Consider the following 115,343-nt stretch of genomic DNA (forward strand, 5'->3'; position numbering starts at 1 on the left):
CATGCTCACTTTCGTTGCTGTGGGTGGTGCGTCTCTGCCGCCGGTGGTTCGACCTCGGTGCGCGTCTCGGACCAGTGGACCGGAAGATTGAGTGCCCCGGCGGCGGAGCCGCCGTCGACTCTCAGGATCTCGCCGGTGATCCAATCCGCTTCGGGAGAAGCGAGCCAGAGCACGGCACGTGCGATGTCGTCGGGTCGACCCTTGCGCCCGAGCGGATTGGACGACACCTTTTCCACGTAGTCATCGCTGAGACGATTGAGCTCGCTGTTGACGACGACGAATCCGGGTGCCACGGCGTTGACCCTGATCCCCAGGAGGCCCAATTCGAGGGCGCTGGCTCGTGTGACCATCTCCACTGCCGCCTTCGACGTTGTGTAGGGTGCGGCGCCGGGACGTGCTCGCAGCGCAGCGCCCGAGGAGATGTTGACGACAGACGGGTACCCGGTTGGCAACTTCTCGGCGAGGTGTTGAATTCGATTGGCGAATTCCACAGTCAGCAGCTGCGGCGCTCGCACATTGATCGTCTGCACTGCATCCCAGATCTCGGCGGTGATGTCGAGCAAGGGAACGGCAGGGTACACGCCTGCAGAGTTGACGAGGACATGGACATCACCATGCGAGAAGGCCGACTCGATCACCGAGGCCGGTGCCTCGGGATCGCGCAGGTCGCACGTGATCGGATTGACGACGGAGGCACTTCGGCAGAGGTCATCGGTCAGCGCACTAAGCGCCTTGGCGTCGAAATCGACGATGGTGAGCTGGCTGCCTCGATCGGCGTACTGATGGGCGATCTCCCTGCCGATGCCGCTTGCCGCGCCGGTGACGAGGACATGGGGAGCGAAGTCAGAGGTCATGCGATCTTCTTTCCCTTGGTCTCCGGCATGGTGAGATAGACAGCCAGACCAACCGCGGCCGCGACGGCGCAGTAGATCCACACTTTGTCACCGATTCCGACGTCGTTCATCCACGTGATGATGTAGGGAGCGGTGCCGCCGAAGATGGCGACTGCCAGAGCATAGGGGAGTCCGATACCGGTTGCACGGACCTCCGGAGGGAATTGCTCGGCCATGATCACGGCACAGTTGGCGGAGTAGCCGAGCAGCAGCGTCATGCCGACGATCTCAACGCCGAGGAAGACCCAGAAGTTGTTGTCGAGGAAGTTGAGCAGAGGGAATGCGAGGACGAGGAATCCGCCGGCGAAGGCGGACATCGTCGGTTTGCGGCCGATTTTGTCAGACAGGATGCCGACAAAGGGCAGCATGCAGATGAAGTACCCGATCGAGATGAAGTTGGCGGTCAGAGCCTGGTTGAGCGGGAGACCGGTGGCGACATGGGCGTAGGTCGGCAGGTACGAAACCCAGATGTAATACAGCAGGGTTCCGGCGATGGTGATGCCGAAGACCCGTGCGACAGCGCGGGGGTGCTTGACGAACATCGTGAGGTACGAACGCTTCTGTTTCGGCTCGCTTTCACGAGCGGCCTTTGTCGCTTCGAACGAATCCGACTCGGCAACATTCGTCCGCAGCCACAGACCGAACAGTCCTAGGAGCGCACCGAGCGCGAATGCTAGGCGCCAGCCCCAGGAGTCGAGAGCCTCGGAATCGAGAGCGGAGGTGATGACCGCTCCGATGCCCGCGGCGATGAGGCCGCCGGCTCCCACTGAGACCTGTTGCCAAGACCCGGCGAAGGCCCGGCGTTTGGGAGCTGCAGCTTCGACCATGAAGGCCGAGGAGGCGCCGAACTCGCCGCCAGCAGAGAAGCCTTGGAGCATGCGGGCCAGCACCAGCACGATCGGGGCCGCGATGCCGATCATCGAATAGTCGGGGGTGATTGCGATGAGGAGCGAGGCACCGGCCATCAGACCGATGGTCAGCGCCATGCCCTTCTTGCGACCGTGACGGTCGGCGTAGTTGCCGAGGACCGCGGCACCGATCGGACGCATGATGAAGCCGACGGCGAAGACAGCGAGCGTGGCGAGCAATGCCGCTGCCGGGTCGTCACCAGGGAAGAAGTGAACGGCAAAGACCGATGAGAAAGTCGTGTATATGGCCCAGTCGACCCATTCGACTGTGTTCCCGACAGCACCGGCGAGCAGCGCCTTTCGACCTTTCTTCGACAGCTTCGTGTCGTGGGGCGGATGAGTGTGAGTTGAGTCAAGAGACATGATCTGTTCGTTCCTTTGTGATGCAAACGGGGGCGTCGGCGACTCCGGTATCGGATGAGGCGAGCGTCGCAGCTCGCTGCGTTGAGATGGTGCTGGGGGAAGCAGAGGGATGCGGACTGACGCCGAGTGGAGAACTGCGGCAGGTCGATCAGTTCCCGGCGGGCAGTGCGAACCGGGTAGTCAGATGATCGGCGAGTTGTGCATGTGTACCGAACCAGACATCGTCGAATGTATGGATGTAGGCCAGGAGCCTGTCGACCATGGCGATCCGAGAGCGGTGTCCGCTGATGTGCGGGTGCAGAGTGAGTTCGAAGACTCCTCCGGAGGCGTACGCTGCGTCGAATTCGTCGATCCAAACGCGTTCGACGTCGCGGGGCGAGAGATGAGGGCGCAGACCGCCGAAGCGGTCCATCATGAAGTAGGGCGCATCATCTCTGATCCATTCGACAGGTATTTCGATGATCCCAGTCGGTTCGCCGTCGGCATCGAGCTCGTAGGGCTCGTCATCGGCCATGAGCGAGGAGTCATAGGCGAAGCCGAGCTCTCTGATGACCCTCAACGTGGACTGGGAGAAGTCCCAAGATGGCGTGCGGATTCCTGTCGGCCGAGTGCCGCTGAGCTGTTCGAGCACGTCGGTAGCCCGACCGATGAGGTCGAGTTCTGCGTCGTAGGACAGGGCGGTGTTGCGTTCATGAATCCACCCGTGCACAGCGACCTCATGTCCGCCTGCAACGTATCCCTCAATGTCCTGCGGGTGCAGGAGTGCCGACACTGCAGGAACGTAGAAGCTGGTGGGCACCTCATGCCTGGCGAGCATGTCGAGGATTCTCGGCACAGCGACCCTGCTGCCATACTCGCCTTGGGCGAGAGATCCAGGTGAGGTTTGTCCGTCGCGCAGGTACGGAGTCTCGTGATCGGAGTCGTAGGCGATGAGGACTGCACACCGAGCCTGCTCCGGCCAGCGTTGCTTGACGTCGTCGTGAACGAGGCTGCGGCCAGCTCGCACGCGATTCACTTCTGAGCGCCATTGTTCGTCAGGCCATTGCCACGGCTCGGCACTGGTGGAAGCCGATGCGGGATTCTGTGAGGACATTGCATCTCCTGTCGGTTCGGGTCGTTCTTCGTCGTGACATCACGTCGGGTCGTGGCTTCTCTGCCTCGTCGACGTCGCTGAGTGTGCGTTGAGCTAGGAGCGTGGTCGGAGGTATTCGATTGGGTCGGGCGGCTGTCCGTCCGTCGTGTACTTGCCCTCGATGATCGATGTCCACACGCGCTTGTGGGTCGCGGTTTGGATCGAGAGCTCTGCACTGCGGATTCCGGGCAGTGAGCCGAGGACTTCTGTCGAGTAATGGAACAGCTCGGTGCGATCGCGGACGATGAACTGACCGGCGAGACTGCAGTTGCCCGTCGTCGCGGTGAGGTACTTCGTGGACGGATGCTCCGCCAGCGTGAGAGCGGTTTGCCTGAGATGCTGCGGCTCGACCACCAACCAGAGGTGGAACTCGGTGTTGAAGCCGAGCAATTCGGGTTCGACGAGGATCCGGAAGTCGAGCACGCCGTACTCTTTCAGCTGTTCGATCGTGCGGGCAGCGGTGTTTTCGGACTTGCCGATCGACGCAGCGAGGTCACCGAGTGAAGTCCGCCCGTCGTGCATGAGCATGCCGAGCACTTTGACCTCGGTCTGTGAGAGTTCGAGATGCGGTGCCGGTTCGGTTTTGACCGGCGCGAGGCGCGTCGGCTCGTTCGTTTCGAATGGAGGAGCCCAGTCCTGCCCGGAAGCGAACGCATGCGTGAGGAGGAGACTTTCCGCCGACGCTGAAGTTCCCGCGGTGATCTCGGCGACGAGTCGGCTGTATTCCGCGTCGGGCGGCAGGACCATCTCCGCTGCGATGTCGACCGAACCCAAGAGGGTGTGGAACGAACGTACCTCGATGCGCTCTCTCAGCCTGGGAATGAGCACGTCCATGTCGCCATGTGCGTTCGAGATGCGCATATAGATCGGAGTGCCGAGGCCTAGCCGTACGACATCGGTGGCACCGATGACGCGGATCAGACCCTGGGTGTGCAGGCTCTCATATCGCCGGCGGACGGTGACTGCCGAGACGCCGACCTGCTCTGCGACTCGCGACCAAGGTGCGCGGCCGTCACGATGCAGGGCATCAACGATTGCGCGGTCTATAGGCTCCAAGGCTTCACGGGCGTGTGTGTTCCTGTTCACACAATGATCATATTCGTCATACGAGAGAAGTCAATAGTCGATTTGCTTCAGATTTGACGGGTGATTGGTAATAATTTCCCATCTAAATCGATCCCAGGCTAGATGAGTAGGTCACCATCGTGCTGTTCTGTCGGGAACTGGTCGGGGTGTATCAGTGGCTTCCGACCTAACAGTCATAGGTATGCGAGCCAGCTCAGTCCGGCTCACACTGCATCGGCGTGAGGCTGTCGGCACCTACTCGCGAACGGTCATGTCCATTCCCTCCATGTATCCGCGGGATCCCTCTGATAGTTCGAACGGTCCCAAGGCTTCCGCGAGGGGAAGCCACAAGGCACCCAATTCGGCAGTCTTTCTGCCGCCATAATGCTTGGCGCGGAGGTTCTCGTTGTATCGCATCTGGCTCAGTTCGTCATCGGTGACCGTCCAGATGACCACCTGCGGTGGATCATCATTGACGAACGTCACTCGGTGAGGATCGGCCGAGACCGACCATCCGGTCGCCTCGGCGAGGGCGTTCGCCAACTCAGTGCGATCGATACTCATCGTGACCTCCTTATGGTCAGGGGACTGCCTGCGGACCTTGGGGAATGAAAACACATCGGGCGCCCCGAAAGGGAGCGCCCGATGTGCGTTGTCGACTGCTGTTCGGCAGCCTCACTCGTTGTCGGAGCGAACCTTCTTGCCGCGGTCATGCCAGAACTTCGTTGTGGTCACCTCGTCGGTGCCGTCCCAGGCATCGACTTCGGTGTTGATGCGCCGATAAGTCGGCAGATCGCCGCGTCGGAACACCGGTTCGAATCCAGCCTTGCGCTGTTGCTGGTAATTCTTCAGCAGCGAGAACACCAGCGGCGAGAGCATCAGCAGGGCGAAGAGGTTGATGAGAGCCATGATCGCCATGAAGATATCGGCCGCGGTCCACACCAGGTCGAGGGCCGCGATCGCTCCGATGAACACCGAGACCATGACGATGACCTGATACACGCGCAGCGCGACGCGGTTCGTCGTCAGGTGCTCGATATTCGCTTCGCCGTAGTAGTAGTTGCCGAGGATCGACGAGAACGCGAAGAGGAAGATCGCGAGCGTGAGGAAGTGGATCGCCCACTGTCCGAGCTGACCGCTCAGCGCCGTCTGCGTGAGCTGGATGCCCTCGGCAGAGCTGCCGTACTCCGGATTCGACAGCAGGATGATGAACGCGGTGATCGAGCAGACGAGGATCGTATCGAAGTACACGCCCAGCGCCTGCACGAAGCCCTGCTTGGCCGGGTGCGACGCCGAGGCGGTCGCTGCCGCGTTCGGCACCGAACCGATACCGGCCTCATTGGAGAACAGGCCGCGCTGAACACCGATGAGCATGATCGATCCCAGCGTTCCGCCGGCGATCGAATCCATGCTGAACGCATCGGTGACGATCGTGGCGATCATCGACGGCACGGCACCGATGTTCATCACCACGACGATGATGCCGACGATGAGGTAGAGGCCGGCCATGATCGGCACCAGATAAGCCGAGATGTTCGAGATGCGCTTGGCGCCGCCGGCGAAGATCGCGAAGGCGGCGACGGCGATGATCGCGCCGGCCACGGCAGCGAAGACGCCGTCCGAACTCTCGACTCCGAAGGATGCCCCGACGGCGTCGACGATGGAGTTCGACTGCACCGAGTTGAACACGATGCCGTAGGTGATGGCGACGATGACGGCGAAGACCAGTCCGAGCCACTTCATGTTCAGCCCGTGCTTGATGTAATAAGCGGGACCGCCGCGGAAGTTCGGGCCGTCCTTGAGCTTGTACAGCTGTCCGAGAGCCGATTCGGCGAAGGCCGTGGCGCCGCCGACGATGGCCGTCAGCCACATCCAGAACATCGCACCCGGTCCACCGAGCGAGATCGCCAAAGCGACACCGGCGATGTTCGCCGTTCCCACCCGCGAGGCCGCGGAGATCGAGAAGGCGCGGAACGGCGAGATGTTCCGGTTGCCCTCGGAATCCCGTCCGCCCGGCTCCACCAGGGTGCGGAACATCTCGGGCAGCAGGCGGACCTGCACCGCTCCCGTGCGGATGGTGAAATACAGACCAGTGGGGATGAGAACAGCCACGAGGATGTACGACGATACGGTGCTGACACTGTCGAAAGCACTCTGGAGCATCTCCATCGAACTGCGCCTCCTTCGGCAATTGTGCTGGAGAGGATCGGAGGTGCGGAACGCGAGAACTCCGTCCGTGGTTACTCCCAGTCTGCCACCTCCGGTTCCGCAGCTGTGGCAGTGGCCCCTGCTTGAAGGTCACCGTCGGCCTGCGGCCGAGTCAGCATCGGCCCAGGCGACGGCCAGTGTCGACACCGTCAGGATTCATGTTCCGTCCACTCGCGCATCATCCGGAACTTGCTCGGGCCCCCTAGTCTGGGCGGCCTAGTACTCATCGTTCGGCCACCGCGCAGCAGTTGGATCCGGCGCCCGAACGCCACCCGCAGTCTCCGTGGAGGAGTTCTGAAATGCCCATCACCCTCGCCACCCCCACCTCCGATCACTCGCCCCGCGACCTCAGCGCCGGCGCGGCCGGCACTGTGATCGACCCCGCCCGCGTTCGGGTCCCGCCCCTGGTCATCGCACACCGAGGTGCGTCCGCCGATTGGCCGGAGAACACGATCCCCGCGTTCATCGCCGGCATCGACCAGGGTGCGGACATGATCGAAACCGACGTCCACATGAGCGCCGACGGTGAGCTCGTGATCATGCACGACACCACCGTGGATCGCACCACCGATGCCCGCACCCTGTACCCGAATCGGCAAGACCGCAGCATCGCCGGCATGAACGCCGCCCAGATCGCCACACTCGACGCCGGAAGCTGGAAGGGCGAGGAATTCGCCGGTGTCCGCGTGCCCCGTCTCGCCGAGGTGCTCACCCTCGCCCACGACACTCGCACCGGCCTGCTGCTCGAGGTCAAGCATCCCGAGCTCTATCCCGGAATCGCCGAGGCGGTCCTGTCCGCCCTGCGCACCTTGCCGAACTATCTCGACCGGGCTTTGGCCGCCGGTATGCTCGTCGTCCAGTCCGCGAACTGGGCATTCGTCGAAGAGTTCCACGCGCTCGCCCCGGAGATCCCGGTCGGCGTGCTCGGCCGACCCTGCCCGGACGAGCTCCAGGACTTCGCGGACTGGGTCGACCAGGTCAACCCCGAATTCTGCGCGGCCGACGAGGACTTCCTCACCGCCATCCACGAGCTCGGAATGACCAGCTTGGTGTGGACCGTCGACGATCTCGGCGAGATGGAACGAGCCATCGACGTCGGTGCCGACGGCATCATCACCAACGCTCCCGACCGCCTCGTCGAGGTCGTCGAAGCTCTCTAGAGGAGGCTCTATAGGTCCCGCGTCGGCTCAGTCGTGGGCGGGCTGGCGGATGATGAGGACAGAGAGCAGAACGCTGGAAATGATCGTCCCGCCCATCCCGACCGGTCCGGCGATCGGGCCGAAATAGAGGTCAGCTCCGTCGCCGAACATCCTCGAAGTGGAGACCATGAACGCGGCCATACCGCAGACTACGGCGACTGCAGTCAGAACCTGGGCGATCCTCGGCGGGGGAGAGGATCCCGGTGCTGAGTCGGCGATGCAGTTTCGCGTCAGGGAGTACAAGCTGTAAAGGCCGGCGGTCGATGCTGTGAGACTCGCGCAGGCGGTGAGGAAGGCGATCGAGGCCGGGACGTCGGCGAAACTGCCCACGGACGGTTCGAAGGCGAAGGCCACCGCAATGATGAGAGCAGAGACGATGAGGACGATGGCTGTGACCAGGGAGGCGTGGCGATGGCGTGGGAGCTGTGGAGTCGGTTCGGCCGCCTCCGCGTGGGGATTTGCAAGGCCGGCGGATTCTGGGACTCGACCGAGGATCGTCGCCAGCACACCGGCAACGATGAGCGGAAAGACCGCGATCGTCAGTAGACGCAGTAACCAGAGATTCGTGGCGATCGCCTGCCCGACATTCGAGTCGCCAGCGGAAGCGGAGACGAGCGAAGCCATTCCAGATGGGACGAACAGCAGCACGGTGACCACGCTGAGCACAATGCGCGGATGAAGGGGCAGGCTCCGGATGAGGACGATCCCCGATGCGCCGGCGACGAGCAGGGTGCCGAGCTGGGTCCACGCGCGGACCGGACCCGTCGCGAAGTACACATCATCGGCGCTGATGAGAAGTGCGGCGCTCGCCCACGACAGGCAATGGACGAGAAATGCCAGGACCGTCAGTGAGAAGTCTCCAGGGCTCAGCGGGGCCGGTCGCTCGACAGAGTCTCGGTCGGCGACGGCATCAGCGCCTCGCTGCGCCGCGGTGGTCATGACTCGTTGCTGGGATTGCTGCCGCTGCCGCCGACCTCAGTACTGTCGTTGGCCACATTACTGTCGTCGGATTCGATGGTCTCGTCCGACTGGGCGGTGTCGCCGGGCCGGGCACGGTCACCGGGTCGGGCGACGTCGTGGGCCGGAGCGCAGTTGAGAGTGCGGACCGCGAGCACGAGGCTGCCGAGGACGAGGCCGAACATGCTGATGACCCAGCCCGGGTATCCCATGGCGACGGCCGGAGGGTACCCGACTGCCAGTATGGTCGACTCCCAGCACAGGTGCAGTCCGCAGGCGACGACGACGAACGCCAGAGTGCGAGCCGATCGCGGTGTGGTGCCGGACGAAGACGAGCCGAGGGCCGGTTCATCAGCCGGCAGCGACCGAGACTCGGCGATGACCCGCAGGGCGGCGACGGCGGAGACGAACCCGACCGCTGCGCCCAGCGCATTGAAGGCATCACCGTACTCGAACAGGAACATGGCGTCGACGAACATGGTTCGCAGCAACCAGACGAGGAGCACGATCCCGGTCGCGGCGAACAAGCCGATGGCGGCGGTACGCGAACGGCGGCGGAGGACTGCGGGGGCGGCCGCCTCGGCGACGGGAACAAGTTGGGCCGTGACTGCGGCCAGGGCGAGTGCCACAACGATCGGGAAAGCCACCGCCACGATGAGGCTCACGGTGACCAGGGCTGTGGTGAGCGCGGGATTGTCGGCCAATACGCCGGTGTCGGCGCCGAACGTGTCGATGGTGAAGATCGACTTGAGCGCTTCGACGGCGCAGAGGAACACAGTGATGACGATGAACACGTTGCGGGGGATCGGGCGAAGTCCGCGGGCGATCGTGATCGCGGCGGCGCCGGAGACCGCGATGAGCGCGAGGCGCAGGAGGCTCGGACCGGGTGACGACACGTAGGAGTCTTGAGCCTTGACCTCGAGGAGCCCTGCACCGATCCAGGCGACGAGGAAGACGACGGCGGCAACGATGGTGATGGCCATTCTGCGACTGTCGAGGCCGGTTCTCGGGTCGGGGGCGTCGGTGTTCGGTGCGGTGGTCATGCCCCCATGCTCCCATAAAAACCAGCCTCCTTGTCGGTTCGAGTGAGAAGAACTCGGTCGGCCGACGGGAGATGACCTCGCACGCGATCGCTCGAAGTGAGACGCTGGGAGCATGCCGAACGAACTCGCCGACTCGACCAGCCCGTACCTGCGCGCGCACGCCGACAATCCCGTGGACTGGCGGATGTGGACGAAGGAAACCCTCGCCGAGGCGGCCCGCCGTGACGTCCCCATCCTCATCTCGATCGGCTACTCCACCTGTCATTGGTGTCACGTCATGGCCCACGAATCCTTCGAGGACGAAGCGGTTGCGGCGATGATGAACGACCGGTTCGTGCCCGTGAAGATCGACCGGGAGGAACTGCCGGACATCGACGCCTACTACATGAACGCCCTGCAGGCGATGACCGGTCAGGGCGGATGGCCGATGACAGTATTCGCAACACCTGCCGGCAGTCCCTTCTATGCCGGCACTTACTTCCCGCCCGCGCCGCGGGGCGATCTGCCTGCGTTCACGCAGGTGCTCTCGGCCGTGTCAGCGACCTGGACGGACCGCCGTGACGAGGTCAACCAAATGACGGCCCGGATGGACCGTGGTCTGGCCGAGATGGCCGATGCCGTGACCAGTGCGCTCCCCGCCGAGGCGGCCGCGGAGTCGCTGACCCCCGACGAACTCGATTCCGCCGCCGCAGCGCTGCTCGATTCGTACGATCCGGCCTGGGGTGGGTTCGGCGGTGCCCCGAAGTTCCCGCCGATGATGAACGTCCTCCAGCTCCTCGCGGCGTTCGTGCGCTTGGGCGGGACCGCCTCGGCGGGTGAGCGGGCGGACGACGGTGATTCGGCGCGCCCGGGAACCGGTGGAACCACCTCGGCGAACGGGGGAGAGGCTGGGGAGCACCCGATGGATCGGGTCCGGGCCGAGGGACGACTCGGCTGGCTCGGCGCCGACGGACACCTGACCGGTGAACTCGTCCTCGATTGCCTCATCGCCGTGCGTTCGACACTGGCGCGGATCGCTTCCGGTGGCATGCGCGACCAGGTTCGCGGCGGGATCGCCCGCTACAGCGTCGACCGGCAGTGGTTCGTGCCGCACTTCGAGAAGATGCTCTACGACAACGCCCTCTACCTGCGCGCCGTCATTGGCTGGGCGAAAGTCGAACGCGCCCTGGATTCGGGGGCGAAGTGGCTCGCCCTGGCCGAACGTGAGATCGCCGATACCGCGAACTTCCTGATCAGGGACCTGTCGACCGATGACGGATTCATCGCCGCCCTCGATGCGGATTCGCTCAACTCGGCGGGAGTCTCCGAGGAGGGCGCGGCCTACGTGTTCACTCCCGAAGAATTCGCGGAGGCGGGGCAGGCTGGTCTTCTCGGACTCGTCGATTCGCCGGCAGGGGAAGAGCTGTCCGGCCAGGTGGTCGCGGCGGTGCGGATCATCGACTGGCTCGGCATGGAGGATGTGCCCTTCGATGCGGAGCACCCCGCGCCGTGGGACATCGAGGCGACGAAGCGACAGCGCGAGGCGCTTGAGCAGATGCGCGCTCGCCGATCCCAGCCGGCCCGCGATACGAAGATCATCACCGAATGGAATTCCTTGGCCGTCACCGCCCTCGCCGAGGCGGCCCTGTACTCCGGCGCGGGAGCTGAGGATTCGGGTGGTGCAGATTCGACGGGAAGTGCGGACCCGACTGGTGGTGCGATTACAGGGAACGCCGAATCTGCAGATTCGGCGCGGTGGGCAGAAACCGCCGTGCGATTCTGGACGGCGATGCACGACCGGTTCGAGCAGGCAGGGGCATCCGAGCCGGTGGACGCAGCCGGACCGACTGGATTCGACGTGCGGCGCAGCTTCACCGGCGATGTCGCCGGCCCAGGGCGGGGCGGGCTCGCCGATTGGGCGCAGCTCATCACCGCTGGGATCACGGTCCGACAGCTGCCGGACGGGGCCCCCTCGGTGCGGGTGGACGATCTGGTCGAACTCGGTGCGACGATGCTTGACCTCTTCACCGCCGAGCGGGGCGACGGGGTCCTCGAAGCAGTCGATTCGCTCGGTGACGGGATCATCGACGTGAAGTCGGCGGACCCAGTCGACAACACTGTGCCGTCGGGACGATCGGCGGCTGCCGAGGCAGCGCTGCTGCTCGCCGAGCTCGGCGTCGAGGCTGCGACATCTGCTGGGTTGGAGTCATCCGGTGAGGCGGCGTCCCCGGGTGGGGTCGCCGAGCTGGATACGGGACGGCTGTTGGAGGTTCGGGATCGGCTGCTCGGGGTCTATCGGGCGCTGGCCGGGCAGGCTCCGCGCGGGTGCGGACACGCGCTGTGGCAAGCCGAGCGGGCCCTGTCTCCCGTGCGGGTCGCCACCGTCGACGTTGCGCTGCGGAACATCGCGGCCAGGAATCCGTCGCTCACTCTGCTCACGGCCTCGACCGGGGTTCCGGGACCGGACGGTCGGGAGGTCGAAGTCCCCGCGGGGACGGCGATCGTGTGCCGGGGAACGCAATGCTCCCTGCCGGTCGGCACGGCCGCCGAGCTGGTTGGGCTGCTGGACGGGTAGGACTGTTGGACCGTCCGGGCGCGCACGTCAGCGGTGGTGTTGGGCCGCCTCGGCGGCAGATCGGGAACTGTTCGGGAAATCACCACATTCCATCGGCGACGGAATATTGAGTTGTCCCGGATAGTGATGGTGGAGAGTCACTTCACGGAAATTCAGCGTTCGAGGCTCAAGCTCCGGTAACGGTTGAGTGCGGCGGCGATCTCCTGCCGTCGCGGCCGGGTCAGGTGGCCCGGATGGTCGCGGTGTCCCGTGATTCCGTCGAGGCCCTCAGCGTCGAGCATGTCCACGACCTCGGCCAGCGCCTCGGTCAGGGAGGTGCGTCCGTCGAAGATCTCGGCCAGGTATTCGAGAGCTTCGGCCACTCCCGACGCCTGCTGAGCGTCGACGAGTTGAGCGATGGCGATGAGGTCGATGAAGTCGCGGCCGAATTGGATCCGGTCGGATCCCTTCGCTCGAGCGGTCTTCGTCTTCGACGCCGGTCGCAGCGCCTTCGCCGTCGGCACACGCGGTGCGGCGATGAAAGAGGGGGCGGCGGGGGAGTCCGAACCGGTGTGTGGGTCGCTGCCGGTTGGAGCCGTTTCGAGGTCGGCTGCGGTGACGCCGACGAGCTCATGTGCTTGGTCCGTGACTTCCTTGGGCACATAGGCGTCGAGCGCGATGACGTGGTCGGCGACTTCGAAGAACGCACTCGATCCGCCGGCGACGAGCACCGTGGACACGCCCTGCTCGGTCAGCAGCGGACGCACGCGGTCGACGAATGGGGTGATCGGTTCCCGCTCGGCGGGGATGAGCGCACGCATGCGTTCGTCGCGGATCATGAAGTTCGTCGCCGACGTGTCCTCGTCGATGAGCAGGGTGTTCGCGCCCACCTCGATCGCCTCGACGAGATTGGCCGCCTGCGAGGTCGACCCGCTGGCATTCGTCGTGGAGAAGAATCTCGTGTCAGAGCCCGAGGGTAGGTTGTTGATGAACGCCGAGATGTCGTCGCCGGTGACGGCGCGACCGTCCTCGGCTCGAATGGAGGTGGCAGTTGGGTCGCTGATGACCCATTCGCGCCCGTCGCCAGCGATATGCGGGTAGACGCCGCGTTCGAGCGCGCGCAGAATCGTCGACTTCCCGTGATAGCCGCCGCCGACGATGACGGTGACCCCGCGAGGGATGCCCATGCCGGTGACGGTGCGGCCGCTGGAGAGTTCGACAGTGTGCTCGAGTTCGAGAGGGGAGGTGAAGACAACCGCATCGGAGGACTTCATCGGCAGGTCCGAATCCCCGGACGTCCGCGGGAGAATCGCACCATTTCCGACGAGACCGATGAGTCCTGCTTCGCCGAGGTGGCTGCGCAGTTCCAGCTGATCCCGGTGCAGTCGGACGTGGTCGGCGAGCCCCTGGGCCGATGGGCCGTGAGTGTTCCCTCCTCTGTCTGCTGGGGCGTCCGACCAGCGGTCGAAGAGGAAGAGCCGTTCGGCGAATTCCGGCAGATCACGGGTGAGGATGTCCGCTGCCTGATGGCCGAGGATGCGGCGGCCGCGCGCAGGCAGATTGACGAGCAGTCGTGCCTCGAACCCGGCGTCATCGATGAGGATGTTCGTCCGCTCGAGGATCTCCTGCCCGGGACGGCCGAGGATGAGTGCGCGCTGATCGAGCTTCGCAAGCACCCCGTTGCCGGCCCGGAGCAGATAATCGGCGGCGGCGATGCGGTCGGCGCGATCAGTGGTGAGGTCGAGCGGGAACTTCGCATCGGCACGATCGACGCGGACCCGGACCTTCGACGGAGAGGCGAACGGATCGGCCTGGACCCGGTCGATGAACACGGTGACCGGTCCGAAGGTGTAGCGGCCGCGGATCTGCTTGAGATTGCCGTAGCTGCGACCGTCGAGGTTATGCAGAGTAGAGGCGAGATTCGACTGACGTGAACTCATTTCACTCATGCTACTGGCGGGAGATGAATGCTTACTCAGCGGTTGTGGACTCGACGCCGTAGAACCGGGCCGCGTTCGACCAGAACACGGCGTCCGCCTCGGTGGGGGTGAGCACCTGACGAAGGAGCGTGAAATCAGCATCGGCGAAGGGGCGACGTGCCCGCGTCGACGGCAAGTCCGTCCCCACCATCAGCGCGGTCGGGTCGGTGTCGACGATGCGACGGATCGCCTCGGCGGGATCGAGCTCCACACGGCCGAAACCGGTGGCCTTGACCTTGACTCCGGCCTCGACGAGGCGCAGCAGGGTCGACAGTCCGTCCTCGTGCATGCCCAGATGATCGATGCTCACCGCCGGCAGTGAGGCGATGCGTGCGGCGAGATCCTCATCGATGGTGCGGGCGTCGATATAGAGCTCGGCGTGCCATCCGACGAGGTCATGGGCCCGTCGGGCAAAGCCGTCGAGGGCATCGAGGGTGGCCGAACCGCCGCGGGCGATATTGAATCGCAGAGCCTTGATGCCGGCCTCGTCGAGGCGTCGGATCTGATCATCGCTGGTCTCATCCGGCAGCTGGGTGACGCCGACATAGTTGTCGCCGAGCTGGCGCAGGGCCTCGATGAGGTACCCCTGGTCGAAGCCTTGGAACGAACCGGACACGACGGCGCCTCCTGCGACTTCGACTCCCACATCGGGGAGGCTCTGCAGTCGCACGCGATAGTCGGTGACCGTGAACGGATCGGGCAGATAGCCGTTGTTCTCGATCAGCGGATGGTTCGAATCGATGATGTGCAGGTGCGCGTCGAAGGCACGCTGGAGTTCGCTCATACCGCCAACCTACAACGTCTCCGAACTGCTCATTCAAGGCGTGGCGCGTCTGTCGGTCTGTGTACCGTTCGATGGGCGCGTCCCGCCTTGAACGACGCTGAAAAGGACACCGGGGAGCGGCTCGGGGATTCTCATTCTTCGGTACTGCGGATAACGATCCCATCAAGGGTCTCGAACGCGCGGTCGGCAGACCTGGTCATGTCAGCGCCTCGGTATATTGTGAGGGAGTTCACATTGAGGTGATCGAGCGGCGCTGGTCGACGGTGATCGCGGCTGCTCTCTTTCGAACATTTGGAAGGATGAGGATGTCCGGACGCACTGCCGAGGCCGCTTCGACAGACCCGGTGCAGCAGACCGACGTCGACGAGCTCATCGCTCAATACGACGAAGAGCTGCCGCAGCGGACGCTGACGCGCAGACTCGACCTCGGCGTCGGCATCGTCTGCTTCGTCGTCTCGCTCTTCGTGCTCAACCAGGTGTTCTTCCCTCTGCGGCAGGGCAACCAGTTCTACCTCATGTGGTTCCTCGCCTTCGTGCTGCCGTTGGTCTTCGTCTGCTATCGGCCCGGATTCGGTCGCAAAGCCGAAGCGGCGGACAAGGCCGCGGAAGCGGCCGAGGCGGTTTCGACGGACGGCGCAGGGGGCAAGGGTAGGGCCGGCACCGAGGCGGGGGTCGCCTCGGCGAAATCCTCGACATCGCCGAAGCGGAGACGGGCGAAGAACGACAACCCGTCGATCATCGATTGGGCACTCGTCGTCATCACCTTCCTCACCTGTGCTTATCCGGTGCTGCCGTTCTTCTCCGGCGGATTCAACGAATTCCTCAACCGGCAGGGTTCGCTGACCGGCCTGGACGTCGTCATGGGCGGAGTCCTGCTTCTGCTCATCCTCGAAGCGACCCGCCGAACCACCGGACTCATCCTGCCGATCTTCTGCATCGTCTTCTTCCTCTACAGCTACTACGGCTCCTATATCCCCGTGAACTGGCCGGGCTCGCATGCCGGGCAGAACTTCGACCAGATCGTCAACGCCCTGTACAACGACGCCTCCGGTTTCTACGGAATCCCACTCGACGTGGCCGCGACCTACATCGTGCTGTTCACCATCTACGGAGCCGTGCTCGACAAGACCGGCGCCGCCAGCTTCTTCATCGATCTCAGCTTCTCCCTGTTCAAGAAATCCAAGGCAGCCCCCGGACGCACCGTGGCACTGTCCGGATTCCTCCTCGGCACGGTCTCCGGCTCGGGCACGGCAACGGCCGTCTCGCTCGGCGCGGTCACCTGGCCGGTGCTCAAAAGAGCCGGCTATCCGAAGGAGAACGCCGGCGGTATGCTTGCCGCCTCCGGCATCGGCGCCATCCTGTCCCCGCCGACGCTCGGTGCCGCGGCCTTCATCATCGCCGAGCTGCTCAACGTCTCCTACGGACTCGTCCTTCTGTGGGCAGTCGTGCCCACTCTCCTGTACTACCTCGGCATCTTCCTCGCCATCGAAATCGACTCCCGGAAGATCGAAGTCGACTACACCCCGCCGCCGGGGCTGCGGTCGTGGCCGATCTTCAAAAAGGGCTTCTACCACTTCATCTCCCTGGGCATCATCGTCGTCTTCCTCGCCCTCGGCATGGCACCGTTCAAAGCCGTCGTCTACGCGACGCTCGTCGGCATCGGATTCGGCATCATCGAGATCATCCTCGCTCGCCGAGGCGAACCCGCCACGATCCTCCGCGCCGTCTGGGACGTGTTCTACGGGGCCCTGTCGACGGGCATCCGCTCGGTTCTGCCGGTGACGAGCGTGTGTGCCGCCGCCGGCATCATCGTCTCGACGATCACGAAGACCGGGCTCGGCCAGGTCATCTCCGACATCCTCATCAAGGGAGCGCAGGCATTCTCGGATGATCCGACGGTCATCCTGATCCTCACCTGCATCTTCGCCGCAGTTGCCGTGACGGTGCTCGGTCTGGCAGTGCCGGTGACCGCCTCGTTCATCATCAGCTGGGTCATCGTCGGCCCAGCTCTCATCACCCTCGGAGTCCCCGAGGCGGCCGCGGCGATGTTCATCTTCTACTACGCGGTCCTCTCCGAGGTCTCCCCGCCGACCGCGCTGGCGGCGGTTGCTTCCTCGGCGATCACCGGCGGCCGCGTCATCGCCACCATGTGGCAGGCCTGCAAGTACGCGATCCCCGCATTCCTCGTGCCTTTGGCTTTCACCTTCACACCCGAAGGTGCCGCATTGGTCGCTCAGGGAGGGTTCCTCGGCGCGGTCTGGACCTTCCTTGTCTCGGCCTGCGCAGTCGCTGCCTTGGCCGCGGGTGCAGGCGGATGGATCATCCGCCGCGCCGGCTGGCCCGAGCGGATCCTGTGCTTCCTCGCCGCCGGCGCGCTCCTCTACCTGCAGCCGCTGTCTATGATGGTCGGCTTCGCGGCCCTTGCCCTCGCCGTCGTCATCCACCTCATCCTCCGACGCAAGCCGGCGACCTCCTCGGCGACGGGAACTGCGGTTGGACCGGCCGCCTCGGCGACGGGAACCGTGACAGGAGCGGCCGCCTCGGCGAAGGACGAGGCACCGGCGAATGCGGTCGACCCGAGTACAGCCGAAGCGGACGGATCCGGTGACGGATTTTCCACCGAACCACCCTCGTCCGGAACACCGGCCGGGACCAACTGAGAAAGGGACGAAGTCCATGAAGCGAACAAGGACGTTCACAATCGCCGCTGCGGCCCTGGCCGCAGTGCTGACGATGAGTTCATGCGGTGGCAAGCGCGAAGCCGAGCCCGCCGCAGAAGGCGGAGACGGCTGCACCGCCGCCTCGGGGCAGATCACCATCGCCACCGGCAACTCGACCGGCGTGTACTACGTGCTCGGCGGAGGTCTGGCACAGGTGATCTCCGACAACTCCGACCTCAAGGCCACAGCGTCGGAGACCGGCGCCTCCGTGCAGAACCTCCAACAGCTGTCCAGCGGCGACTTCGACATCGCGTTCTCCCTGGCCGATACCGCTGCCGACGCAGTGTCGGGGGATGCGGACTTCAAGGAGGCCGAGGACATCTCCGCGCTCTCGCGCATCTACGACAACTTCACTCACGTCGTCGTGCGCAAGGATGCCGAAATCGACTCGGTCGAGGACTTCAAGGGCAAGACGATCTCGACCGGTTCGCCGAAGTCCGGCACCGAGGTCATCGCCAACCGTCTCATCGAATCGGCCGGACTCAAGGACGGGGACGTGACCAAACAGCGCCTCGACCTGTCGAAGACCGTCGACGGGATGAAGGACGGAACCATCGACGGCATGGTGTGGTCCGGCGGACTGCCCACGGCAGGAGTCACCGATCTCTTCACCTCGAACGGCAAGGACGTCGAGATCCTCGACATCTCCGACCTCGAGGGGAAGATGAAGGAGATCAACCCCGTCTACGAGGTGGCAGAGATCCCCGGTGACACGTACAAGGGCGTCGACACGGTGAAGACGATCGTCACCCCGAACGTGCTCATGGTCCGCAATGACATGGACGAAGGCACGGCCTGCGCTCTGACGAAGCTCCTCTTCGACAAAAAGGACGACCTGGTCAAGGTGCATGCCGCGGCGAAGGAGATCAACCTCGACACCGCCGAACCGCCGGAGCCGATCAAGCTGCACCCGGGCTCGCAGAAAGCACTGGACGAGCTGAATAAGTAAGTGCGAGTTGCCCAACCGCTCGTTCAAGGCGTGGCGCGTCTGTCGATCTGTGTACAGTCCGATAGGCGCGCTCCGCCTTGAACGACGCTGACGAGGAACGGAGCACCCCGCTACGCACGGCGGGCCGTGCGACCCTCGGGCAGTTTTCGCCGGGGCCGTCGGCCCTCCGTTGTTCTGAGGGCCGACGGGCGGGATCCGGCCCGGAGCCGGACTCAACCTTCCCGCAGGCCGACGGTCGGATCGGGCAGGTAGACCTCTCCGCCCGATGCGAGGAACTCGCGGCTCTTCTGCTGCATTCCCGCCAGGGCCTCCTGCGCCTCGGCGCTGCCGTAGGTATCGCGGATGTCCTGGGAGATGCGCATCGAGCAGAACTTCGGACCGCACATCGAACAGAAGTGCGCGGTCTTCGCCGGTTCCGCCGGCAGCGTCTCGTCGTGGAACGCCTCGGCGGTCTCCGGATCGAGGCCGAGGGCGAACTGGTCCCGCCACCGGAATTCGAATCGAGCCTTCGACAGCGCATCATCGCGGGCCGTCGCCCCCGGGTGGCCCTTCGCGATATCGGCGGCATGCGCGGCGATCTTGTACGTGATCACCCCGGTCTTGACGTCGTCACGGTCGGGCAGCCCGAGATGCTCCTTCGGGGTGACGTAGCAGAGCATCGCCGTGCCGTAGCGGGCGATCTCCGTCGCCCCGATCGCCGAGGTGATGTGGTCGTATCCGGGCGCGATATCCGTAACCAGCGGACCCAAGGTGTAGAACGGCGCACCGTGACAGAGCTCCTGCTGACGTTCGACGTTCTCCCGCACGAGGTGAAGCGGAATGTGCCCGGGCCCTTCGACCATCACCTGGACGTCGTGGGCCCACGCGCGTTCGGTGAGTTCGGCGAGAGTGTCGAGCTCGGCGAACTGGGCGGCATCATTGGCATCGGCGATAGAACCCGGGCGCAGTCCGTCGCCGAGCGAGAAAGCGACATCGTAGCGAGCGAAGATCTCACAGAGTTCATCGAAGTGGGTGTAGAGGAAGTTCTCCTCGTGGTGGGCAAGGCACCAGCCGGCCATGATGGACCCGCCGCGTGAGACCATCCCGGTGACCCGGTCAGCCGTGAGAGGAACGTAGCGCAGCAGCACACCGGCGTGCACGGTCATGTAGTCGACACCCTGCTCGCACTGCTCGATGACGGTGTCGCGATAGATCTCCCAGGTCAGCGCGTTCGCATCGCCGTCGACCTTCTCCAGCGCCTGATAGATCGGGACGGTGCCGATGGGGATCGGCGAATTGCGGATGATCCACTCCCTAGTGGTGTGGATGTCATTGCCGGTCGACAGATCCATGAGGGTGTCGGCACCCCACTTCGCGGCCCACCGCAGCTTCTGCACCTCCTCGGCGATGGAGCTGGTGACCGCGGAATTGCCGATGTTCGCATTGATCTTGACGAGGAACGCCCTGCCGATGATCATCGGCTCGGATTCGGGGTGATTGATGTTGTTCGGAATGATCGCGCGACCGGAGGCGAGCTCGGCGCGCACGAGTTCGACATCGCACTGCTCGCGAAGCGCCACGAACCGCATCTCCGGGGTGATGATGCCCTGCTTTGCGTAGTGCATCTGGGTCACCGTGCGGCCGGACTTGGCCCGACGGGGGACCGGTTTGCGTCCCTTCCACTGCTGCGACGGGGCACCTCGGCGGACGGCGGCACGACCGTCATCGGCGATGCGGTGGCCGCGGGCGTCATACGTCTCAGTGTCGAGGCGGTTCTCGATCCACGGGAATCGCAGAGCGGGCAGTCCCTCTTCCGGAATGCTGCCCGGCCCGACGGTGCGGTAGACGTCGACGGGATCGTTGGCCCGACCGTTCGAGTCCTCGAGCTCGATGCGGGTCACGGGAACGCGGATGTCGTGTTCCTCGTCCTCGACCCATGCCGGCGAATGCGTCGGATACTGCTCGAGGGTGAACTGGTCGTGCGAATCTGCGTCAGACGAAGTCGTGGCAGGGGCAGGTGTTTCAGGGGTGAATGCAGTCATCTGCAGTCCTCACTTCCTACGCCGGTATCAACCGGATCAGGTTCTACGGTCTCGGACGATCCAGTCCGATCTCAGCCCTTGCAGCGGGCTCCCGTGGGGTCGTGCCATTCCTATCACGACTGACGCAGTGAGGACAACCGTGGCTCCTTGAGCGACGGGAATGGGGTCAGCCGCCCTGGAGGAACGCCTTCGCAGCGGCGCCGAGGGCGACGACGTCGGAGACCGCGACCATTTCGCGTGCCGAGTGCATCGAGTACAGAGCCGGGCCCACATCAACGGTCGTCATGCCCAGCCGGGTCGCGGTCAGCGGTCCGATCGTCGACCCGCAGGGCATCGCATTGTTCGACACGAAATCCTGGTACTCGACCCCGGCGGCCGCGCACGCCCGTGACCACACGGCGGTGCCCACCGCATCCGTGGCGTAGCGCTGCTGAGCGTTGAGCTTGAGCAGGGGACCGCCGCCGAGGCGGGGGCGGACATGCGGATCGTGCCGTTCGGGATAGTTCGGATGGGCAGCATGCCCGGCATCGGAGGAGACACACACCGAGGTGGACATCGACGCGAGATAATCGCTGCGCGTCGACTGCGGCAGCAAGGAGGCGACGATGCGCTCGGTGACGTCGGCGAGGAACGGACCGCACGCGCCCGAGCGCGAATTCGACCCGATCTCCTCATGATCGAACGCCGCGAACAGTGGGATGCCGTCGAGCCCGTCGGCATCGAGCTGGGTGAGCGCGGTGACGCCGGCGTGGACGGACAGGAGGTTGTCCAGCCTCGGCGAGGCGAAGAACTCCTCGGCGGCACCGAAGAGGGCCGGCTCCTGAACGGGAATCGTGTAGACATCGTGGCCGACGACGGACTCGGCATCGACCCCGGCAGAGGCGGCGAGCAGTTCGATGATGTCCGCCTCGGCGAGGTCGGCCAGACCGATGACGGGAGCGGTGTGACGCTGCTTGTCCAAGGTCAGACCCTCATTGACCTGCCGGTCGAGGTGGATCGCGAGCTGCGGGATGCGGGCGATCGGCCCGGTGCGGGCGAGCACGATGCTGCCGTCGGCGAGGCCGAGCCGACCCGCGAACGCGAGCTCACGATCGAGCCACGAATTCAGCAGCGGCCCGCCGTAGATCTCCACCCCGACCTGCCGGGTGCCTTCGGCGGTGAACTCGCCGCCGGGTTTGAGTTTGAACGCCGGGGAGTCGGTGTGGGAACCGAACACGCGGAACCGGGGAGCCGCCTCGGTGACGGTGGGATTCATCCACGCGATGAGCGCGCCGTCGCGGATGACGTAGTGCCCGGTTCCGGGCGTCAGCGCCCAGGGAACGGACTCGTCGAGGCGGGAGAAACCGGCCTCTTCCAGGCGTTTCGCCGCGGTGTCCACCGCGTGGTAGGAGCTGGGAGATGCGCTGACGAAGTCGCCGAGGTCGGCCGCTGTCGTCGCGGCCACATCCGGTCTCGGGAGTGATTCATTCATTTCCCCAGCCTATCGTTTGCGGTAGTTTGGAGGTGAAGAAGATCAGGTCTCAGACGCCGGGTTGCCACCGGGTCCGAGAATCAGGCGGGGGCAGCGACCCTGCGACCGCACCAGCGACGGCAAGGAGTGTTCGACGTGAACCAGTTCGTGACGGAGTGGAACACCTGGCGCGACTCACGGAACTCAGCCCTTGCGAAACCGTTCGGCTGGCTCAGTGTCGTCGGACTCCACTGGCTCGACGCCGAATCGACCTGGACCGACGCCCCCGGCACGTTCACCGTCGACGACGGCTGGGTGACCGTATCCCTGAAGACCGGAATCAAGGCCGGCCCCGCAGCCGAGACATTCGACCTGCTCAGCAAGGTCGACAACGGTGAGTCAGCTGCCGGTGGGAACGGGACGAACGGGACGAACGACACGGGTGTGACCAACTCGGGGCCGACCCGTGCGACCAGCCCGGCCGTGCCCAGCGACACCTCGACTCTGCCGAGGGTGATGGACCAGTCCGGTGTGGGCGCGGCTGCGGCAGACGCTGCGGGTGCCGACTCTTCTGCCGGAACGGGCGCCGGATCCGATGCGGGGTCCGATGGCGGATCCGACTGGCACGCAGCAGCGCCCGCCAAGCCACAGGTCCGCGTGGAAGAGAACGGGTTCAGCGCGAAGCTTCCGAACGGCGGCTCGCTCAACTGGTTCACCGTCGGCAACGTCCTCTACGAACTCATCGATCGGGGCGGCCGCCTCGGCGTGCGTGTGCGCAATTCGAAGTCCCCGCTGCTCGGGAAGTTCTTCGAGGTTCCGGTCTTCGACCCGGACCCGGACTTCGTCTTCCTCGCCCGGTTCACCAGGTTCGACCCGTTCAAGACCTACACCATCGAAACCGCCCAAGAGGACCTGCAGCTGCAGACACAGGCGGCGGGAACCGTCACCTTCGAGACCTCGCACGGTGAGGTGAGCCTGCTCGCCACCGGGTGCCCGAAGACCGGACTCCAACTGGACTTCCACGATTCGACGAACGGGAGCACCACCGCCGCGTGGCGGACCATCGACCTCGGAGTGCCGAATCAGGACGGGTCGCTCGTCATCGATTTCAACCGTGCGGTGAACTACCCGTTCGCGTTCACCTCGTTCGCCACCTGCCCGGCCCCGATCGAAGGAAACGTCGTTCCGTTCGACGTCACCGCAGGTGAGCGGCGTCCTCCATTCTTCTACTCGGAGGCCGGGATCAACGTGCCGTTCCTCTTCTACGTGTGGTGGGACGAAGAGAGCGCCGAGGTGACGCGCCCCTGGTATTCGCGTTTCGGCCTCGACATCACCATCCTCAACCCCAACCACGACGACGGGCGGATCTCGCTCGTCGGCTTCGACGGGGTCGCGATGTCCGGCGGGGATCTGTCGCCGCTGGGGCGCAAGGCCCGGTCGCGGCTCATCGATGTCGCCACCGAAGCGCTGACTTCACGGATTCCGGTCATCGGCATCGGCGCGTACTCGGCGTTCGTCATCCAGGCCCAGCGGGAGCTGCGTTCGCAGCAGGGCTACGTCGACGGCATCGAAACCGAATACGAGGCGCCGGCGGACCGTCTGCTCATCGTGATGAACAACGAGCTCGACCCGAAGCAGGCCGGTTTCGACATCGTCCACACCGACGCCAGCGGGCTGATCTATGTGGAGATGCCCTTCAACATCCCGCTCGAGTCCGACCGCACTGAGGTCGAGGACTTCCAGTCGGCGATGGAATCCGGTGCCTCGATCACGAGCTGGCAGGAATTCGACTACCGCATGGTCGCCCTCATCCGCCACCACCGCTGACGGCCGGCTCCCAGCCTCAGTCCCAGCGCCCGTTTCCTCCCAGAACTACCTGACGGCGGCCCAGCAACCTCGCGCGAGGTTGCTGGGCCGCCGTCAGGTAGCAATTACCAGATGGTGACTCGCTGGTCGGGGGCTAAGTACATGCCGTCGCCCTCTGCCACGCCGTAGGTGTCGTGGAAGGCGGTCATGTTCTTCACGACCTGGTTGCAGCGGAACTCCTCCGGCGAATGCGGGTCGATCGACAGCCTGCGCACACGCTCCTCGGTGCGCATCTTCGACCGCCATGCCTTCGCCCATGCCTCGAAGAACGCCTTCGCCTGCTCGGCCGACGGCGCCACCGGCACGCCCGGAGTGCCCGCCCGTTCGCCGAGTTCGAGCTCGAGCGCCTTCCACCCGATCGACAGACCACCGAGGTCGCCGATGTTCTCACCGACCGTCAGCGCCCCGTTGACGTGCTGATTCGGTTCGAGACCTGTCGGGACCAGCTCTTCGTACTGGGCGATGAGTGCGTTCGTGCGCTCCTCGAACAGGGTCCGATCCGATTCGGTCCACCAGTCGACGAGGTTGCCGTCACCGTCGTAGCGCGATCCCTGATCGTCGAACCCGTGACCGATCTCGTGGCCGATGACCGCGCCGATCGCTCCGAAGTTTGCGGCCACCTCACCGGAGGCGTCGAAGAACGGCGGCTGGAGGATGGCCGCCGGGAAGACGATCTCGTTCATCACCGGGTGGTAGTAGGCGTTGACCGTCTGCGGGGTCATCAGCCATTCCGTGCGGTCGATGGGCCCGCCGATCCGCTTCACCTGCCGCACATGCTCGGCCTGCGAGCAGCGACGCACGTTGCCCACCAGGTCGGAGGAGTCGATCGCGGCCGGGTACTCCCGCCACACCTCCGGGTAGCCGACCTTCGGGGTGAACTTCGAGAGCTTGACCAGGGCGCGTTCCTTCGTCTCCTCGCTCATCCAGTCGAGCTCGCGGATCGACTTGTCATAGGCCTTGATGAGCATGCCCACGAGGTGGTCGATCGCGTCCTTGGACGACGGCGGGAACTCAGCTGAGACGTAGAGTTTGCCCACGGCCTCACCGAGGTAGCCCTCGACGAGGCTGACCCCGCGCTTCCAGCGCTCCCGCAGGGCAGGAGTGCCCGAGAGAGTGCGGGAGTTGAAGTCGAAGTTCTCCTCGACGAACTCATCGGAGAGCAGCGAGGCGGTGTCGGAGACTACGACGAAGCGCAGCCACGTCTTGATGGTCTCGATGTCGGTCTCTGCCCACACCTTCGCCATGCCCGTGACGAATGAGGGCTGGGAGACCACGAGGTACTTCAGATCAGACGCATCGGCGGTGAGGATCCCCAGGTAGGAGTCGAAGTCGAACTCGGGTCCGAGGTCGCGCAGCTCGGAGATCGAATACTTGTTGTACGTCTTCTCCGCATCACGGCAGGCCACGCGGTCCCAGTGGTGGCGTGCGAGTTCGGTCTCGAACGTCATCACCTTGGCGGCCACCTCGGCGTCGGAGATTCCGGACTTCTCGCCGAGGCCGGCAAGGGCCGCGATCTTCTGTACGTGGGCGAGGAATTTCGCGCGCACCTCGGCGTGGTCGTCGTTGAAGTAGTAGTCCTCGTCGGGCAGGGAGATGCCGGCCTGGACGAGATAGAGGGCGTAGACGTCGGAGTCCTTCGCATCGGCGGTGACGTACCCACCGAGCAGACCGCCGATACCCTCGGTCTCCAACCGGGCGAGAAGGGCGGCGAGCTCAGACTTGTCCTCGGCGGCGTCGATAGCTGCGAACGTCGAGGTCAGCGGGGCGACTCCTAGTTCGTTGATGCGATCGACATCCATGAACGAGGTGAACAGGTCGGCGACCTTCTGCCCCTCGGAGCCCGGCTCCTGCGGGGCGTCGGACACGGAGGTGATGATGTCGCGGACCTTGGTCTCTGCGGTGTCGAAGAGCTCACGCATGGCTCCGTCGCCGGCCCGGTCATCGGGGATCGTGAACGAGTCGATCCACTCGCCGTTGATGTGCTGGTACAGGTCGTCCTGAGGCCTGATCGAGGTCAGTGAGGTTTCAGAAGTCATGGCCCCACAGTATCGTGATCAGAGCCCCGCACGCCCTGCCCGAGGAGGAGATATGAGTCTGGCATCCGTCGTTTTCGTGTGCACCGGCAACATCTGCCGATCCGTCACCGCCGAACGTGTGCTCTTACATCACCTGGCCGATACCGGCGCCGAGGCGGTCGTCGACTCCGCCGGCATCAGCGACGAGGAGGCCGGCAACCCCATCGACCCACGTCAGGCGCGTGTGCTCGCCGCGGCCGGCTACCGCACCGACGATCACGTCGCTCGGCAGATCACCCCCGAATGGTTGGCCGACCGCGATCTGGCGGTGGCGATGACCGCCCGCCACTATCGTGCCCTGGAGCGGATGATCTCAGGTCTTCCCGCCGAGGCGGCCCCGGAGCTGCGGATGCTACGCGAGTTCGATCCGCGGGTGGCCGGGGTCGAGGGCGACGGTGTTCCGGCGCCGGATGTCGAGGATCCCTGGTACGGCGAATTCAAGGATTTCGAAGAAACTCTTGAGACAATTGAAGTGTCCGTGCCGGGAATCACGGATCGTCTGCGCGCGCTGGCCGCGAAAACTCAGTGATACTAGTAGGCACAAGCTTGCTGACACGACCGACATCGCAGGTACGCCTCGAAGGAGAAACTCTCATGACTCGTCTCATGACACGACAGAACTGGTCCGCTCTCAGGCTGGGCTTCGCCGCCCTGCTGGTGGCCGCGATGAGCGTGTTCGCATTCGCCCCCGCCGCCAGTGCCCATGATCAGCTGGTGTCGTCGAATCCCGAGGACGGTGCCGAACTCGATCAGCAGCCCAAATGGCTCGAGATGACCTTCTCCGGCGACATCCAGGAAGTCGGCTCCGAGGTCAAGGTCGTCGTCGACGGCAAGGATGTCTCCGCAGGTGAGCTGACCGTTGAGGGCAAGAAACTCAGCGTCGCTCTGCCCGATGATCTCAAACCCGGCGACTACAAGGTCACCTGGCGCGTGGTGTCGCAGGACGGCCACCCGATCTCCGGTGACTACTCGTTCGCGATCAAGGATGCCGAAGGCGCCGGCGGTGATGTCAAGGAATCGTCCGGAGAGTCGACGAAGGCCGGACTCGGCGGCGGAGTCGTCGACGAACCCGGCAAGGACACCGAGGATCGCGGCGAGATCGGCGAGTCCACCGGCAGCGACTCCGGAATGTCGACGCCGATGATCGTGCTGCTGTCTGTCGGCGGCCTGGCCATCATCGTCATCGTCGTTCTGCTCATGCGTCGCAAGTCCCAGGGCCTGCCCGGCACCAAGGACAACTGAGCGAGGACCCCCACACAGCACGTCTGACACGAGGCCCCGAACGCGAAGAGCGTTCGGGGCCTCGGTGTATCCGGTCCGTGGTGGAATCGGCGGCGATCTCGTTCAAGCGTCAGCGCGGTTATGGCGAGGTACACCGGCTGATAAGTGTGCTTCGCCTTGAAGGAGAGGCTAGGGAGGCGGTCGGGCCAGCACCTCAGAGTGTGAAACGCAGGAGACGGTCGTCGTCCGGGCCGGGTTCTCCGCGACCGTCGGTGTTGTTCGTCAGCACGAGCAGCGACCCGTCGGGCGCTTCGACCACATCGCGCAGTCGCCCGTGCTCGCCGGTCCACAGCTCTGACGACGACTTCAGGTCGTCGAGCGGAACTTGGTGTAGGCGCTCACCGCGCAGCCCGGCGATGAGGATGCTGTCATCGGTGACGGCCAGTCCGCTGGGGCTCGCTTGGTCGGGGGACCACTGCTGCACCGGGTCGATGAAATCACCGTCCCCGTCACCGGAGCCGCCGTCACTCGCACCGTCACCCTGGGCGATGCCCTCGACCTCGGGCCATCCGTAATTCCCGCCGGCTTCGATGACGTTGAGTTCGTCCCACGTGTCCTGCCCGAATTCCGAGGCGTACATCGTGCCCTCGTCGTCCCACCCGATGCCCTGCGGATTCCGGTGCCCCATGCTGAAGACGAGTGAATCGCCGAAAGGATTGTCATCGGGAACGTCGCCGTCGGGCGTCATGCGCAGAATCTTTCCCGACAGCGCACTCTCGTCCTGTGCGCTGTCGCGATCGCCCGTATCGCCGAGCGTGGCATAGAGCATTCCGTCGGGCCCGAACGCGAGCCGCCCGCCGTTGTGGAAGTTCGCGGTCGGCAGCCCGTCGAGGATCGTCTCCTCCTCACTCAGGGACAGATTCCCGGCCTCGCCGAGGAGGTCGAACCGTACGACCCGGTTCTCCGTCCCAGCGGCGAAGAAGGCGTAGAGACGGTCATCGTCGACCGCGAGACCGTGGAGGCCCGCCTCACCCGAGGCCGAGGCGTCATCGATCCGGCCGACCTCACGAACGTCGCCACCTGCGGAGACTTCGAGGATGCGACCCGAATCGCGTTCGCTGACCAGCATGGTCTGCCCGTGGAAGGCGATCGACCACGGGGATTCGAGGCCGGTCGCGACGACCGCGGGAGAGTCCGCGCCCGGTGTTGACGATGTGGACCCGGTGTCGGATGATCCGGAACCACTGCTCGCCGAGGCGGCCCCCGCCGCTGACTCGTCCCGACCGTCGGTCTCGCCGGAGTGCGAATCGGAGGAGCAGGCGCTGAGGACGACGGCCAGGGACACGGCGGCACCGGTGAGGAGCCGCCGGGTGCGAAAGTGTGCTGAGGTGCTCATGATCTCGCCTTCATCGGGGAGTCCGGTGGCACAAGACTATCCGTCGGCCGCTCAAGAACTGAACCGCTTGCCGCTGAATGGGACCGTCTGCACAGGAATAGAACCGTCTGCTCGGACTGTTGCCTCAAGTGACTGAAATTCTGCGACTGCATCCCGCAACCGCACCGTGCGCCCACCGAAGGAGCCTTCCGCCTTGTCCGTTCCGTTGAACATCCTCGATCTCGTCTCCATCCGGGAAGGAGCCACCGCGCGCGAGGGCATCGCCGAATCGATGGCGAACGCGAAGCTCTCCGACGAACTGGGATACAAACGCCTGTGGTTCGCCGAGCACCACAACACGATGGGCCTGGCCGCCAGCGCCACAGCACTGCTCATCTCTCAGGCCGCCTCGGTGACGGAGAAGATCCGGGTCGGGTCCGGCGGTGTCATGCTGCCCAACCACGCGCCACTCATGGTGGCCGAACAGTATGGAACGCTCGCGAACATCCATGGGCCGCGCATCGACTTGGGCCTCGGGCGCGCACCAGGCACGGACGGGATGACCGCGCAGGCGCTCGCCCGATCCTCGGCCGAACCACAGGACTTCGCACAGAACATCTATGACATGCAGGGCTGGTTCTCCGAGACAGGGCAGGCGCACACGATGCCGATCAAGTCCGCGGTCTCGGCGGGGATGAACGTGCCCATCTGGGTGCTCGGGTCGACGATGAACGGCGCCTCGATCGCCGGTCAGCTGGGCCTCCCGTTCTCCCTGGCCTCGCACTTCGCACCCGACCAGATCGACATCGCGATCAAGACCTACCGCGATTCGTTCACCGCCGATGCGCCGACCGCCCAGATCGACGAACCCTACGTCATGGCCGGGATCAACGTCATGGTCGCCGATACCGACGCCGAGGCGGCCCGCCAGTTCACCTCGGTGCAGCAGATGTTCAACGACATGCGCACCGGCCGCCGCCGCAATCTGCAGCCCCCGGTCGACCCGGCCGAGATCTATGCGCAGGGCGGAACCAGCCCGATGCTGTCCATCAGCGCCGTCGGCTCACCGGATACTGCGACCGCGCAGATGGCCGAGTTCGTCGAACGCACCGGCGCCGACGAACTCATCACCGTCACCTACGCCTACGATCCAGAGGTGCAGCGCCAGTCGCTGAAACTGCTCGCCGACGCCTGGTTCTGAGGCGACGACTGAGCGGACCCCAGGCTGGGGCGCGAGCCGCCGTTCGGCCATTGGCTGTGGACATCGACGGTGTCGGCGAACCCGTCGAACCGCGGTAGATTGGTATCGTGATGATTGCCGTGCGTGAGGCGACTGCCGCCGATGTCCCCGCCGCCGCAGGAGTGCTCTCCAGAGCCTTTGATGAATACTCCTGGACGCGGTGGTCGGTGCCGGCCGACCGCTATCGCGCGCGGCTGGAGGAGCTGCAGGCGATTTATCTCGCCCACGCGGTCGAGTGCGGGCTGGTGATCGTCGAGGAGAAGTACCGGGGCGTGGCGGCCTTCGTGCCCCCGGAAGCTCCCGACCTTAACTCCGAGCGACAGAACCGCGTGAGCGAGCTGCTCGGTGATCGCCTCGAGGTGCTGATGGCCACACACCTGCCGTCGCGGCCCCACGCCGCGTGGGATCTCGCCACCATCGGTGTGGAACCCGACAGCTGGGGGTCGGGCATCGCGTCGGCGATCCTCGCCGAAGGTCTGCGCCGGATGGACACGATCGGCTCCCTGGTGTCGCTGGAGACGTCGGATCCGCGCAATGTCGCTCTCTACGTCCGATTCGGTTTCAGTACCATCGCCGAGACGCAGGTGCCGAACGGTCCGAAGGTCTCGACCATGGTCCGCACGCTTTCGACTGAAGCATAGAGGCACTCCGTCCTCACCGAGGCTCGACCTCACCCCACCAGGCGCACATGCGCCGCCAGTCCGGGTTCGGTGTCGGCGAGCGTGCGGGCGGTGGACAGGACCGTCGACTCCATCGCCGAGGCGGCCCTGGTCGCCCGCACGTCCGCGCGCGTCGCGAGGCTGACCGTCCGCGTCAGCTGCGGATCGGCCAGGGGCGCCGAGTCAAGCAATGGCCGGTCGACGAGGACCATTGCCGGGACGATCGCGACCCCGAGGCCGCGCTCGACGAACCGCAGCGCCGCATCCATCTCCACCCCTTCGACGACGACTCGGGGGCTCAGTCCGGCCGTCTCGAACGCTGCGGAGGTCGCCTCCCTGAGGTCGTAGCCATGATGGAACAGGACCTGGGGACGGTCGGCCACCTCGGCGAGGGTGATCCCATCGGTCTGCGCACGGTCTGAGTTGAGCAGATCGGAACCGGCGGCGGCGATGACGACGAGATCCTCGGCGAGGATCCCGCGCAGGCTGAGCCTCGGCATCTGCGGGGCGAGGTCGAAGGTGCGGGTGATGAGCGCGAGGTCGAGTTCGCCGCCGGCCAGTGACTCGATGAGCTCACGAGAGCCTTTTTCGACGAGCTCGAGTTCGACGCCGGGATGGGCCGTGTGGAACCGGCTGATCGCCTCGGCCACGAGGCTCACGCACAGGGTCGGGGTCGCACCGAGCCGGACGCGACCGCGCCGCAGACCGGCGAGCTCGTCCATGTCGCGGCGGACCGCCTCGGCATCGGCGAGCATGCGTTTCGCCGTCGGCAGCAGGGTCTGGCCGGCGTCAGTGAGTGTGATGTGTCCGTGCGCGCGGTGGAAGAGCTCGGCCCCGAGTTCCTTCTCCAACGTCGAGATCTGTCGGGACAGCGAGGGCTGGGCCAAATGGAGCGTCGCGGCGGCTTTCGTGAAATGGCCGGTGGCGGCCACCTCGGCGAAGCTTCTCAGCTGTTCGAGGTTCATCGTGGGTCTCCGTGCAGGTCAGACATGGCAATAGTCTATCGCTATCGATTTGACTCAAACAATGCATTGGACGTATGGAGTGGGTGGTTCCATAGTGGAATCCATGCACACCACACAGGGCGGACCCCGCCGAAAAGAACACTCCATCTCCACCTCGGTGCTGGTCATCGGAACCGGCGGATCGGGCCTGCGGGCCGCGATCGAGGTCGCCGAAGCCGGCGCCGATGTCCTCGCGGTCGGCAAACGGCCGAAGGAGGACGCGCACACCTCGCTGGCCGCCGGCGGCATCAACGCGGCCCTGGCGACGATGGACCCGGACGACACGTGGCAGCAGCATGCTGCCGATACGATCAAGGAATCCTATGACCTCGCCAACCCCCGGACCGTCGAAATCGTCACCCAGGGAGCAGCCGAAGGCATCGCTGACCTGGAGCGATATGGAATGGACTTCGCGAAGGAGGACGACGGTCGGATCTCTCAGCGCTTCTTCGGCGCCCACACCTGGCGTCGCACCGCTTTCGCCGGCGACTACACGGGGCTGGAAATCCAGCGCACCCTCATTCGTCGCGCCGAAGCCTTAGACATCCCGATCCTCGACCGCGTCTACATCACGAAGCTGCTCGTCGCCGACGGCCGCATCTTCGGCGCCTTCGGCTTCGACGTCATCGACGGCACCGGCTACCGGATCTACGCCGACGCCGTCATCCTCGCCGCCGGCGGACACAACCGGATCTGGAGGCGGACCTCTTCGCGTCGGGATGAGAATACCGGTGACTCCTTCCGTCTGGCCGTCGAGGCCGGTGCCCGGCTGCGCGATGCCGAGCTCGTCCAGTTCCACCCCTCGGGCATCATCGAACCCGAGAACGCCGCCGGCACGCTGGTCTCCGAGGCGGCCCGCGGTGAAGGTGGGATCCTGCGCAACGGTCTGGGGGAGCGGTTCATGGAACGCTACGACCCGCAGCGCATGGAGCTCTCCACCCGTGACCGGGTGGCGCTCGCCGCCTACACGGAGATCGCCGAGGGGCGCGGCACCGAGAACGGCGGCGTGTGGCTCGACGTGTCCCATCTGCCGCGCGAGACCATCATGAACCGGCTGCCCCGAGTGTTCCAGACGCTCATGGAGACCCAGATGCTCGACATCACGGCCTCGCCGATCGAGATCGCGCCGACCGCGCACTACTCGATGGGCGGAGTGTGGGTCGACCCGGTCGATCACAGCACCGACGTCGAAGGTCTGTGGGCCATCGGTGAGGCCTCGTCCGGTCTGCACGGGGCGAACCGGTTGGGCGGGAACTCGCTCATCGAGCTGCTCGTCTTCGGCCGGATCGTCGGGCGGTCCGCTGTCGCGTATTCCGATTCGTTGGAGGTGCAGGTGCGGTCGCATGCCGCGGTCGACGAGGCCCGGGCAGAGATCTCCGATCTGCTGGCCTCCGAAGGCACGGAGAACGTGCGTGCGCTGCAGCGGGAGGTCCGCAACCTCATGACCGAGCACGCCGGAGTCGTTCGCGACGAGGCCGGACTGCTCGCCGGGCTGGAGAAGCTCGCCGGCATCGAAGCGCGGATGGCCGACGTCGGCATCCACCCGGACATCGCCGGATTCGCCGATCTCTCCCACGCCTTCGACCTGCGGTCCTCGGTGCTCGCGGCCCGCGCGACGCTCGAATGTGCGCTGGAGCGGCGAGAGACCCGCGGCTGCCACAACCGCAGCGACTACCCGGACCAGGACCCGAACCTGCAGGTCAACTTGGTCTGGTCGCCGTCGGTCGGAGTAGTCCGCGAGTCGATCCCTGCCGTTTCGGCGGACGTCGCGGCCCTCATGCACACTGGCGAAATCAGCCAAGAAGGCAAACTAGTCGAATAATTGCTACCTGACGGCGGCCCAGCAACCTCGCGCGAGGTTGCTGGGCCGCCGTCAGGTAGCACGGGGGCATCGGGCGGGGAGAGCGGTCAGTCGGCGATGCTGAAGTTGCCGCGGAAGACCCGACCCGGGTCCCGTTCCTCTTTGAGTCGGCGTAGCCGTGTGAGGGACTCCTCGGGCAAAGCGTCGGCGAGGCCCTCGTGTGGATTGAGGAACGTGACGGGTTTGCGTCCACTGGCAGGTAATGCCCGCGCCAGATCGGCCTGCTTATGCTCGATCGACTCCGCGGCCGCCTCGGTGACGGGAAGACCGAACATATAGACGCTGTACGGCTCGTCCAGGGCGCCGTGCGGGTTGTCGGTCGGCTGCGCCAACGCGCCGCCGAGGTGCCTGACCTGCACCGACAGAAGCGGGTCGATGGGCGAATCGAGGAGCGTGTCCAGGGTGTCATCGTCAAGGGACGTGAGCAGCTCGGCGCGGGAGCTGCCGACTCCGGGGTCGGTCGGTTCGGCCGTAATCGCACCCAACTCGGCGACGCTCATCGGCGCCCGGGTATCCGACAGCGGCGTCGGCAGGGTCTCGAGTGGGCGCATAAGCTCACGTGCTTCCTCCCCTCCGCCGAGGTACGTCGAGTCGATGGCGACCATCGGCTCCGAGCCTGGGAAATGGAGGAGTTCCAACCACAGGGTCAGCCCCTCGGGAACGGTGTGAGTCATCGTGCGGAACACCTCGGCGACCTGCCTGGCGTGATCGCCGGACCAGAGCACACGCCCGCCGAAGACATCAGGGGCGGCCTGCAGTCCGACCTCAAGACCGGTCACGATGGCGAGCTCGCTTCCACCTCCGCGCAACGCCCAGAACAGGTCCGGATCATCGGTCGCGGAGACGCGGCGAGCCCGCCCGTCGGCGTCGACGACGTCGAATGCGCGGATGCTGTCGCCGACCCATCCGAAGGATCGGCCGAACCAGCTCAGGCCGCCGCCCAGGGCGACCCCGGCGACGGTTACCACCGGGGAGCTGCCCGGCAGGCCGGTCAGCCCGTGTTCTGCCGCCGCTCTCTGCAGTTCGCCCGATTTCACACCCGCGCCGATCGTCGCTGTGCGCTGTGCGGGGGTGACGTCGATGCGGTCGAGGCGGGTCGTACGCAACAAGATCGTGTCGTCGGCCCGCCCGGTCGCTCCGTGGCCGGTCGGCTGGGTGGCGATCGACAGGCTTCGTTCGCGGGCCCAGTTCACGAGGGTGACGACGTCGGTGACGTCGGCGGCTTCGACGACTGCGAGGACGTTCTGGTCGACGGCCCGGTTCCACGGGCGGTGGACCTCGTCGAATTCCGAGTCGTCGGGAAACCAGGTGCGCCCCTGGACAGTGGCGCGAAGCTCGTCAAGAATGGTGAACGACAGAACAGTCATGATGACTCCTTGGCTGGTGTTGGTGATCAGGCCGACGTGTGCCGGACTCAATGATGAGTCGCAGCTCGGCCCGAAAACGTGACAAGCCGTCGTCGTCAGGATCCCAATGCCATCGGAGACATCACCGCAGACCCTCGCCGAGGTGGCCGACCAGTTCTCCTCGCATCGACCGAAGATGTTCGCCATCGCCCACCGCACCCTCGGTTCCCCGTGGGCTGCCGACGATGCCGTGCAGGAGGCGTGGATCCGTTTGCAGCGAGCCGATATCGCGGCCATCGACAACCTCGAGGCGTGGCTGACGACGGTCATCTCGCGAGTCTGCATCGACGCCATTCGCCGTGATGCCGCAAGGCGTGAGGATCTGCACTGGGAGGCATCTGACGACGACGCAGTCCCGGACCATGACTCGACGGGCGAAGCACCCGACACGGCCGGCACTCCCGGAGGTGGTGGGGGAGGAAGCGGCGTCCGCACCGATCGACCGGAGGACAGCGCCCTGCTCCGAGACGATCTCACGGTGGCGCTGCACGTCATCCTCGACACTCTCGGTCCCTTGGAACGATTGGCGTTGGTGCTTCATGACATCTTCGCCCTGTCCTATGACGACATCGCCCCGATCGTCGACCGCAGCCCGGTCGCTGCACGTCAGCTCGCATCCCGGGCCCGCGCACGCCTGCGCAAAGTGGATGCGGAGGAGGTCCGACACCGGCAGGAAACCGCCATCACCTCCTTCCTCGAAGCGGCTCGCGGAGGAGACTTCGGCGGCCTCCTCCAGCTGCTCGACCCGGAGATCGAGGTGCGCAGCGACCCCGCTGCCGTGAGCCTCGCCCAGGCTGGCGCCGAATTCGGTGCCCCACTCATCCGCCCCGAGGTCGTCGGCCGTGATGCTGTGGCCCGTGTGTTCAACGGGCGAGCGAAAGCCACCGAGCTGGTCAGCATCGACGGAGTTCCCGCGGCCGCCTATATCTCCGACGGTGTCGCCCGGGCACTCTATCTGTTCCACTTCGTCGACGGCCGAGTCGCGTCCGTCGACGTCATCGCCGACGACGAGACCCTCCGGCACCTCCTCATCACCCAATAACCACTCCCAGGACTACCCGACGGCGGCCCAGCAACCTCGCGCGAGGTTGCTGGGCCGCCGTCAGGTAGCAATTGGGGTGTTGGGGTTGTGTTGGGAGGTGTCAAGATCGCGTTAAGATCGCCCGCCGTCCGGGTCGCACCGCGGTGAGATGAACGCATGTCACTCACCCCATCGCCGAGGCGGTCGGCCGATCGTTCGAACGCGCGGTCCCGCATTCGCTGCGAACACTCGCGCCCCCACCTCCCCTGCAGGGAGGGCCGCCCATGAGCTGGTTCACCGGCATTACGCAGATCCTGCTCGTCCTCGCCCTCCTCGCCGCCGCTCACGTTCCCCTGGGCACCTACATGGCCCGGGTGTTCCTGTCGACGTCCGACACCCGCGCCGAGGCGCTGCTCTATCGTCTCACCGGCGTCGACTCCACCTCAGAACAGCGGTGGCGGGTCTATTTCCTCTCTGTGCTGACGTTCTCGGCCGTCTCGATCATGGTCCTCTTCGGGCTGCTCCGACTCCAACACCTCCTCCCGCTGTCCAACGGGCGTCCCGCCGTCCCCGTCGATCAGGCACTCAACACCGCGGTCTCCTTCGTCACGAACACGAACTGGCAGTCCTACGCCGGTGAGACGACGATGGGCTTCCTCACCCAGATGGCCGGCCTCGGCGTCCAGAACTTCGTCTCCGCCGCCGTCGGCATCGCCGTGGCCGTCGCCCTCATCCGCGGCCTCATGCGCTCGAACTCTCTGTTCATCGGCAACTTCTGGGTCGACCTCACCCGTGCCACCCTGCGCATCCTGCTCCCGATCTCGGTGATCTTCGCGATCATCTACATCGGCCTCGGCGTCACCGACAACCTCACCCCCGACCAGGTCGTCCACACCGTCACCGGAGGAGCCCAGGCAACCCAGACCATTCCCGGCGGACCCGATGCCAGCCAGGAGGTCATCAAACACCTCGGCACCAACGGCGGCGGTTTCTTCAACGCGAACTCCGCCCACCCGCTCTCCGCCCCGTCCGCCCTGGTCAACCTCGCGAACATCTTCCTCATCCTCCTCATTCCCTCGGCGCTGCCGCGCACCTTCGGCATCATGGTCGGCAGCCGCAAGCAGGGGTGGGCGATCCTCGCGGCCATGGCCGCCTTCTTCCTCATCTCCCTGACCGCCGTCATCGTCCTCGAAACGGCAAACACCACTCCCGCCTCCCAGGCGGCAGGTGCGGCGATGGAGGGACGTGAGACCCGCTTCGGCGTCATCCCCTCGGCCTTCTTCGCCGTGGCCACGACGCTGACCTCGACGGGAGCCACCGATTCGGCGCACTCAAGCTACTCCGGCCTCGGCGGCGGAGTGCTCATGCTCAACATGATGATCGGCGAGATCGCGCCCGGCGGCGTCGGCTCCGGCCTCTACGGCATGCTCATCATCGCGATCATCGCCGTCTTCGTCTGCGGACTCATGGTCGGTCGCACCCCGGAATTCCTCGGCAAACGCATCGGCCGGACCGAGATCACACTGGCGAGCGTCTTCATCCTCGTCTCCCCGGCCCTCGCGCTGCTCGGCACCGCCGCGGCCACTCTATGGCCCGGCGCGATCGACTCGATCCTCAACACCACCGCCACCCACGCGGCAACCACAACAGCCGCCGCCACAGCCGCAGCCGCCGGCAACACCCCGCAGCTCAACCCCCACGCCCTGTCCGAGCTCCTCTACGCCTTCACCTCGGCGGCGAACAACAACGGATCCGCCTTCGCCGGGCTAGACGCGAACACTCCGTTCTTCAACATCGCCCTGGCCATCGTGATGCTGCTGGGCCGCCTCGTGCCGATCGGCGCCGTGCTCGCACTCGCCGGGTCGCTGGCCGGACAGACCCCCGCCGAGGCGAGCCCGGGCACCCTGCCCACCCACCGACCTCTGTTCGTCGGGGTCGTCGTCGGCATCGGCTTCGTCATCAGCGCCCTCACCTTCCTCCCCGTGCTCGCACTGGGACCGATCAACGAAGGACTCATGTGAGATGAGAACCATCACCGCCCCCGCCCTGGCCCAGGCGAGCCTCCTCGGACTGAAGAAGCTCGACCCGCGCACCGCCTGGCGCAACCCCGTGATGTTCCTCGTCGAGATCGGCGCGTGTCTCACCCTCATCCTCGCGATCATCGAACCCAACCGTTTCACCTGGGCGATCAGCATCTGGCTCTTCCTCACTGTCGTCTTCGCCAACACCGCCGAGGCGCTCGCCGAAGGGCGCGGCAAGGCTCAGGCCGACTCCCTGCGCGCCAGCCGGGTGAGCGTCGACGCGACCCGCGTGCTCTCAGGCGGGCACACCGAAACCGTGCTCGCCTCCACGCTGCAGGCCGGGGACCGAGTGCTCGTCACCGCCGGAGAGACGATCCCCGCAGACGGCGACGTCATCGAGGGGGCAGCTACCGTCGACGAATCCGCGATCACCGGTGAATCCGCACCCGTCATCCGCGAGGCCGGCGGTGACCGGTGTGCCGTGACCGGCGGGACGAGGGTGCTCTCCGACTCGATCACTGTGACCGTGACTGCGAGCCCCGGCGAGAGCTTCCTCGACCGGATGATCTCCATGGTCGAGGGCGCGAACCGGCAGAAGACCCCCAACGAGGTGGCCCTCGGCGTCTTCCTCTCCGTGCTCACCCTCATCTTCATCCTCGTGGTCGCAAGCCTCGCCCCGATCGCCGCGTTCTCCGGTGCCCCGCAGTCGCTGACCGTGCTCATCGCCCTCCTCGTCTGCCTCATCCCGACGACGATCGGCGCGCTGCTCTCGGCGATCGGCATCGCCGGAATGGATCGACTCGTCGCGGCGAACGTGCTCGCGAAGTCCGGTCGTGCCGTCGAGGCCGCCGGCGACGTGTCCACACTGCTGCTCGACAAGACCGGCACGATCACGATGGGCGACCGGCAGGCGACCGACTTCGTCCCCCTCGGATCGACCACTCCGGATGACCTCGCCGAGGCGGCCCGACTGTCATCGTTGGCCGATGACACCCCTGAGGGCCGATCCGTCGTCACCCTCGCGGAAGCGGAGTTCCAGATCGATGCGACGGGTCTCGAGGCCTTTCCCGGGGCCGAGTTCATCCCGTTCTCGGCGACCACCCGCCTGTCCGGAATCGTCCTCCCCGCTGTCTCGGGCACCCGCACCGTGGTCAAGGGTGCGGCGAAAGAGGTCATCGCCTGGGCCCGCGACCGCGGGGCCACGATCCCCGACTCAGCGACCGCCGAGGTCGAGCGCATCAACACCGGAGGCGGCACTGCACTGCTTGTCGCCGAAGCGGTCGACGACCCGGTCCCGGGGTCAGGATCCGAGGTCGACCGCACGGTCGCCTCGGCGAGGGAATCGGGCACGCTCGCACGGGTGCTCGGAGTCATCGATCTGCGCGATATCGTCAAACCGGGCATGGCCGAGCGCTTCGCGACCCTGCGTCAGATGGGGATCAGGACGGTGATGATCACCGGCGACAACGAACTCACCGCCCTGGCGATCGCCCGCGAGGCCGGCGTCGACGACTTCCTCGCCGAAGCGACCCCGGAGGACAAGCTCGCCCTCATCAAGAGAGAGCAGGCGGGGTCTCGGATGGTCGCGATGACCGGGGATGGGACGAACGACGCACCCGCGCTCGCGCAGGCCGACGTCGGGGTCGCGATGAACACGGGCACGACCGCGGCGAAGGAGGCCGGCAACCTCGTCGACCTCGATTCGGATCCGACGAAGCTCATCGACATCGTCGGGATCGGCAAGCAGCTGCTCATCACGCGCGGAGCGCTGACGACGTTCTCGATCGCCAACGACGTCGCGAAGTACTTCGCGATCATCCCGGCGATGTTCCTGACCGCGTTCCCCGGACTCGGGGCGCTCAACATCATGGGGCTGCACAGCCCCGCCTCGGCGATCCTGTCAGCGGTGATCTTCAACGCGCTCATCATTCTCGTCCTCATCCCCGTCGCCTTGCGCGGGGTCCGGTTCCGGGCGCGGACGGCCTCGGCGCTGCTGCGGATGAACCTTCTCGTCTTCGGTCTCGGCGGGCTCATCGTCCCCTTTCTCGGCATCAAAGTCATCGACCTCGTCATCGCGCCGCTGCTCTGATTCCGCTGATCTGATTCCTTATCTCCCGTCCACACAGAAAGGACACCCGTCATGGGTCCCATCCTCGGTCGCCAGCTCCTCACCGGGGCGCGCATGCTGCTTGTGCTCACCCTGATTCTCGGCCTCGCCTACCCGCTGACGCTGGTCGCGATCGGCCGCCTCATGCCCGGTCAGGACGCCGCGATCCGCAACAGCGCGGGCCGGGTCGTCGGCAATGCCCACCTCGCTCAACCGGTCAGCGGGGACGAATGGTTCTACCCCCGGCCCTCGGTCTCGAACTACGACGGACTCGCCTCGGGGGCGTCGAACCTTGCGGCGAACAGTCCTGAACTCGTGGCCCAGATCGCCGAGCGCAGGGCCCAGGTTGCCGGTCGTGAACACGTCGACCCGGCGAGGATTCCTGCGGATGCCCTGAGTGCCTCGGCCTCTGGTCTCGATCCGGACATCAGCCCTGAGTATGCTCGACTCCAGGTCCCCCGCGTCGCGCGGGAGACGGGACTGAGCAGGAAGGACGTGGCCGCCATGGTCGAGAAGAACACCCGGCATCCACTGCTCGGCTTCATCGGCGAGACCCGCGTCAACGTCGTCACCCTCAACAACGACCTCGCGAACGGCACAGCGACACAGGTGGGTGCAGAGTCCTCGGGTGCTGCGCGTATGAGCACGGCGTCTTCGGGCGCGGGAACCGGCGGACACTGATGGGATCACCTCGGCGGGGCACGCTCACGGTCTTCCTCGGCTACGCGCCCGGGGTCGGCAAGACCGTCGCCATGCTCGAGACCGCCGCCACGGCGAAAGCCAACGGCCGTGACGTCGTCTTAGGCATCGTCGAGGACCACGGGCGCGCGTTCACGCGGACGCTGACCGAAGGGTTCGAGACCCTCGACCGCCGCCGCGTCGACTACCGCGGACGGACGTTTCACGAACTCGACACCGAGGCGGTGCTGGCCCGGGCGCCTGAACTCGTCGTCATCGACGAACTCGCCCACACGAACGTGCCCGATGCCGGCGGTAACGGGAACTCGCCCGATTCCGGTGTGGCCGGCGAATTCGGCCCGACTCGGACGAAGCGGTGGGAGGACGTCGAGGCGATCCTCGCCGCCGGCATCGACGTGTTCACGACGGTGAACATCCAGCACCTCGAATCCCTCGGCGACGTGGTCGGGGCGATCATCGGCCGCAACCAAGCCGAACGGGTGCCCGACCCTTTCCTCCGCGCCGCCGACGAGGTCGAACTCATCGACATCACCCCCGCGGCACTGCGCACCCGCCTCGTCGACGGTCGAATCTACGCGGCCTCGAAGGTCGACGCCGCAATGTCGAACTACTTCCGGCTCGGCAACCTCACGGCCTTGCGCGAACTGGCCCTGCTGTGGTTGGCCGACCGTGTCGACGAAGGACTTGAGAAGTACCGCGACGAAAAGGGCATCCGCGCCACCTGGGCCGCACGCGACCGGATCCTCGTCGCCGTCACCGGCGGGCCGGAGTCGACGACGCTCATCCGCCGCGGACTGCGCATCGCCGGCCGCGTCGCCGGCCGCGAACTCCACATCGTCCACGTCATCGAACCCGATGGGACTCGCCGTTCCGGCGCCCCGCACCTGCTGAGCGCCCGGGAACTCGCCGAGGACAACCACGCCACCTGGCACACCGTCGTCGGTGATGATGTGGCCAAGGCGCTCATCGAATTCGCCCGCACCCTCAACGCCTCGCAGATCGTCCTCGGTGTCTCCCGCACACCCTGGTATCGGCGCATATTCGGGCCCGGAGTGGCCAACCGGGTCATCAGCTCTGCGGCCGACATCGACGTGCACATGGTCACCCACGCCCAGGCTGCCGGGCTGTGGAGCTCCGACCGCGAGCGCTCCCGGGCCAATCCGCTCTCGCAGGCCCGCCGCATCCTCGGCTGGATCATCGGTGCGATCGCCCCGCTGCTGCTCACCGCCCTGTTCATCGGCCTCGGCTCCGGATCGACCTCGCTGAGCATGAACTTCCTCGCCTTCATCACCGTCGTGGTGTTCGTGGCACTCATCGGCGGGCGTTGGCCGGCGGTGATGACGGCCGTATTCGGGGCCGGGCTCATCAACTTCTTCTTCACTCATCCGGTGAACTCGCTGTCGGTCAAACAGCTCGAGAACATCCTTGCGCTCGTCATCTTCGTCGCGGTCGCCGTGGCCGTGGCCACCGTCGTCGACCAGGCGGCTCGCCGTTCCCGGCAGGCCCAGGCCGCCGAACACGAAGCCGCGGTGCTCAGCGAGCTGGCCGGTTCGATGATCGCTGAGGGCGACAGCCCCGAGGCCATGGTCACAGGTATCCGCACGAGTTTCGGTCTCGACGGGGTCGCCCTCTTGACCCGGGGAGGTGGCTTCGGTCGGCTCGATACGGCTGCCGGCCCGGACGGCACCACGCGCACTGACGGCACGGGCGGGGCCGACCTCGTCCTCGCCTCGGCGGGGGAACCGATTGCGTCGCGGGGCCAGGCCAGCGAGGTCATCGACCTCGACGGCGACACCAGCCTGGCGCTGAGCGGCCGACCGCTCAGCGCCGGCGAGCTGCGGATCCTTGACGCCTACGCCGGTCGACTGTTGCGGGTGCTCACGGAGTCGGCCCTGCAGCGCAGCCGTACCGAGGCTGAGGAGCTCTCAGCCGGCAATGCTGTGCGAACCGCGCTGCTCACCGCGGTCTCCCACGACCTGCGCACCCCGCTCGGGGCGATCACCACGGCGACGTCGACGCTGCTGTTCGACGAGATCGAGCTGACGGAGTCCGACCGGAGGCTCATGCTCGAGACCATCGAACACGGTGCCCTGCGGCTTGAGAAGCTCATCGACAACCTCCTCGATCTGAGCCGCATCCAGTCCGGTGCGGTGGCGATTACGACCGCTCCGGTGCTCGTGGCCGACCTCGTTGCCTCGGCGCTCGACGAGATCGGCGGGGAGGCCCGGAAGACCGGGATCGATGAAACCGGCGGGGAAACTCGGGCCGCCGAGCTCGGCGAGGTCGATGGTGGCCCCTGCCCGCCCATCGCCGTCGACATCGACCCCGAAACCTGGGTCGAGGTCGATGTGGGGCTCGTCGAACGAGTGCTCGTCAACATCATCGAGAACTCCGTGAAGTACGGCGAAGGGGCTCCGATCACGATCGATGCCTCCGCCGGCGCCGACGCGGTGCACCTGCGCATCGCCGACTCCGGTCCCGGCGTGGGAGCGGAGGCGCTTGAGAGCATCTTCACACCGTTCACCAGGCTCAACGAGTCCAACACGAAAGGCCTCGGTCTCGGGATGGCGGTGGCGTTGGGACTGTGCCGGGCGATGGGCATCGAGCTCAGCGCGGAACCGACCCCCGGCGGCGGGTTCACTGCGGTGCTGACCATTCCGTTCCGAGACGGGGCGCCCCTGAAATCGGGAACAGCGAGTCAGGACGGTGCGGGACTGACAGACAGGGAGGAAGCCCCATGAAGCATGTGCTCATCGTCGAAGACGACACCGACATCGCCCGTGCCGTGAGCGTGGGATTGCGCGGCAAAGGCCACGAGGTCACGATCGCCGGAAGCGGGCGACAGATGAATGAGGCGCTCGCCGAGGCGGCCGTCGACGTCATCCTCCTCGACCTCGGTCTGCCCGACGTCGACGGAATCGAACTCATCACCCAGGTGCGCAGGTGGAGTCAGGTGCCCATCGTCGTCGTCTCCGCCCGGCACGATGCCCACGGCAAGATCGCCGCCCTCGACGCCGGGGCCGATGACTATGTGACGAAGCCCTTCTCGCTCGGCGAGGTGCTCGCCCGGCTGCGCGCGATCGAGCGACGCTCGGGTTCGGCCGCTGATTCGTCTCTCGTACGCACCGGCGACGGGCGGGTCGTCATCGACCTCGCCTCCCACCTACTCACGGTCGAAGGCGCCGAGGTGCATCTGACGCCGATCGAGTGGAACATGCTCGGCCTGTTCGCCAAACACCGAGGCGCCCTCGTCGATGCGACCACCCTGCTCACCGAGGTATGGGGGCCGGAATACGCAGGGGAGCGCGGTTACCTGCGGGTCTATATGTCCCAGCTGCGGCAGAAGCTCGAAACCGACCCTGCCCGACCGCAGTACCTGCACACGCAGATGGGCATGGGCTACCGCTTCACCCCCTGACCTCCCTTGCTACCTGACGGCGGCCCAGCAACCTCGCGCGAGGTTGCTGGGCCGCCGTCAGGTAGCAGGGACGTACATAACGACGTGCAGGCGGGAATCCTCGGAGGGGATGAGCCGGTGGTGCTCGAACTCGACGATGCCCTGCGCGTGGTGGTCGAAGACGCGCCGTCTGCTCGCGAAGCGCTCCACCGTCTGCTCGGCCCATTGCTCGCGGAAATCCTCACTCGCCTGACCCAGCCTCTCGATGAGCGCACGGTGCCCCGGTGTGCTCAAGCGCACCCCGGACTCGACGCGGAACTCGGCCAGGAAGTGACGGCTCTCTGCCTCCCAGTCGGGAAGCATCCTGCGCAGAGTGGGATCGGTGTAGATGAGCCAGATGAGGTTCCGGTCGGGCTTCGGAATCGACGTGATCGCCGGATACAGCCATTCGTAGGCTGCATTCCAGCCGGCGATCGTCCAGTCCGGGGCGACGGCGAAGGCTGGGAAATCGAGCGCATCGAGCAGACGCTGGAGCGACTCCGAGACCTCAGCAGGCTCATCGTCCCGAGCAGCCTCGACCCGTTCGACGAGTCCGAGGACATAGTCGGTCTCGGCGGCGCTGAGGTCGAGGACCCGGGCCACAGCGGTGAGCACCTGCCTGGAGACATTGGTGTCCCGGCCCTGTTCGAGCCAGGTGTACCAGGTGCTGCTCACTCCTGCGAGGGTGGCGACCTCCTCGCGGCTGAGTCCGCTGTCGCCGCGCCTGGAATTCGGCGGCAGACCGGCCGCCGAACGCTGCCGTTCCCTGCGTCTGCTGGTGAGGAACTCACCGAGCTGCTCACGTTGTGGTGTGCGGGGTCGAATCATGGATTGATAGTACCCACAGTACTGGTACCGATGGTAGCTTCCGCCGACCGACCAATCGCGCTGAGATAGATTCCATGCCGACCTATCGTTCTCGTACAGTCACCCACGGCCGCAATATGGCCGGAGCCCGCGCCCTCTTCCGCGCAGCCGGAGTCCCCGGTGCCGACCTCGGCCGCAAACCGATCATCGCCGTGGCGAACTCCTTCACCGAATTCGTTCCCGGGCACACTCACCTCGCCCCGGTCGGGCGGATCGTCTCCGAGGCAGTGACCGCCGGCGGCGGCATTCCCCGCGAATTCAACACCATCGCCGTCGACGACGGCATCGCCATGGGTCACGGCGGCATGCTCTACTCACTGCCCTCACGCGACCTCATCGCCGATTCCGTCGAGTACATGGCCAACGCTCATTGCGCTGACGCCCTCGTCTGCATCTCCAACTGCGACAAGATCACGCCCGGCATGCTCATGGCCGCGCTGCGCCTCGATATTCCCACGGTGTTCGTCTCCGGCGGACCGATGGAGGCCGGGCGGACCACCTTGGCCGACGGCACTGTCCGCTCGCTCGACCTCGTCGATGCGATGTCCGAGGCCGTCAACGAGGCGACCTCCGATGCCGATGTGCTCCGCATCGAGGAGGCGGCGTGCCCGACCTGCGGATCGTGTTCGGGCATGTTCACGGCGAACTCGATGAACTGCCTCACCGAGGCGATCGGACTCTCCCTGCCCGGCAACGGTTCGGTGCTCGCTACGCACACCGCGCGAAGGGCCCTCTACGAAAGGGCGGGCAGCCTCGTCGTCGATCTCGCACGTCGCCTCTACGAGGACGATGACGATTCGGTGCGCCCCCGCGCGATCGCCACCTCGGCGGCCTTCGGCAACGCCATGGCTCTCGACCTGGCGATGGGCGGGTCGACGAACACGATCCTCCACCTGCTCGCAGCCGCCCATGAGGCAGGGGTCGACTTCGACCTCGACGATATCGACGACCTGTCACGCCGGGTGCCGTGTCTGGCGAAGGTCGCCCCGAACGTGGCCGGGGACCGCACCTTCTACATGGAGGACGTGCACCGTGCCGGTGGGATCCCCGCACTTCTGGGGGAGCTGCGCCGTGCGGGTCTGCTCAACGAGGAGGTCCACTCCGTCCATGCTCCGTCCCTGTCCGCGTGGCTCGACGAATGGGACGTCCGCGGTGGCAAGGCCGCATCTGCCGCTGAGGAACTCTGGCATGCCGGCCCCGGAGGGAAGCGCTCCTCGACGGCATTTTCGCAGTCTGCCCGGTGGAACAGTCTCGACCTCGACGCCGTCAGCGGCTGCATCCACGACATCGACCACGCATATTCGGCAGACGGCGGTCTCGGCGTGCTGCGCGGGAACATCGCCGTCGACGGTGCCGTGGTCAAGACCGCCGGCGTCGACGAATCCATCCACGTCTTCTCCGGGCCCGCCGTGGTCTGCGAGTCACAGGAGGAAGCGGTGGAGAAGATCCTCAGCAGACAGATCAAGGAAGGCGACGTCGTCGTCATCCGCTACGAGGGACCGCGGGGCGGACCTGGCATGCAGGAGATGCTCTACCCGACCTCGTACCTCAAGGGCCTGGGCCTGGGGAAGTCGTGCGCGCTCATCACCGATGGACGTTTCTCCGGTGGGACCTCGGGGTTGTCGATCGGTCATATCTCGCCCGAAGCGGCAGCGGGCGGCACGATCGCCCTCGTCGAAGACGGCGACATCATCGGCATCGATATCCCCCGCAGGTCGATCAGCCTCGAGGTCACCGAGGCTGAACTCGACCGCCGTCGGTCCCGCCTCGAGGCGGAGGGGCCCTACCGTCCTCGTCAGCGCAAACGCACAGTCTCGACCGCGCTGCGCGCCTATGCCGCCTTCGCTCAGTCCGCAGACAAGGGAGCGGTGAGGAAGGTTCCCGAGGCGGTCTGACTATTCGTCGGTAACCGCCGGTCCGTGCTCAGCGTTCTGCCAGCCGGGGCCAGGATAATTGTGACTGGCCGCCCACTTGATCACTTTCGGAAGGACCATGGACGACTATCGAAGTCCCGGCTGGGACATCACACTTCGCAACTCAGAAAAATTCAATAATGCGCGGGCAGACGCTCTGCGAGTACAGAGCGCGCGGGCAGGTGGTCGCCGTTGACCTGGCTGCTCTCGCTTCTCGTCGGCCTCCTCGTCGTCCTCCTCATCACGGTGGCCACCGGCTACTTCGTGGCGCAGGAATTCGCGTACATGGCCGTCGACCGCTCCCGACTCGCCGCACGTTCGGCCTCCGGTGATCGCGCCGCGGACAGGGCCCTGTCCATCACCCGCCGCACCTCCTTCATGCTCTCCGGCGCGCAGCTGGGCATCACCGTCACCGGACTGCTCGTCGGCTACGTCGCCGAACCGCTCATCGGCACCGCCGTCGGCGAGGCACTCGGCGGCACCCCGATCCCTGCCGGCACAGGCGTGCTCATCGGCACCGTCCTCGCCCTACTCGTCTCGACGCTCATCCAGATGCTCTTCGGCGAACTGTTCCCGAAGAACCTGGCCATCGCCCGCCCCGAGGCGCTCGCCACGTGGCTCGCCCGCTCGACCTCGATCTACCTCGCCGTCTTCGGCTGGCTCATCACGATCTTCGACAAAGCCTCGAACGCCCTGCTGCGCGTCCTCGGCATCGAACCGGTCCACGACGTCGACCACTCCGCCACCCGGCGCGACCTCAAGCACATCGTCGCCGAATCCCGGGAGGGCGGCGAGATCGTCGACGACGATTCGCTCATCCTCGACCGCATCCTCGATTTCCCACAGCAGAGCGTCGCCCACGCCACAGTGCCGCGCTCCCGCGTCGACGTCATCGACATCGACACGCCCCTGGACGAGGTGCGCGAACTGATGAGCCGCGGCCACTCCCGCTACCCCGTGCTCGACGCCGATGATCAGGTGATCGGTACGATCGACCTCCTCGATGTCCTCGCCGAGGCGGGTTCGGGCACCACCGAAAACGTCGCCGCGGCGGCACCGGGCACCACCGACACCGTCACCGCGACCGGGGTCCGTTCCCTCCTGCGCGATCCGGTCTTCGTTCCGGAATCCCTCCCGTTGCCGGACGCGGTGGCCACGCTCCTCGAACGGCGGGAGCAGATGGCCTGCGTCGTCGACGAATACGGCGGCTTCGCCGGAATCCTGACGATGGAGGACCTCGGTGAGGAACTCGTCGGTGACATCGCCGACGAGCACGACCACATCGTCGAAGAACTCATCGAGACCGGCGACGGCACCTGGACGGCGCCCGGGATCATCCCCCTCGACGAGGTGGCCCGCGTGCTTCAACGCGAACTGCCGACCACCTCGGCGCAGACCTTGTCGGGACTCGTCATCGAACACCTCCGTGGATTCCCCGAGGTGGGTGACCGGGTCTCGATCGAACTGCCGATCGACCCCGCCGACCTCGGCGGAGACGACGCCCCGGAGACCGAGCGACTCGTCATCGACGTCACCGAGGTGGCCACGCATGTGCCCGCGCGACTGCGGATCGGAATCGAGGTGGAACGATGAGCAATCCCTGGATCATCACCGTGATCACGATCGCCATCATCGGCCTCAGCGCGTTCTTCGTCGCCGTCGAATTCGCGCTCATCGCCGCCAAACGGCACCGTCTCGAAGACGCGGCCGCGGACAGCCGCTCGGCCCGAGCCGCCCTGCGCAGCTCGACCGAACTGTCGGTGCTGCTGGCAGGGTCGCAGCTGGGCATCACGGCGTGCACCCTGGCGCTCGGGGCGATCACGAAACCGGCCGTCCATCACTGGATCACCCCGGTCGCCGAGGCGCTGGGCCTGCCGCTGTGGATCGCCGACATCGTCGGCTTCGTCCTCGCCCTCATCATCGTCACCTTTCTCCACCTCGTCGTCGGCGAGATGGCGCCGAAGTCGTGGGCGGTGGCGCATCCGGAACGCTCGGCGATCATGCTCGCATTGCCGATGCGGGCGTTCATGTTCCTCACCCGCCCGCTGCTGCATGTGCTCAACAACGCTGCGAACGCGTGCCTGCGCCTGGTCAAGGTCGAACCCGTCGACGAGGTTGATCAGGCGCACACGCCCGAGGACCTGAGGCAGCTGCTGCAGCATTCGGCGCAGGCGGGAACCTTGGAGAAGGAGTCCTCGGAGGCTCTGCTCGGAGCCCTCGACCTCACCCGGCTCACACTTGACGAGCTCGTGGCCGGTCGCCCGGAGCCGACAGCCGTCGGTCCGGCAGCGACTGCAGGGGAGGTGCGCGAGGCGTCGTGCCACGACCGTCACCGTCGCATCCTCGTGCGCACCGAGGCTGACGGTCCGCTGAGTCATGTGGTGCACGTCAGGGATGTGCTCGGACTCGCCGAGGATGCTCCCATCACCGAGGCGGCCCGACCCGTCACCGTCGTGGACGGATCGATGACCGTGGTGCGGGCGTTCGAGGCGATGCGGGAGGACAGCGTGCAGCTGGCCTTGGTGGAGAGGGCCGACGGCAGCCACGCGGTGGCCACCGTCACCGACGTACTCACCCACCTGCTGACCACCGGCCAAGTGCCCTCCCGATAATTACTACCTGACGGCGGCCCAGCAACCTCGCGCCAGGTTGCTGGGCCGCCGTCAGGTAGTTCTGGAGGTGCTCACCCGATGAAGAACGGGACCGTGAGGGTGATGAGTGCGGCCGTGCTCGCAAGGGTGCGTGCCTGATGCCAGAGGTTCCACGAACCCTCATAGCGGCTCCGCGCCTGTGCCTGATTGTCGGCCGAACCGATGGCTGCGGAATCGAGCCGGCGATTGAGGGGAACATTTGCGGCCGCCGTGATCGCGGCGCTGAGCAGCGCGCAGAGGGCAGCGACGCTTCCCGCCGCCGATGCAGCCGGGTCCCGACCGATGATCCCGAGCGCCGCGTAGGCGATGGCACTGAGAGGGGCGAAGAAGAAGACCCCGATGAACCGACCGTTGAGGATAGCCGCGTTGATCGCACGAAAAGTCTGCACATACGCGAGATCGTCGACGCGTTTCAGCCCCGGGCAGATCGCGGTGGTGAACGCGAAGAACACTCCGGCCAGCAGTCCGTTGCTGATGATGGCCACGCCAAGGACGATCTGGGGCAGCGCCGGCGCCCAACTTTCAATCGCGGGAGACAACGTGGGCCTCTTTCTCCGGGGTCAGAAGGCGGCGAATCGTCGTCTCCACTTCTGTCGAGCACCGCACCACCCGATCGCAGCGAGGAGCGAGACGTCCCAACCCATCCGCGGTATTGAGTTCGGCAAGCGCAGTCGCAATGTGCGGCGGCAGCCCGGTCTCGACAAGAGTCGGAACCCAGGCTTCCTCGGGGATGATCACGACCTCGAGCCGCCGACCCAATTGAGCTTCGAGCACCGATGCGATCTGACGCTCACTGTATTCGGGACCGAGGACATCGACCCTCTCACTGGTCGGCGCCGGGGAGAGCAGACTCTCGGCGACGATCCGCCCGATGTCGGCCGTCGCGACGAGGGGCATCGGACGATCGGCCGTGGTGGCGAAGACGGGGTAGGTCCCGGATTCGGCTGCGACGTCGAGCACCTCGGCGACCTTTTCCTGGAAATGCCCGGGGCGCAATGCTGTGAGCAGGGTCCCGGTCGACGTCAGCGCCTGTTCCAGCCGGTGGAGTCCGGTGATCGGGCCGGTGCCGGCGGCGAGGTCCGCTCCGCCCGAGGACAACATGACCACGTGAGGGACGGCCGCCTCGGTGACGGCATCCGCGATCGATGCGATGAGCCGGTCAGCGTGGGCGTCGAGGTCGTCGACGGTGAGGTCGAACGGCAGCAGCGCGAAGAACCCCGAGGCGCCGTGCAGTGCCGCGGTCAGTGAATCTCGATCATCGAGCGTCACGATCCTGGCCTCGGCGCCGCGCGCTCTCAAGCGCGTTGCCGACTCTTCGCTGCGGGTCAGCGCTCGCACCGGGGCTCCCCGGTCGAGCAGATGTGTGACTGCGGCCGACCCGACGCGGCCGGTGGCTCCTGCGATGACGTACATGGTCGTTCACTTCTTTCCTTCGGTGTGAGAGGTGCGCTCCCACGGCTGTGTGGTGATTGCACTTCCGAGACTATGCGTCGATATCAAGCGGTTCTATGGCCGATATGACAAAATAATTGATCATTCGTCCGACAATCATGGATTGCCGGTGACCTGCTGTGGAACGATGGCGGCATGGCAGATTCAATGGACGACGGACGCGATCGCCTGGCGCGGGTGCTCTACATGCTGCGTATGCGCAGCACCTTCTGCTGCCAGACCGAGGTCAGGCAACCGTGGTCGTTCGAGATGCCGGCGATCGCCGATTCGCTGAGCTTTCACGTCGTCACTTCCGGTTCCATGTGGCTGAAGCTGCCCGACGCCGAGGCGGTCGAACTGCGAGCAGGCGACCTTGCACTAGTGCCTCATGGGTTGGGGCATGACCTGCTCGGTTCACCGGATTCTCCGCGCGGTCCGCGCGTCGATCAGCTCGAGCAGGAGTATCTGACCCCGCAGTATTCACGACTGCGATACGGCGGGGAGGGGCGGGCCACGCAGCTCATCTGCGGAATCGTCAGCTTCGACGACCCTGCGTCTCGTGAACTCATGCGGGCACTGCCTGCGTTTCTGCACATCGATGCAAACACGATGTCGGCGGCCTCCCCGGTGCGTGACGTGCTGCGTCTCATCGCGGGAGAACTCACGGCCCCACAGGCCGGGGGAGGGGCGGTGGCGACCCGGTTGGCGGACGTGCTTGTCATCCACGCCATTCGGGCGTGGCTGTCCGACGGGCAGGCAGAGGTCCAGGGGTGGTTGCGGGCGCTGCAGGATCCGCGGATCGGTCGAGTGCTCGAAGCGATCCACGACGATCCCGGTCGCGACTGGGACCTTCAGCGCATGGCCAAGGTGGCTGCGATGTCGCGGTCATCGTTCAGCGCCCGGTTCACCGAACTCGCCGGAACCACCCCGGTCGGATATCTCACCCGGTGGCGGATGAGCATCGCCCACTCCAGGCTTCTCGCCGAGGATGTTCCGGTAGCCAAGCTCGCCGGTGAGCTCGGATATGGCTCCGAAGCCGCCTTCACCCGAGCCTTCGGACGCATCGTCGGGCGTACGCCCGGCCAGGTCCGCCGCACCGCCGTGGCATAGTCGACCTTCCAGAACTACCTGACGGCGGCCCAGCAACCTCGCGCGAGGTTGCTGGGCCGCCGTCAGGTAGTAATTGGGGTCAGGCGCTGGCGCGGGCGCTGCGCACCGAACGGTTGGCGAGGAATGCCAAGATGATGCCGATCACCGAGGTGGCCACGACGAGTCCGACAGCACCGTGGAAGCCCAGCAGCAGGGAGTCCGCCTCACCTCGACCGGCCGCGGCCCCCGCACCGCTGAGGGCGCCATAGATGCCGGCTGCCAGAGAGGTGCCGACGCAGCCGGCGATCTGGAAGCTCGTCGAGACCACGGTGACGCCGTGCGGGCTCGTCTCACGATCAAGGCTGGTCAGCGCAAAGGTCTGGGCCGGGCCGATGACGAACGCCGTGGCCAGCACCGCCGGAATGTACAGCAGCGCGAAGACGAGTACGGAATCAAACCCGGCGGCGATGCCGACGAGATTGACGAAGACAGCCATGACGAGGAAACCGAGCGGGATCGACCAGCGTCCGCCGTGTCGGTCGAAGAGTCGCCCGGCCACCGGGCCGAGAACCACGGTGAGCAGAATGCCCGGGGCCAACGCCAGCGAGGCGCCCATCGGAGCCAGGTCTTTCGCCGATTGCAGGAACAGGGGAATGACGACGTTCATGGCGAAGACGAACACGAGTCCGAGCATCGTCATGACCACGCCGAGGACGAAGGGGCGGCTGGCGAAAGGACGCAGATCGAGCAGCGGGTGCTCAATGCGACGCTGCCGGGCGATGAAACCCCAAAGCGCAAGCAGACCGGCAACTCCGGCACTGCCGGCGACGAGCGCCGAACCGCCGAAGGCCGCGGTGACTCCGTAGAGGATGCCGACGAGAGCGACCGTGACCAGCAGGAAAGACAGAGCGTCGAACCTCGGGCGCCCGAGCTCGGCGACAGTGCGCAGGAAGACCCCGCCGGCCAGAAGGACGACGAGGCAGAGTGCGCCGAAGACCCACATCAGCGTCGTCCACGGAGCGATGGTCAGCAGCATCCCCGAGGCGACGATGGCCAGCGACGGGCCCAGGGTCGTCATCGCGGCCATGATGCCCATGTTCATCCCGAGCTTCTCCCGCGGGGAGACGGCCAGGGTGATATTCATGCCGATCGGGGTGAGCAGTCCGGTGCCGATGGCCTGGAGGAGACGGCCGATGAGGAGGACCGCGAAGCTCGGGGCCAGGGCACCGACGACGGACCCTAAGACCATGATCGCGGTGACGGACACGAACAGCGCCCGGGTCGGGATCCGGTGGTAGAGGACGTTGGCGATCGGCACGAAGATCGCCGCGACGAGGAGGTAGGCCGTGGTCAGCCACTGCACGGTGGCGACATCGACGCCGAGGTCGGCCATGATCGGTGTGAACGCGACGTTGAGGAAGGTCTCGTTGAAGGTGGCGAGGAAAGCCGCGGCCGCAGCGACGGCGATCATCCACCCGGTGCCGCGGTGCTTCGACGAGGCGGCTTGGCCGACGGACCCTTCGGCAGATCGCGGGCGGGCATTGACGGATGAGGTCATGAAGTCTCCTGACGTTCGGCGGTTGAATGCTCGATCGTGCCGTGTCAGAAGTTCCCTGTGACGTGGGTCTTCGCGTGTCGTTTCGTCGATGCGGTGCTGGTGGCCGGAAAGGGCCGTCAATGAATGTAGCAGTTTTCAGCTGTTTACATAAGCGAGACCAGATGCATGCATCAATGTATGCATCTGTTATCGTGGGTCCGTGAATGATTTGCTGACACTGCCCTGGCAGCGCATCGACGACTCCGCTCCGATCGCCGTTCGGATGGCCGCGGCGACCGCCCGGGAGATCATCGAAGGCCGACATGAACCCGGCGACCTCCTCATCGAGACCGACCTCGCCGCTGCGCACAACGCCAGTCGCACCCCCGCCCGGGAGGCGATGCTCCAGCTCGAGCGTTGGCGCCTCGTCCGCCTCGTCCCCAAGAAGGGCGCGCTCGTGACCACCGTGACGGGCAAGGAGCGCCGCGACCTGCTCGCCGTGCGCTCGATGTTCGAGATCGACGCCGTGGAGTCACTGGCCGACGGCGGCGACCTCACCGCTCTGGCCGCCGATCTGCGCACCCTGCTCGGCGAGCAGAGGAAGGCACTTGACGGGGGCGATCCGCTCGGCTTCGCCAGCGCCGACTATGCCTTCCACGCCCGCCTCATCCGCAGCGGCGACAACGCCATCGTCACCGAGATGCTCGCGACCATGGGCCCGCGCCTGGCCCGCCTGACCTTCCAGGTCGCCATCGACGCGCCGCACACCCTCGACACGCTCCTGACCGAGCACGAAACGCTCACCGACCGCGCCGAGGCGGGCGACGCAGAAGGCTTCGCCCGTCTCGTCCGCGACCACATCGAAGGCTCCCACTTCCCGCAGTCCCGCTGAGGAGGACCATGACCGCTTACCCCTCGACCTCCACGACAGACACCGCCGAGGCAGTCCCCACCGGGAATAGGAATACCCACACCGAGGCGGCCCCCGCCACGGACATCGAAACGCCGGTTCCGAACCCTGCCCGGTCCCACCTCGGCGAGGTGGCTCCCGATCGTGGGCCGGAACGGCCACGGCGGGCACGGGCGTGGCTGATGGTGGCCCCGGCGATGTTCCTGCTCGCATGGGGCGGCAATCATTTCACCCCGCTCGTGCACATGTATGAGGAGGGCGGCGGCTACGCCATCTGGCAGGCGAACCTGCTGCTGGGGATGTACGTGGGCGGACTCATTCCGGGATTGTTGGTCGCCTCGGCGCTGTCGGATCGGCACGGACGCAAACCGGTCCTCATCGCCGGATCGCTCGCCGCGATCGCCGGCAGCCTCGGCCTCGGGCTCGGTTTCGATCTGTTCTGGCTGCTCTGCCTGGGCCGGGTGCTCGCGGGGATCGGCGTCGGGGTGGCGATGTCGGTGGGCACGAGCTGGATCAAGGAGCTCTCGGCCCCGCCGTTCGATCACACGGCCGGAATCACTGCCGGTGCCCGGCGTCCTTCACTGACGCTGACCTTGGGGTTTGCCATGGGCGCGGCAGTCACCGGATGCCTGGCCCAATGGGGGCCGGTGCCCGAAGTCGTGCCCTACGCCGTACACGGAGTGCTCAATCTCGCCGCCCTGATCCTGGTGATCTTCGCGCCGGAATCGATGCTTCGCGACCAACGGGCAGCAGGTCATTGGTGGCACGGTCTGCGTGTTCCGCTCGTCGCGCATCGGACGTTCCTGCGACTGATCGTGCCGGCCGCGCCCTGGGTGTTCGGGGCCGCCGGGGTCGCCTATGCCGTGATGCCGGCGATCGTGCAGGGCGAGCTGGGGGAGTGGACGACGCTGTATGCCACGGTGCTCACCGTCGTCACGCTCGGAGCCGGTGCGCTGGTGCAGAACATCGTGCCGTGGATCAACCGGCTGACCGGCGGGCGGGCGCTCGTCGTCGGACTCGGGCTGATGACCGTGGGGATGGGGCTCGGGGCGGTGGCCGCACTTCTGGGGGACCCGATCCTTGCGTTCATGGTGGCGATCGTGCTCGGTATCGCGTACGGCATCTGTGTGGTCTCCGGGCTGATCATCGTCCAGGCCATCGCTTCACCGCAGGAGCTCGCCGGCATCACCGGGGTCTACTATTCGCTGGCGTACTCAGGGTTCCTGCTGCCCACGGTGCTCGCCGCCCTGCTGCCCGTGCTGTCGTACACGGTGTCTCTGGCCGCCGTGGCCGTCATCTGCCTGGCCTGCCTCACAGCAGTCGCCATATCCATCAAACACCCCTAATTGCTACCCGACGGCGGCCCAGCAACCTGGCGCCAGGTATCTGGGCCGCCGTCGGGTAGTTCTCAGAGGGGGTGCGGGGTGCGGGGTGCGAACCGAGACACCTACCATGAGAACAACCGTCGCCTACCGATAGGGATCGACCATATGCCCGGCAAGACACGTCACCAGTCCCCAGCCGTCAACGCGTTCATCGACATCATGGGGCCGCGCCACGTCCTCACCTCCGCGCGGGCGACCGCACCGTACGCCAAGGGCAATCGTTTCGGCGGCGGCAATGTGCTGGCCGTGCTGCGACCGGGCAGCCTCGTCGACATGTGGCGGGCCCTGCAGGTCTGCGTCGACAACGACCTCATCGTCATTCCGCAGTCGGCCAACACCGGCCTGACCGGCGGCTCCGGTCCCGGCGCGCAGGACTACGACCGTCCGATCGTCATCATCTCGACCCTGCGGATCAACGAGATCTATCTCATCAACGACGCCCGCGAGGCGATCTGCCTGGCCGGGTCCACACTGTACGAACTCGACGAGGCGCTCGCCCCGTTCCACCGCGAACCCCACTCGGTCATCGGCTCGTCCTCAATCGGCGCCTCCGTCATCGGCGGCATCGCCAACAACTCCGGCGGCTCCCAGATCCGCAAGGGTCCGGCGTTCACGAAACACGCGATCTTCGCCCGCGTCAACGAGGCGGGGCGACTCGAACTGGTCAACCACCTCGGCGTGGAGCTCGGCGACGACCCCGCCCACATCCTCGACAAACTCCAGCGCGGAGATTGGGACCCCGCCGGGGTCACGCCCGCCCCGGAGGACACGACGGAGACCGAATACGGCGAGCAGGTCCGCAGGATCGTCGACTCACCGGCTCGATTCAATTCGAACTCCGACTACCTGTACGAGGCCTCCGGTTCGGCCGGAAAGCTCATGGTCTTCGCCGTGCGCACCCGCACCTTCCCGAAGGAAGAGGGAGCGACCACGTTCTACGTCGGCACGAATTCCCCGGCCGAACTCGAAGATCTGCGACGGGCGATACTGACCTCGGAGATGCCGCTGCCGATCTCAGGCGAATACATGGGCCGGCCCTCGTTCGACCTCGCCGAGAAGTACGGCAAAGACACGTTCGTCTCGGTCAAACACGCCGGCAGCCGCGAGCAGATCAAGCTGTTTGCGCTGAAGAACTGGGCCAACGGCGTGTTCGCGAAGCTGCCGTTCTTCGGCGAGACCGTCGCCGACACGATCGCGCAGAACGCGTTCGGCCTGCTCCCGCAGCAGCTGCCCAAGCGGATGCTCGAGTACCGCGACCGCTTCGAGCATCATCTTCTCCTCGTCGTCAGCGCCGAGGAAAAGAACCGAATGGGTGCGTTCCTCGATGACTTCTTCGCCGAGGATGCCCACTACGGTGACTATTTCGTGTGCAGTGCCGATGAAGCTCAGTCCGCGATGCTCCACCGCTTCGGTGCCGCGAGTGCGGCGACCCGGTACTTCAACCTCAACCGTCAGGACTCCTCGGACATGATCACCTTCGACGTGGCCCTGCGCCGCGATGATGAGGACTGGCTCGAGGTGCTGCCCGACGAGATCGCCGACCAGCTGCACATCAGCTCCTACTACGGGCACTTCTTATGCCACGTCTTCCACCAGGACCACGTGGCGAAGAAAGGCGTCGACACAGTGGCGCTGAAGCAGCAGATGACGGAGCTGCTCGAGGCCCGCGGTGCGGCCGTGCCCGCCGAGCACAACTACGGCCGGCTCTACCCTGTGCCGCCGGAGATGGAAGCGCACTTCAAGAACCTCGACCCGCACAACGTCTTCAACGCCGGAGTCGGCGAGACGTCGGCGAAGAAGGACTGGGCCTGACGCGGCGGGGCCGATGGAGTATCTCCTCGTCCCCAGGGCCCCCGCCGCAGCGGTCAGCTCATTTCAGGTGGCGGGCGAAGAACCGGGCGGCATCCTCGCCGGCGAATTCCGGGACTCCTGTGTGTCCGCCCATATTGGCGTAGAGCGTCTTCTCGGTTGAAGCGAAAGCATCGAAGAGTTCGAGGGCGGCCGCACGGTCATTGCCTTCGTCATCCCACTGCAGGAGGACGTGCAGCGGAATGGTCACGCGCCGGGCTTCTTCCATGGTCGACTGGGGAATGAAGCTGCCGGCGAAGAGCCCGGCTGCCGCGATCCTGGAATCGATCGCAGCCAGCCGGACAGCGATCGCAATCACTCCGCCGGAGAAGCCGACACGGTCGGCAAGACCGGGAAGGCGCAGGAGTTCGTCGAGCAGCGACTGCCATTCGGGAACTGCCTGCTCGACGAGCGGCAGGATGAGCTCGTTGATGACATCAGTGGAGGGTGATTCGCCGGCGAGGATGGCAGAACGCAGCCGATTGCGTGCCTGATCCATGCCGGGGAGGCGTGGACGCTCACCCGAACCGGGCATCTCTAGGCAAGCGGATGCGAACCCGAGTGCGGCGGTGCTGCGGGCGCGTGCCATCAGTCGCGGGTACATCCGCTCCATGCCGATGCCGCCGGGCTGACCCATGAGAATGATCGGAACCGGCTCGGTTTCTGATGCGGAGGACGGAGTCCAAAGAATGCCCGGAGTATCGCCGAGGCGGAATTGACGTTCGACGAAATCCCCGTCGAAGTGCTGTTCGGAGGTGAAATGCATGGTCGTGCCTTTCGGGAGTGCGATGAATGATCGGCGCTCCCGGACGACCTACCGTCCGACCGTGACTCCATAGGGGAGCACCTTCGAAACTGCGTTCACTGGTACCACCTCCTCGGTCTCTTTCACGGAGTCTCAAGCGTATCAGTGGCAACTAGGTGGTATGTCGCACCGCAGACAGCAAAAACACCCCGCTGCAGCGGGGTGTTTTTGCGCCGAGGGTGATTGATGCTTGAGCGCCGAGCCTCTAGCACCAAACCTCAACAGTCGAGCGGAATCAGTCCTCGTCTTCGATCTCAGCGGCGGCGGCCGCCTCGGCGCGGGCCTGCTTGATTTTTCGTACCCGGGAGATCGTCATGATGGTCAGCGCGACGATGAAGCCGAACGCAGCGCCGATCGCGATGGAATAGGTGCTGGAGGGAGCACCTGGCATCGTTTGATTGCCCATTCCGACATCGATGAGCGGGTAGCCGTTGCTTATATGAAAGACGATTGCACCGACCCAAACGATGGCGAACAGGGCGCCGACGATATTGCCGACGATCAGCCGCCTCGGCGAGACGCGAGCCATCGACATGGAGAAGTCCACATTCTCACGCTGGCAGTATGCAGAGATGACGATGCTGGTCACCATGGAGCCGAAGACGATGAGCACACTCCACATTCCCGCGCCGAAGACGGCAAAGATGAGTGCAAGCGCGAAGAACACGTAGGTGGAGACGACGGCCCCCAAGGTATATGCCCTCAGAATGACGTCGCGTTCGCGTTCGTCTCCCATCGAGGGGTCGTCGAAGCCGGCGATTCTGTCGGCAAAGGCGTTGGGGCGGTTCTTGTTGTCGCTGATGTTGTTCATGACGATTCCTCCTGAAGTGAGAAGATCTCTTCGACTGTCGTGTCCAAAGCTCGGGCGATGCGCAGCGCCAGATAGACGCTGGGGGCGTAGTCGCCGCGCTCGGTCGCGATGATCGTCTGCCGCGACACCCCGGTGAGCTGGGCCAACTGTGCCTGCGTCAGCCCCGCAGCCTTGCGGACCTGCTTAAGGTCCGAGGTCTGAACTTCCATACCGTTCCTTGATGTCAACTTCTCTTTACATCAATAAGTAAAGCATGTTTGACATCGTGATGTCAATAATCTTTTACATCGCCGAGGCGGCCCCGTCGTCCCTTGGCCCCGCGGGCTCTCGATCGGGCCACCTCGGCCGGGGCTGAGCGGTCGCGCCGCCGTCCCCTCCGCGCACAACATCCCGCAAACGCAAAAACACCCCGCCGCAACGGGGTGTTTTCTCGCTATGGGTGATGGATGCGCATCCAGCGGTGTGAAGAGAAGCTAGCGCGAGGGTGTGGCACCAATGGTGAGGGCTGCAACACAGAGCCTGAGAGGTCAGTAGATGACGTAGACCTTGCGCACCGTCTCTGTGACATCCCAGCGTCCGGTCCAGCCGACAGGCAAGACGACGAACGAACCTGTCGAGATCTCAACCTGCTGCCCGGACTCGTCATCGGTCAGAGTCGCGCGCCCGGAGAGGATGTAGCAGACCTCGGTGTCGGGGCGGTCGATGACCGGCCAGCCGCCGGGCTGGCATTCCCAGATCCCGGTCTGAGCGCTGTTGCCCGGGTCGACTGGGAGAGTGCGCAGCAGCGGATTGCCGCTGTCGGCGCCTGCACGCACGCCGGCATCCTTGAGCGAGCCGTCGATGTCGTTGCCGGGAATGTGAGTGAGAGCGGTCATGGGAATCCCTTCTGAGTGTGAGTTTGAGTCTGGAAGTGAGTGTTGGCGGTTGGCAGATGTGGAACGGATTGAGGTCAGTGCGCCCCGGTGAGCTTTTCGAGCAGGGCCGAGATCTTCGAGGGCCGCTTTGTGATCCGCTCCTCGAAGTCACCGAGTTCGGCTGCGGCCAGTCCGGCATTGACTCCGACCCAACGGAACGGTTCGATCTCCCACCTCGGTGACCGGTGGTCGACGATCGGCAGGGAGTTGAGCTCGTCGGGCTTATCGAGGATGAGGTTGCGCAGGACTCGCGCCGACAGATTGCTTGTGGCGACACCATCGCCGACGTAGGGCCCGGCCCAGGCGACTCCGCGAGACCGGTCGAGACCGACCGAGGGGAACCAGTCGCGGGGGACTCCGAGCGGTCCTCCCCAACGATGGGCGATGGGCACGTCGCGCAGCTGGGGGAAGAAGTCGTGCATGGTGTCGACGATCTTGTTGTGGATGCGAATGTCGGTGTCGAAACGCGGATCGACCCGGGACATGAAGTGATACGGGGCTCCGCGTCCGCCGAACACGATCCGGCCATCGGCTGTCGACTGAGCGTAGATGCGCAGATTCCGCAGATCGTTGAATGCCTTCCGGCCGTCGAGCCCGAGCTCGGAGCGGAGGTCGGCAGGCAGCGGTTCGGTAGCCACCACCAGCGAATACAGCGGTGCGACTTCGCGTCGGTACTGCGGGAATTCGGGGGTGTAGGCCTCGGTTGCCCGCACGACCACCTCGGCGGAGACGACCCCGCCAGGGGTCCCCACTCGACCGGATTCCATCGTCAGGGCGGGAGTGTCCTCATAGATGGTTCCACCGTGCGATTCGACCCACGCCGCCAGCCCGCGCACGAGGTGATCGGGTTGGATGACCGCACAGTGCGGAGTGAACGTCGCACCCAGCACCGAGGTGGCCCTGACCTGGTCGGCCGCCTCGGCGGCGTCGAGGAATTTGAACTGACCGTGGGCACCGAAGTCCTCCGTCGCCTTGACCGATGCCCGCGCCCTGGCCAGCTGTGCCGGGTTGCGCGCCAAGGAGATGAACCCTTCCTTCGCATAGTCGCAGTCGATGCCTTCGTCAGTGCTGACCCGACCGATCTCGTCGACGGCGTCGTTCATCGCGTGCTGCAGGTCGAGTGCCGCAGTGTGCCCGTGGAAATGGGCGACCCGAGCCAGCGAGATCGGAAAGATCGCCGAGGCCCAGCCGCCGTTGCGACCGGATGCACCGAAGCCGGCGACCTCCTTCTCCACGATGGCGACCCTGAGGCTCGGGTCTTCTTTGAGAAGGTAATACGCGGTCCACAGTCCTGTGTAGCCGGCCCCGACGATGGCGACGTCGACGGTGATGTCCTCATCCAAAGCCGCTCGCCGTTGCCCGGTCCGGTCGGTCTTCCACAGGGCTGTCTCCTGCCTAGCAGTCGGTGTCCCCTCAGCCGGTGTCGCTGCGACAGTCGAGCCGGTGGTGTCTGCGAGCGTATTGGGGGAGTGAGAAGTGCGCACGGGGTCTCCTTCGTTGGAGGGTCAGTGGAGTGCTGTTGAGCTGTATGAGATCAGTATTCGCGGTCGTTCTGCGCCCAGGCACCCGTGATGTGCACAGCCTTCTGTCTCCCTTTCATACGTTTGGCTAGTCTCGTCCGGCTCCCGCATGTGATGATGTGGATCTGTCCGCCCGATTCGACAGGGCACTCCAATGAAGGATGATGATGATCTCGGTAGATGATCTGGCTGCCCTGCCGACGATGGGCCTCGAGTTCGTGGCCGGTCAGGCCGGCGGCCATCGGATGGTCACGTGGGCACACGTGTGCGATCTCGACGACCCGTGGAACTGGGTAGGATCCGGAGACCTGGTGATGACCACCGGCCCGGGAATCCCCAAAGCCCCTGCTGACCAGCTGGAATGGTTGGATAAGATCGTCGACGCCGGAGTCAGCGCACTCGTTCTCGCGCTCGGACCGAAGAGTCCCGCGGCAAGCGAGCAGATGCTGGCAGCTGCGACCGCGAGCAAGTTCCCGGTTCTCACCGGTCGGTTCGATCTGCAGTTCGTCACTCTTGCCCGAGCCGTCATCGAAAGCTCCATCGATGCCGAACGACGTCGCATCGCAGCGATCAGACGTCTGTATGACGTCAACAGCATGGAGGTCGAAACCGGACAGAGCATCGGCAAACGGCTCAGCGCTCTGGAGAAGATCAGCGGGTGGGCGCTGTGCCTATGGGATGAACGGGAGGACACCGTTCTGTTCGCCGGTCGTCATGCCGAGCGCGCGGGTCTCAGCGATGCCCCGGACACCGCCGCCGAAGCGATCGCACTGCCCGGTGACCCCCACCTCCGACTGGTCGCCTCACCGCTCGCCGATGCGCTGCCGGACAAACCCCTGTTGGCTCATGTGGTCGGGCTGCTGACCATGGAATTCCGCTACCGAGGTGCAGAGCAGGACCGACTGCGGCAATCGGGTCAGGAGCTCTTCTCCGGGCTGCTGGCAGAGACGATCACACCCTCGGCTGTGTGGCCCGAGCTCAACCGGCGCGGACTGACAGAGACAGTGGTCATCGCCTGCTGGAGGTCGACCTCCGAGGCCGAACCGGCCGATGGCGATGTGCACCGCCGCACGTGGCTCGATGGACTTGCTCCGTTGCTGTTCCGCCAAGGCAGTCAGCTGCTGGGCGTCGTCCCCGACGACGTTGATCTTCTGCACAGAATCGCCGAGGCGGTCGGCCCTGACGTCGTCACCGGTGTCAGCTCGACGCTGACCTCGAATTCCTCCTTCCCCGAGGTGGTCCGCCAAGCGAAGCTGGCAGGATCACGTGCAGTGGAGCTGCAATCACCCGTCGTCAGGTACGACGACGACCAGACCGTGTCGATGTTCCCCGCGACTCCTGCCGAGGTGAGGAGCCTGGTCCGAGGGATTCTCGGTCCGGTCATCGACTACGATCGGGCGAACTCCACCGATCTGGTCGCCTCGGTGAGGGTATTCCTCGGCAATGACGGCAACTGGAGTCGCAGCGCCGAACAGCTGACCATCCACCGGCAGACCCTCGTCTACCGAATGAACAAGGTCACCGAACTCATCGGCTTCGCGCCCGCCTCATCGCGGGGAACGGCGCTGCTGTGGTTGGCGATCGAGAGCGCTCGCCGCACCGGCATTGACCTCGCCGACATCGTCGCCGACTGAAGGAGTCTGTCGGCGACGGCGGGTGGCGAAGTGGATGATCGACAGGGTCGCCCACACCGCCAGTCCCTGCAGGAGCTCGATGCGCAGGTCGGAGCGGAAGAGCATGCTGATGAGCACGGCAGCGATGACGATCGTCACTGCTGCGGGCAGGTACGGGTAGAGCCACATCCTGAAGACGAGGACCTCCGGACGCTCCTTCTCCCACTTGCGGCGCAGCTTGAGTTCCGAGAGGCAGATCATCAGGTAGACGAAGAGGAACACGGCTCCTGAGGAGTTGATGAGGAAGTCGAAGACATCCTCGGGGAACAGCGCCGACAGTGCGACGCATCCATACCCGATGACGGTGCACGAGAGGATGCCGATGACGGGAACGCCGCGTTTGTTCGTCGTCGTCAGGACCTTCGGTGCGTCCCCGCGGTTGCCCATGACGAAGAGCGTCCGCGATGCCGTGTACATCCCCGTGTTGAGGACGGAGAGTGCGGCGATGACGATGACGAGGTTGAGCAGGTCAGCCGTTGCGGGCACTCCGATGTGGTCGAGCGCAGTCACGAACGGTGATTCGCCCGGCACGATGGTGTTCCAGGGAACGACGATGACGATGAGGATCATCGAGAGGATGAAGAACGCGAGGATGCGGAACACGACGGAATTGACCGCCCGGCGGATGGCTTTGACCGGTTCCTCTGACTCGGCTGCGGCGATGGTGGCGACTTCGACGCCGGTCATCGAGAAGACCACGGCGACGACTCCGGTGAAGAGGGTGAGCACGCCATTGGGCAGCAGTCCGCCGTGTGCGGTGAGGTTGCTGAAGTCCGCGGACTGACCGGGCCAGAGTCCGACGACGAAGGCCGCGCAGATGGCGATGAAGACGATGATGGCCGCGACCTTGATGCTCGCAAACCAGTATTCGGCCTCTCCGAATGTGCCGACGGACATGAGGTTGACCAGCGTCATGATGACCAGGACGGTGCCGGCGGTGGCCCAGACCGGGATGTCCGGGAACCAGCGTTGGATCGTCTGCCCGCAGACCACGGCTTCGAAGCCGACGAGGATGACCCAGAAGTACCAGTACAGCCAGCCGGTGGTGAAGCCCGCCCAACGGCCGAGCCCCATATGGGCATAGTCGGTGAATGAGCCGGTGGTCGGTTTGGCAGCGGCCATCTCGCCGAGCATGCGCATGACGAGGAAGACGATGATCCCGGTGATGCCGTAGGAGACGAAGGCCAGCGGTCCGGCATCGGCGATGATGGCGCTTGACCCGACGAACAGGCCCGCGCCGATCACTCCGCCGAGTGCGAGCATCGTGAGGTGACGCTGCTTGAGGCCCTTCTTCAGCTGATTCCCGCCGTCGGTCGCCGTGCTCGATGGTGAGCCGGTGGGTGCTTCTTTCACGTGACTACCTCCTCGTAGTTGTGTCAGATCCACCCTGCGCGCTCCCTCCTCCGCCCGCTATGCGGCATTGGTACAGGCAGTCAGGGGTCGTTCATACAGGTGGACAGCAGAGTTGGTGGGGATTTCGCCGAGGAGGCCCTGCAGTAGCGGGATCGCGCAGGCTCGCGATCGGGCCACCACGGCCGGGCTGAGCCAGCGGGCCGTCGCCGCCTCCGTACATCACCTCCCGCAAACGCGAAAACACCCCGCCGCAACGGGGTGTTTTCTCGCTATGGGTGATAGATGCGCACCGGCCGGTGCGAAAAGAGACTCACGCGAGGGCGTGACACAAACGGTGACGGATGCTCGCCGAGGCGGTCGCCGGCAGGCGGCACTGCCGCCCATTGCACGTGACACCAGCGCGCGAGACAGCGATCGCGCAAGCGCTCGCCCCAGCGCGCTTTACGCCTCCACAACTCGCTCGCGCCGACGGTCCTTCTCCAGCCGGGCTTCGTGACTCGACCGCGAAGGGTTCAAAAGCTTCAGCAGCGACAGTGCGATGATCGCTCCCAGCACTGCGCAGCCGGCGGGCAGCAGCATCGCGGTCTTCGCATCGAAGGCGTCGATGATGTTGCCGGCGACGGCCGATCCGAAGGCGACGCCGAAGCCCAGCGAGGTGCCCAACCAGGCGAATGCCTCGGTGAGCCTGCGCGGGGGAGCGAGCTGCTCGATGACGGAGTTCGCGCCGATGAGGCTCGGTGCGATCGCGGATCCGACGACGATGAGGATGACGCCGTAGGTGATCATCGAGTTGGCCAGCAGCATCAGGCATGCGCCCACGGCCAGAGCGGACACGGCCACGCCGAAGCGGTGATGGACGGCGGCCTGCCAGTTGCGGGCCCCGTACAGCGCGCCGGAGATGAGCGATCCCAGCGCCAGGCACGACAGCAGCACACCGGCAGAGGACTTCACGCCGAGTTCGTCGGCGAAGGCGACGGCGATGACGTCGATGGCACCGAAGTTCACGCCGAGGAAAATGTTGACGATGATGATCGCGAAGATGCCCGGATTCGAGAACACGTGGCCCTTCGCCTCGGTGGTCCGCTCCACCGGTGGGGGTTCGGTCGACTTCTGGATGTAGAGCAGCAACGAGCCGACGCCGACGGTGATCATCGAGAGGATGATTCCGGCCGGCGGCCACACAGCGGTGGCGAGCACCGTGGCCAGAACCGGCCCGGAGACGAACATCAGCTCATCGGCGACCGATTCCCACGAGAACGCGGTCTGCAGCTTCTTCGGGGTGTCGACGATATGCGACCAACGTGAGCGCACGAGCGAACCGACGGAGCCGACGGTGGCGCCGCCGATGCCGGCGAAGACGAAGACGAATCCCGTCCACCATTCCTCGTACACGGAGACGATGAGCAGCGCCAACGCGATGAGGTGGGTGATGACGATGGGCACCATGACCTTCGCCTGGCCGAGGCGGTCGACGAGGCGAGCGATCCCGGGGCCCGCAAGCGCCTGGACGATCATGTAGACGGCGGAGACGATGCCCGCCATGCCGTACGACCCGGTCACGCCCTGGATGAAGAGGACGATTCCCAGCCCCAGCACTGCGATGGGCATTCGGGCGACGAGACCGGCCAAGGAGAACTTGAGAGCACCGGGAAGCGACAGAATTTCCCGATAGTTATTGAACACCAGGAAAGTCTACCGAGCGCTCTCAGCGACAGCCAGACGAATTGTGAGTTATTACTGGTGAGTCCCCTCACCTCGGCGCCGGAGGTCATTGGTGGGTAACGAACCGGTATCAGTCCCGGTCCACCCGGTCGAAACCGGGGATCACTGCGTCTGACAAGGCAGAACACCTCGCCGAGGCGGCCCTGCCCTCGCGTTCGCCGCCGCAGTGCGGTACGGGGTGAGTCGCGTGGCTGAGAAATGGGTCACCTCGGTCGCTATACAATGAGCGGGATTGCCCAATGACCCCGGCGCCCGGCGCCGACCGCTCAAACCCCGGAGTGCCGATGACGGACAACACCACCTTCGACGATCTCTTCGACCACCAGAACGAGGAACAGCAGCGCCCGCGCAAGAAGAAGCGCGTCTGGCGCAAGGTACTCGTCGCACTGCTGATCATCGTCATCCTCGGCGTGCTCGGCATCGGGCTCTACGTCTGGAGCGTCGGCCGGTCGTTCGACAAAAACGCGAACCAGCTCAGCGATGAGCAGGTCTTCGGCAAGTCCGGCGGCGGCAAGGACGGCGACGGCACGAACATCCTGCTGCTGGGCTCGGACGAGTCGATGAAAGATGTCGACGTCAACGATTCGCGCGGCCTGCGTTCGGACACGATCATGGTCATGCACCTGCCCGAAGACGGCGGCAACGTCCAGATCATGTCGATCCCGCGCGACACCTACGTCGATATCGAGGGCCACGGCAAGTCGAAGATCAACGCGGCACTGTCATACGGCGGTCTGCCGCTGGCCGTATCGACGGTTTCGGACTTCATCGGCACCGAACTCGATCACGTGGCGATCATCGACTTCGAAGGATTCAAGGCACTGACCGACAGCCTCGGCGGGGTGACCGTGAACTCCGAGCAGGCGTTCGAGAAGAACGGCCACACCTTCACCCAGGGCGAGAACGTGCTGAACGGTGACGAAGCGCTGACCTTCGTACGTGAGCGCAAGCAGTTCCAAGACGGCGACTTCCAGCGTGCGCGCAATCAGCAGGCGTTCATCCGCGGTCTGACGAACGAGATGATCTCGGCCGATACGCTGTCAAACCCGAAGAAGATCCAGGACATGGTCAAGAACTTCGCGCCGTACATGTACGTCGACTCGGGCATGGACGCGAAGTACATCTCCTCAACCGCGTTCAACATGCGCGACGTCCGCCCCGGTGACATCGAGTTCTTCACGGCGCCCGTCGCCGGCGTCGGCACCTCCCCGGACGGTCAGTCGATCGTCAACGTCGACGAGGATGAGCTGAAGAAGGTCCGCGACGCGTTCAAGAACGACACCGTGGCCGACTACGTGCAGAACGCCCCGGAGGCCCACCTGTAGAACCTCGCCGAGGCGGCGCGTCCCCGGGCAACCCTCGCCGAGGCGGCTCACCTTAGCCGCAGACGCCGTGGCCCAGCTCCGCGGAGTCAAACGCCGAGCCCCGCTCCAGGATCGTTCCGGAGTGGGGCTCGATGTATCGGCGTTCAGATGGCTGGAGCTTCAGTCCTCAAACTGAACCTTGTGCACGGCGTTGGGAGTGCCCCATTCGTCGTCGGGGTCGACCACGGCTTCGGTGGGCATGCCGAGCGACATCTTCTCGCCGGTGACGGTGTTCTCGTAGTCGACGTAAGTCGTGCCGGCGGCACCTTCTCCGCCGACGCGGTCCCAGTGGGTGGCTTCGTCGTCGCTGTGTGCCTGCAGTTCCTCGGCGACCTGAGGCGACGCGAAGGCCTCAACCCGGTCCGTATCGCCTTGTCCCCAGGCTCGGACGAGCTCGTCGGCGTATTTGACCGGTTCGGTCGGGTAGTACACGGACTGCGTGTCGGCACCGGAGTCTGCAGACTGGCTGGATGAGTCGGCCGCGGAAGCGTCGGCGGCCACGGCCGGGCCGGAGGCGAGTCCGAGTCCGGCGAGTCCTGCGACGGTGGCGATTCCCAGGGCTGCTGCACGGTTGCGAACGGAGTACTTCATTGTGTCGATCCTTTTCTGTTCATCTGCCGCTTCTGCTGGTGGACGTGTGAGTTTCGCAGGGCGGTATGTCGATTGACGGTGAACAGTCTTGCGATCGAATCTAGAGGGCGCGACAACGGAGCCTGACAGCCGACTCAAGGTCTGTCACAGCGGGAAAACAGGAATATGCAGTAGTGCGACGGTCGCTGTTACACATAAGCTGACCACTGTTTGGTGGCAACATGTCTTACGGGTGAACGTCGTGGTCATGGCTTCATGTGGACGCAGTGGTCTAAGTCGCCCGCGGGGTTTGCGCAATTGCGGCCGTATCGTCGGCTCGGTTGGGGGCCTCTGCAATTGCGACAATCCTGCGCAGGCAGCGATACATGATCGTGATCCGCACTCGCCCTTACAAAAGTGAACAAAAGTATCCGCGGCTGCAAAGTGTGAGCGCAGCGATGAAGTTCGCTGCATCCACACTTCGAAGCCGCGGAAGCGAGTTATTCGTACAGTGGCTGGTGCTTACTCCAGAACCCCGTCGACGAGAGTGCGGGCATCGTGCTGGACCTGGCGCAGGTGGTCCTCATCGCGCAGCGATTCTGCGTAGATCTTATACACGTCTTCCGTGCCCGACGGTCGCACGGCGAACCATGCATTGTCCGTGGTGACCTTGAGCCCGCCGATGGGCGCATTGTTGCCCGACGCCGAGGTGAGCACCTCCTTGACGGGTTCACCGCCGATGGTCTTTGCACTCACCTGGGAGGCATCCAGGGACCCCAGTCGTTCCTTCTGTGCGCGCGTCGCCGGAGCGTCCTGGCGGGCGTAGGAGCTGGTGCCGTGGTTCGCGGCCAGTCCTGCGTAGCGCTGTGAGGGAGTCTGCCCGGTCTTCGCGGTCATCTCGGCCGCGAGGAGGGCGAGGATGATGCCGTCCTTGTCCGTCGACCACACTTTGCCGTCCCTCCGCAGGAACGATGCGCCGGCCGATTCCTCGCCGCCGAATGCCAGCGTCGAATCGAGCAGGCCGGGAACGAACCATTTGAAGCCGACAGGCACCTCGAAGAGGGTGCGATTATGCGCGGCGACGATGCGGTCGACGATCGACGAGGTGACCAGAGTCTTGCCGATCCCCGCGTCCTTCGGCCAATCGGTGCGGGAGTCGATCAGGTAGTCGATGGCCGCTGCCAGATAGTGATTCGGATTCATCAGGCCGGCATCGGGAGTGACGATGCCGTGGCGATCAGCATCGGCGTCGTTGCCGGTGGCGATGTCGAAGTCGTTTCGCGAGGCGATGAGGCCGGCCATCGCGTAGGGGGAGGAGCAGTCCATGCGGATGTTCTCGTCCCAATCCAGGGTCATGAACGACCAGGTGGGGTCGACGTCCGGATGGACGACGTCGAGGTTGAGGTCGTAGTCCTCTGCAATGGCCGCCCAGTAGTCGACGCTGGCTCCGCCGAGCGGATCGGCGCCGATCTTCAGCCCGGAGCTGCGAATGACATCGAGGTCGATAACCGACTCGAGGTCGTCGACATAGTTCGAGACGTAGTCGAAGTTCTCGGTGTTCTCCAGATGGAACGCCCGCTGGAACGGAGTGCGCGGGATCTTCTCCCACCCCTCGGCGAGGTACTGGTTCGCGCGATCAGCGATCCAGGTCGTCGTCTCGGTTCCGGCAGGCCCGCCGTGCGGCGGGTTGTACTTGATGCCCCCGTCAGCGGGCGGATTGTGGCTGGGAGTGACGATGATGCCGTCGGCCTGCGCATCCTCGCGCGACTTCCCGGCGTTGAAGCCGAGGATCGCGTGGGAGACCGCCGGGGTCGGGGTGAAGCCGTCGCGTTCGTCAATGAGCGCGGGCACCTCGGCGGCGGCGAGCACCTCGAGGACGGTGAGGAACGCGGGCTCACTGAGCGCGTGAGTGTCACGGCCGAGGAAGATCGGCCCACGGATGCCTTTGTCTCGGCGGAAATCGACGATGGCTGCGGTGATGGCCGCGATGTGCGCCTCGTTGAAGGAGCGGTTGAAGCTCGAACCGCGGTGGCCGGAGGTCCCGAAGCTCACTGCTTGCGAAGGCACCGAAGAGTCGGGAACCAAGTCGTGATAGGAATCGAGAAGGGCAGGGACGTCAACGAGATCCTTGTCCTGGGCCAACTGGCCGGCGCGTGTTGTCATTCTTCTACCTAACCAAATGACAGCGGTTGCGCACAGTTGTGTCCACGGAGTTCTTGCATCGTGGACTTCGGCGGCTCCTCGGAGCGAGAATCAGCGGCCTCGTATGCCGGGCCGCCGTCTCAGTCAGGCGGCTCCACGGAGTCGTCTTCCTCTTCCTTCGTGTCTCCACCGCTGATATCTCGGTCTTTGTCTGGGGAGGAGGACCCTTCGGCTTTGGCCTGGGCTTCCTCAGGATCCCGATCGATCGGAACATCGTGCTCAGCCGCGATTCGCTCAAGCTTCTCTTCGGGAGTCTTGGAACTGCCTTCGGCGTCGGTTTCCGCGCCGACTCCGACAGCAGTGCTCTCGATGTCCTGCGCGTCTTCAGGCTGCTCTTCGGCTGCGTTCTCCGGGAGGTTCTTCTTCTCGTCACTCATGACTTCGCTCCTTTCGGAGTTGAACACGCTCTCGCCGTTCGGCGGAGGACCGGGGGATCATGAAATTCGCTCTGTGATCTGTGTTTCCGACGCTAGACCTTCGCCCGGCGTGCAGGCAAGGGACGGAGGGAGAAGAGGTCGACGAACCTCAAGAGACTAGGCGATCACTTCACCCAGGGCTCTTCGCCGGTCTCGGAGACGATGGGCTTGCCGTTGTCGAGGTTCCACGAACCCATGCCGCCGTCGACATTGAAGGCATCGAAGCCGTTCTGATTGAGCCAGGCCACGGCCCGGTTGGAGCGCCCGCCGGTGCGGCAGATGACGTACATGTCGTCATCGAGGGGGAGATCGTCGAGGCGGCTCGGCAGTTCGCCCAGCGGCACGTGGATCGCGCCTTCGATATGGCCGGCCTCCCATTCGTCGTCCTCGCGGACGTCGATGATGGCGGCCCCCTCGGGGATGTCGTTGACGGTGACGGTCGTTTCTTCATCCATGGCTTCAGTCTAGACATCGGCCAGGACACGGACGCAATGGGCTGCCGGACCGATCTGCTCACCACCCGAGCTCCAAATGGCGCGGTGTCTGGCGCCTCGGGCCGGGCCCCGTCTCTGTGAGGTGGGGGCAGGTCTCTTAGGGCGGCGCGTCTGTGCGCCGACTGGGAAAGCCCACCATGTTGAGTCAGTCAGCGTTCCGCACCGCGATCGCATGGAAGAATGACGAACCACCGCCGACGAAGAGGGGAAGTCTGATGAACAGAGACAAGAGCACCGAAGGTCGCGGCGAGGAGAAGGCTCGCGACGCCGCCGCCGTTCTCGACGAGACGACCGAGAAGTTCGCCGGTACCTCGAACATCGCCCCGGGCGAAAAGGGCGGCTACACCGAGGGGGACGTAGAGACCCGGGCGCGCGACGCCGCTGCCAGCCAAGGCGCGAACCTCTATCGCAACCCCGACGGTTCGCACACGGCCGTCGACGAATCTCAAGCCGCCGTGGGAACCCCGAGCTCCGAATCTGAGGACTCCGGGCCACCGGCCCGCACCGCTGCCACCGATGATACGGAGGCCGGCCAGGTCTCCGCAGCCGGTGACGGGCAGGCTCCTGCAGGCCAGGCGGCTACCGATGAGCTCGACCAGTCCGATGTCGTCAAGATCCTGCGCGGCAGCGACTCCGTCATGCTCGCGACGGCGTTGGCCGATGGCAAGATCCTCTCCCACCCGATGGCACCTCAAGAAGTCACCGAGGATGCCGACGTATGGTTCTTCCTCGCCCTCGACGGCGACCAGACGAAGGCGCTGCGGACGAACCCCGAAGTCAACATCAGCATCGCTGAGGCGGGCAACTGGTTGTCAGTCGCCGGACGCGTCGAGTTCATCGATGACGAGGCCAAGGTCGATGAGCTGTGGTCGGATTCTGCCAAGGCATGGTTCGACGACCGTCGGGACCCGAATCTGGGGCTGATCAAGGTCATCACGCACTCCGCTCAGCACTGGGGGCTGCCTGGAGGTAAGGCATCTGGCCTATTCCACATGGTCAAGTCCAAGATCACCGGCAACCGTCCAGCCGGCGGCACTCAGACCACGGAACTCTGAGCCGTATCAGCATCCAGGGCGTCCGGCGCGACTCATCAGTTCGCGCCGGGCGCCCTCGTCTGTGTCTGCCACCGAATCCGTAGTCGCCCGACACGATGGCTGCGACAGACTGTTTTGGGTTTTTCGCAACGACCTGGCCAGCCGCTCCAGCCTCACTGATTCGCTTGTTTGGCCCGCCACCGGGCCTGCTTCGCCCGATTGCCGCACAGCTCCATAGAGCACCAGCGTCCTGTGCACGAGCGCGAGTGATCAAAGAACGCCCACTGGCAGCTGTCGTATTCGCATGCCTTCAGCCTCGCCCATGTTCCGTCCCCGAGCGCCGCGGTCGCCGCACTCACCACCCGACCGATCGCTGCGTCGATACCGGTGCCGGCCGCGACGAGCTCGGCGCCGCGGTCGGTGATGACGACCTGAGTCGTGCGCCGGGCCGCCTCGGTGAGTGCCTCGACGACCGCGTCGGGCGTGCCCGCCTTCGAATGATTGGCCAGGAGCCCGTCGCGCAGAATCTCCCGCAGTTCCCGCGCCCGCCGCAGATCCGCCTCCGATGCATCGTCGGCTTCGCCGTTTTCGCCGAGGCGGCCGCCGCCGACGGATTGATCGATTCCCTGCTCGTTCGCCCACTCCGACCACCCGGACAGATCGGCGAGGCGATCGGTTCCCAGGTCGATATCGCGGGTGTTGACGAAGGCACGGACGAACTCCAGCTCGCCGGGAGCAGCTGCGGGCGGAACGATCTCAGGCATAACTCCAGTATAACCACTATTGATATGTACATGGTTACTGTTATAACCTGCATTGCTATGACAACAGTTACCTCAGCGTGGACGGTTCCTGGTTTTCGACTTTTCTGGAGCGCTGGAGCGCTTTCTCGACTCGGAGCAGAGGTCGGAGAGATCGCCCTGCCCGCTCTCACCCTCATCACTCTCGGCGCGACCGCGATGGAGGCCTCCTGGGTGCGCACGGCACTCGTCGCCCCGTTCCTTGTCGTGACGCTCTGGTTCGGCGTCATCGTCGACCGCCACCCCAGGCGACAGCTGATGATCCTCGCCGATTGGGTGCGCGGCGTCCTCCTCGTCCCTGTGTGCGTCCTCGCGCTGACGAATACACTGACGATTCCGGTCGCCGTCGGGGCCGCCTTCGCGATCGGCACGATGACCGTGCTCTACCAGCTCGCCGACTTCTCGTTCCTGCCGCAGTTCGTACCCGAAGACGCACTCATCGACGCAAACGCCAAGATCACCGCCACAGAATCCGCCATCGAAACCGCTGGTTCCGGTGTCGGTGGACTCATCGTCCAGGCCGTCACCGCGCCGATCGCGATCGCGGTCAATGCGGTCGGCTACCTCGCCTCCGCCTTGCTCATCGGGCGGCTGCGGATCGACGAACCCGCACCCGAAACGACCGCGACTGCAGGAGTCCCTGCCCCTGGCGCGACCGAAACCGCCGACGAGCCCGCCGCCAAATCCTCAGCCATCGCCGAGGCGCGCGACGGCCTCAAGTCACTCATCAGCCACCCGATCCTCCGCGCCCTGGCGGCAGAGGCGTCTCTGTGGAACTTCGGCCACGAGATCCTCATGCTCGCGCTTGCCGTCCACGTGCTCGCCGGACTGCCCTCCGGCCCTCTCGTCTTCGGCGCAGTGGTGACCTGCGGAGGCATCGGCGCTCTCATCGGCAGCCTGCTCAGCCCCCGCCTCACGAAGCGCTTCGGATACGGCCGGTCCCTGCTGGTCAGCCTCGTTCTCGGCAACACGGCCCCGCTGATCGGAATGGTCACCGTGGCGTTCTACCCGGCAGTTCTCATTCCGGGCCTAGCACTCGCCTTCCTCCTCTCCGGCCTCGGCAGCGGAGTCGCCGACTCGCAATCGACGAGCATCCGCCAGCTCGCTCTGCCCGACGAAATCCGCGGACGCGTCAACGCGGGCTACCGCCTCGTATCCTGGGGCGCACTCTCCATCGGCGCGATCCTCGGCGGCACCCTGATCACGTTCATCGGGCCGGTCGGATCCGCCGTCTCCGGAGCGGCACTCATGGCGCTGGCTACTGTGCCGGTGGCTCTGTCGCCCGTGCGCGGAATTCGCGCCATCAACGAGGTCGTGCCCGAACGAACCGATACAGAAGACGCCTAACTCGGGCAATCGAGACTCCTGAGTCGGAAGTCGCGACACCTAACTTGGGCGATCGAGTCGTGCCGGAGTCTGACGGTGATGACTCTCGACCTGCCAACACTCCGCGATATATCGTGAACCAAGGTGAGCGCAGATCGCTGACCTGCACCGTTGCCGAGCAGAGCCGCTCGCCGCATCTTCCCGAAGGGACCCGACATGTCATTTCAGGCCTACCTCGACACTATCGAAGACAAAACCGGACTCACCCCACGCCAGTTCATCGACCTGGCCGAAGAGAAGGGCTTCGACGACGACTCGGTCAAGGCCGGGGCCATCCTCGAGTGGCTCAAAACCGACTACGGCCTGGGACGCGGACACGGCATGGCGCTCGTCCACGTCATCAAGAAGGGTCCACAGATCGACGCCAAACACGTCGGTTCCGGCGGCTCGCACAACGACGAGTCCGACATGCTCTGGCTCGACGGCAAAGCGAGCAGGCCGGCATGATCACCCGCGCCGACTGAGCGCCCACTCTGCACCCGCACCTCCTGCCGGACCACCTCGGGGAGGATTCGCATGGAGGCATGAGCAAGCGGATCGTCATCATCGGTGCGGGACTGGCCGGCACGACCGCGGCTCGGGAGCTGAACGCGCGCGGTCAGGCCGTCACTGTTTCTGGATAGTTTTGTAGATCTTGCACGCAGACTGAATGCTAACCGCCCGGGGCTGAATGTTGAAAGAAAGAATAAGGCCGGTGGGACCAGGGATGCGTCTGTAGCTCTTTCACGATGCACTACTGTGGCAGTAGTGGTGATCAGTCACAAACTCCGTTTCAATGTTGAACCAGTGCAATCCAGCGAGCACAGGGGCGGAGACGATATGGCGGAGGTGACAGTTTGAGTGAACCTGTGGATCCCGATGTTTGGGAGAGAATCGACGTCAGTTCTTGGCATACCAGAGACGTTGAACAGTCGGGCTCCCACGAGAGCATTTGGCTAGAGGATCCGCGGGACGGCTCGCAGTGGCTCCAAAAGAACACAACTATTCAATCTGACGGATTCGAACAGGGCGAGGACTGGGCCGAGGTTGTCGCATCCCAGGTAGCCAACTTACTCGGTGTCCCAACGGCCAGGACGCGTCTGTGCATCCGCCAGGGTCGACGAGGTTCCTTGAGCAAAGAGATTCAATTCCCGGGATTTGACCTGATCGGCGGGCACATGGTGCTCGAAGATTGTGTTGAAGTGACCGACTACATCCCCCACCTCGAGGGGGAGCCGGCTCGGGACTCTGCTCGGCCCGATGTCAAGCGGCCCGGACACAATCTGCGAAATATCCGCGAGGCGCTGAAAGATACTGGTGCGCCACCTGGCTTCGCTGGTGCCGATGTCGCCGACGGCTTCGACGTCTTCGTTGGATATCTACTGTTCGACGCGCTTGTGGCTAATCGTGACCGTCACGAGGAGAACTGGTCACAGTTGAGGCACCGGCTCGCCACGGTGGCACCTAGCTTGTGCCCATCGTATGATCATTCTGGAAGCCTCGGATTTGCTGAGCGTCCAGCTAAGCTCGAACTGAAAAAGGATCCGCGAGCGTTGGAAGCATGGGCTCGGAAAGGTACAGCATGGCGTTTCGAACATGTTGGAAAGCCGATTACACTTGTGGAGCTTGCAGCTGACGCTCTGGACCAAGCGTCTGAGTCAGCGCAGGAACTCTGGACTCGTCGCTTCAACGAGCTTGATCTTCTTCCCGTGACGGATCCCCTCCGGCAAGGAGCCATCCCCGAGATGTCAGTGGCGGCTGTTACGTTCGTAAATAACTTGTTGCATCTGAACCTTGAAAGGATTCGTCATGAGCTCAACTAGCATCGTTGATCAGGTGCCGCAGCACGTTCCGCGATCCGAAGTGGGTGAGCTGCTGGTCCTGTGGCAACACCCTGAGAGTCGTCGCATCCATCCAATTGGACGGTTAGGCAAGGACGGCGGTAATTTCACATTCACATACACGCAGCATGTCCGTGAAATCGACGACTTCCGTCCGTTGCCCGGTCTGCCCATTGTGGGGGAGAAATACTGTGGCACGCGGATGCCGACAATATTTCGACAGCGGACGATGTCTCCGACCAGGCCAGATTTCACGGCGGTCATGAATGAGATCGGCTTACCCCCGGATGAAGCAACTCCGTGGGAACAGATCGTTCGTTCGGGCGGGCGCCGGGTGGGCGATACTCTCCAGTTAATGGAGCTCCCAAACACCCACGATGGCCACGTGTCCGTTCGCTTCTTCACGAACGGTATCCGGCACATTCCTGGGGGCACCGGTCTGAGAATTGGGAACGAAATCATTAAAGTCGACAGTGATGCCCACGAACTTGCATTGGGATCACTCGGGGGAGGTGACGCGCTTCAGCTCGTTCTTGAACAGGGGAACCCCGAGGATCCGCACGCTGTCATCGTTGCTTCAGGTGGGACTCCGGTGGGGTGGGTGCCTCGCGTACTTTCCGCGGGCATACGTCAATTACTACAGGCAGGGACAGGGGCGAGGGCGTTGGTCCATCGAGTGTCTGGACCGTCAGCACCGCCGCATGTTCGTCTGGTTGTGGATTTCGAAGCCAATGCACCAGCTGATTTCACGTTTGATCCCGCAGGGGCCTGGGCTCCGCTCGAAAAGGTTTGAAGTCATCTAACCCAAGGGCATGCACGGTGGGCCTGTTGGCGGGTCTCATTTAGTATCCGGTTTTAGTGGACCAGAGGGTTTGGGATGCCGACGATTTCTCGGTGGGCATCGGTCGGCAAGTAGGCGCATAGTGCCCCGTAGAGGCCTAGATCATCAGAGTTAAATCCGGAGACGATATTGTCGTGCAGCTCGAGAAGATGCTGAACGTCGCTGACAGCATAGTCAATCTGCTCCGGACTAAGTTCGGGCGCGCCCCAGTCGCTTGTGCGTACTGAACCCTTTTCGAGTTCGATGCCGAGGCGTCGTTCGAGAAGCGGCTTAAGACTATGTGCGTAATTCGGCATGGTCGGATCAGCCACGCGTGACGCGGTTTTCGTGCACCGCACGTTGCGCGTACGAATCTGCCAGTTTTGCTCGAGGAATCGCAGATCGAAGGGAGCAAAGTGGTAAACGGACTCCACATCAGTCGATTCGAGGACTGTTGCCAGCAGAGGAGGTCGGTACCCGGAATTGCGAACGATGACTGGGTCGGCGTTCGGAGTGCTGATCTGGCAGATTTCTAGGCGATCTTCGCGCCAGTCGAGACCGCTGGTTTCAGTGTCGACGGCGCAACGTCCTGATTCGAAAATGAGCATGGCCAGTTCGGGAGTCAGGTCTTGCTGCACATGAATCGGCATAACCCTAGCCTAGCTGTAAAGTTCAGGGGCCACAGCAGCGTGCGGTGATTGTTTGAGAATGCATGCAAGGTGGTCGACATCACGGCTCACGCGTGCCGCATACTCATCCACACTCCTGCCGTGACTCCGCACCTCCCGGCGGGCCGCCTCGGCGAGGATTAGCATGGAGGCATGAGCAAGCGGATCGTCATCATCGGTGCGGGACTGGCCGGCACGACCGCGGCGCGGGAACTGAACGCGCGCGGTCAGGCCGTCACCGTCATCGACCCCCAGGCCGGCAAGACGTGTGAGCGGCCGCCGCTGTCGAAGCATCTCTTCGATGGCGCCCGCCACCACCTGCCGTACCACCTCGAATCGACCGCGCACATCACCTTCGTCCGTGACCGGGCAGAAGAGATCACCCTCGCCGAGGCGCCCGCGGAATCCCGCTACACCGCCGAGACCCAGCGACACCCTCATCCGCTGGCGGACCACCACACCACCGCGGGCACCATCCATCTGGCGTCGGGGGAGTCCGTCGACTTCACCCACTGCATCCTCGCCACAGGGATGGAGGCGAATCGTCCGCAGGTCCCCGCCTACCCGGACGCCCTGCCGGTCTATGACCTCGGCGACGCCGAATGGATTCTTGAACGTGTGAATAGCGCAACCGAGGCCCTCAACGTCGGGGTGCTGGGCTCCGGTTATCTCGGAATGGAAGTGGCCACCTCGGCGGTGGCTGCCGGACACCACGCCACGGTCTACCTGCGCGGGGACGAACCCCTGCGCAAGCAGCTCTCCGCTCCCGTGAGGCAGGCGCTGTTCGACAAGCACAAGGCCGCCGGAGTCGAATTCGTCACCCACACCGCGAGCCCGGACGACATCCCGGCCGATGTCCACGACCTGTTCATCACCAGCGTCGGGGCTCGCCCTCGGCTGATCCCGATCGACGGTCACCGACCCGCTCAGGCGTGGGAAGTGGATGAGAGTTTGGCAACATCCAATCCGGGTGTCTTCGCCGCCGGTGACTGTGCCATCGTCACCGCCGGACCCTATGCACTCGACCACCCCTGGGCCTGTGAACCGGTGGCCGAAAGCCACGGAAAATTCCTCGCTGAACTGCTCACTGAAGGATCAGACACGGCTTCGAACGACGGTGATAATGCGCCCGAATCCGCTTCAGATTCTGGGCCGGACGACGGTCCGAAAGTCTGGTCCGATGTTCCCTGGCACTGGAGCTTCCAAGGCCCGGAGAAGGTGTTCACAGCGGGCCTGACGAGCCCCGACGCCGACGACACGATCGTCCGACACGACCCCAGCGGAGCGAAGTTCCAGGTCTTCCACTTCGAAGGACTCGCCCCGGAGTCGGTGCTCGTCGGCGTCGAAACGTTCAACTGGCCCCCGATGCAGGCGGCCGCCCGACGGGTACTCGGCGGTAACAATATTCCGACGAGAGCTCAGATCGCCGACCCCGACTTCGACTTCAAGGCTCACAGCCGACTGTGAGTCTGCGCTAGTCTCATCCCGTAGACTCTTTCTGTTCTATCCCCAGTCGCCGACGAGAGAATTTTCTGTTCATGGATATGGCCAGGCTTGCTGCCGAGCACGGACTCGAGAGAGTCGGTGGACGGCCGTCTCTACCTCAGTACGTCAAACAGCTTCTCAACCGAAGCGACTTCACGTATACGCTAGCGAAGTACCGGATGCAGTCCGAGAACGAACGCAATCGCCTCGGCATGCTCTGGGTACTTCTGCGTCCGGCGTTCTCCGCACTCATCTACGGCACAGTCTTCGGGTTCATCATGCGGGGCGCCACCGCCCGGCCCGACGATTTCGCCCCTTTCGTCATCATCGGCGTCTTCGTGCTCGAGTTCTTCAACACCTCGATGAACGGCGGGTCGAAATCGATCATCTCGAACGCCTCTCTCGTCCAATCGCTGCCGTTCCCGCGCATCGTGCTGCCGATCGCCACGGTGTTCCAGAACCTGCTCAACTTCATTCCCACCTTCATCTTCATGGCACTACTCGTCATGCTGTGGGGCGCGAAACCCGGTTGGGACTGGTTCCTCTTCATCCCGTTGGTCTTCCTGTTCTGGATTTTCAACCAGGGTGTGGCCTTCATCTTCGCCCGCGCAACGGTCCACTTCCGTGACCTCTCCCAGGTGACTCCGTTCATCTCCCGGATGATCTTCTACACCTCGGGCGTCTTCTTCGACCTCAAGGTCATGGTCGACAAGATCAACCCGTCCCTGCAGCCCTTCGCTGATTGGCAGCCGCTGAACAACGTCCTGGCGATCGCCCGCGGCATCCTCATGAAGGACGGTGTTATTCCCTACGACTACTTCTGGCACCTGGCCATCTGGGCATTCGGCATCTTCATCATCGGCTTCGTGTTCTTCTGGCAGGCCGAGGAAAGGTTCGGTCGTGATGAGTGAGACGAACGAAGAGCAGGCCTTCGACACCGGCAGCCTGCCCGAAGTGACGCGAAACAATCCTCCCGTCGTCGTCTGCGACAACGTCCACGTCCGGTACAAGACTCTGGCTACGGGCAAGAAGCTCAAGCTCGGCAGCAAGGACGTCATGTCCAAGCGCCGGGAGCTGAGGGAGGTTCACGCCCTCAAAGGCATCAGCTTCGTCGCCCACAAGAACGAATCGATCGGCATCATCGGCAGCAACGGCTCGGGCAAGTCCACGCTCATGCGGTCGATCACCGGACTGACTCCGACCTCCGAGGGGGCGATCTATGCAACGTCACGGCCGAACCTCCTCGGTGTCGGCGCCGCACTGATTCCGGATCTCTCGGGCGCCCGCAACATCGTCCTCGGGTCTCTGGCTCTGGGGCTCACTCGTGACGAGATCGATGCAAAGTTCGATGACATCGTCGAGTTCACCGGGCTTGAGGACTTCATCGACCTGCCGATGCGAACGTACTCCTCGGGTATGTCCCAGCGTCTGAAGTTCGCGATCGCGACCTCGGTGCAGCACGAGATCCTCATCGTCGACGAGGCGCTCAACGTCGGTGACAAGAAATTCCGTGACCGTTCCGAAGGCCGCATCCGGGCCATCCGTGAGAACGCCGGTACCGTCTTCCTCGTCTCGCACTCGATGCGCACGATCAAGGACACGTGCAACCGTGCACTGTGGATCGAGAAGGGCGAACTGCTCGCCGACGGCCCGGCGCTTGAGGTCATTCGCAAATACCAGGCCTTCACCAAGGCCGAGAAGGCGAAGGAAAAGAATCAGGAAGAGCCGGCCTGAGCCCTGGTCTGCCCGACCTTCGGACCCTTGCGAATTCGGCCCCGTTCTCTGCTGAGGACGGGGCCGTTTCTTTCACTTCGCCGCAGCCAGCGACACCTTGAACTCCACTGTCCGCGCTGTGCGGGGCCCTCACCAAATCGCCGCGGCGATGTGGTGAAAGGCGTCGACAACGACACTGACGTGACTCGTCACCTGCTGAGACTGCCTTTGCGGCCGGATACTACGGGACTACAATCGTCTCGCTGACGAGAACAGGGGGCATACTTGTCAGATCAGAGACTCCGACCGGGTCTGTGAATAAGCAACATCCGCCCGGGTGACGAGCAACGGTGCCTGCATCCTGCAATTCCACGATCCACCACCGGCTTCGCCAACCACGGCATCCGGGCACCTACAAGAAGAGGCACACGATGACTGAGACACCCGTCGAGTCCCGCGAAGACAAGTCGCGGGCCCGCAAGGCCGTAGTCGCGGCCGGACTGGGCAACGCCCTCGAATGGTATGACATCATCCTGTTCGGGTTCATGGCCACCTCGATCACCGCGGTCTTCTACCCCGGCGAAGGCCTGTCCGCACAGCTGATGACCTGGGCGACCTTCGCCATCACCTTCGTCGTCCGTCCCCTCGGCGCGATCATCATCGGCCGCTACTCGGACAAGCACGGCCGCAAATCGGCGCTGTCGCTGACGATCGGTCTGATGACCCTCGGTGTGTTCATCATCGTCATCCTGCCCGGCGAAGCGACCATCGGCATCTGGGGCGCGATCGGCCTCATCATCGCCCGCATCATCCAGGGCATCTCCGCCGGCGGCGAATTCGGATCGGCCACAGCCTTCCTCACCGAGAACGCCAAGCGCGGCAAGGCCTACTACGCCTCCTTCCAGACCGCGACTCAGGGCATCTCGATGTTCCTGGCCGCCGGAATCTCGTGGATCCTCAGCTCGGCGCTGAGCGAAGAGGCCCTGCACTCCTGGGGCTGGCGCGTGGCCTTCGCCCTCGGCCTGCTCATCGGACCCGTCGGCTGGTACATCCGCTCGAAGATGGATGACACTCCTGAGTTCAAGGCCGCCGAGAAGACCGACAACCCATTGCGCGTCCTCCTCAGTGAGAACTTCGGTCGCCTGTTCTCCGCGTTCCTCATCATCGCGATGGCCACGATCTCGGTCTACCTCATCACCTTCCTGCCGCAGTTCGCCGTCACCAACCTCGGCCTCGACGCGTGGGCATCGTTCCCCGGCGCCGTCGTCGCCGGTGTCATCACCCTCATCGGCGCCCCGTTCGCCGGCCGTCTGGCCGACCGAGTAGGCCCGACGACCGTGATGATCCCGACGACCATCGTGGGCATCATCGTCGCCTGGCCGATGTTCATCCTCCTGACCGCGAATCCCTCGATCGGAGTCCTCACCCTGTGCGAGGCGATCGTCGGCCTGTTCATGGTCTTCTACTTCGGTCCGATGCCGGCGCTGCTGTCCGAACTGTTCCCCGTCAAGGTGCGCAGCTCCGGCATGACCATCGCCTACAGCTTCGGTGTCGCGATCTTCGGCGGCTTCGCCCCGCTCATCCTCACCGCGCTGCTCGGCGCGACCGGTCTGCTGACCGTGCCCGGCTTCTACTACGCGGGCCTGTCGCTGCTGTCCCTCATCGGCGTGATCATGGCCCGGAAGCTCTACAGCCAGCGCTGACCGCACCGCAGACCCGAACAGACCCGACCCCGCGATTGTGCGGAGTCGGGTCTGTTCGCGTGTTCTCGCCGGCTTATCGGCCTTCACCCGCAGGAATCCATGTGCTCGACGGGGTTTCCTCGCCTCGTTCAAGCCGGCCCGCGCATTTGGGTGCGTGTGCCTCGCGATAAGCGAGCTTGGCCTTGAACGACGGTATGGAAGAGGGAAGGAACGCCCTCGCCGAGGCGGTTCACCCGCCGACGGGCACCTCGACTCCAGCTTCCTCGGCTTTCCGCACCTTCGCTGCCGCACGTTCGATGCGCACGACGTGAGCCAGCAGTGCGAACCACACAAGCGCCAGGCCGGCGAGCGTCAGCCACACAGTCGACGAACCGAGGCCGAAGGCGAGCAGGATGGTGCGGACGTTCGTGAGAACGATGATTCCGCCCGCGGCGACCGCAAGCACCTTGGCCGGCAGCAGCTTCACCAGCCATGCGGCGAAGGGTGCGGCGATGACGCCGCCGACGAGAAGTGCCGCCACGATCTGCCATTCGATGCCCTGCGATCCGAGCGCAATGAGGAACCCGAGCGAACCGCCGACCGCGACGATGAACTCGCTGGTGTCGATCGAGCCGACGACCTTGCGCGGCTCCAAGCGTCCCGAGGACAGCAGCGTCGTCGTTCCGACCGGACCCCAGCCGCCCCCGCCGATGGAGTCGAGCGTGCCGCCGATGAGCCCGACGGGGACGAGCATCTTCGCGCTCGGCCGTGACTTGAACGTCGGACGCGCACCGCCTAGTGCCAGGAAACGCCAGATGACGTAGATGCCGAGCGCCAGCAGGATCCCTGAGATCCAAGGGGTCGCCGCCTCCCCGTCCAGGCTGGCGAGGAACGTCGACCCTGCGATCGCCCCGACGAACCCCGGGCCGGCCAAAATCGCGACGGTCCGCCAGTCGACATTGCCGAACTTGTGATGCGAGATCCCCGACACCAACGTCGTCCCCAATTCAGAGAAGTGCACCGCCGCCGAGGCGGCCGCCGGTGCCGTACCCGCCGCGAGCAGCAGCGTGGTTGAGGTGACCCCATAGGCCATGCCCAGGGAACCGTCGATGAGCTGCGCGATGAGCCCGACTATTCCCAGGATGATGAGCTGACGCATGTGCTTGCCTTTCGTGGATGACGCGGAGGATGTGGAGGCGCAGAAGATTGGTGAGGCGTCGAAGATGCGGACGGTGCCAGCGACGCAAAGACGCGTTGACAACACACACTAGCGAAACTGTTGAGCAGAAAGGAAAATCGGCAGCAATCCTACGAACTCGGTCGCCGTATGTCGAAAGATGACGTCGAATGTCGATATTTCGCTGATGAACAGCCTGTATGCGACGCCGAGGCGGATGGGTTACGCTATGCGAATGCATTCAATCCAAACGATCACTGCTCGCCCTGGTTGCTCAGTCGTTGAGCAATCAGCCTGCCCGGTGACCTCGACGGCCCCGGGGCAGGTGCGGGAACGGGTGCAGAGGCTCGCGCAGAGAAACGCTGAGGAGCGGGCGCAATGACAGGGTTGCCGTCGGTGGGCCTGATCTCCCACGGAACCTCATCGCCGACCGGGCAGGTCCTCATCGAAGTACTCGCGACAGAGATCGCCACGGACCTGCGCATTCGCGGGATCGCCGACGAAGTCATGCTAGGGCACGTGGACGTCCAAAAACCCGACGTCGACGAGGTGATCGCCCGACTGCCCGCCGACCGTCCGGTCATCCTCGTGCCGCTCCTGCTCTCGCCGGGGTATCACGTCCATGTCGACCTCGCTGAGGCGGTTGACCGTGCCGCTGAATCGAGCCGTGACGTTCGACGAACGCCCACGCTCGGGCCCGACCCGAGGCTTGCAGAGATCCTCGCCGATCGACTCCCGCTCTTGAAGAGCGGCGACGACGTCATCCTCGCCGCTGCCGGATCGAGCGACGAGCGGGCCAACGAATCCTGCCGGGAGATGGGCAGGCTGCTGGCCGCAGAACTCGAGCGCCCCGTCGAGGTCGGCTTCCTTGCCGGCGGAGGAGTACCGTTGAAAGACCTCGTCGGACAGAACCGCAGTCGCGGTGCCCGACCCGTGCTCGCGAACTACCTGCTGGCCCCCGGTTTCTTCGACGACCTCGCCCGCAAGCACGTAGAGGGCGGCACTGACTCGACCGGCCTCCTCGCCCCGCCGCTTCTCACCGGAGGCGGCACCACGTCCGCCGTCCCGCCGAAACTCGTTGACATCGTCCGCGACCGAGTCCGAGAGGGCATCCGCGGCCAAGTTCGTGACGGTGTTCTCGCGGCCGGCCGCAACAGTGGGCCCGGTGGCGCCCATGTCGAAGGTGGCTGTCCTGCCTACGTCCAACCTCACACTCAACCCCACAACTTCACCCCACAGATGCTCAACGCCTGACCGCATACACGGCAGGCCGTGACACCATATGTCACTTCGTGACACAAACCCTTCGGTAATTGGTTGAGCAATTCGTCATTCATGTAGCGTGATTCATCACTGGTTCCCCTCAGCGTTTGGAGACAGCAATGTCCACTCAGGTGGAAGAGAACAAGGAAACGGCAGGTAAACAGGCCACAAAGCGGCCCGCCCGCCCGAAGAAGTCCAATGGGCAGTGGAAGATCGACGGCCATGAACCGTTGAACAAAAACGAGATCGACAAGGCCGAAGACAACGGCCTCAACGTTCGCGCCCGGATTGAGACCATCTACTCCAAACGTGGATTCTCGTCGATCGACTCCGACGACCTGCACGGCCGCTTCCGCTGGTGGGGCCTGTACACGCAGCGCAAACCCGGAATCGATGGCGGCCGCACCGCGAAGCTCGAGCCGCATGAGCTCGAGGACGAGTACTTCATGCTGCGTGTCCGCATCGACGGCGGAAAGCTCACCACCGAGCAGCTGCGCACGATCGCCGACATCTCCACCGAATTCGCCCGCGACAGCGCCGACCTCACCGACCGCCAGAACATCCAGCTGCACTGGATCGAGATCGAGAACGTCCCCGAGATCTGGCGCCGACTCGAAGCCGTCGGCCTGCAGACAACCGAAGCCTGCGGCGACGTCCCCCGCGTCATCCTCGGCTCACCCGTCGCCGGCATCGCCGCCGACGAGCTCATCGACCCTACACCGGCGATCGAAGAGATCTCACGCCGCTACATCGGCGACCAGAGCCTGTCGAACCTGCCCCGCAAATACAAGACCGCGATCACCGGCCACCCCAGCCAGGACGTCGTCCACGAGATCAACGACTGCTCCTTCGTCGCCGTCGAACACCCCGAACACGGCATCGGCTACGACCTCTGGGTCGGCGGCGCCCTGTCCGTCGTCCCCCGCTTCGCCGAACGCCTCGGCGCCTGGGTCGCCCCCGACCAGGTCGTCGAAACCTGGCTGGGAGTGACCTCGATCTTCCGCGACTACGGCTTCCGCCGCCTGCGCAACAAGGCCCGCCTGAAGTTCCTGCTCGCCGACTGGGGGCCGGAGAAGTTCCGCGAGATCCTCGAGACCGAATACCTCGGATACAAACTCGCCGACGGCCCGGCACCGGCCAAGCCGATCACCGCCGGCGACCACGTCGGCGTGCACAAGCAGACCGACGGTCGCTACTACATCGGGGTCAGCCCCGTCGTCGGCCGCGTCTCGGGCACCCTGCTCGGCCAGGTCGCCGATCTCGCCGACAAGTACGGCTCCACCCGCCTGCGCACCACCCCGCACCAGAAGTTCCTCCTCCTCGACATCGAGGAGAAGGACGTCGAAGCCGTCGTCGCCGAGCTTGACGCCTTGGGCCTCTCCAGCCGCAAGGACCTCTTCCGCCGCTCGACGATCGCGTGCACCGGCATCGAATACTGCAAACTCGCCATCGTCGAGACCAAGCAGACCGCAGCCGACACCATCACGAAGCTCGAGGAGCGCCTCGCCGACATCGAGGAGCTGCCCCACCCGATCAGCTTCCACCTCAACGGCTGCCCGAACTCCTGCGCCCGCATCCAGACCGCCGACATCGGGCTCAAAGGCCAGATCGTCACCACCGACGAAGGCGAACAGGTCCCCGGATTCCAGGTCCACGTCGGCGGAGGCCTGGCCTCGAAAGACCGCGACGAGGCCGGACTCGGCCGCACCGTCCGCGGACTCAAGGTCACCGCCGAGAACCTCAGCGACTACGTCGAGAAGCTCGTCCGTCGCTTCCTCGCCGGGCGAGGCGAAACCGAGACGTTCTCCGAATGGGCCCACCGCGTTGACGAGGAGGAACTGGTATGACCCGCCCCATCGAGGAACTCAAGGCCCTCGCCGAGGCGGGTGCCCGTGAACTCGCCGGTGACCCGGAGAACGGTGTTCCCGAGGCCAACCCCGCCGACGTCATCCGCTGGGTGTCCAGGAACTTCGACACCGCGGCCTGCGCCGTGGCCTGCTCGATGGCCGACGCCGCCCTGCCTCACTACGTCGCCCAGTACCAGCCCGGAGTCGACGTCCTCTTCCTCGACACCGGCTACCACTTCCGGGAGACCTATGACACCCGCAACGAGGTGGCCCGCCGTGTCGACGTCCACATCGTCGACGTCCTCCCGGAGCAGACTGTGGAAGAGCAGGACGCCGAGTTCGGCAAGGACCTCTTCGCCCGTGACCCGGGCCTGTGCTGCGCCCGCCGCAAGGTCGCACCATTGAAGAAATCGCTGAACGGCTACGAACTCTGGTTCACCGGAGTCCGCCGTGACGAGGCCCCGACCCGGACGAATACGCCGCTGATCACCTTCGATGAGAAGAACGGACTCGTCAAGGTCAACCCACTGGCCGCGTGGTCCTTCGATGACCTCCTCGACTACTCCCGCGCCTTCGACGTCCCGGTCAACCCGCTGCTTGACCAGGGGTACCCGTCGATCGGCTGCCAGCCCTGCACTCGCCCCGTCGCCGAAGGGGAAGACCCCCGCGCCGGCCGGTGGGCCGGATCGACCAAAACAGAATGCGGACTCCACACATGAGCATCGACACCCAGTTCAACCACGACACCCACACCACCACCGAGGCGGCGCCCACCCACAACTCGGGTGCGAGCCTGTCCACCCTCGACGTCCTCGAATCCGAAGCGATCCACATTATCCGTGAGGTCGCCGCCGAGTTCGAACGTCCCGTACTGCTGTTCTCCGGCGGCAAGGACTCCGTGACGGTCCTCCACCTCGCGGCGAAGGCGTTCTGGCCGGCGAAGATCCCGTTCGGACTCCTCCACGTCGACACCGGACACAACTTCGACGAGATCATCCGCTTCCGTGACGAGACGGCGGAGAAGTACGGCCTCGATCTCACGGTGGCGAAGGTCCAGGACTACATCGACGACGGTCGCCTGCGCGAACGCCCTGACGGAACCCGCAACACCCTGCAGACCCAGCCGCTGCTCGACGCCATCACCGGCGGGAAGTTCGACGCCGTCTTCGGCGGTGCCCGCCGCGACGAGGACAAGGCCCGGGCGAAGGAACGGATCCTGTCCCTGCGTGACGAATTCGGCGGCTGGAACCCCAGCAGCCAGCGCCCCGAACTGTGGAACCTCTTCAACGGCCGTCACCTGCCCGGCGAACACGTGCGCGTGTTCCCGATCTCGAACTTCACCGAACTCGACGTGTGGAGCTACATCGCACGCGAAGGCATCGAACTGCCCGAGCTCTACTTCGCCCACGATCGCGAAGTCTTCCAGCGCGACGGCATGTGGTGGGCCACGGGCGAATTCTCCACCCCGCGCGACGGCGAGACCGTCACGACCAAGAAGGTCCGCTACCGCACCGTCGGCGACATGAGCTGCACCGGTGCCGTCGAATCGAGCGCCGATGACCTCGAGTCCATCCTCGCCGAGGTGGCCGCCACCACTGTGACCGAGCGCGGAGCCACTCGCGCCGACGACCGGATCTCGGCCGCGGCGATGGAAGACCGCAAGAAGGACGGGTACTTCTGATGACGACGACAACCACCACCGAAACAACCGCCACCGAGGCGACGCCGACCTTGGATACGACGACGAAGACGCTGCTGCGCTTCGCCACCGCCGGATCCGTCGACGACGGGAAATCCACGCTCGTCGGCCGGCTTCTCCACGATGCGAAGGCGATCCTCGCCGACCAGCTCGCCGCCGTGACCGCCACCAGCCGGGAACGCGGATTCCTGGGAGGTGAGTTCGACTTCGCTCTGCTCACCGACGGTCTGCGGGCCGAACGCGAACAGGGCATCACCATCGACGTCGCCTACCGGTACTTCGCCACCGACCGTCGCTCGTTCATCCTCGCCGACTGCCCCGGACACGTGCAGTACACCAGGAACATGGTCACGGGAGCCTCGACCGCCGATGCCGTCGTCGTCCTCATCGACGCCCGCACCGGCGCGACCGAACAGACCCGCCGGCACCTCACCGTCGTCTCCCGACTGGGCATCCGCCACGTCATCATCGCCGTCAACAAGATCGACCTCATCGACTACGACCAGGCGGCGATCGAGACGGTCGAGAACGACATCAAGGCACTCGCCGACGAGATCGGCCTCGAGACCCCGCATCTCATTCCGATCTCCGCCCTGGCCGGGGACAATGTCGCCACCACCTCGGACAACACTCCCTGGTACTCCGGTCCGGCGCTGCTCGAACTCCTCGAGACCCTGCCGAGCACGGACGAAGACACCGCCGACCTCGAGGCCTTCCGCCTCGACGTGCAGACCGTGCTCCGTCCGCAAGGGGGACTGGCACCGGGACTCGACCCCGAGGAATTCCGGGACTACCGGGCGGTGGCCGGACAGATCACGGCCGGGCGGGTCAGCCTCGGCGATGAGATCGAGATCCACCCCGCCGGGCTGAAAACGACGGTGACCGGCATCGATACCGCCAGCGGTCCCCTTGAGACCGCGAGTGCGCCGCTGTCGGTGGCGCTGCGGTTGGCCGATGACGTCGATACCGCCCGTGGCAGCGTCATCGCCGCGGCCGGCACCCTGCCCACCCCGCGCCGGGAACTGCGCGCCGAGGTGTTCCCCTTCACCGCCGAGGGCCTGCGCACGGGGGATCGGGTGCTCATCAAGACGGGGACGACGACCGTGAAGGGGATCGTCACCATCGAGGCCAAACGCAACCTCGAGACCTCCGAGACCGAACCCGCCGAGGTGCTCGCCGGCAACGACATCGGCCTGGCCCGGGTGAAGCTGTCCGCCGAGCTGCCGGTCCCGGACTTCCGCGACCACGGCACGGCCGGAGCCTTCGTCGTCATCGACCCGCAGTCGGGCAACACCCTCGCTGCGGGAATCCACACCCCCGAGGTGGCCCCCACCCCCGAATCCACCGAGGACCAGTCATGACACTCTTCCTCCCACAGCAGCCGGGCACGGTGCTGCTCGTCGGTGCCGGACCGGGCGATCTCGGACTGCTCACCGTCACCGGTCTGCGCGCATTGGAACGCGCCGATGTCATCGTGGCCGACCGCCTCGGCGCCAGATCGGTCATCGATCAGCTCGAAACCGAACGTGGTGCACCCCTCGATGCGCAGATCATCGACGTCGGCAAGCTGCCGGGGCACCATCCGGTGCCGCAGAGCGGGATCAACGACATCCTCATCACACAGGCGAAGCTCGGCCGTCGGGTCGTCCGTCTCAAGGGCGGGGATCCGTTCGTCCTCGGACGTGGGGGAGAGGAGGTCATCGCCTGCCGGGCCGCCGGAGTCGATGTCCGCGTCGTTCCCGGGGTGACCAGCGCGAACTCCGTTCCCGCGGTCGCCGGAATCCCGCTCACCCACCGAGGCGTCGCCACCTCGTACACGGTCGTGACCGGTCACGACCAGCTCAGCGAGATCGGCGGGGGACGCGACCACACTGTCGTCGTGCTCATGGGAGTGGGCACACTCATCAACTCGGCGATGGTGCTCGCCCGATCCGGGCGCGGCGACGACTGCCCGGTCGCGATCGTCGAAGACGGATTCGGTGAGAACCAACGAGTGACCATCGGCACCCTCGGCGACATCGCCTTCCGCGCGGCTCGCCGAGGCGTCCGGTCACCGGCCGTGATCGTCGCCGGTGATGTCGTGACCTTGAGCCCCTACGCCGATGGTGCGTTCACCCAGGCGACCGAGCCTGCCGCATCGGCATCCGAACTCGTGAGGAACCCATGACCTACATCATCGCCCAGCCGTGCGTGGACCTGAAGGACCGAGCCTGCATCGAGGAATGCCCGGTCGACTGCATCTACGAAGGCACTCGCTCCCTCTACATCCACCCCGACGAATGCGTCGACTGCGGAGCGTGTGAACCCGTGTGCCCCGTCGAGGCGATCTTCTACGAAGACGATGTGCCTGATGAGTGGGAGGCCTACTACAAGGCGAACGTCGAATTCTTCGACGACATCGGCTCCCCGGGCGGAGCTGCCGCCCACGGGGTTGTCGACAAAGACCATCCCTTCATCGCAGCTCTGCCGCCGCAGAGCGCGGACGACTGAACACCCCGCGACTGACTTCTCAATGACGACGAGCGACACTTCGCTCACCTCCGACTGATCAAGGAAAACCATGCCCGCTATTCCCTTCAGAGTGGCCATTATCGGTGCCGGTCCCGCCGGCATCTACGCCGCCGACCTGCTGACCAAGGCCGAACATGACCTGGAACTGAGCATCGACCTGTTCGAACGCCTGCCCTCTCCCTTCGGGCTCGTCCGCTACGGTGTCGCCCCCGACCATCCGCGGATCAAGGGCATCATCAATGCGCTCATCAAGGTCCTCGACCGTGGTGACATCCGCCTGTTCGGCAACGTCGAATACGGGGCCGACATCAACCTCGGCGAGCTCACCGACCGCTACGATGCGGTGATCTTCTCCACCGGCTGCTTCGTCGACGCACCCCTGTCGCTGCCCGGCATCGACCTGCCCGGTTCCTATGGTGCCGCCGACTTTGTCAACTGGTACGACGCGCATCCTGATGTCGCCCAGACGTGGCCACTGGATGCGGAGAAGGTCGCTGTGCTCGGCAACGGAAACGTCGCCCTCGACGTGGCTCGGGTGCTCGCGAAGCAGGCCGATGACCTGCACACGACGGAGATTCCCGATCACGTCTATGAGGGCTTGAAGTCCTCGAAGGTCACCGATGTCCATGTGTTCGGCAGGCGTGGTCCTGCGCAGGCGAAGTTCACTCCGCTCGAGCTGCGTGAGCTCGGTCAGGTCGAGGACGTCGACATCATCGTCTATCCCGAGGACTACGAGTTCGATCAAGGGTCGCTCGAGGCCATCGAGTCGAGTAACCAGGTCAAGCAGGTGACGAAGACGCTCACGGACTTTGCGATGCGGGAGGAGACCGGAGCCAAGCGCCGGCTGCACCTGCACTTCCTCCACGCACCGGTGGCAATCCTCGGCGAGGATCGGGTGACCGGGCTGCGCACGGAACGTCAGGAACTCGATGGAACCGGTGGGGTCACGGGGACGGGGCAGTTCCACGACTGGGACATCGACGCCGTCTACCGGGCGGTCGGGTATGCGGGCACGAAGCTGCCGCAGCTGCCCTTCGACGAGGCCAAGCGGGTCATCCCCAATCATGAGGGCCGTGTCGTCGACACGGACGATCAGACGCAGGCTGCCGAGGCGGACGTCATCCCCGGCGTGTACACGACCGGGTGGATCAAGCGGGGACCCGTCGGGCTCATCGGGCACACGAAGGGTGATGCCCTGGAGACGATCGGGCACATCCTCGACGATCAGGCCGCCGGTGCGCTCACCGACCCCCTGTACGCGGGGGAGGAGTCGATCGTCGAGCTGCTCGAGTCCAAGGGCGTCGACTTCGCGGACTGGGAAGGCTACCACCGGCTCGAGGCTGCGGAGAAGGCCCTCGGCGAGGCCGAGGGGCGTGAACGGGTAAAGATCGCGACCCGTGAGGCAATGCTCGCCGAGGCGCGTGCTCACCTCACCGCGGACGCGAACGCGGGCTGAGGTCGTCTAGCCGCAGGGGATTGGGGCGGAGCGCCGGTCTAGTTCGTGCTCCCCGTCGTTCAACGGCCAATCGGGTTATCGATGCGAGATAGCATCGATAACCCGATTCGTCGTAGAACGACTTTGTTGACCTGGAGAGTTCCTGAATCGGTGGATGGGTATTCTCAACTCGGCCGAACTCAAGAAGACGTCGCAGGATCACGATTGCAGGATCCTATTTATGCCGCACCCGAACCTCGAAGGATGTCTGCCGGAACTGACCCTGCCCTCTTGCGTGGAAGTTGCTTCCTCTTCGGATGCGGACGTTCAAGACGTCATCGCTCAATCGGCAGTCTTTGTCGCCGTCCAGTTAGATTGCGTTGCGGACAGCAGCGTGCACCATCTCAGCAAGGGCGACGTGTGTTTGTGCAGGTATTCCGTCGACGTTGCTGTCGATGACCCCTGCGACTGAATTGATCATCCCGAGATCTGTACCTCGCTGAAGGAGTCGAGACTCCGCCTCGGCGGTATGAACCAGTCGCGCGTCGCCGAGGCGCGCTGCCAGCGATGCCACTATGCCGTAGCAGCCCCAGTTCGAACACGCGGCCGGTACGAGGATGTCCGTCTCGGAAGTTGCACAGATCGTGTCGCCGAAGCGGACGTAAGCGTGCACGGCTTCAGCGATGAGTCCCATGCCGATTTCGTTTCCGCCGTCCCCGACGGCCACTGTCGGAATCTTTCTTTCTCGCGCAGCGTCCCAGAGCAAGTCGATGCGCGCACGCCCCATTCCGTAATCGATAGCGCGCATGCTGTAGTACACGCCATCTGAAGCTCGTCCCACCCGCTCAGTCGAGAATGCAAGAGATGGGTCAATTTCGTCGAGGAGCCTTGCCGAGGCAGCCGGTGCCTCCTCGTCTGTGACAGGAAATGGAACCACCGAAGCTACCGCGAGAGAGGAATCTGCGGCGGCGATCCGAGCCTGCTCGAGTGGAAGCACGGTGAGGCCGGCGCTCGTGAGCATTGAAGCAATTCCCGGTAGCAAAGTCGCCTCGGCCACGAGGACGGGCAGAACGCTGGCCGAGATGGAGAGGGCTCGAGCCACAACTGCCGCTCCTGCTGGACCATCGTTCTCTCCAACTTCCGGAGAGATCCACGCACGGGAAACCGATCCCGTTGTTATCAGTACGGTGGATCCGTTTGGGACAGAAGCGAGGGCGTCAGCTGCTGCCCCGACCAGTGGCTGGTCGATGCGATGACGAGCCGCCTGATACAGGTGCTCCACCCCACGTCCGCCGAGATCGAGCGTAACGAGCCGGTCGAGCCTCTCGTCGATCGGGCTGAAGTTTTTCGTCATCCTTTTCCTCCCACAATGAGTTCAGCGACCTGGTTATGGTCGGTAATGATGTCTGCGAGTTTCTGAGAGCTTGCTGCTACTGCCTCAGCGACCGCAGTGACTCCTCCGACACGGGCTATTGCCCCGGTTGTAGGTTTGAGGCGGAGCGATACGCGGGCTCCTGGCTGCCCGTGCGTGTTGACCGTAAGGATTCCGTAGTCGCGCAACAGCAGAGTACCCAGCGCTGAGGTCGCCTCGGCCGGCACAATTTTCGTAGAGTCAAGGCTGGCTCTGCGGAGGATGTCAGCGAGTACGTCGTCTTCGAGCACCATGGGTCCGAGGTCGCTGGTGTGCACTACATCGGCCGGGTACTGCTCGGATAAAGCGGCCGCTAATTCCTGTCCTTCTCGAGCTTCTTGCCGCAGGAGCTCCGGCTGGAAGTTTTGGAGAGACCGTAGCGCTCCAGCCGCAATTGGGGCGCGTGCTTCCATACCGAAGCTCGCGCCGGTGGCGGCGACCTTCGCCACAAAGTCTCCGCGGCCCATGAGCAGACCAGCGCGGGGGCCCGACAGGCCGGCCTTGTCGCAGTTCGTCACCGACAGATCGGCGCCAAGATCCAGCGAGAGCTTGCCATCGTAGAGCACCGGACGCAGACGTGCGCCATAGGCTTCATCGAGCAGGACAATAGCGCCGTTTTCGTGTGCTCGTGCCACCGCACCAGCGATGTCGCTGTCGTTCATGCGCTCGAGACCACTGGTCACTGTTGTGACAATGACGAGAGCCGGAGAATGCTTGGCAATAGCTTCCTCCCAGGCATCGTCGATCTGGACCGAGACGAGTTCTGCACCGGCCAGTCTTGCGCCGTGCACGACCGAGGCATGTGAGCGGCCTCGCCTCGGTGAGATCGAGACGACGGGTGAGGAATCCGAGAGTGCGATGATGCTGGCAATGATTCCAGCGCTTGTTCGGTTGAAGACGGCTACTTGGTTGGCTGGATCGCCGCCGAGATGCGCGAGTGCAGCGCGATGGAGCTCTTCGGCGAATATTCCTGGTCCGACCCACTCTTCGCAATGGGTATGGATGTCCTGCGCACGGATAGGGAAGTCTCTTTGGTTGCCGCTGAAGATCGAGATAGATTCCGGACCGCTCTGTGCAACGCGTTGTGCTGCTATGCGTTGGCCGTTTTTGAGTCGGAGCCCCTCTTCGGTGGCTGACTTGATGATTGTGCCGCGGGCGAACCCGGCGACAGGGTCGATCGGATTGCCGAATGTGTCGGTAGTCGTAGGCAAGGTTCTGCTTTCTAGGAGGTGTGTCGTGACATTGCTGTGGGCTCAGCGGCGACGTCGTGTCGGTTCAGTAGTCGATCGATGCCCGATAGGTTTCCTTGAGCATCGTCACGGCGATGAAACTGACGACGGCTGCTCCTACGACGTACCAGGCCACTGCATTGCTCGTGCCCGTAGCCGCCACGAGGGACGCTGCGATGAGCGGTGTCGGACCGCTCGAGATGATGCCAGCGGTCTGATATGCGACCGAGGCGCCCGAGTACCGGTAGCGGGTGGGGAACTGCTCGGCGTAGATGACTCCGTGCAGCGAACCAACGGAAGCGTGGCCGATGCCCAGACCGAGGACGAAAGCGAGAATGATGAGTGTTTCGTTCCGCGAATCGAGCATGAGGTAGAACGGGAAGGCGAAGAGTCCGAGGAAGATCACGCCGGAGATGTAGACCTTGAGGCGGCCGATCTTGTCCGAGAGCCACCCGAAGAATACCTGCATGACAAGATCGACTGCTGCCCCGAAGAGGAGAGCCGTGGTTCCGACGCTGCGGGGGAGGTCAAGGACTTCCGTGATGTAGGTGAGGCTGTAAACGGTGATGAGGAAGTAGCCGACGTTCGAGGCGCTCTGGAGCAGCGATAGCCAGATGATCTTCTGCCATGCGTGTTTGAACGCTTCGACGATTGGGCGGGCGGCCTTCTCTCCCTTGTCCTCGATCTTGGTGAAGACCTCTGGTTCGACCACTTTGAGACGGATGTACATTCCGATTCCCATAAGTAGGAAAGCGACAAGGAACGGGATTCGCCAGCCCCAGACGAGGAACTGCTCGTCGGGCAGGCTGGAGACCAAGGCAAAGACTCCCGAGGAAATGAGGAGCCCGGCGGGGACCCCTGCCTGCATCCAGCTTCCGTAGAAGCCGCGGCGGTGCGCTGGGGCGTGTTCGACTGACATGAGTGCAGCGCCACCCCATTCGCCACCGAGCATGAATCCCTGCACAACGCGGAGGAGGATGAGGAGAACCGGTGCCCAAATCCCAATAGTGTCGATTGAGGGGATACACCCGATGAGGCCGGTGCAGATGCCCATTCCGAGAAGGGTGATGATGAGCATCTTCTTACGGCTGACCTTGTCGCCATAATGGCCGAATATGACCCCGCCGAGCGGCCGCAGAAGAAAAGCTACGGCGAAAGACGCCAGCGACACGACCGTGGACATCGTAGGTCCGAGGTTGTCGAAGAAGACATGTGGGAAGACGAGTGCGGCGGCTGTGCCGTAGATGAAATAGTCATACCATTCGACAGTGGTTCCGAGGAACGAACTTGCCGCGGCCCTCAACGACGGGGGCTGTTCGTTCGGTCTGATCGTTGCTGCTTGTTGTTGGTGAGACATGTGATTGCGCCTTTCTAACGCTTCCGATCACTGCGCTGTGAGGAAGGTGTCGCCCGGCGGACTGCGAATCCGCCGGGCGGGACGATTATGAGACCCGGAAGGTGATGCCCTTACGAGTGGTGTAGGACTCCAGCGCTCCTTCGATCGAGTATTCGCTTCCGATACCGCTTTGTTTGACTCCGCCGTAGGACATACCGGGCACCTGGCCGCCGGCCTGGTTCACCTGGATCCAGCCTGCTTCTAGGGCCGCCGTGACTCGCAACGCGGTTTTCGAATCGTGGGTGAAGACGTAGGCGGCTAGGCCGTAATCGGTATCGTTGGCCGCGGTGATGACCTCGTCCTCTTCGGACCAGGGCATGACGACGAGGACGGGTCCGAAGATCTCTTCCCTGGAGATTCGCCAGGTGTTGTCCACGTCGGTGATGACAACAGGTTTCGGTGCCAGAGAATCAACGTCGTCGACAGGAGCAGGAACGTCTCCCGCTGCGAAGGTAGCGCCGAGGTCTTTCGCCTCTGTGAGGAATGAGCGGATCTCTTCGTAGCGTTCCTCGTTGATGACTGCGCCAACGTCTGATGCCTCGTCGAGGGCGTCGCCGATGACTAGCTCGTTCACAGCAGTGATAAGTCGGGGCATCACCTGTTCCCACAACGACTTGTGGAGGAATAGGCGGGAGCCGGCGGTGCATGATTGTCCTTGCCGGGCGAACCTCAGAGCACCGACGAGGTTTGCTACGAGCCCATCGAGTTCGTTTTCGTTCCGAGCCGCGTCGGGGAAGACGATGGATGGGCTCTTACCGCCGAGCTCCAGAGTGGCATGGCCGATACGATCGGCGACGGCGTGGCTGATCGAGCGACCGACTTCGCTGCTGCCAGTGAACGAGACCTTGGCTACCCGCGGGTGGTCGGCCAGGGCGGAGCCTGCGACCGATCCGGGCCCGGTGGTCACGTTGAGGACTCCAGCGGGAAGCTGATCTTGGGCGATCTCGATCATGCGGATGACAGCTAGGGGAGCGTCTTCGGCGGGCTTGAGGACTAGGGTGTTGCCTGTTGCCAGAGCCATGCCGATTTTGACGGCGGCAAGGACGACAGGTGAGTTCCAAGGAATGATCGCTCCGACCACGCCCAAGGGTTCGCGGGTCGAATAGCTGAACATATCGGGGCCGAGGGGAAGAGTTTCTCCTTTTTGTTCTGAGGCGGTCGCCCCGTAGTAACGCAGCACCTCGACAGCACCGTTGATCTCACCGCGGCTCTGTGTGCGCAGCGCGTTTCCGGTCTCGGCCGCCAATAGTCTGGCGAGATCTTCCGCATGGCCAGAGACGCGTTCAGCGAAGGCAGTCAGCGCGGCGCCGCGACTTCGGGCAGCCTGCTTTCTCCATGCTGGGAACGCCTGTGCCGCGGCGGTGACGGCCAGGTCGACGTCTTCGGCTCCCGACGAGCCGATTTCGACAATGGGCTGACGGCGGGAGGGATTGGTGATTGAGATCGTCTTGCCGGACGAGGGGGCGATCCACTCTCCGTTTACGAGGAGGCCGGTGAGCGCTTTGTTCGGGAGGACGATGTCGGCGGTTGATGTGTTCATTTTTCGTGTTTCCGTTCATAGAGACGGCTGAAGCGGTGCCGTCTGGACTGTGGGCGTCAGAGGGAGAGGTGAACGCCGTTGAGGTTTTCGTAGACCTGGGCAACGCCGGTCGAGTCGGCGGAGCCGTAGCCGCTTCGAGCTGCAGAGTTGTAGATTTGGCGGGTGATCTGGCCGAGGTACATCGGTTTTGCGCCGAATTCCTCAAGGGCGAGACCGAGGTCCTTGTTCATGAGGTCCAGTGCGAAGTTCGCGGGGCGTTCTTGGGATAGGAGCGTCACGGGAAGATAGTCGAGCATCTTTGACCCGGCTAGCCCCGCGCTGAAGACTTCGCGCAGAACATCGAGGTCGGCGCCGGAAGATACTGCAGCGGTGAGTACCTCTCCCAGTGCTGCGGTATTGATTGCGGTGAGAAGGTTGTGGGCGAGTTTGGTCATCTGCCCTTTGCCTGTGTCCCCGCAATGAACGATGCGTGACGATATCACTTCGAGAACTGGGCGGACTGCTTCGAGAACACCGGAGTCGCCGCCGGCCATGATGACCAGTGTTCCGGCCTCTGCCCCGGCGGGGCCCCCACTGACGGGAATGTCGAGGAAGTCGATGCCCGCAGCTTCGAGAGTTTTAGCGGCGCTCACCGTCGTGGTCGGGTCTACGGTGCTGGCGTCGACGACGACCGTGCCGGGTGCTGCTGATGTGACGATCTCAGATACCACTTCGGAGAAGATCATTGGGTGAGGCAGGCTGGTCAGGATGATGTCGGCTTGTCGGCTGGCTTCTGATACCGAAGTGGCGCTGCTGGCTCCCTGGTTGACGAGCTTTTCCACAGTCTGCTCGTTGAGGTCGAAGACAGTGACATCGTGGCCTGCTGTGATGAAGCGCGTGGCCATACGGCCGCCCATGTTTCCGGCGCCGATTACGGCGATTCTTTTGTTCGACACTTGATCTCTTTCAGGACTTTCATGGGCGCGGCTGGCGGTTGAGCGGGCCGTGCCTCTCGTGCAGTTTCCTGACCAAGTTACCGGCGTCACAATACGAAACATAAGACGCTTAAAAGTTACATAACACGTAATATTCGCTTACGTCAGTCTGATTCGACTTCTCCAGGAGTCACCTCATGCAGTGCGTGGAGACTTGCTGCGATACCAGGCCGTTTGGAACTTCCCTTGGCAACTGCCGCTGTGATCTTCCGGTTCAGTGTTGGATTGATTCTGCGATAGACGATGTCTTCTGTTGGCGAGGAGGCGGTGAGGCCCGGTACGAGTGAGATTGCCCATCCGCTCTGGACGAAGCGAAGGGCTGCGGCCGAGCTTTGGCAACTGCAAACCACGCGGGGATTGAATCCCGCCTGCCGACAGGCATTGACGATGTAGTCGTAATAGGCGCCGGAGGATTCGTTTATGACCCAGTTCTCTTCGGCTAATTCTGCGAGCTCCACGGGCGCGGGACCGTTCTTGGGGGCCTGTGCGAGACGGTGATCAGCAGCTACAGCTAGACAGAATTCGTCAACAGCCAAAGGAAAGTAGTCGAGGGAGCCCGCAGAGCTTTGGGCATCAACGAGGTCGTCAATGACGGCGACGTCGACAGAGTTCGAGAGAATTCCGCGCTTGGCCTCTGTCGGCTCCAGCTCCGTGAAAAAAGGTTCGAGATCAGGGTAGTTCTTCTGGAGAAGGGCGATGAGTTGCGGGGCTACACTCATGGCGAATGATCCGAAAGCTGCGATCCTGACGGGGCCCGTTGGTCGGTCACGGAGGCTGGCCAGGTCCGCTTCGATTGTCTCGACGTGTGCCAGCAGTTCTCGAGCGCTGTTGGCGAGGCGCTCGCCTGCTTCAGTGAGGCGGACACCGCGCGGGACACGTTCGAAGAGTGTGAAGCCGACTTCGCGCTCCAGCTGAGTCAAGTGCTGTGAGACCGCGGGCCTGGTGAGGTGGGCGGCTTGGGCGACGGCCGACATCGTACCGAGGTTCGAGACATCCAAAAGCAGTTTCATGCGCCAGAGATTGAGCATTGCCTGAACACCCTAATGTTGGAAGTTGATGTAAGTCATACTTACCTTACTGGGAAGCTATGGTGCTCTTTTCGTTTAAGGTCGGCGCCAGCACAATGGTCCTTATGCCTTTATCTTCACTCGGTGCTATGCGCGAATCAGGCAGTTGGACGCGGCTTGGAGAGGGAATCGATCGACTGGTCACCATTGAATTCCGCCCTAGCCGGGATTCGGTCCCACCCGGCCTTGTAGCGCCGCTCTATCAGGTCTGTCGTCAGTGGCAGGGAGCGCCGTTGAGTATCTCGGCCGCCGAGATCCTACTTAAGCACGCGCGATCACAACCGGTGCTCATCGTGACGGGCGCAGGAACCGCACCGATACTGCCAGAAGGAGAGACCGACGGTCCGCCTGGAGCGGTCGCACTGATGCAGGCTGTGCGTGAAGCGGTCGACGCACACCCGATCGTGGTCACTGAGCAGGCACACGCACGCGCAGTGTCAGGAGGCTTGGCAACCGCTGGAATCAATGAAAACAGCCTTCGCCTCTTCCCCCGGGTAGGGCGGGAAGAATCCGTATGGGCAGCCGAACGGCTGATTGCTGACACCAACCCGGCGGTCATCGTCTTCATCGAGCGTGATGGTGCGAACAAGGAGGGGCGCTATCACGGGGTGAGGGGCAATTGCCGCCCAGCGGGGTCGGTGGCTGGACTTGACGTCCTAGCGGACGCGGGCCGCGCAATGGGTGTCCCAGTTATCGCGATCGGCGATGGTGGTAATGAAGTCGGCTTCGGCGCGATGCGTGAAGAGGTGCAGGCGATCTTCCCCGACGGTGCAGTCTGCCAAGATGGGTGCGCTTCGGGCCGAATCACTTCCGTCTGTGCCGATATCGCAGTCAGCGCAGGAATTTCGAACTGGGGTGCCTACGGTGTGAGCGCTGCGATTGCTGCCGCAACAGGCACTCACACTGCACTCATCGACCCGGACATGGGTACTGGTCTCATCGATGCGTGTCTTCGGGGCGGTGCTCTTGATGGGGCACTAGGACAAGCGGCGCGAAGTGTTGACGGGGTCGGAATTGAAACGAACAGAGCGATCCTAGTGCTGCTTCACGAGCTTGTCCGAATGAGTCAGGTGTAGAGGGGCGCCTGCTATTGCTGCCAATCAGATGTGACCGCTTGAAATTGTGGGTGAGGAGAGGCCGAGTGTCAGCCGACACCAGAGGCACCCTCAGAATCAGTTCGCCAACTCGTTCTATTGCCGTGGTCGCCGCCAGGAACTGCGAGCCGCGCACCTGCGGGGGACCAGGGCGGAACGCCGGTACTGGTTCGCGCTGCCCGTCGTTCAACAGCCAGTCGGGTTATCGATGCGAGACAGCTTCGATAACCCGATTCGTCGTTGAGTGACGTCGCTGCCCTGGAGAGTTCCTGAAGTGGCGGCCCTTCTCCGGCGAAGCGGCCCGGCAAGGTTGGTGTCAGCCCAACCCACCAGAACTACCCGACTCACCCCTGACGCGAACGCGGGCCCACAATCGCAAACCTCACATAGTGACCCTCAATGTTCCACCATTCGACCCCGAACACCTAAAAGGCGTGTTCGGTGTCAAATGCGTCTGTGACCTGGCCGTATAACTCGGCTATGTAATTGACATCACGTTTCGACAGGAGAAAGCTGGCGGCGGAAACTCAGCCGTCACTACCTAGGGAGGCCCTGGTGCCCTCACGCAATTCCCTGTCATCGGGCTCGCATACCAGCGTGACAGTCGTCCATGACAAAGGACTCAAACGCGATATCGGCAAGACCGGCCTGCTCTTCACCGGAGTCGGGTCGATCATCGGCTCCGGTTGGCTTTTCGGTGCCTTCGATGCCGCGAGCATGGCCGGACCGGCCGCGATCCTGTCGTGGGCCCTGGGCGCGGTCCTCATCATCTTCGTGGCACTCAACTATTCCGAACTTGGTGTCATGTTCCCCGTCGCCGGCGGTGTCGTGCGCTACCCGCACTATGCCTTCGGTTCGTTCGCCAGCTACACCAGCGGGTGGATCACGTGGCTGTCGGCGGCGGGAACCGTCGGCATCGAGGTGCTCGCCGCCGTCCAGTACGCCTCGAGCTACATGCCGTGGCTGATGGAGTCGAAGGAAGGCGTGCTCGTCCTCACGGTTCCGGGCATCTTCGTGAGCATCGCGATGGTCGCGGTCTTCTGCGTCATCAACATGTTCGGCGTGAAGTTCTTCGCCCAGTTCAACAACGTGCTCGTGTGGTGGAAGCTGATCGTCATCGTCCTCGTGTTCATCGGACTGGCGCTGCTGGCGTTCAACCCCGGTCACTTCCACATGCCCGAGTTCGGCGGTTTCGCCCCCAACGGCATCGCACCGATCTTCGCGGCCCTGCCCGCGGCGGGCATCGTGTTCTCCTACCTCGGATTCCGACAGGGAGTGGAGTTCGCGGGTGAGACGAAGAACCCGCAGAGGAACGTCCCCTTCGCCGTCATCGGTTCGATCGTGCTCACCGGCATCATCTACATCATCCTGCAGGTCGCTTTCATCGGCGCCATCCCCACCGAGCTGCTCAAGGACGGCTGGGGCGGACTGTCGTTCTCGAACTCGGCGGGGCCGTGGGCGGAGATCGCGATCATGCTCGGCGCCATGTGGCTGGCGATCATCCTCTACATCGACGCCGTCGTCTCCCCGGCCGACACCGGTCTGATCTTCACCGCGCTCACCCCGCGTCTGTCGTATTCGCAGGCCCGCGTGGGCAATGCGCCGAGTGCCATGACGAAGCTGAACAAGAAGGGCATCCCGTGGTTCGGTCTGCTCATCACGTTCATCGTCGCCTGCTTCCTGTTCTTCCCATTCCCGTCGTGGGCGAAGATGGTCGGGTTCATCACCTCCGGAACCGTCATCTCCTTCGGCTCCGGTCCGATCACGGTGGCCGCCCTGCGCCGTCAGCTGCCCGATCAGGAGCGTCCATTCCGCCTGCCTGGTGGAGATGCCCTGCCGTTCCTCGGATTCCTCGCTGCGAACCTCATCGTGTTCTGGACAGGGTGGGACACGAACTGGAAGCTGTTCCTGGCGATGGCGCTCGGCTACGTGGTCCTCGGCCTGCACTATGCGTTCAGCGACCGCAGCAAGATCCCGCCGCTGCAGTTCAAATCCGGTTGGTGGATGATCTTGTGGCTCGGCGGACTGGCCGTGCTCAGCCTGCTGAGCAATTACGGTGAGGGCGCCATGGGCGTGCTCACGTTCGGATGGGGCGAGCTGGTCTGCACCATCTTCACCGCCATCGTCTTCTACGTCGGCATCAAGACCCGCCTGAAGTCGGAGGAAGTCGTCACCAACGTCGAGAACACCAAGGAGACCGCAGCCGAACACATCGACGGAGAGTGACCTCGTCGACCCAGCCGACGTGAAGGACTGAAACCCTCGCCGAGGCGGCCCGACCCCGTACATCCACGACAGTGGAGTACGGGGTCGGGTTCGTTGTGTGTCAACGTGCATGGCCTGGCTGAGAGGAGTCCGATACGGTTCGAGAAAGAGGCCCCTGACACGGAGGACGATGATGACCACATTCGACAACGGACTCACCGCGATAGAACTGACCGATCAGGAACGCAAAGCCCTGCAGGAGCTGTCAGAGTTCCCCTTCTTCGACGCGGTGCTCGGACGCCGCTCACGTCGGTTCCCAGTGGGCGGAGAGATCCCCGACGGGGTTCTGGCGTTCAAGAGCCGGAAAGAATCCCGTCCACTGACCGACCTGCAGCGTGCTCTGGTGCTCGCCACGGTCACCGGACAGACCGGATGGCACTTCGGCATCAGCAGACATCCCGGGTATGCACCGCAGTTCCCGAACTACAGCGGATCAGCGATCGGACGCACTTTCCCGTCGGCCGCGGGCTTCCACACGACTCAGTTCTTCTTCACCGACGATTCGGGCACGTACTTCCTGCCGACTCGGGACGATGTCCTCGACCAGCAGCTCGATTTCAACACCTTTGAGTCAGGCGACGCAGTGGAGGATGCACTCAACGCGGTTCTCGCGCGCGCCGTGCGGATCAGTGACGAACGCCTCCACCTGCCGCGCGAACAGCCGTACTTCGAGGGACACAACACGTGGATCGGCAACTGGCCGGGTTCGCTGCTCGTGATCCCCGTGGCCGACCTCGCCCAACAGACGCTTCTCAACATCGCCTTCTTCTCGCAGAACGGCTACATCATCTACGACGACGTCAACGACCGTGAAATTCCCGGGCTCGAGAAGTACCGCCATCGACTGGTCCACTTCGACGATCCGCAGCCGTTGAGCTTCGTCGAACAGTACTCATTGGCCGAGGCCAGTGCCGAACTCATGACCTCCAGTTATGTGGGGCATCTGGCGCTCGGCGCGATCGGCCTGGGCGGTTGGAGCTTCGACGGCATCGACCGGCTGTCTGTCCTCGGTGCGTCCGACAACCCCGAAGTGCCTGGCTTGGGCTTCCGGTACGACAACGATGAGCGGTGGGCCATGCCCAATCCGACCGGTCGCGACGGAGTCTTCGAGACCTTAACCAGGCCGCACTTCGGGTCGATGCGAAAAGTCGTGGAAGCTCTTGCCGAACGGAAGTTCGGTCCGGGAGGGCCGTTCAATCCCGCCACCCCGGGTCCGTGGAAGGACTCCGAGACGGTCCGAAGCGCGGCGGCGCCCTTCGACGACGAGTTCATGGAACTCCTCACGGTGCAGGCCGAATACGTCGACGAGACATTCGGCAAGTTTCCGGGCACCGTTCCCTCGGTGTGGATCATGAACTATCTCCAGGCACAGCATCTTGACACCGACTTCTACGACGAGAAGTTCAGCCCTGGCGCGTACTTGAGCACTCATGCGAGAGAACAGGAACGCTGGAACAGCTGAAGAACCAAAACCCTCGCCGAGGCGGCCCGACCTCATACATCCACGAACAGTGGAGTACGGGGTCGGGTGCGTTCAGCTCGATTTCGAGTGCAGGGTCAGTCGCCCGTCCCACCCGCAAACCGCGCAAAGTACTCCAGCGCCTCGAACGAATCCACAGCATCCGGATTCGCGACCTTGGCCAGATCGTGCCCCTGGATGAGTCGCTTCACCGGGACCTCGAGCTTCTTTCCAGTCTTGGTGTGCGGGATCGCCGGGACCGCGATGATGTCGTCGGGCACGTGCCGCGGCGACGCCTTGGACCGCAGCTCACCAGCAATCCGCGACTTCAAAACAAAATCAAGCGAAACCCCGTCAGCCAACACGACGAACAACGGCATCCAGTACCCGCCGTCGGGCTGCTCGGCACCGATGACCAGGGACTCGGCCACCTCGGGGATGCCGTCGACGACGTCGTAGATGTCGGCGCTGCCCAGGCGCACTCCCTGTCGGTTGAGGGTGGCGTCCGAGCGGCCGGAGATGATGACGCTACCGTGGTCGGTGATGGTGATCCAGTCGCCGTGGCGCCAGACTCCGGGGAACATCGAAAAGTACGTGTCGCGGTAGCGCGCACCTTCCGGATCGTTCCAGAACTTCACCGGCATCGACGGCATCGGTGCGGTGATGACCATCTCGCCGACTTCGTCGATCAACGGCTGACCGTTATCGTCCCAGGACTCCAACGCCACACCGAGCACCGGCCGTGAGAGCTCCCCGGCCCAGATCGGACAGTTCGGCGCGGATCCGGCGAAGCCGCTGACGACGTCCGTGCCGCCGCTCGTCGAAGCCAGCTGCACGCGCTCGCCCACGGCATCGCGGACCCACGGGAAGCAGTGGGCGGGCACCGGGGCGCCGGTGGCACCGATCGTCCGCAGCGCGGAGAGGTCGAACTCCTTGCCGGGTTCGATCCCCGCCTTCATCCCGGCCAGGAAGATCCCGGGACTCACCCCGAGCACATTGGCCTTCGTGTCCGCGGCGATCTCCCACAGCCGACCCGGCCCCGGATAGAGGGGACTGCCGTCGAAGCACACCGTGGTCGCACTGCCCACCAGCGCCGAGGCGACGAGGTTCCACATCATCCAGTTCGTATTCGTGTACCAGAAGAACCGGTCACCCGGTCGGATGTCGAGGTGGAGACCCAGCAGGCGCAGGTGATCGATGACGACCCCGCCGTGGCTGTGCACGATCCCCTTGGGAATCCCCGTCGTGCCCGAGGAGTACAGCACCCACAGCGGGGTATCGAAATCGACGCGCGCGAACTCAAGTTTGGCATCCCCCGAGGCGGTATCGTCCCAGGCTGTGAGGTTCATGATCTGACCGTGTTCATCGATGAATTCCTCGCCGAGGTTGCCCACCCCGACCACGGCCCGCAGGCTCGGCATCCGGTTGGCCAAATCCGCGACCTGGTCTCGGCGGTCGAAGGCCTGTCCGTTCCACAGGTAGCCGTCGGCAGCGAAAAGAACTTTCGGTTCGAGTTGGCCGAGTTTTGTTGCGGCACCTTCGGCGGCGTAGTCCTGGGCGCAGGCGGACCAGATGGCCCCGACCGAGGCGGAGGCGAGGAATGCGATGAGTGTGTGGTGGGTGTTCGGAAGGTAGCCGACGACGCGGTCGCCTTCTCCGACTCCTTGGGAGCGCAGCCAGGCGGCGACGGATCCAACTTGGCGGCGCAGGTCGCGCCAGGTGGTCTCAAGGCGTTCGCCAGATTCTTTGATGGTGATGATGGCTGGTTCGTCGGCGAGTTTGTCGTCGAGGCCGGCACGCAAGGCGTGTTCGGCGTAGTTGAGTCGGGTACCGGGGAACCAGGTGGCGCCGGGCATGGACCGATCAGCGAGGACCTCGGTGTAGGGCTCATCGGCGATGACGTCGAAGAAGTCCCAGATCGCACCCCAGAACCCGTCGAGGTCGCTGACCGACCAGTTCCACAGATTGTCAAAGCCGTCCATGGTTTGACCGGTGCGCTGATTCGCGAAGTCGATGAAGTCGGCGATCTGCGGACGTGGAATCTGGTCTGGATCGGGAAGCCAGATCGGTTCAGCGGTCAATTCTTCTCCTCAGCACTTCGGTGGGCGATAGACGAGATCTCCACCAGCTGAAAAAGGCGGCCTCAAACTGCGGTGGAGACATTGAGTCCACCCTACGCCGCCGACGTAAGTAACGGCCCTACGAAGCCGTCCACAACGCAACTGCGCCGCTGAGAATTCTCAGCGGCGCAGTCGACAAGGAGGTGGGTTCAGCCTCAGCCCCATACACCTCGAGTGTCGTGGACGATCTTCTGCGTGAGCAGAGAAGAATCCAGATTGATGAACTCATTGTGGTCGACGAGCAGGAGAACGATGTCGGCCTGCTCAATCGCGGTCTCGGTTTCGGTCAGAGTCACGTTCTCACGAGATTCCAGCTCTGCCGGAAGCTCTTCGATGTTCGGCTCGACCGCGAGAATCGTCGCTTCAGGGAGCTCATCAGCAAGACGGTTGACGATCTGACGAGCTGGGCTCTCGCGTAGGTCATCGATGTTCGGCTTGAACGCCAAACCGAGTGTCGCGACCTTCACTTCGTTGATGCGCTTCGCCTGGGGAATGAGTTTGTCCAGGACGAATCCGGGCTTCGAGTCGTTGACATCACGAGCGGTCTTGATGAGCGAGGACTGTTCCGGAGCAGTGGCAACGATGAACCACGGGTCCACGGCGATGCAGTGGCCGCCGACACCAGGTCCAGGTTGCAGAATGTTGACGCGAGGGTGGTGATTGGCCAGCTCAATGAGCTCCCATACATTGATGTCGAGTCCATCGGCGATCATCGAAAGTTCATTGGCAAAAGCGATGTTCACGTCGCGGTAAGCGTTCTCGGTCAGTTTGGACAGCTCGGCAGTTCGAGCATCCGTCATCAGGAACTCGCCCTCGCAGAACAGCTGGTAGAGGTCGCGAGCGCGCTCGCCGGAGTCGCCGTTGAGGGTGCCGACGATCCGGTCGTTCGTGCGCAGTTCGATCATGATGCGGCCGGGCAGGACCCGCTCAGGGCAGTGAGCGAAGTAGATCGTCTTCGCCGTGTTTTCCTCAAGAGTGAGGTCCGGGCGCTGTGACAAAATCGTCTCGGCCAGGAACTCGGTTGCTCCGGGAGGTGAAGTCGATTCGAGAATGACTAGTTCATTGCCCTCAAGCAACGGTGCGATCTGCTTGCCGGCCGTTTCGATGTAAGAAAGGTCAGGCTTGTGGCCGTCTTTGAATGGGGTGGGCACGGCGACGATGTAGTTGTCAGCATGCGGAGTCTCGGTTGTCGCGCGCAAATAGCCCTGGGAGACGACGCCGGCGACTGTTGTTGACATATCGGGCTCGACGAACGGGACTTGGCCCTGGTTGATGAGTTCGACAGCCTTCTGGTTGATGTCGACACCGACGACGTTCGCTCCAGAACTGGCCAACACGGCCGCAGTGGGGAGTCCGATATATCCGAGTCCGATAACGGCAACCGAAGGTCGATTGCTCTCGGGAGTGGGGGTCATAGTTCTTCTCTCTGAGTTCTAGCGTCGGCCGTCAGCAGCGGTGGGCATCCGCTGTCAGCGGCCAGTGCTCTGCGTGACACACAACAAATGAAATGTTATTGGATAATGTCGCGGCCACGAAACAACTGTCTGCTCAAGCCGAAATTGGTGATGTGTCCCACTTGGCGGGTCAAGGTTCGGTAAACTTTCCGTGTATGCATCCTCTTAAGGATAAGCCCACGGCTGAGATGTGATTGAATTCTGTAAAATGTGAAGGATTGTTCGCGCACCTAGGCGGGTCTGGCCTTTAGTCAACGGTCGGCCCGCTTTTGTTCGTCAGGAATAGGACTTCAAGTCACGAAGGAGCTGCATTGAGCGCTGGCAAGTCAGGTACCCCACCGAAGGTCATGGTTGTATATGGAACCAGGCCAGAGGCAATCAAGGTGGCCCCGGTGATCAAGGCTCTTGAAGCAGATCCGAATCTTGAACCGATCGTCGTTGTCACCGCTCAGCATCGTGAGATGCTCGACCAAGTCAATGAGGTATTCGAGATCGTACCCGATGTGGACCTCAACCTTATGGCCCACGGGCAGACTCTGAATACCATCGCTGGAAACGTTATTTCCAAGATCGATGAAGTGCTCGAAAACCACGAACCAGATGCCGTTGTCGTCCAAGGCGATACCACGACGGTGATGGGAGCAGCGATCGCAGCCTTCAATCGCGAGATTCCGGTGGTCCATCTCGAAGCTGGGCTTCGCAGCGGTGACATCAACTCTCCCTTCCCGGAAGAGGCCAATCGGAAGATCGTCTCGCAGATTGCCCGGGTGCATCTAGCACCGACAATGGTGTCGCGCGGCAATCTGCTCGCCGACGGAGTTCCTGACGAGAATATCTACGTGATCGGAAACACTGTCATCGATGCCCTGCAGTGGGCTGTCGAACGCCCAGTTGAGTTCAGTCTTCCTGAGCTCAAAGCTCTCGAATCTGACGACCGCCGTGTGTTGTTGGTGACCACGCACCGCCGCGAGAACCTCGGCGACAATATGGTGAACATCGGCAAAGCAATGCGACACCTGGCTACTCACTATCCAGATCTGCTAATTGTATGGCCCGCGCACAAGAATCCGAAGGTTCGCGCTTCGATCGCGCCCCAGATCGAGGATCTCGGCAATGTAATCTCTATTGAGCCCGTCGAGTACGGCGAGTTCTCGCACCTCATCAACGCCTCGGACATAGTGCTCACTGACTCCGGAGGAATTCAGGAAGAAGCTCCCAGCCTAGGCAAGCCGGTCCTGGTGCTCAGGGAGAACACTGAACGCCCCGAGGCCGTGGACGCTGGTACGGTGAAGTTGATCGGTACTGCAACCGAGACGATCATCTCTGAAGTCTCACGGTTGCTCGACGACAAGAAGGCATACAGGGACATGGCCAATGCCGTGAACCCATACGGGGACGGCCACTCAGCCGGTCGCAGCGTGGATATCCTAAACGAGCTTCTCGTCGACAGCTGAACTTTCGGTTAAAAACAGTAGTGTCCACCGCTGAATCCAATGCTGTGGACATTGCTGTTGGCCAACAGCAGGTCGTCGACACTCCATTTGTGTCTGTGGGAGTCACGAACTTGGACGGAAATGAACCGGTCTGCTGAGTAGATTCTCGCTCCACCGAAGATGAATCGGCGTTGCAGATCCGTGTATTCGTCAAGCTTGCGGTTGGAGAAGTGGAATCGTCGGAACAGATCTTTGCTCCACACCAAATTGGGTCTCAGGGCAATGTCCGTGCACCGGTGCTAGCGTTCAGGGATTCTGAAAGTTGTCATGCCAGGGTTGCGCAGATGAAGATGATGAGCCTGCCGCCGACTAGATCTGCGTTTGAAAAGCGCAAAGCGACGTGCTGATCTGAGAAGCAGCGTTTCCACCGCACGTGTCATCCCTATACATTCTGGTGATAAACGCTTCCTCCAGCAGCGGTGTTCCCGCCGTCCAGCCTAAAGCGGACTTGAGTTTGAGAAACCAGTTCGGCACATATTGACAAGACGAGTCGAACCGTCAAGCTTCATAGGCAGTGTCGAGCAACTCGTAATTGATCTTGTGACTGACCTACTGTCCTCCATTGGATCCTACCGAAAAGATAGCCGCATCCGATGTGGCGCTTTCAGGCTTCGATATCACCCAAGCCAAAGCGGTTAGCCTCGGCGAAATGATCCCAAAGTCGCGAGAGTACTTCCAACTTTCGGAGACGGTTAGTTCCGAAGGTGATGGCTTTGATAGCGAATGCTCTATGGCCGCCATTGACTCGCTTTTCTGGGTCGGAGCATCGACTAGAGAGCGTGCTCTGGACGTATCCATCTACACCTGGTCGAAACACGGCCTGTTAGAATCAGGCGCGCACGGCGTCTCCGAGTATCCGGGCCAGCACTTGGCGTTTCGGCGGCACGTGACCTTCCCCTGCATCGATGATGTATGGCTCGACACTATGATCGACTGGCAGTGCGTTCATGAACGGTGAGTAGTGCTGATCCATATGACCGCTGTCGCCGGAGTTCTGCACGTAGATCACCGAGTTGGCCACGGGACGACGGTAGAGCTCGATGACATCCGTGCACACAGGCAGCTCGTCGACGGGCAGTCCGTCCCAGGCACAGGTGAGGTAACGGTTGACGATGACCGGCACGTAGTTGCGGATCGTCGTCTGCGGATTCACCGGGACCGCGATCGACCCGGGGAAGTGTGTGGCGTAATAGAGGGAAGCGAATCCGCCTCCCGAGGCGCCGAAGAACACGAGTCGGTGATCCGGATCGTCGAACCTGGAGATGATCTCCGTTAACGCGTCCTGCAGCTTCGGCTGCCGACTGCTGCCGGCGTACCAGCCGAGTTTGATCCGGGAATCGACGTAGAGCGAAGGGTCGCTGATGAAGAGTCGATTCGCCGCGATGTCCTCGGAGAACGTGGACCCGGAGAACACCGGATATCGACGCACCGCCTTCGTGATCGCCGCATGGAAGAAGACGACGGTGGTATCGAACCCGCGATCGTCAAAACGCAGATCGATGGGGACATCATCGAGCATGATCGTGTACGTCGTCGATGCGCCCGGCAGGGGTCCGTGGAAAGCCGCCACCGACTCGAAATGGTGATGACCCTCCTTGGGAATGGTCCGCTCGATCATCTCTTCAGCTCCTCGTGGTCGGACTCAGCGCGGCTCTGCGCCCGTTGCATCGTCATCGGGGTGGGTATCTGGGTCACGTAGTTCGTGCACGGCCCGCAGGACTTCGGACAGCGATTCCTTCTGCGCTCGTTCGAGGCCCGCCCGGTAGAGCAGGGCCAACGCCTCGATCCGCAGGGCAGACGTGTCGAACGTCGTCGTCTCCTGCGAGGCGATCGCGTCGGCGAACCAGCGACGGACCAACGTCCGATTCGCCCGGATCCGGTTGTGGATCTCGTCGATGGAGCTGCGGACCGTGCCCAGCGCCGAGTCGACTTCGTCGCGCACTGCAGAAATGCTTCGCTCATCCAATCGCACGGCGCAATCGGGGAATTTCAGCAGCTCGAACAGCCCGGGCATCTTGTGTCCGTGCGTCTCCGAATACACTCCGACGCTCGGCACTGCTTGGGACGAGGCGAGGATGACCGAATGGAAGCGGGAAGTCACCAAAGCACTGAGGCGACCGAGCTCGTCGACGAACGACCGGATCCCTGCCGGATCGATGAGTTCGACCCTGTCTGGACCGGCGATCTCGGTGAGGTGGTCGGCGACCGCCGTGGAGATCTCCCGGTCGGCTCTGGTCTGGACAATGACCTTCACTCTTCCCCCATCGGCCAGATGGGCTTCGGCCACCGAGGTGAAGAGTTGGAACGCTTGAGAACGGCGGAACTGCGATTCTCGAAGTTTGCTCTGCACAAACGCTGAACGGCGTGACCCCGGACGGATTCCCATGTCTTCGGGGCGCAGAATGAGGCCGAGGACATCCTCGTCGCGGCTCTCGTTCTCTTGAGCCCGAAGCCCTGGAACGAAGAAGCCGGGATCCAGAAGCACCGGAAGCTCCTGACCCGAGTCGGACGATTCGAGCCTCCGGGATTCGAGGTCGCGGTAAGCCGCCGCGTCGACGCCCTGGTGGAGGAAGTCCTCGAGCGCGTTGCCGAACGACGTGCGGAACGGGCCGACTGTTGACGGCAGCAATACGACAGGCTTGTTCAGCGAGTGCGCGGCGAGTGCGGGAAGGATCCTCCACACGAGGTCGATGAGGTTCTCTCCGGTCGTTGACTCGAAGAGGTGCTCACCGGCGTTGAGGACGACGAGGTCGACATCGGCCATGCCGACTCCCTCGGCGAACCGGTGCGGATGAGAGACATAGTCGATGAGCAGTTCGATTTCGTCACGACCGCCGCGTGCGCGGCCGTCGGTCGGAACGATCAGCTGCTTCATGCCCTTGAGGGTGAAGCCCGACTGCCTGCGGAACTGGTCCGAAGGAGCGAGGAGAACTGCGGTCGAGTCCTCGATGTCGATCTCTGCCCGACGCATCAGCTCGAGGGCACCGGCATTGATGGCGAGGTCGCCCCAGTTCGAGGCGACATGTCCGTAGAACAGCATCGTTCTTGTCATGACATCAGCCTATCGAGGACTGATCCCATGACAGCTCCGACTGCCGACCAGCTGCGCTCGGATTCCGTCCATGCGGCCGCGGCTTCCACTCGTGTTCGTGTCGAGGTCGGATCCTTGATGAATGTGCTGATCGCCTCGGCGAGAGCATCGACATCGCCGCTGGGCACAACGAGACCGCGCTCGCCGTGCCCGGCGATCTCCGCAAGTGCCGGGACGTCGGAGACGATGACGGACTTCTTCGCCGCCATCGCTTCGAAGGGTTTGAGCGGCGAAACCGCTCGGGTCGCCGGAGTGAGCAGGCGCGGATAGGCGCAGACGTCAATGACCGAATAGAGGTCGGAGACTTCTTCATGCGGGACCCGCCCAGTGAAGACGATGGTCGACTCATCGAGACTGAGATCGGCCGCCAACGATCGGATCCGTGCCGACTCTGCACCGTCTCCCACGAGCAGCGCCCGCACACGGAGGCCGCGGCTGCGGACGATTGCGATGGCTCGGACGAGGATGTCGAGGCCCTCATATCCGACGAAGGTGCCGATGTATCCGATGACCGGGTCGTGCGCGCTCCAGCCGAATCGCGAGAGCACCTGCGGGTTCTTCTCGGCAGACGTGAAGCCAGTCGTATCGACGGCATTGGGCATGATGCCGATCGGACGTCGGGTGCGCACCCTGCCGCTTATGATCTCGCGCATCGCCTCGGTGATCGTGACGACTTCATCGCAATGCTCCAGCACGGCGTTCTCCAGCACCACGGTGCGGGCACGACGGCCTTCCATCCGTGCAGTGTTCGCGGCCTCATAGACGAGTTCCCACATACCGGAGACCTCGTAGACGACCGGCAGACCGAAACGCTTGGCCGCGATGAGGCCCGGCAGAGCCGAGACGTAGGTTGAGCGCAGATGGACGGCTGACGGTCGTTCCCGGCGAATCACCTCGGCGAAATGGTCGATAGCCTCGCGCATGTACGTGAACTCACCGTTGGCGCGGGCGGAATCGCTGCCCAAGCGCAGATAGCGGATCCCGTCATGGACCTCCTCGGCGGTGGCACCGGGCTCCAGCGAATTCGCGGCCTCGGGAAAGCCCGGACGGGTGAGGGCAGTAACCTCGAAGTCTTTGGCGACGATGGTCTTGAGAACGCTGTGTGCGCGGACGGCATAGCCGCCGCTCTGATCCGGGGCACTCGCGTGGAGGATGGTGAGGACCTTGCCCGCGATCGGAGTGAAAGGAATCTCGGTGTTCTCAGCCACCTCGGCGAGTTCATCCAACATCGCCGAGATTGCGACGGACTCACTGATGAGGGGCCGATCTGCGGGGGACGCAGCACCGGGGACGGCAGTCTCGGCGATCTCGTCGAAGTGTCCGGCGCCGTAGAGAGCACGTATGCGCCGCGCCCTGTAAACTTTCCCGCGCTCGGCTGACTGTGCGATAGTGACAAGACCTAACGCTTCGTCAAAGAAGCCGGCGGCCAGGAGTTGTCCCGTCAATGTATTTCTGATTGGCGCCGTCTGGCTTCGGGGTCCGCTGAACCGCAGTAGCTTAGTGAATGCACGGCATGTCGAAGAAAGTGGCAACAGTAGTGACGACTCTATTCGGAAGGCGTCGACCACGGTGCGCACATGTTTTCCTAGCGGGGGAGCGTCGATAATCTTGGTAAGACCGAGAGCCGCGGCCAAAGCCTTAACATCCGCGTCCGTCGAAAGGACGAGGTCCGACGTGGGACCCGCGTCTAGCAGTTCTGACCCGCAGATCGAGACGATCACGTGCTGACCAAGTCGATTG

At 64.2% G+C, this 115,343-nt stretch carries 92 protein-coding genes and 1 riboswitch; of the genes, 47 read left to right on the forward strand and 45 right to left on the reverse strand.

Features of this window, described 5'->3' with window-relative positions; all coding sequences use genetic code 11:
- Nucleotides 1-5: 5 nt before the first annotated feature.
- From AC239G_RS02525 to AC239G_RS02550, 6 genes are all read right to left on the reverse strand, one after another.
- Nucleotides 6-854, reverse strand: a complete 849-nt coding sequence (locus tag AC239G_RS02525) for an SDR family NAD(P)-dependent oxidoreductase (RefSeq protein ID WP_487489720.1) — start codon at nucleotides 852-854, stop codon at nucleotides 6-8.
- Nucleotides 851-2,164, reverse strand: a complete 1,314-nt coding sequence (locus tag AC239G_RS02530; RefSeq protein WP_458311771.1) for an MFS transporter — start codon at nucleotides 2,162-2,164, stop codon at nucleotides 851-853. The genes AC239G_RS02525 and AC239G_RS02530 overlap by 4 nt, the downstream gene beginning before the upstream one ends.
- A 148-nt stretch (nucleotides 2,165-2,312) precedes the next feature.
- On the reverse strand, nucleotides 2,313-3,257 hold the full coding sequence (locus AC239G_RS02535) for a polysaccharide deacetylase family protein (RefSeq protein ID WP_139470345.1): 945 nt from the start codon (nucleotides 3,255-3,257) through the stop codon (nucleotides 2,313-2,315).
- A gap of 93 nt (nucleotides 3,258-3,350) precedes the next feature.
- Entirely contained in the window at nucleotides 3,351-4,382 is a 1,032-nt protein-coding gene (locus AC239G_RS02540; RefSeq protein ID WP_139470344.1) for an Lrp/AsnC family transcriptional regulator, read from the reverse strand.
- 234 nt (nucleotides 4,383-4,616) lie between these two features.
- Nucleotides 4,617-4,925 carry a hypothetical protein gene (locus tag AC239G_RS02545; RefSeq protein ID WP_139470343.1) on the reverse strand — a complete coding sequence of 103 codons (309 nt, stop codon included), beginning with the start codon at nucleotides 4,923-4,925 and terminating at the stop codon, nucleotides 4,617-4,619.
- Between the two features lie 111 nt (nucleotides 4,926-5,036).
- Nucleotides 5,037-6,530, reverse strand: a complete 1,494-nt coding sequence (locus AC239G_RS02550; RefSeq protein WP_139470342.1) for an alanine/glycine:cation symporter family protein — start codon at nucleotides 6,528-6,530, stop codon at nucleotides 5,037-5,039.
- A 338-nt stretch (nucleotides 6,531-6,868) separates the two neighbouring features.
- Between AC239G_RS02550 and AC239G_RS02555 the strand changes: the two genes are divergently transcribed.
- A complete protein-coding gene (locus AC239G_RS02555) occupies nucleotides 6,869-7,729 on the forward strand; it encodes a glycerophosphodiester phosphodiesterase (protein WP_259358953.1) in 861 nt (286 codons plus the stop codon).
- 27 nt (nucleotides 7,730-7,756) lie between these two features.
- Here the strand turns inward: AC239G_RS02555 and AC239G_RS02560 are convergent, their stop codons facing one another.
- Entirely contained in the window at nucleotides 7,757-8,707 is a 951-nt protein-coding gene (locus tag AC239G_RS02560; protein ID WP_487489721.1) for a hypothetical protein, read from the reverse strand.
- Nucleotides 8,704-9,768, reverse strand: coding sequence for a hypothetical protein (locus tag AC239G_RS02565; protein ID WP_487489722.1), 1,065 nt, complete (start codon nucleotides 9,766-9,768; stop codon nucleotides 8,704-8,706). The genes AC239G_RS02560 and AC239G_RS02565 overlap by 4 nt, the downstream gene beginning before the upstream one ends.
- 112 nt (nucleotides 9,769-9,880) lie before the next feature.
- Here AC239G_RS02565 and AC239G_RS02570 point away from each other — a divergent pair, with 112 nt between their 5' ends.
- The gene (locus AC239G_RS02570; RefSeq protein ID WP_487489723.1) at nucleotides 9,881-12,322 is read left to right on the forward strand and encodes a thioredoxin domain-containing protein; all 2,442 of its coding nucleotides are present in this window, start codon (nucleotides 9,881-9,883) and stop codon (nucleotides 12,320-12,322) included.
- Nucleotides 12,323-12,474: 152 nt separating this feature from the next.
- On the opposite strand, the gene AC239G_RS02575 is transcribed toward AC239G_RS02570, so the two are convergent.
- Complete coding sequence (locus AC239G_RS02575) at nucleotides 12,475-14,241, reverse strand: ABC-ATPase domain-containing protein (RefSeq protein ID WP_139470337.1); 1,767 nt, start codon at nucleotides 14,239-14,241, stop codon at nucleotides 12,475-12,477.
- A 31-nt stretch (nucleotides 14,242-14,272) separates the two neighbouring features.
- Nucleotides 14,273-15,064, reverse strand: a complete 792-nt coding sequence (locus tag AC239G_RS02580) for an amidohydrolase family protein (RefSeq protein WP_139470336.1) — start codon at nucleotides 15,062-15,064, stop codon at nucleotides 14,273-14,275.
- Between the two features lie 305 nt (nucleotides 15,065-15,369).
- Here AC239G_RS02580 and AC239G_RS02585 point away from each other — a divergent pair, with 305 nt between their 5' ends.
- Nucleotides 15,370-17,724: a TRAP transporter permease gene (locus AC239G_RS02585; RefSeq protein WP_139470335.1), complete on the forward strand. Its 2,355-nt coding sequence runs from the start codon at nucleotides 15,370-15,372 to the stop codon at nucleotides 17,722-17,724.
- Nucleotides 17,725-17,740: 16 nt separating this feature from the next.
- The gene (locus tag AC239G_RS02590; RefSeq protein WP_139470334.1) at nucleotides 17,741-18,733 is read left to right on the forward strand and encodes a TAXI family TRAP transporter solute-binding subunit; all 993 of its coding nucleotides are present in this window, start codon (nucleotides 17,741-17,743) and stop codon (nucleotides 18,731-18,733) included.
- A 212-nt stretch (nucleotides 18,734-18,945) separates the two neighbouring features.
- Here AC239G_RS02590 and thiC read toward each other — a convergent pair whose 3' ends face one another.
- Nucleotides 18,946-20,754, reverse strand: coding sequence for a phosphomethylpyrimidine synthase ThiC (gene thiC, locus AC239G_RS02595; protein WP_139470333.1), 1,809 nt, complete (start codon nucleotides 20,752-20,754; stop codon nucleotides 18,946-18,948).
- A riboswitch (TPP riboswitch) is annotated at nucleotides 20,750-20,858 on the reverse strand. It overlaps the preceding gene by 5 nt.
- Nucleotides 20,859-20,920: 62 nt before the next feature.
- A complete protein-coding gene (locus AC239G_RS02600) occupies nucleotides 20,921-22,225 on the reverse strand; it encodes a M18 family aminopeptidase (RefSeq protein WP_139470332.1) in 1,305 nt (434 codons plus the stop codon).
- 135 nt (nucleotides 22,226-22,360) lie between these two features.
- Here AC239G_RS02600 and AC239G_RS02605 point away from each other — a divergent pair, with 135 nt between their 5' ends.
- Nucleotides 22,361-24,031: a DUF1684 domain-containing protein gene (locus AC239G_RS02605; protein ID WP_248284100.1), complete on the forward strand. Its 1,671-nt coding sequence runs from the start codon at nucleotides 22,361-22,363 to the stop codon at nucleotides 24,029-24,031.
- A 104-nt stretch (nucleotides 24,032-24,135) separates the two neighbouring features.
- Here the strand turns inward: AC239G_RS02605 and AC239G_RS02610 are convergent, their stop codons facing one another.
- A complete protein-coding gene (locus AC239G_RS02610) occupies nucleotides 24,136-26,106 on the reverse strand; it encodes a M13 family metallopeptidase (protein ID WP_139470330.1) in 1,971 nt (656 codons plus the stop codon).
- Nucleotides 26,107-26,158: 52 nt separating this feature from the next.
- Here AC239G_RS02610 and AC239G_RS02615 point away from each other — a divergent pair, with 52 nt between their 5' ends.
- Both AC239G_RS02615 and AC239G_RS02620 read left to right on the forward strand, forming a co-directional pair.
- Nucleotides 26,159-26,674, forward strand: a complete 516-nt coding sequence (locus AC239G_RS02615; RefSeq protein ID WP_139470328.1) for a low molecular weight protein-tyrosine-phosphatase — start codon at nucleotides 26,159-26,161, stop codon at nucleotides 26,672-26,674.
- A gap of 65 nt (nucleotides 26,675-26,739) precedes the next feature.
- Nucleotides 26,740-27,387 (forward strand): copper resistance CopC family protein, encoded by a 648-nt coding sequence (locus tag AC239G_RS02620; protein WP_229664247.1) that lies wholly within the window; start codon nucleotides 26,740-26,742, stop codon nucleotides 27,385-27,387.
- Nucleotides 27,388-27,580: 193 nt separating this feature from the next.
- Here the strand turns inward: AC239G_RS02620 and AC239G_RS02625 are convergent, their stop codons facing one another.
- On the reverse strand, nucleotides 27,581-28,762 hold the full coding sequence (locus AC239G_RS02625) for a PQQ-dependent sugar dehydrogenase (RefSeq protein WP_139470326.1): 1,182 nt from the start codon (nucleotides 28,760-28,762) through the stop codon (nucleotides 27,581-27,583).
- 193 nt (nucleotides 28,763-28,955) lie between these two features.
- Here AC239G_RS02625 and AC239G_RS02630 point away from each other — a divergent pair, with 193 nt between their 5' ends.
- Nucleotides 28,956-29,942, forward strand: a complete 987-nt coding sequence (locus AC239G_RS02630) for an LLM class flavin-dependent oxidoreductase (RefSeq protein WP_139470325.1) — start codon at nucleotides 28,956-28,958, stop codon at nucleotides 29,940-29,942.
- Nucleotides 29,943-30,052: 110 nt separating this feature from the next.
- On the forward strand, nucleotides 30,053-30,622 hold the full coding sequence (locus tag AC239G_RS02635) for a GNAT family N-acetyltransferase (RefSeq protein ID WP_216657127.1): 570 nt from the start codon (nucleotides 30,053-30,055) through the stop codon (nucleotides 30,620-30,622).
- A 29-nt stretch (nucleotides 30,623-30,651) separates the two neighbouring features.
- Here AC239G_RS02635 and AC239G_RS02640 read toward each other — a convergent pair whose 3' ends face one another.
- On the reverse strand, nucleotides 30,652-31,605 hold the full coding sequence (locus AC239G_RS02640) for a LysR family transcriptional regulator (protein WP_139470323.1): 954 nt from the start codon (nucleotides 31,603-31,605) through the stop codon (nucleotides 30,652-30,654).
- A gap of 103 nt (nucleotides 31,606-31,708) precedes the next feature.
- Between AC239G_RS02640 and AC239G_RS02645 the strand changes: the two genes are divergently transcribed.
- The gene (locus AC239G_RS02645; RefSeq protein WP_139470321.1) at nucleotides 31,709-33,466 is read left to right on the forward strand and encodes an FAD-binding protein; all 1,758 of its coding nucleotides are present in this window, start codon (nucleotides 31,709-31,711) and stop codon (nucleotides 33,464-33,466) included.
- Between the two features lie 86 nt (nucleotides 33,467-33,552).
- Here AC239G_RS02645 and AC239G_RS02650 read toward each other — a convergent pair whose 3' ends face one another.
- A complete protein-coding gene (locus AC239G_RS02650) occupies nucleotides 33,553-34,872 on the reverse strand; it encodes an FAD-binding oxidoreductase (protein WP_139470319.1) in 1,320 nt (439 codons plus the stop codon).
- A 106-nt stretch (nucleotides 34,873-34,978) separates the two neighbouring features.
- Between AC239G_RS02650 and AC239G_RS02655 the strand changes: the two genes are divergently transcribed.
- The 6 genes from AC239G_RS02655 (at nucleotide 34,979) to AC239G_RS02680 (ending at nucleotide 44,177) form a co-directional block, all read left to right on the forward strand.
- Complete coding sequence (locus AC239G_RS02655; RefSeq protein ID WP_139470317.1) at nucleotides 34,979-35,953, forward strand: sigma-70 family RNA polymerase sigma factor; 975 nt, start codon at nucleotides 34,979-34,981, stop codon at nucleotides 35,951-35,953.
- Nucleotides 35,954-36,216: 263 nt separating this feature from the next.
- Nucleotides 36,217-37,953 carry a potassium-transporting ATPase subunit KdpA gene (gene kdpA, locus AC239G_RS02660; protein WP_139470448.1) on the forward strand — a complete coding sequence of 579 codons (1,737 nt, stop codon included), beginning with the start codon at nucleotides 36,217-36,219 and terminating at the stop codon, nucleotides 37,951-37,953.
- Nucleotide 37,954: 1 nt separating this feature from the next.
- Complete coding sequence (gene kdpB, locus AC239G_RS02665; RefSeq protein WP_139470447.1) at nucleotides 37,955-40,042, forward strand: potassium-transporting ATPase subunit KdpB; 2,088 nt, start codon at nucleotides 37,955-37,957, stop codon at nucleotides 40,040-40,042.
- Between the two features lie 51 nt (nucleotides 40,043-40,093).
- Entirely contained in the window at nucleotides 40,094-40,741 is a 648-nt protein-coding gene (locus AC239G_RS02670) for a potassium-transporting ATPase subunit C (RefSeq protein WP_139470446.1), read from the forward strand.
- Nucleotides 40,741-43,500, forward strand: a complete 2,760-nt coding sequence (locus tag AC239G_RS02675) for a DUF4118 domain-containing protein (protein ID WP_487489724.1) — start codon at nucleotides 40,741-40,743, stop codon at nucleotides 43,498-43,500. The genes AC239G_RS02670 and AC239G_RS02675 overlap by 1 nt, the downstream gene beginning before the upstream one ends.
- Entirely contained in the window at nucleotides 43,497-44,177 is a 681-nt protein-coding gene (locus AC239G_RS02680; protein ID WP_487489725.1) for a response regulator, read from the forward strand. The genes AC239G_RS02675 and AC239G_RS02680 overlap by 4 nt, the downstream gene beginning before the upstream one ends.
- A 57-nt stretch (nucleotides 44,178-44,234) precedes the next feature.
- Here AC239G_RS02680 and AC239G_RS02685 read toward each other — a convergent pair whose 3' ends face one another.
- Nucleotides 44,235-45,023, reverse strand: coding sequence for a helix-turn-helix transcriptional regulator (locus AC239G_RS02685; RefSeq protein WP_487489726.1), 789 nt, complete (start codon nucleotides 45,021-45,023; stop codon nucleotides 44,235-44,237).
- Between the two features lie 74 nt (nucleotides 45,024-45,097).
- On the opposite strand from AC239G_RS02685, the gene ilvD reads away from it, so the two are divergent.
- The 3 genes from ilvD (at nucleotide 45,098) to AC239G_RS02700 (ending at nucleotide 49,587) form a co-directional block, all read left to right on the forward strand.
- Nucleotides 45,098-46,957, forward strand: coding sequence for a dihydroxy-acid dehydratase (gene ilvD, locus AC239G_RS02690; RefSeq protein WP_487489727.1), 1,860 nt, complete (start codon nucleotides 45,098-45,100; stop codon nucleotides 46,955-46,957).
- Nucleotides 46,958-47,167: 210 nt separating this feature from the next.
- Nucleotides 47,168-48,568 (forward strand): hemolysin family protein, encoded by a 1,401-nt coding sequence (locus AC239G_RS02695; RefSeq protein WP_487489728.1) that lies wholly within the window; start codon nucleotides 47,168-47,170, stop codon nucleotides 48,566-48,568.
- A complete protein-coding gene (locus AC239G_RS02700) occupies nucleotides 48,565-49,587 on the forward strand; it encodes a CNNM domain-containing protein (RefSeq protein WP_487489729.1) in 1,023 nt (340 codons plus the stop codon). The genes AC239G_RS02695 and AC239G_RS02700 overlap by 4 nt, the downstream gene beginning before the upstream one ends.
- Before the next feature lie 71 nt (nucleotides 49,588-49,658).
- Here the strand turns inward: AC239G_RS02700 and AC239G_RS02705 are convergent, their stop codons facing one another.
- Nucleotides 49,659-50,111 carry an anthrone oxygenase family protein gene (locus AC239G_RS02705; RefSeq protein ID WP_248284086.1) on the reverse strand — a complete coding sequence of 151 codons (453 nt, stop codon included), beginning with the start codon at nucleotides 50,109-50,111 and terminating at the stop codon, nucleotides 49,659-49,661.
- Nucleotides 50,112-50,148: 37 nt separating this feature from the next.
- A complete protein-coding gene (locus AC239G_RS02710) occupies nucleotides 50,149-51,039 on the reverse strand; it encodes an NmrA family NAD(P)-binding protein (RefSeq protein WP_139469945.1) in 891 nt (296 codons plus the stop codon).
- A 174-nt stretch (nucleotides 51,040-51,213) separates the two neighbouring features.
- Between AC239G_RS02710 and AC239G_RS02715 the strand changes: the two genes are divergently transcribed.
- Nucleotides 51,214-52,167, forward strand: coding sequence for an AraC family transcriptional regulator (locus tag AC239G_RS02715; RefSeq protein WP_139469946.1), 954 nt, complete (start codon nucleotides 51,214-51,216; stop codon nucleotides 52,165-52,167).
- Between the two features lie 79 nt (nucleotides 52,168-52,246).
- Here AC239G_RS02715 and AC239G_RS02720 read toward each other — a convergent pair whose 3' ends face one another.
- The gene (locus AC239G_RS02720; protein WP_487489730.1) at nucleotides 52,247-53,704 is read right to left on the reverse strand and encodes an MFS transporter; all 1,458 of its coding nucleotides are present in this window, start codon (nucleotides 53,702-53,704) and stop codon (nucleotides 52,247-52,249) included.
- 199 nt (nucleotides 53,705-53,903) lie between these two features.
- Between AC239G_RS02720 and AC239G_RS02725 the strand changes: the two genes are divergently transcribed.
- From AC239G_RS02725 to dld, 3 genes are all read left to right on the forward strand, one after another.
- Nucleotides 53,904-54,575, forward strand: a complete 672-nt coding sequence (locus AC239G_RS02725; RefSeq protein ID WP_487489731.1) for a GntR family transcriptional regulator — start codon at nucleotides 53,904-53,906, stop codon at nucleotides 54,573-54,575.
- A gap of 8 nt (nucleotides 54,576-54,583) precedes the next feature.
- Nucleotides 54,584-55,939 (forward strand): MFS transporter, encoded by a 1,356-nt coding sequence (locus AC239G_RS02730; RefSeq protein ID WP_487489732.1) that lies wholly within the window; start codon nucleotides 54,584-54,586, stop codon nucleotides 55,937-55,939.
- 144 nt (nucleotides 55,940-56,083) lie between these two features.
- Nucleotides 56,084-57,790 carry a D-lactate dehydrogenase gene (dld, locus tag AC239G_RS02735; RefSeq protein ID WP_487489733.1) on the forward strand — a complete coding sequence of 569 codons (1,707 nt, stop codon included), beginning with the start codon at nucleotides 56,084-56,086 and terminating at the stop codon, nucleotides 57,788-57,790.
- Between the two features lie 58 nt (nucleotides 57,791-57,848).
- On the opposite strand, the gene AC239G_RS02740 is transcribed toward dld, so the two are convergent.
- The 5 genes from AC239G_RS02740 to AC239G_RS02760 form a co-directional block, all read right to left on the reverse strand.
- The gene (locus AC239G_RS02740) at nucleotides 57,849-58,592 is read right to left on the reverse strand and encodes a dienelactone hydrolase family protein (RefSeq protein ID WP_487489734.1); all 744 of its coding nucleotides are present in this window, start codon (nucleotides 58,590-58,592) and stop codon (nucleotides 57,849-57,851) included.
- A 274-nt stretch (nucleotides 58,593-58,866) separates the two neighbouring features.
- A complete protein-coding gene (locus AC239G_RS02745) occupies nucleotides 58,867-59,442 on the reverse strand; it encodes a hypothetical protein (RefSeq protein WP_172172307.1) in 576 nt (191 codons plus the stop codon).
- The gene (locus AC239G_RS02750; RefSeq protein ID WP_262776929.1) at nucleotides 59,439-59,651 is read right to left on the reverse strand and encodes a helix-turn-helix transcriptional regulator; all 213 of its coding nucleotides are present in this window, start codon (nucleotides 59,649-59,651) and stop codon (nucleotides 59,439-59,441) included. Before AC239G_RS02750 ends, AC239G_RS02745 begins: the two co-directional genes overlap by 4 nt.
- Nucleotides 59,652-59,969: 318 nt before the next feature.
- Entirely contained in the window at nucleotides 59,970-60,317 is a 348-nt protein-coding gene (locus AC239G_RS02755; RefSeq protein ID WP_139469959.1) for a cupin domain-containing protein, read from the reverse strand.
- A gap of 74 nt (nucleotides 60,318-60,391) precedes the next feature.
- Nucleotides 60,392-61,840, reverse strand: coding sequence for an NAD(P)/FAD-dependent oxidoreductase (locus tag AC239G_RS02760; RefSeq protein ID WP_487489735.1), 1,449 nt, complete (start codon nucleotides 61,838-61,840; stop codon nucleotides 60,392-60,394).
- A 203-nt stretch (nucleotides 61,841-62,043) separates the two neighbouring features.
- On the opposite strand from AC239G_RS02760, the gene AC239G_RS02765 reads away from it, so the two are divergent.
- The gene (locus AC239G_RS02765; protein WP_487489736.1) at nucleotides 62,044-63,510 is read left to right on the forward strand and encodes a PucR family transcriptional regulator; all 1,467 of its coding nucleotides are present in this window, start codon (nucleotides 62,044-62,046) and stop codon (nucleotides 63,508-63,510) included.
- Here the strand turns inward: AC239G_RS02765 and AC239G_RS02770 are convergent.
- Both AC239G_RS02770 and AC239G_RS02775 read right to left on the reverse strand, forming a co-directional pair.
- Complete coding sequence (locus AC239G_RS02770) at nucleotides 63,424-64,902, reverse strand: amino acid permease (RefSeq protein ID WP_487489737.1); 1,479 nt, start codon at nucleotides 64,900-64,902, stop codon at nucleotides 63,424-63,426. The two genes, AC239G_RS02765 and AC239G_RS02770, sit on opposite strands and share 87 nt — an antisense overlap.
- Before the next feature lie 441 nt (nucleotides 64,903-65,343).
- A complete protein-coding gene (locus AC239G_RS02775; protein ID WP_139469965.1) occupies nucleotides 65,344-66,585 on the reverse strand; it encodes an MFS transporter in 1,242 nt (413 codons plus the stop codon).
- 323 nt (nucleotides 66,586-66,908) lie between these two features.
- On the opposite strand from AC239G_RS02775, the gene AC239G_RS02780 reads away from it, so the two are divergent.
- A complete protein-coding gene (locus tag AC239G_RS02780; protein WP_487489738.1) occupies nucleotides 66,909-67,949 on the forward strand; it encodes an LCP family protein in 1,041 nt (346 codons plus the stop codon).
- A 159-nt stretch (nucleotides 67,950-68,108) separates the two neighbouring features.
- On the opposite strand, the gene AC239G_RS02785 is transcribed toward AC239G_RS02780, so the two are convergent.
- From AC239G_RS02785 to AC239G_RS02800, 4 genes are all read right to left on the reverse strand, one after another.
- Nucleotides 68,109-68,579, reverse strand: a complete 471-nt coding sequence (locus AC239G_RS02785) for a hypothetical protein (protein ID WP_487489739.1) — start codon at nucleotides 68,577-68,579, stop codon at nucleotides 68,109-68,111.
- Between the two features lie 501 nt (nucleotides 68,580-69,080).
- Nucleotides 69,081-70,721, reverse strand: a complete 1,641-nt coding sequence (gene pgm / locus AC239G_RS02790) for a phosphoglucomutase (alpha-D-glucose-1,6-bisphosphate-dependent) (protein ID WP_487489740.1) — start codon at nucleotides 70,719-70,721, stop codon at nucleotides 69,081-69,083.
- 119 nt (nucleotides 70,722-70,840) lie between these two features.
- Nucleotides 70,841-71,137 (reverse strand): hypothetical protein, encoded by a 297-nt coding sequence (locus AC239G_RS02795; protein ID WP_487489741.1) that lies wholly within the window; start codon nucleotides 71,135-71,137, stop codon nucleotides 70,841-70,843.
- Nucleotides 71,138-71,301: 164 nt separating this feature from the next.
- Nucleotides 71,302-71,631, reverse strand: a complete 330-nt coding sequence (locus AC239G_RS02800) for a rhodanese-like domain-containing protein (RefSeq protein ID WP_139469974.1) — start codon at nucleotides 71,629-71,631, stop codon at nucleotides 71,302-71,304.
- 254 nt (nucleotides 71,632-71,885) lie between these two features.
- Here AC239G_RS02800 and AC239G_RS02805 point away from each other — a divergent pair, with 254 nt between their 5' ends.
- Complete coding sequence (locus AC239G_RS02805; RefSeq protein ID WP_487489742.1) at nucleotides 71,886-72,725, forward strand: pyridoxamine 5'-phosphate oxidase family protein; 840 nt, start codon at nucleotides 71,886-71,888, stop codon at nucleotides 72,723-72,725.
- A gap of 152 nt (nucleotides 72,726-72,877) precedes the next feature.
- On the opposite strand, the gene AC239G_RS02810 is transcribed toward AC239G_RS02805, so the two are convergent.
- Entirely contained in the window at nucleotides 72,878-73,468 is a 591-nt protein-coding gene (locus AC239G_RS02810) for a CGNR zinc finger domain-containing protein (protein ID WP_487489743.1), read from the reverse strand.
- Between the two features lie 57 nt (nucleotides 73,469-73,525).
- Here AC239G_RS02810 and AC239G_RS02815 point away from each other — a divergent pair, with 57 nt between their 5' ends.
- From AC239G_RS02815 to AC239G_RS02835, 5 genes are all read left to right on the forward strand, one after another.
- Entirely contained in the window at nucleotides 73,526-74,851 is a 1,326-nt protein-coding gene (locus AC239G_RS02815; protein WP_487489744.1) for an MFS transporter, read from the forward strand.
- Nucleotides 74,852-75,046: 195 nt separating this feature from the next.
- Nucleotides 75,047-75,337 (forward strand): DUF4287 domain-containing protein, encoded by a 291-nt coding sequence (locus AC239G_RS02820; protein ID WP_139906830.1) that lies wholly within the window; start codon nucleotides 75,047-75,049, stop codon nucleotides 75,335-75,337.
- Nucleotides 75,338-75,414: 77 nt separating this feature from the next.
- Nucleotides 75,415-75,513, forward strand: a complete 99-nt coding sequence (locus AC239G_RS02825) for an FAD-binding protein (RefSeq protein WP_139906831.1) — start codon at nucleotides 75,415-75,417, stop codon at nucleotides 75,511-75,513.
- Between the two features lie 486 nt (nucleotides 75,514-75,999).
- Nucleotides 76,000-76,692: a hypothetical protein gene (locus tag AC239G_RS02830; protein ID WP_139906832.1), complete on the forward strand. Its 693-nt coding sequence runs from the start codon at nucleotides 76,000-76,002 to the stop codon at nucleotides 76,690-76,692.
- Entirely contained in the window at nucleotides 76,679-77,503 is an 825-nt protein-coding gene (locus tag AC239G_RS02835; protein ID WP_487489745.1) for a hypothetical protein, read from the forward strand. Before AC239G_RS02830 ends, AC239G_RS02835 begins: the two co-directional genes overlap by 14 nt.
- A 62-nt stretch (nucleotides 77,504-77,565) precedes the next feature.
- Here AC239G_RS02835 and AC239G_RS02840 read toward each other — a convergent pair whose 3' ends face one another.
- On the reverse strand, nucleotides 77,566-78,180 hold the full coding sequence (locus AC239G_RS02840; protein WP_139906834.1) for a 3'-5' exonuclease family protein: 615 nt from the start codon (nucleotides 78,178-78,180) through the stop codon (nucleotides 77,566-77,568).
- A gap of 171 nt (nucleotides 78,181-78,351) precedes the next feature.
- Here AC239G_RS02840 and AC239G_RS02845 point away from each other — a divergent pair, with 171 nt between their 5' ends.
- From AC239G_RS02845 to AC239G_RS02860, 4 genes are all read left to right on the forward strand, one after another.
- Complete coding sequence (locus tag AC239G_RS02845; RefSeq protein WP_487489746.1) at nucleotides 78,352-79,665, forward strand: FAD-dependent oxidoreductase; 1,314 nt, start codon at nucleotides 78,352-78,354, stop codon at nucleotides 79,663-79,665.
- A 71-nt stretch (nucleotides 79,666-79,736) separates the two neighbouring features.
- On the forward strand, nucleotides 79,737-80,594 hold the full coding sequence (locus tag AC239G_RS02850) for an ABC transporter permease (RefSeq protein ID WP_139469989.1): 858 nt from the start codon (nucleotides 79,737-79,739) through the stop codon (nucleotides 80,592-80,594).
- Complete coding sequence (locus tag AC239G_RS02855) at nucleotides 80,587-81,417, forward strand: ABC transporter ATP-binding protein (protein ID WP_139469991.1); 831 nt, start codon at nucleotides 80,587-80,589, stop codon at nucleotides 81,415-81,417. The genes AC239G_RS02850 and AC239G_RS02855 overlap by 8 nt, the downstream gene beginning before the upstream one ends.
- Before the next feature lie 410 nt (nucleotides 81,418-81,827).
- Nucleotides 81,828-83,099 carry an MFS transporter gene (locus tag AC239G_RS02860; protein WP_139469992.1) on the forward strand — a complete coding sequence of 424 codons (1,272 nt, stop codon included), beginning with the start codon at nucleotides 81,828-81,830 and terminating at the stop codon, nucleotides 83,097-83,099.
- A gap of 229 nt (nucleotides 83,100-83,328) precedes the next feature.
- Here the strand turns inward: AC239G_RS02860 and AC239G_RS02865 are convergent, their stop codons facing one another.
- A complete protein-coding gene (locus tag AC239G_RS02865; protein ID WP_259358557.1) occupies nucleotides 83,329-84,237 on the reverse strand; it encodes a sulfite exporter TauE/SafE family protein in 909 nt (302 codons plus the stop codon).
- A gap of 396 nt (nucleotides 84,238-84,633) precedes the next feature.
- Between AC239G_RS02865 and AC239G_RS02870 the strand changes: the two genes are divergently transcribed.
- From AC239G_RS02870 to AC239G_RS02905, 8 genes are all read left to right on the forward strand, one after another.
- Nucleotides 84,634-85,509, forward strand: a complete 876-nt coding sequence (locus tag AC239G_RS02870) for a sirohydrochlorin chelatase (protein WP_487489747.1) — start codon at nucleotides 84,634-84,636, stop codon at nucleotides 85,507-85,509.
- Nucleotides 85,510-85,637: 128 nt separating this feature from the next.
- Nucleotides 85,638-87,365 (forward strand): nitrite/sulfite reductase, encoded by a 1,728-nt coding sequence (locus tag AC239G_RS02875; protein WP_487489748.1) that lies wholly within the window; start codon nucleotides 85,638-85,640, stop codon nucleotides 87,363-87,365.
- Nucleotides 87,362-88,084: a phosphoadenylyl-sulfate reductase gene (locus tag AC239G_RS02880; RefSeq protein WP_376905578.1), complete on the forward strand. Its 723-nt coding sequence runs from the start codon at nucleotides 87,362-87,364 to the stop codon at nucleotides 88,082-88,084. The genes AC239G_RS02875 and AC239G_RS02880 overlap by 4 nt, the downstream gene beginning before the upstream one ends.
- Complete coding sequence (gene cysD, locus AC239G_RS02885) at nucleotides 88,081-89,046, forward strand: sulfate adenylyltransferase subunit CysD (protein ID WP_487489749.1); 966 nt, start codon at nucleotides 88,081-88,083, stop codon at nucleotides 89,044-89,046. Before AC239G_RS02880 ends, cysD begins: the two co-directional genes overlap by 4 nt.
- Nucleotides 89,046-90,425, forward strand: coding sequence for a sulfate adenylyltransferase subunit 1 (locus AC239G_RS02890; RefSeq protein WP_487489750.1), 1,380 nt, complete (start codon nucleotides 89,046-89,048; stop codon nucleotides 90,423-90,425). The genes cysD and AC239G_RS02890 overlap by 1 nt, the downstream gene beginning before the upstream one ends.
- A complete protein-coding gene (gene cobA, locus AC239G_RS02895; RefSeq protein WP_487489751.1) occupies nucleotides 90,422-91,231 on the forward strand; it encodes a uroporphyrinogen-III C-methyltransferase in 810 nt (269 codons plus the stop codon). Before AC239G_RS02890 ends, cobA begins: the two co-directional genes overlap by 4 nt.
- Complete coding sequence (gene fdxA / locus AC239G_RS02900; RefSeq protein WP_487489752.1) at nucleotides 91,228-91,554, forward strand: ferredoxin; 327 nt, start codon at nucleotides 91,228-91,230, stop codon at nucleotides 91,552-91,554. The genes cobA and fdxA overlap by 4 nt, the downstream gene beginning before the upstream one ends.
- A gap of 70 nt (nucleotides 91,555-91,624) precedes the next feature.
- Complete coding sequence (locus tag AC239G_RS02905) at nucleotides 91,625-93,031, forward strand: FAD-dependent oxidoreductase (RefSeq protein WP_487489753.1); 1,407 nt, start codon at nucleotides 91,625-91,627, stop codon at nucleotides 93,029-93,031.
- Between the two features lie 349 nt (nucleotides 93,032-93,380).
- Here AC239G_RS02905 and AC239G_RS02910 read toward each other — a convergent pair whose 3' ends face one another.
- The 6 genes from AC239G_RS02910 to AC239G_RS02935 all read right to left on the reverse strand — a co-directional run bounded on the left by AC239G_RS02910 (nucleotide 93,381) and on the right by AC239G_RS02935 (nucleotide 100,588).
- Entirely contained in the window at nucleotides 93,381-94,364 is a 984-nt protein-coding gene (locus AC239G_RS02910; protein WP_487489754.1) for a glutamate cyclase domain-containing protein, read from the reverse strand.
- A complete protein-coding gene (locus AC239G_RS02915; protein WP_487489755.1) occupies nucleotides 94,361-95,632 on the reverse strand; it encodes an aminotransferase class I/II-fold pyridoxal phosphate-dependent enzyme in 1,272 nt (423 codons plus the stop codon). Before AC239G_RS02915 ends, AC239G_RS02910 begins: the two co-directional genes overlap by 4 nt.
- 64 nt (nucleotides 95,633-95,696) lie before the next feature.
- A complete protein-coding gene (locus AC239G_RS02920; RefSeq protein ID WP_487489756.1) occupies nucleotides 95,697-97,007 on the reverse strand; it encodes an MFS transporter in 1,311 nt (436 codons plus the stop codon).
- A gap of 85 nt (nucleotides 97,008-97,092) precedes the next feature.
- On the reverse strand, nucleotides 97,093-98,586 hold the full coding sequence (locus AC239G_RS02925; RefSeq protein ID WP_487489757.1) for an aldehyde dehydrogenase family protein: 1,494 nt from the start codon (nucleotides 98,584-98,586) through the stop codon (nucleotides 97,093-97,095).
- Nucleotides 98,587-98,642: 56 nt separating this feature from the next.
- Entirely contained in the window at nucleotides 98,643-99,611 is a 969-nt protein-coding gene (locus tag AC239G_RS02930) for an NAD(P)-dependent oxidoreductase (protein WP_487489758.1), read from the reverse strand.
- Between the two features lie 53 nt (nucleotides 99,612-99,664).
- Complete coding sequence (locus tag AC239G_RS02935) at nucleotides 99,665-100,588, reverse strand: LysR family transcriptional regulator (RefSeq protein WP_487489759.1); 924 nt, start codon at nucleotides 100,586-100,588, stop codon at nucleotides 99,665-99,667.
- 272 nt (nucleotides 100,589-100,860) lie between these two features.
- Here AC239G_RS02935 and AC239G_RS02940 point away from each other — a divergent pair, with 272 nt between their 5' ends.
- The 3 genes from AC239G_RS02940 to AC239G_RS02950 all read left to right on the forward strand — a co-directional run bounded on the left by AC239G_RS02940 (nucleotide 100,861) and on the right by AC239G_RS02950 (nucleotide 105,448).
- Nucleotides 100,861-101,703, forward strand: a complete 843-nt coding sequence (locus tag AC239G_RS02940; protein WP_487489760.1) for a glutamate cyclase domain-containing protein — start codon at nucleotides 100,861-100,863, stop codon at nucleotides 101,701-101,703.
- Nucleotides 101,704-102,318: 615 nt separating this feature from the next.
- Entirely contained in the window at nucleotides 102,319-103,947 is a 1,629-nt protein-coding gene (locus AC239G_RS02945; RefSeq protein WP_487489761.1) for an APC family permease, read from the forward strand.
- Nucleotides 103,948-104,116: 169 nt separating this feature from the next.
- A complete protein-coding gene (locus AC239G_RS02950) occupies nucleotides 104,117-105,448 on the forward strand; it encodes a hypothetical protein (RefSeq protein ID WP_487489762.1) in 1,332 nt (443 codons plus the stop codon).
- A gap of 95 nt (nucleotides 105,449-105,543) precedes the next feature.
- Here the strand turns inward: AC239G_RS02950 and AC239G_RS02955 are convergent, their stop codons facing one another.
- Together AC239G_RS02955 and wecC are read right to left on the reverse strand one after the other, a co-directional pair.
- Nucleotides 105,544-107,526, reverse strand: coding sequence for an acetoacetate--CoA ligase (locus tag AC239G_RS02955; RefSeq protein ID WP_487489763.1), 1,983 nt, complete (start codon nucleotides 107,524-107,526; stop codon nucleotides 105,544-105,546).
- Between the two features lie 194 nt (nucleotides 107,527-107,720).
- Nucleotides 107,721-108,980: a UDP-N-acetyl-D-mannosamine dehydrogenase gene (gene wecC / locus AC239G_RS02960; protein ID WP_376905561.1), complete on the reverse strand. Its 1,260-nt coding sequence runs from the start codon at nucleotides 108,978-108,980 to the stop codon at nucleotides 107,721-107,723.
- Between the two features lie 386 nt (nucleotides 108,981-109,366).
- Between wecC and wecB the strand changes: the two genes are divergently transcribed.
- Nucleotides 109,367-110,473, forward strand: coding sequence for a non-hydrolyzing UDP-N-acetylglucosamine 2-epimerase (gene wecB / locus AC239G_RS02965; RefSeq protein WP_376905605.1), 1,107 nt, complete (start codon nucleotides 109,367-109,369; stop codon nucleotides 110,471-110,473).
- Between the two features lie 868 nt (nucleotides 110,474-111,341).
- Here the strand turns inward: wecB and AC239G_RS02970 are convergent.
- Genes AC239G_RS02970 through AC239G_RS02980 form a run of 3 tightly spaced genes read right to left on the reverse strand, consistent with a single transcriptional unit; the run spans nucleotide 111,342 to nucleotide 115,048 of the window.
- A complete protein-coding gene (locus AC239G_RS02970; protein ID WP_376905560.1) occupies nucleotides 111,342-112,130 on the reverse strand; it encodes a hypothetical protein in 789 nt (262 codons plus the stop codon).
- Nucleotides 112,131-112,154: 24 nt separating this feature from the next.
- Nucleotides 112,155-113,564 (reverse strand): polysaccharide pyruvyl transferase family protein, encoded by a 1,410-nt coding sequence (locus AC239G_RS02975; protein WP_376905559.1) that lies wholly within the window; start codon nucleotides 113,562-113,564, stop codon nucleotides 112,155-112,157.
- Nucleotides 113,561-115,048 carry a glycosyltransferase gene (locus tag AC239G_RS02980; protein WP_487489764.1) on the reverse strand — a complete coding sequence of 496 codons (1,488 nt, stop codon included), beginning with the start codon at nucleotides 115,046-115,048 and terminating at the stop codon, nucleotides 113,561-113,563. The genes AC239G_RS02975 and AC239G_RS02980 overlap by 4 nt, the downstream gene beginning before the upstream one ends.
- Nucleotides 115,049-115,343 lie beyond the last annotated feature (295 nt).

It is taken from the genome of Brevibacterium sp. Lmc1 (genome assembly GCF_057654315.1).

Bases quoted from the DNA above. Each gene is read 5' to 3' on its own strand.
- AC239G_RS02525 (WP_487489720.1), bottom strand. From the start codon at position 854: ATGACCTCTGACTTCGCTCCCCATGTCCTCGTCACCGGCGCGGCAAGC.
- AC239G_RS02530 (WP_458311771.1), bottom strand. From the start codon at position 2,164: ATGTCTCTTGACTCAACTCACACTCATCCGCCCCACGACACGAAGCTG.
- AC239G_RS02535 (WP_139470345.1), bottom strand. From the start codon at position 3,257: ATGTCCTCACAGAATCCCGCATCGGCTTCCACCAGTGCCGAGCCGTGG.
- AC239G_RS02545 (WP_139470343.1), bottom strand. From the start codon at position 4,925: ATGAGTATCGATCGCACTGAGTTGGCGAACGCCCTCGCCGAGGCGACC.
- AC239G_RS02550 (WP_139470342.1), bottom strand. From the start codon at position 6,530: ATGGAGATGCTCCAGAGTGCTTTCGACAGTGTCAGCACCGTATCGTCG.
- AC239G_RS02555 (WP_259358953.1), top strand. From the start codon at position 6,869: ATGCCCATCACCCTCGCCACCCCCACCTCCGATCACTCGCCCCGCGAC.
- AC239G_RS02560 (WP_487489721.1), bottom strand. From the start codon at position 8,707: ATGACCACCGCGGCGCAGCGAGGCGCTGATGCCGTCGCCGACCGAGAC.
- AC239G_RS02565 (WP_487489722.1), bottom strand. From the start codon at position 9,768: ATGACCACCGCACCGAACACCGACGCCCCCGACCCGAGAACCGGCCTC.
- AC239G_RS02570 (WP_487489723.1), top strand. From the start codon at position 9,881: ATGCCGAACGAACTCGCCGACTCGACCAGCCCGTACCTGCGCGCGCAC.
- AC239G_RS02575 (WP_139470337.1), bottom strand. From the start codon at position 14,241: ATGAGTTCACGTCAGTCGAATCTCGCCTCTACTCTGCATAACCTCGAC.
- AC239G_RS02580 (WP_139470336.1), bottom strand. From the start codon at position 15,064: ATGAGCGAACTCCAGCGTGCCTTCGACGCGCACCTGCACATCATCGAT.
- AC239G_RS02585 (WP_139470335.1), top strand. From the start codon at position 15,370: ATGTCCGGACGCACTGCCGAGGCCGCTTCGACAGACCCGGTGCAGCAG.
- AC239G_RS02590 (WP_139470334.1), top strand. From the start codon at position 17,741: ATGAAGCGAACAAGGACGTTCACAATCGCCGCTGCGGCCCTGGCCGCA.
- thiC (WP_139470333.1), bottom strand. From the start codon at position 20,754: ATGACTGCATTCACCCCTGAAACACCTGCCCCTGCCACGACTTCGTCT.
- AC239G_RS02600 (WP_139470332.1), bottom strand. From the start codon at position 22,225: ATGAATGAATCACTCCCGAGACCGGATGTGGCCGCGACGACAGCGGCC.
- AC239G_RS02610 (WP_139470330.1), bottom strand. From the start codon at position 26,106: ATGACTTCTGAAACCTCACTGACCTCGATCAGGCCTCAGGACGACCTG.
- AC239G_RS02615 (WP_139470328.1), top strand. From the start codon at position 26,159: ATGAGTCTGGCATCCGTCGTTTTCGTGTGCACCGGCAACATCTGCCGA.
- AC239G_RS02620 (WP_229664247.1), top strand. From the start codon at position 26,740: ATGACTCGTCTCATGACACGACAGAACTGGTCCGCTCTCAGGCTGGGC.
- AC239G_RS02625 (WP_139470326.1), bottom strand. From the start codon at position 28,762: ATGAGCACCTCAGCACACTTTCGCACCCGGCGGCTCCTCACCGGTGCC.
- AC239G_RS02635 (WP_216657127.1), top strand. From the start codon at position 30,053: ATGATTGCCGTGCGTGAGGCGACTGCCGCCGATGTCCCCGCCGCCGCA.
- AC239G_RS02640 (WP_139470323.1), bottom strand. From the start codon at position 31,605: ATGAACCTCGAACAGCTGAGAAGCTTCGCCGAGGTGGCCGCCACCGGC.
- AC239G_RS02645 (WP_139470321.1), top strand. From the start codon at position 31,709: ATGCACACCACACAGGGCGGACCCCGCCGAAAAGAACACTCCATCTCC.
- AC239G_RS02650 (WP_139470319.1), bottom strand. From the start codon at position 34,872: ATGACTGTTCTGTCGTTCACCATTCTTGACGAGCTTCGCGCCACTGTC.
- AC239G_RS02655 (WP_139470317.1), top strand. From the start codon at position 34,979: ATGCCATCGGAGACATCACCGCAGACCCTCGCCGAGGTGGCCGACCAG.
- kdpA (WP_139470448.1), top strand. From the start codon at position 36,217: ATGAGCTGGTTCACCGGCATTACGCAGATCCTGCTCGTCCTCGCCCTC.
- kdpB (WP_139470447.1), top strand. From the start codon at position 37,955: ATGAGAACCATCACCGCCCCCGCCCTGGCCCAGGCGAGCCTCCTCGGA.
- AC239G_RS02670 (WP_139470446.1), top strand. From the start codon at position 40,094: ATGGGTCCCATCCTCGGTCGCCAGCTCCTCACCGGGGCGCGCATGCTG.
- AC239G_RS02675 (WP_487489724.1), top strand. From the start codon at position 40,741: ATGGGATCACCTCGGCGGGGCACGCTCACGGTCTTCCTCGGCTACGCG.
- AC239G_RS02680 (WP_487489725.1), top strand. From the start codon at position 43,497: ATGAAGCATGTGCTCATCGTCGAAGACGACACCGACATCGCCCGTGCC.
- AC239G_RS02685 (WP_487489726.1), bottom strand. From the start codon at position 45,023: ATGATTCGACCCCGCACACCACAACGTGAGCAGCTCGGTGAGTTCCTC.
- ilvD (WP_487489727.1), top strand. From the start codon at position 45,098: ATGCCGACCTATCGTTCTCGTACAGTCACCCACGGCCGCAATATGGCC.
- AC239G_RS02700 (WP_487489729.1), top strand. From the start codon at position 48,565: ATGAGCAATCCCTGGATCATCACCGTGATCACGATCGCCATCATCGGC.
- AC239G_RS02710 (WP_139469945.1), bottom strand. From the start codon at position 51,039: ATGTACGTCATCGCAGGAGCCACCGGCCGCGTCGGGTCGGCCGCAGTC.
- AC239G_RS02715 (WP_139469946.1), top strand. From the start codon at position 51,214: ATGGCAGATTCAATGGACGACGGACGCGATCGCCTGGCGCGGGTGCTC.
- AC239G_RS02720 (WP_487489730.1), bottom strand. From the start codon at position 53,704: ATGACCTCATCCGTCAATGCCCGCCCGCGATCTGCCGAAGGGTCCGTC.
- AC239G_RS02730 (WP_487489732.1), top strand. From the start codon at position 54,584: ATGACCGCTTACCCCTCGACCTCCACGACAGACACCGCCGAGGCAGTC.
- dld (WP_487489733.1), top strand. From the start codon at position 56,084: ATGCCCGGCAAGACACGTCACCAGTCCCCAGCCGTCAACGCGTTCATC.
- AC239G_RS02740 (WP_487489734.1), bottom strand. From the start codon at position 58,592: ATGCATTTCACCTCCGAACAGCACTTCGACGGGGATTTCGTCGAACGT.
- AC239G_RS02745 (WP_172172307.1), bottom strand. From the start codon at position 59,442: ATGAACAACATCAGCGACAACAAGAACCGCCCCAACGCCTTTGCCGAC.
- AC239G_RS02750 (WP_262776929.1), bottom strand. From the start codon at position 59,651: ATGGAAGTTCAGACCTCGGACCTTAAGCAGGTCCGCAAGGCTGCGGGG.
- AC239G_RS02755 (WP_139469959.1), bottom strand. From the start codon at position 60,317: ATGACCGCTCTCACTCACATTCCCGGCAACGACATCGACGGCTCGCTC.
- AC239G_RS02765 (WP_487489736.1), top strand. From the start codon at position 62,044: ATGATCTCGGTAGATGATCTGGCTGCCCTGCCGACGATGGGCCTCGAG.
- AC239G_RS02780 (WP_487489738.1), top strand. From the start codon at position 66,909: ATGACGGACAACACCACCTTCGACGATCTCTTCGACCACCAGAACGAG.
- AC239G_RS02785 (WP_487489739.1), bottom strand. From the start codon at position 68,579: ATGAAGTACTCCGTTCGCAACCGTGCAGCAGCCCTGGGAATCGCCACC.
- pgm (WP_487489740.1), bottom strand. From the start codon at position 70,721: ATGACAACACGCGCCGGCCAGTTGGCCCAGGACAAGGATCTCGTTGAC.
- AC239G_RS02795 (WP_487489741.1), bottom strand. From the start codon at position 71,137: ATGAGTGACGAGAAGAAGAACCTCCCGGAGAACGCAGCCGAAGAGCAG.
- AC239G_RS02800 (WP_139469974.1), bottom strand. From the start codon at position 71,631: ATGGATGAAGAAACGACCGTCACCGTCAACGACATCCCCGAGGGGGCC.
- AC239G_RS02805 (WP_487489742.1), top strand. From the start codon at position 71,886: ATGAACAGAGACAAGAGCACCGAAGGTCGCGGCGAGGAGAAGGCTCGC.
- AC239G_RS02810 (WP_487489743.1), bottom strand. From the start codon at position 73,468: ATGCCTGAGATCGTTCCGCCCGCAGCTGCTCCCGGCGAGCTGGAGTTC.
- AC239G_RS02815 (WP_487489744.1), top strand. From the start codon at position 73,526: ATGACAACAGTTACCTCAGCGTGGACGGTTCCTGGTTTTCGACTTTTC.
- AC239G_RS02820 (WP_139906830.1), top strand. From the start codon at position 75,047: ATGTCATTTCAGGCCTACCTCGACACTATCGAAGACAAAACCGGACTC.
- AC239G_RS02825 (WP_139906831.1), top strand. From the start codon at position 75,415: ATGAGCAAGCGGATCGTCATCATCGGTGCGGGACTGGCCGGCACGACC.
- AC239G_RS02835 (WP_487489745.1), top strand. From the start codon at position 76,679: ATGAGCTCAACTAGCATCGTTGATCAGGTGCCGCAGCACGTTCCGCGA.
- AC239G_RS02840 (WP_139906834.1), bottom strand. From the start codon at position 78,180: ATGCCGATTCATGTGCAGCAAGACCTGACTCCCGAACTGGCCATGCTC.
- AC239G_RS02845 (WP_487489746.1), top strand. From the start codon at position 78,352: ATGAGCAAGCGGATCGTCATCATCGGTGCGGGACTGGCCGGCACGACC.
- AC239G_RS02850 (WP_139469989.1), top strand. From the start codon at position 79,737: ATGGATATGGCCAGGCTTGCTGCCGAGCACGGACTCGAGAGAGTCGGT.
- AC239G_RS02855 (WP_139469991.1), top strand. From the start codon at position 80,587: ATGAGTGAGACGAACGAAGAGCAGGCCTTCGACACCGGCAGCCTGCCC.
- AC239G_RS02860 (WP_139469992.1), top strand. From the start codon at position 81,828: ATGACTGAGACACCCGTCGAGTCCCGCGAAGACAAGTCGCGGGCCCGC.
- AC239G_RS02865 (WP_259358557.1), bottom strand. From the start codon at position 84,237: ATGCGTCAGCTCATCATCCTGGGAATAGTCGGGCTCATCGCGCAGCTC.
- AC239G_RS02870 (WP_487489747.1), top strand. From the start codon at position 84,634: ATGACAGGGTTGCCGTCGGTGGGCCTGATCTCCCACGGAACCTCATCG.
- AC239G_RS02875 (WP_487489748.1), top strand. From the start codon at position 85,638: ATGTCCACTCAGGTGGAAGAGAACAAGGAAACGGCAGGTAAACAGGCC.
- AC239G_RS02880 (WP_376905578.1), top strand. From the start codon at position 87,362: ATGACCCGCCCCATCGAGGAACTCAAGGCCCTCGCCGAGGCGGGTGCC.
- cysD (WP_487489749.1), top strand. From the start codon at position 88,081: ATGAGCATCGACACCCAGTTCAACCACGACACCCACACCACCACCGAG.
- AC239G_RS02890 (WP_487489750.1), top strand. From the start codon at position 89,046: ATGACGACGACAACCACCACCGAAACAACCGCCACCGAGGCGACGCCG.
- cobA (WP_487489751.1), top strand. From the start codon at position 90,422: ATGACACTCTTCCTCCCACAGCAGCCGGGCACGGTGCTGCTCGTCGGT.
- fdxA (WP_487489752.1), top strand. From the start codon at position 91,228: ATGACCTACATCATCGCCCAGCCGTGCGTGGACCTGAAGGACCGAGCC.
- AC239G_RS02905 (WP_487489753.1), top strand. From the start codon at position 91,625: ATGCCCGCTATTCCCTTCAGAGTGGCCATTATCGGTGCCGGTCCCGCC.
- AC239G_RS02910 (WP_487489754.1), bottom strand. From the start codon at position 94,364: ATGACGAAAAACTTCAGCCCGATCGACGAGAGGCTCGACCGGCTCGTT.
- AC239G_RS02920 (WP_487489756.1), bottom strand. From the start codon at position 97,007: ATGTCTCACCAACAACAAGCAGCAACGATCAGACCGAACGAACAGCCC.
- AC239G_RS02925 (WP_487489757.1), bottom strand. From the start codon at position 98,586: ATGAACACATCAACCGCCGACATCGTCCTCCCGAACAAAGCGCTCACC.
- AC239G_RS02935 (WP_487489759.1), bottom strand. From the start codon at position 100,588: ATGCTCAATCTCTGGCGCATGAAACTGCTTTTGGATGTCTCGAACCTC.
- AC239G_RS02950 (WP_487489762.1), top strand. From the start codon at position 104,117: ATGATGACCACATTCGACAACGGACTCACCGCGATAGAACTGACCGAT.
- wecC (WP_376905561.1), bottom strand. From the start codon at position 108,980: ATGACCCCCACTCCCGAGAGCAATCGACCTTCGGTTGCCGTTATCGGA.
- wecB (WP_376905605.1), top strand. From the start codon at position 109,367: ATGGTTGTATATGGAACCAGGCCAGAGGCAATCAAGGTGGCCCCGGTG.
- AC239G_RS02970 (WP_376905560.1), bottom strand. From the start codon at position 112,130: ATGATCGAGCGGACCATTCCCAAGGAGGGTCATCACCATTTCGAGTCG.
- AC239G_RS02975 (WP_376905559.1), bottom strand. From the start codon at position 113,564: ATGACAAGAACGATGCTGTTCTACGGACATGTCGCCTCGAACTGGGGC.